Here is a 112,095-nt window from a genome sequence, read left to right as displayed (position 1 = left end):
CGGCCGCGGGCGTTGGTTCGCGCATGCGCGCGGATCGCCCCAAGCAGTACCTCGAATTGGCCGGTCGTAGCGTCATTGAGCACACCCTGGCGGCTTTCCTCGAGCATCCCGGTACCCTGGGTATCGTGGTGGCGCTGGCCAACGACGATCCCTGGTGGCCCCAGTTGCCCCTTGCCCAGGACGCGCGCATTCGCTGCGCCGAAGGCGGCGCCGAACGCGCCAGCTCGGTACTGTCGGCGCTGTTGCTGCTGAGCGCCCAAGGCGTGGCGGACGACGCCTGGGTGCTGGTGCACGATGCCGCGCGGCCCAACCTGCAGCGCAGCGATATCGATCACCTGCTGGCCTGCCTGGCGGACGATGACATAGGCGGCCTGCTCGCCGTGCCGGTGCGGGATACTCTCAAGCGCGCTGGTGCCGATGGTCGGGTCGCCGCGACCCTGGATCGCAGCCTGGTCTGGCAGGCCTATACGCCGCAGATGTTTCGTCTGGGGCCGCTGAGTCGGGCCCTGGCCGATGCCTTGGCAGCCGGTGTCGCCGTGACCGACGAGGCCTCGGCCATGGAATGGGCGGGCCTGGCACCGCGCCTGGTGGAGGGCCGGCCGGACAATCTCAAGATCACCCGGCCGGAAGACCTGGAATGGCTGCGCCGCAGCTGGCAGCTCGATGCCCTGGCGGACACGCCAGCCTCCTAGGCTTGTTTGAAAAGTCGCGGAGCGAAGGCCAGGCAAGGCGAAAATTAGCGAGGAAGCGGAGTTTACAAATGGTAAATGAGCATTCCGAGCTGATTTTCAACGCAGCATGGGCGAGCGCAGGCACTTTTCAGGCAGAGCCTAGAATCTATAGATGGCTGCGGCGCCAGTCTTCCCCGGCATCCGCTCGCGCGGCAGTACCAGTACCTGGCCACCCTGTTGCAGGGTCTGCAGGCTGAGTTCGTCCAAGAGGTCCTCGGTGTTCGCGCCGGCCGGGTCGGAAGGCACCAGCAGGCGGCGATCGACGTCCAGGTGGCCGGGAATGCGCCGCTCGGCCTCCACCAGCAGGGTGTCGACCCGGGCATCCAGCACGGCGCCACCGATCTCTTCCAGTCGATCCGAAGCCAGGCCCTGGCCCTGGCGTTGGGCATAGGTGTCTAGCAACTCGGTCAGATGACCATCCAGGTGCGGCGCCATGACCGCCCAGGCCTTCTGCCTCAGGGTTTCATTGTCGAGGGGACCCGGATCGCCCGCGAGTCCTTCGGCCAGTAGCAGGGGGTTGTTGCTGATCCGGCGAAAGACCGCCTGGTGCTCCGGCAGGGCGGCGAGTAGCAGGGGCAGCTTGCTCGGCTGCGAGTGCTCGCGGGTGAGGGCACGATCCAGGGCGAGGAAATAGCGTTCGCGATCGACGTTCTGCTCGTCATGCTTGCTGATGCCGCCGGCATTGTGCTGCATGGCGTCGCCGCGCTCGCTGGCCCGGCCGAAGCCCTGGGGCAGGCCGCGCTGGTTGCCCTCGGTCAAATCGGTGCCCAGGGCCTCTTCCAGGGTGCGCGGCACGCCTTCGGCCAATTCGAGCTCCACCAGGTTGTCGCGGCTGCCTTCGAACAGCCGGGCATGGTCGCGGGACAGGCAGAGCACCTGGTACCTGCCGGTGCCCTGGGCCAGTTGCAGGAGCGGCTGCAGATGGAAGTGATGATTGACCATCGCCGTCTCCGGTACGCCGCCGGCGACCTTGAGCAGGTGCAGATGATCGCGGTCACGCAGGATGATCAGGCCGCCGCGTGGATGATTCCAGAAGTCGGCGTCGTCGATCAGGGCGGTCAAGGGGGCGAGCAGGGCGGTGGTATCGGCCTCGGGGAAGCGCTGGCGCACCTCGGCTTCGACGGTGCGCAATAGGTTCTTGAAGCGGATGACGTTCTGCTCGCGCTGCGGGAAGGCGCGCTCGGTGGGCAGGTAGAGCGATAGGCAGGGCGGGACCGCCGCCTTCATCCAGGTGGCGAGTGCGTGATGATCGAGGGTGTCGTTCATGGGACCTCCGGCTGCGAGAGACGCCGCGAGGCCGCCGGGCGGGCGGCCTCGCGGCTATCGTTCTCTCTTTCGAAGAGCGACCGAAAGACCCGGTTCCTCCGCTGCGCTCAGCTTCCGGATGGGTGGCGGCCACCTGGCCGCGCCGTGCTCAACCCCTGCTTGAGGTGCTCCACCAGCAGGCGGATCTTCGGCGAGAGAAAGCGCCGCTGTGGATAGAGGGCCCAGACCGCGCTGTTGGGCGGCTGGCGATTGTCCAGCAGGGCGCGCAACTCGCCACGGGCCAGGTGCGGCAGCACGTAGTAGTCCGGTAACTGGCACAGGCCGAAGCCACGCAAGGCGGCGTCCAGCACCGCCTGGCCGCTGTTGCAGCGCCAGGAACCCTGCACCCGGTGGAGGACTTCGCGTTCGTTCTCGCGAAAGCTCCAGATGTCGCTGGTACCGACCAGGCAGCGGTGGCGACTCAGTTCGGAGAGGGTATGGGGTGCGCCATAGCGCTCCAGATAGCTTGGCGCGGCGCACAGATAGAGCTCCCGCGGCGCCAGCCGCGTCGCCACCAGCCGCGAGTCGGCCAGGCGACCCAGGCGGATCGCCAGGTCGTAGCCTTCGTGCAGCAGGTCGACGGTGCGATTGGTCAGGTCCAGTTCCAGGCTCACCTCGGGATGGTGAGCGAGGAAGTCGTTGACCAGCGGCACCACGAAACGCTCGCCATAGGTCACGGCGCAGGTCATGCGGATCAACCCCTTGGGTTGGCTGGAGAGATCGCTCACCTCGCGCAGGGCTTCGTCGCGGGCTTCCTGCAAGCGCCGGCAGTGTTGCAGGAAGGTATGGCCGGCTTCGGTGAGGGCCACGCTGCGGGTGCTGCGATAGAGCAGCCGCGCCTGCAGGCGTTCTTCCAGACGCGCCACCTGGCGGCTGACGTGGGAGGTCGAGGTGCCCAGGCGGTCGGCTGCCTGGCCGAAGTGCAGGGTGCTCGCCACCGCGACGAATTCGTCGATCCCCTCCCAACCCATGATTGTTTCCCTGTGGCAAAAATGAATTCCAGTATGCCCGATTGTTCCAGGATTTCAGGCGTCTAAACTGCTTCCTTCGTTTTTTCGTCCTGTCGGAGTCGACCATGATCAAGTCCCGCGCCGCCGTAGCCTTCGCGCCCAACGAGCCCCTGAAGATCGTCGAGGTGGACGTCGAGCCGCCCAAGGCCGGCGAAGTGCTCATTCGCATCGTCGCTACCGGCGTCTGCCACACTGATGCCTACACCCTGTCCGGCCAGGATTCCGAAGGCGTCTTTCCCTGCATCCTCGGTCACGAGGGCGGTGGCATCGTCGAGGCGGTGGGCGAGGGCGTGACCTCGGTCGCCGTGGGCGATCACGTCATCCCGCTGTACACCGCCGAATGCGGCCAGTGCAAATTCTGCAAATCCGGCAAGACCAATCTGTGCAGCTCGGTGCGCGCCACCCAGGGCAAGGGCCTGATGCCCGACGGCACCACCCGTTTCTCCTACAACGGCGAGCCGATCTACCACTACATGGGCTGCTCCACCTTCTCCGAATACACGGTGCTGCCGGAGGTCTCGGTGGCCAAGATCCCCCAGGAGGCGCCGCTGGAGGAGGTCTGCCTGCTGGGTTGCGGCGTGACCACCGGCATCGGCGCCGTGCTCAACACCGCCAAGGTGGAAGAGGGCGCCACCGTCGCCGTCTTCGGCCTGGGCGGCATCGGCCTGGCTGCCATCATCGGCGCCAAGATGGCCAAGGCCAGCCGCATCATCGCCATCGACATCAACCCGTCCAAGTTCGACATCGCCCGTGAACTGGGTGCCACCGACTTCATCAACCCCAAGGATCACCAGAAGCCGATCCAGGAAGTCGTCGTCGAGCTGACCGATGGCGGCGTCGACTACAGCTTCGAGTGCGTCGGCAACGTCAACCTGATGCGCGCCGCGCTGGAATGCTGCCACAAGGGCTGGGGCGAGTCGGTGATCATCGGTGTGGCCGGTGCCGGCCAGGAGATCAGCACCCGGCCGTTCCAGCTGGTGACCGGGCGCGTCTGGCGCGGCAGCGCCTTCGGTGGCGTCAAGGGCCGCAGCGAGCTGCCGGGCTACGTACGCAAGGCGCAGAGCGGCGAGATTCCGCTGGACACCTTCATCACCCATACCATGGGCCTGGAGCAGATCAACGAAGCCTTCGAGCTGATGCACGAAGGCAAGAGCATCCGCACCGTCGTCCACTACTGATCGCCGGAAGGGCGCCCCGGCGGCGCCCTCTGCACGGGAGATGACCATGAGTCTCGAACTGCTCTCCAGCAACAAGAGTTTCGGCGGCTGGCACAAGCGCTATCGCCATCGTGCTCGCAGCCTCGACTGCGACATGACCTTCGCCGTCTACCTGCCGCCCCAGGCGGAGGCGCGCAGCGACCTGCCGGTGCTCTACTGGCTGTCGGGCCTGACCTGTACCGACGAGAACTTCATGCAGAAGGCCGGCGCCCAGCGCCTGGCCGCCGAGCTGGGCCTGGTGTTGGTGGCGCCGGACACCAGTCCGCGCGGCGAAGGCGTACCGGACGATCCCGAGAAGGCCTGGGATTTCGGCCTGGGGGCCGGGTTCTACGTCAATGCCACCCAGCAGCCCTGGGCCAAGCACTACCGCATGCACGACTATGTGGTGGAAGAACTGCCGGCGCTGATCGAAGCCAACTTCCCGGTCTCGGATCGCCGTGGCGTCAGCGGCCACTCCATGGGCGGCCATGGCGCCCTGATCTGCGCCTTGCGGCATCCGGGGCGTTATCGCTCGGTGTCGGCCTTCTCGCCCATCGTCAATCCGCTGGATTGCCCCTGGGGGCACAAGGCCTTCTCGAACTACCTGGGCGAAGACCGCAGCAGCTGGGCGGAGTGGGATGCCTGTGCACTGCTGGAAAAGGCCGAGGAGCGCCTGCCGCTGCTGGTCGACCAGGGGGAGCAGGACAGCTTTCTCGCCGAGCAGCTCAAGCCCCAGGCGCTGCAGCGGGCGGCGGAAGCTGCGGGTCATCCGCTGGAACTGCGTCTGCAGCCGGGTTATGACCACAGCTATTTCTTTGTCGCCAGCTTCATCGACGACCATCTGCGGCATCACGCGGCGGCCCTGTCTGCCCCTTGAAGGCGACGGGAGCTGTCCTCAGCCGGTAGAATCGACGCCCTGTCATTTTCCAGGGCGTCTCTCTTCATGCGCATAGGTCACGGTTTCGACGTTCACGCCTTTGGCGAGGGCGACTTCATCACCCTCGGTGGCATTCGTATTCCCCACCACCACGGCCTGGTCGCCCATTCCGATGGCGACGTGCTGCTGCACGCCCTGGCCGATGCCCTGCTGGGCGCCGCAGCGCTGGGCGACATCGGCAAGCATTTCCCCGATACCGATCCGCGCTTCAAGGGCGCCGACAGCCGGGTGCTGCTGCGTCACGTGGTCGGCTTGGTGCGGGAGCAGGGCTGGCAGGTGAGCAACGTCGACGGCACCATCGCCGCCCAGGCGCCGAAGATGGCACCGCACATCGAGGCCATGCGCCAGGCCATCGCCGAGGACCTGCAGGTCCAGCTGGGCCAGGTCAACGTCAAGGCCACTACCACCGAGCGGCTGGGCTTCGTCGGGCGCGAGGAAGGCATCGCCGTGCACGCCGTGGCCCTGCTGCTGCCGCTATGACCGAAGACCAGCTGCTCGGGCCGCGCGCCCATGGCGAGCCCTGCGGCCAGGCGATCCTCAAGGCCAGTGCCGAAGACTTCCAGGTGGACGAGGTACTGGACATCCCGCTCAGTGGCGATGGCGAGCACCTCTGGCTGTGGGTCGAGAAGCGCGGCCTCAATACCGAAGAAGCCGTGCGCCGTCTGGCCCGCGCCGCGGGCGTACCGCAGCGGGCGATCAGCTACGCCGGTCTCAAGGATCGCCAGGCGCTGACTCGCCAGTGGTTCAGCCTGCACCTGCCCGGCAAGGCCGATCCGGACCTGGCCGCCGCCTGTGACGAGACGCTGGTGATCCTCGAGCAGGGCCGCCATCGTCGCAAGCTGCAGCGCGGCGCCCACGCCGCCAACGGCTTCCGCCTGCGCCTGACCGGGCTCCAGGCCGATCCCGCGGCGCTCGAGGCCCGGCTGCAGGCCATCGCCAGCCAGGGCGTGCCCAATTATTTCGGGCCGCAGCGCTTCGGCTACCAGGGCGGCAACCTGGCCGATGCCCAGGCGTGCGCCCACGAACAGCGCCTGCCGGAGCAGCGCAATCGCCGTTCGCGGACCCTGTCCGCGGCGCGCAGCTGGCTGTTCAACCAGGTGCTGGCCCAGCGTGTCGCCGACGGTTCCTGGAATCGGGCGCAAGCAGGCGACCTGCTGGCCTTCACCGACAGCCGCAGCCACTTCCCGGCGACCGCCGCCGATCTGGCCGATCCGCGCCTGGCGGTGCTGGATCTACATCCCACTGGCCCCCTGTGGGGCCAGGGCGAGTCACCCGTGCAAGGCCCTGCCGCGGCCCTCGAGGCCGGCGTCGCCAACGACGCCGGCGCGCTGCCGGCCTGGCTGGCCGGTGCCGGCCTCTCGCATGAACGGCGCATCCTGCGCCTCCCCATCGGCGGCCTGACGTGGCATTATCCCGCTCCTGACATTCTGCAACTCGAATTCGTCCTGCCGGCCGGCTGTTTCGCCACCGCAGTGGTTCGCGAGCTGGTAACGCTCGGCGAGGCAGGGCAGACGGAACATCCATGCGACTTCTGATCGCCAACGACGATGGGGTGCTGGCCCCCGGTATCGCCGCGCTGCATGCCGCGCTCGCCGCCCGTGCGGACTACGAGTGCCAGGTGGTCGCGCCGCTCTATGACATGAGCGGCGTGAGCAGTGCCCTGACGCTGGACCGGCCCTTGCACCCCCAGCGCCTGCCCAATGGCTTCCTGGGCGTCAATGGCACGCCCACCGATTGCGTCCATCTCGGCCTCAACGGGCTGCTGGAGCAGACCCCGGACATGGTGGTGGCCGGTATCAACCTGGGTGCCAACCTGGGTGACGACGTCCTCTATTCCGGCACCGTGGCCGCGGCCATGGAAGGGCGCTTCCTCGAGCGCCCGGCGCTGGCCTTCTCGCTGGTCTCGCGCAGCGCCGACAACATGGCGGTGGCGGCGGAGATCGCCGCCCGCATCGTCGCCCTGCACGAGAGCCTCGACCTGCCGCCGCGCACCGTGCTCAACGTCAACATCCCCGATCTGCCGCTGGCGCAGATCAAGGGCCTGCAGCTGACCCGCCTGGGTCACCGCGCCCAGGCCAAGCCGCCGGTGCGCGAGGTCAACCCGCGCGGCAAGGCCGGCTACTGGATCTCCGTCTCGGGCGATGCGGTGGACGGCGGGCCGGGTACCGACTTCCATGCCGTGCTGGAAGGCTATGTCTCAGTGACGCCGCTGCAGTTCGATCGCACCTTCCGCGAGGGCTTCGCCGGGCTGTCGGCACTGACGGAGCTGTTGGCATGACTCAGGGGCAAGAGCATATGCAAAGACACGGCATCGGGATGACTTCCCAGCGCACCCGGGAGCGGCTCATCCAGCGCCTCTACGAGGAGGGGCTGTCCAACGCCCAGGTGCTGGAGGTGATCCGCCGCACGCCGCGTCACCTGTTCGTCGACGAGGCCCTGGCCCATCGCGCCTACGAAGACACCGCGCTGCCCATCGGCCATAACCAGACCATCTCCCAGCCCTTCATGGTGGCGCGCATGACCGAGCTGCTGCTCGCCGGCGGGCCGCTGGACAAGGTCATGGAGATCGGCACCGGCTCCGGCTACCAGACCGCCATCCTGGCGCAGACCGTGGAGCGGGTGTTTTCCGTCGAGCGGATCCAGTCGCTGCAGGATCGCGCCAAGGAGCGCCTGCTCGAACTCAATCTGCGCAACGTGGTGTTCCGCTGGGGCGATGGCTGGGAAGGCTGGCCGGCCCTGGCCCCCTACAACGGCATCATCGTCACCGCCGCCGCGCGGGAGGTACCCCAGGCACTGCTCGACCAGCTGGCGCCCGGTGGCCGCCTGGTGATCCCGGTGGGCGTCGACGAGGAGCAGAAGCTGCTGCTGATCGTGCGCGAGGACGACGGCTTCGTGCGCCACGAACTCAATGCCGTGCGTTTCGTGCCGCTGCTCAACGGACCCCTGGCCCAGTGAGCGACAGGGAACGTTACCCCGGTACCGCGCTCCAAGCCAGCCAGGCGGCTGTGGCCGCTTGAGGCCGGCGGGATGGCCGGACGGTAGATGATCAGACTGCGGGAGGAACGGGTGAAGGCCCGAGCGCAAGGATTTCCAGGACGAGGGCGTTCAGGCTGGCTGGCGGCTGTGCTCGTGGCCCTGCTGCTGGCAGGGTGCTCGACCAATGGTTCGCGAGCTCCGGTGGTGGACCGCGGCGACGGTCGCAGCAGCGTGCCCCAGGTCACCTCCGGGCAGTATCGCGTCAAACGCGGCGACACCCTGTTTTCCATCGCCTCCCGCAATGGCTGGGAGTGGCGCGCCCTGGCGGCCCAGAACGGCCTCAGCGCTCCCTATGTGATCCATGTCGGCCAGGTGATCCGCTTCGGCAGTGGTTCCTCCGCGACCGCCAGCAGTTCCAGTCGCATCACTCGGCGTCCGGCCGCGGTCGTGGCGTCCGGTCCGGCGCCGGGCAACCCGGTCGCGACCCCGGTGCCGATTCCGCCGCCGGTCACCTCCAACCCGACCGCCGCCACCCCGGTGGTAACGCCGAATCTGCCCGTGGCGCCCCCGCCGACCCCGGTGACCCCCGCCCAGACGCCGACCCGCGACGTGCCCCAATCAGCGGCCGGTTGGGCTTGGCCGACGAAAGGTACCCTCATCAGTCGATTCTCCGCCAGCAGCAGCCTGAACAAGGGAATAGACATCGCCGGACAGGAAGGACAGCCCGTGATGGCGGCCGCCGACGGCACCGTGGTCTATGCGGGAAATGGTCTACGGGGTTATGGTGAACTGGTTATCGTCAAACACAGCGAAACCTACGTCAGTGCCTACGGTCACAACCGTAGGTTGCTGGTTCGGGAAGGTGAGCGTGTCAAGATAGGGCAGACGATTGCCGAGATGGGTTCGACCGGCACCGACCGGGTCAAGCTCCATTTCGAGATTCGCCGTCAGGGCAAACCGGTGGATCCCTTGCAGTTCCTGCCCAATCGTTGATTCGCTAGGCGCCGACTCGATCCCGCAGTCCTTTGGGGGCGAGTCAAGGCGCATCGGCAACGTATCGATACGCCCTGGCTCGGAGTTCAGACGAGCAAGGGTTACTCAAGATGATCCAGACTAAACAAGAAGCCGAGTTCGATCTCGGAGATGATGTTCTGCTTCTCGATTCCAATCCCTTCGGTGAGGAATCCGCCGATGCGGCGATGACCAAGGCGCTCTCCGGGCGCGGCAACCAGGTCGTCCGTGGGGCCAAGCTGGCCGACTACAGCCGCGCACTCGACGCCACTCAACTCTATCTCAACGAAATCGGCTTCTCGCCGTTGCTCTCACCGGCGGAAGAGGTGCACTTCGCGCGTCTGGCGCAACGCGGCGACCCCGCGGGTCGCAAGCGCATGATCGAAAGCAACCTGCGCCTGGTGGTGAAGATCGCCCGGCGCTATATCAACCGCGGCCTGTCGCTGCTCGATCTGATCGAAGAGGGCAACCTGGGGCTGATCCGTGCCGTGGAGAAATTCGATCCCGAGCGTGGTTTTCGCTTCTCCACCTATGCCACCTGGTGGATCCGGCAGACCATCGAGCGGGCGATCATGAATCAGACCCGCACCATCCGCCTGCCGATCCACGTGGTCAAGGAGCTCAATCTGCACCTGCGCGCCGCGCGGGAGCTGACCCAGAAGCTCGACCACGAGCCATCCCCCGAGGAGATCGCTGCGCTGCTGGAAAAACCGGTGGCGGACGTCAAGCGGGTGATGGGGCTGAACGAAAGGATCAGCTCGGTGGACATGGTCCTGGGGCCGGATTCGGACAAGACCCTGCTCGACACCCTGACCGATGACCGTCCCACCGATCCCTGCGAGCTGCTGCAGGATTCGGATCTCAACCAAAGCATCGACCAGTGGCTACTGGAGCTGCCGGAGAAACAGCGCGAGGTGGTGGTGCGCCGCTTCGGCCTGCGCGGGCACGAAGCCAGCACCCTGGAAGAGGTCGGGCAGGAGATCGGCCTGACCCGGGAGCGGGTACGGCAGATCCAGGTCGAGGCCCTCAAGCGGCTGAGGGAGATCTTCGAGCGCAACGGCCTGTCCAGCGACGCACTCTTCTGAAGAGACCTGACTGAACAGCCGCCAAACGAGCCCGGAATTTTCCGGGCTTTTTTCTGCGTGTGGCTGTAAGCCTGAGCTTACAGCGCGCGTAAGCAGAAGACACGCGAGGCTGCCAGCGAGCATCGCTGGAGCAACTCGAAACAGCGTAAGTCACTGCCAAGAAAGGCTTTTGTCTTTCAGCTGCGATCGCGAGACGGGAGAGGTGGGCTTAGGGTGGCAGATTGCCAGCCTTCGGGAGAAGCGTACTATCGACGCTGTGTCTGGGACGACACGGATCGGCAGGATGCGGGTCAGGACACCTCGGGACGAGGTCCACCAGGACGGTGGCAGGACATCAGGGACAAGGACGAAGGGGGCGGAGCTATCCGCCCCCTTTTTTATTGCCGGCTGGCGCCGGCAGGACCTAGCGCTCGAGCTGGGCGAGCTTGCCGGTCTTGCCGTCCCACTCGGCGGCGTCGGGCAGGGCGTCCTTCTTCTCGGTGATGTTCGGCCAGATGTTGGCCAACTCACTGTTGAGTTCGATGAAGGCTTCCTGGCCGGCGGGCACCTCGTCTTCCGAGAAGATCGCCTGGGCCGGGCATTCGGGCTCGCACAGGGCGCAGTCGATGCACTCGTCCGGGTGGATCACCAGGAAGTTGGGGCCCTCGTAGAAGCAGTCCACCGGGCAGACTTCCACGCAGTCGGTATATTTGCATTTGATGCAGTTGTCAGTGACGACGAAGGTCATCTGCTCGTTCTCCTCAGGCTAAGGCGGCGGATTCTAGCAGCATTGCCAGGCCCCTCGTATCCGTTAACTCAGATACGCTTTTTCCATTCGTAGATAAGCTCCAGCGCCCTTCTGGGTGTGATGTCGTCTGGCTGCAAGCGTTCCAGTTCCTCGATGAGAGGATGGGCGGCGCTGGCGAACAGATCGGCCTGCAGCGGGCGGTCCTTGGCTGGCGCGGTCACCGGCAGCGGCGTACCCACCTCACCGTTGAAACTGGCCGCTTCCAGGCGGGCGAGATGCTCGCGCGCGCGCAGGATGACGTCTTCCGGCACGCCGGCCAACTGCGCCACGGCCAGGCCGTAGCTCTGGCTGGCCGGGCCGGGCAGCACATGGTGCAGGAAGACGATGCGGTCATTGTGCTCGGTGGCGTTGAGGTGGACGTTGGCCACGCTCGGCTGGCCGTCCGGCAGCACGGTCAGCTCGAAGTAGTGGGTGGCGAACAGCGTCCAGGCGCGCAGTCGCGCCAGTTGCTCGGCGGCGGCCCAGGCCAGCGACAGGCCGTCGAAGGTGCTGGTGCCGCGACCGACCTCGTCCATCAGCACCAGGCTGTGTTCGCTGGCGTTGTGCAGGATGTTGGCGGTCTCGCTCATCTCCACCATGAAGGTGGAACGGCCGCCGGCCAGGTCGTCGCTGGAACCGATGCGGGTAAAGATGCGATCCACCAGCGACAGCTCGCAACGGGCCGCCGGGACGAAGCTGCCGACATGGGCCAGGAGCACGATCAGCGCGGTCTGGCGCATGTAGGTGGATTTGCCGCCCATGTTCGGACCGGTGATCACCAGCATGCGGGTGTCGTTGTCGAGGGTGACGTCGTTGGCGACGAAGGGCGTTTCCAGCACCTGTTCCACCACCGGGTGACGCCCCTGGCCGATCTTCAGGCAGGGCTCCTCGACGAAGCGCGGCTTGTTCAGGTCCAGGTTGAGGGCGCGCTCGGCGAAGTTGGCCAGGACGTCCAGCTCGGCCAGGGCGGCGGCGCTGTCCTGTAGCGGCGCCAGGTGGCCGATGAGTTCGTCGAGCAGGGTTTCGTAGAGCGCCTTCTCCCGCGCCAGGGCGCGGCTCTGGGCGGACAGCGCCTTGTCTTCGAAGGCCTTGAGTTCCGGGGTGATGAAGCGTTCGGCGCCCTTGAGGGTCTGGCGCCGGATGTAGTCGGCCGGGGCCGACTCGGCCTGCTTGCTGGGGATCTCGATGAAGTAGCCGTGGACGCGGTTGTAGCCGACCTTGAGGCCTTGCAGGCCGGTGCGGGCCTTCTCGCGCGCCTCCAGGTCCATGAGGAACTGGCCGGCGTTTTCGCTGAGGGTCTGCAACTCGTCCAGCTCGGCGTCGTAGCCGCGCTTGATGACGCCACCGTCGCGGATCACCGCGGGCGGGTTGTCGATGATGGCGCGGGCCAGGGTGGCGGCCAGCTCCGGATAGGTCTGGATGCTCTTGGCCAGGTCCAGCAGGTGCGGAGCGATCATCTGCGTCAGCCCTTCCTGCAGCGCCGGCAGCGCGGCCAGGGCATCGCGCAGCCGGGCGAGGTCGCGCGGACGGGCGTTGCGCAGGCCGATGCGCGCGAGGATGCGCTCCAGGTCGCCAATGTCCTTGAGTTGCGGCTGCAGCGTCTCGAAGCGATAGCTTTCCAGTAGGCAGGTGATGGCGTCCTGGCGCGCTTCGATCACCGCGCGGTTGCGCAGCGGGCGATTCAGCCAGCGGGTCAGCAGGCGGCTGCCCATGGCGGTCTGGCAACGATCGACCACCGATTGCAGGGTGTTGTCGCGGCCGCCGGCCAGGTTGACGTCCAGTTCCAGGTTGCGGCGGCTGGCGCCGTCGAGGATGACGGTGTCGTCCAGGCGCTCGTGGCGGAGGCTGCGCAGGTGCGGCAGGGCGGTGCGCTGGGTTTCCTTGGCATAGGCCAGCAGGCAGCCGGCGGCGCCGATGGCCAGGCCGAGCTTGTCGCAACCGAAGCCCTTGAGATCGCCGGTGCCGAATTGCTGGCAGAGGCTCTTCAGCGCCGAATCGCAATCGAAGTCCCAGGGCGCCCGGCGGCGCACGCCGCGGCGCTTCTCGGCGGGCAGCCCGGCGGGCCAGTCGTCGGGGATCAGCAATTCGGCGGGGTTGAGGCGTTCCAGCTCCGCCAGCAGGGTTTCCCAGCCGGCCAGTTCCTGCACGGTGAAGCGGCCACTGGCGATGTCCAGCACGGCCAGGCCGAACAGGCGCTCGTCGCCCAGTACGGCGGTCAGCAGGTTGTCGCGGCGCTCGTCGAGCAGGGCTTCGTCGCTGACGGTACCAGGGGTGATGATGCGTACCACCTGGCGTTCCACCGGGCCCTTGCTGGTGGCCGGGTCGCCGATCTGCTCGCAGATCACCACCGACTCGCCGAGCTTGACCAGCTTGGCCAGATAGCCTTCCGCGGAGTGGAAGGGAATGCCGGCCATGGGGATGGATTTGCCGGCCGAGGCGCCGCGGGCGGTCAGGGTAATGTCGAGCAACTTGGCCGCGCGCCGGGCATCGTCGTAGAACAACTCGTAGAAATCGCCCATGCGATAGAACAGCAGTTGTTCGGGATGCTGATGCTTGATCTTGAGGTACTGCTGCATCATGGGCGTGTGCGCGGAGAGGTCGCTCATGCGGGTGTTTCGATCCGGTTGCGGTGGGCTAGCCGCGTATTGTCCACCAACTCGCGGCGTTTGTCGGCCCCGCTCGGCTCACCGGGGCGGCCTCAGGCCTCCGGCCGTGACTCGCGCCCGTCCAGCAACAGATCGATCTGGGTCATGAGCCGCTCCAGGGTGAAGGGCTTGGGCAGCACGGTAACGCCCGGTGTCGGCAGCGATTCGCCGGGCAGGCCGGCATCGGCGTAGCCGGTGATCAGCAGGGTCATCAGGCCAGGGCGGCGTTCACGGGCGAGGGCGGCGAGCTTGCACCCGCTCACGCCGCCCGGCAGGCCGACGTCGGCGATCAGCAGGTCCAGCGGCGTGTCGGATTCCAGCACCCGCAGCGCCGTGGCGGCATCCGTCGCCTCCAGGGTGCGGATGTGATGTTCGCTCAGGGCCTCGTCCACCAGGGTCCGCACCATCGGCTCGTCATCCACCACCAGCACGGTCAGGCCCCTGGGATAGCGTGACGAACCTGCGCGCGGCGTTTCCACCCGTGGCGAGGGCTCCTCCACCAGGCGTGGCAGATAGAGGGTGACGGTGGTCCCCACGCCTTCGGCCGAGGCGATATGGGCGACGCCGCCGGACTGCTTGGCGAAACCATAGATCATCGACAGGCCCAGACCCGTCCCCATGCCCACCGGCTTGGTGGTGAAGAAGGGATCGAAGGCCCGCGCCAGTACCTCGGGTGGCATCCCGGAACCGGTATCCAGCACCGCCAGGGTGACGTAGTCGCCGGGGGGCAGTTCCAGGGCGGTCGCCTGGTCCCGGGTCAGGCGGCGATTGCCGGTGACGATGCGCAGTACGCCACCCTCGGGCATGGCATCGCGCGCGTTGATGCAGAGGTTGAGCAGGGCGTTCTCCAACTGGTGGGGATCGCACAGGGTCAGGTGCAGCGTCTCGGCGAGCTCGATATGGATCTGTACCTGCGGGCCCACCGAACGGCGAATCAGCTCTTCCATCCCCAGCACCAGATCGTTGGTGCGGGTGGCGCTGGGATCCAGCGCCTGGCGACGGGAAAAGGCCAGCAGCCGGTGGGTGAGGGCGGCGGCACGCTCGGCGGCACCCTTGGCGGCGCTGGCGTAGCGTTCGAGATCGGCGACGCGGCCCTGGCCGAGGCGCAGGGTGAGCATGTCCAGGCTGCCGATCACCCCGGTGAGCAGGTTGTTGAAGTCGTGGGCGATGCCCCCGGTGAGTTGGCCCACGGCTTCCATCTTCTGGCTCTGGCGCAGCTGTTCCTCGGCCTGTTGCAGGGCCTCCTGCTGCTCGCGGATGGCGGTGACCTCCCGTACCGCGGAGTAGATGAGGCCGTCCTGCAGGACCGAATTCCACGACAGCCAGCGATAACCCCCGTCGCGATGGCGGTAGCGGTTCTCGAAGCCGAACACCGGCTCGCCGCCCTTCAGCCGCGCCACGGCCGCCTCGGTGCGGGCGCGATCCTCGACGTGGACGAAAGCCATGAAGGGCTCGTGGCGCAGCTGTTCCTCGGTCCAGCCCAGGGTACTGGTCCAGGCCGGGTTGAGATCCAGCAGCTGGCCTTCCGGGGTCGCCGTACAGAGTAGGTCGGGACTGGCCTGCCAGATGAGATCCCGCTGGCGGGTGCGCAAGGTCACCTGTTCGCCGAGGTTACCGGCGAAGCGATAGAGGGATTCCAGGCTGCGCCGCTGGGCGACGCAGACCAGCGCCATGATGACGTTGACCAGCACGAACAGCGCATGGGACACCCAGCGCTCGGAAAACAGGGCGAAGTAGGCCGGGGCCTTGACGAACAGCGTCTCCGCCAGCAACACCGAGAGCAGGGTGGCCAGCAGGCCGGGGCCCAGGCCGAACCAGAAGGCGGCGGCCATGATGAAGGGGATGAACAGCAGGTAGGGCAGGCTGTCGATCCCGAGGCTCAACCGGATCCCGGCGGCGATGCCGATGAACAGGACGGCACCCAGGTAGCGCAAGGGTGCAGGGGCGTCCCTTGGCACCAGCCGCAGCAGCCGGGCGAGCAGGGTGTGGGTAGCGATGGGCACTGAAGCTGAACCTCGGGACACGGGTCAGGGACGGAGCCCGCCGCCGGCATGGCCGGGCAGGCGGACACCAGGGCGCGCTCAGGTCCCTTCGTGCCGCTCGAACTCCTCCACGGCACGCACCACCCCGGCGTTGTCCTGGGCGGTGCTGCGCGCCTGGCGCTCGAAGGCGCTGGCAAGTTCGTCGACCAGTTGCAACAGGCGCGGAATGTCGCCGCTGCGCTCGGCATCGGCGGCCTGCTCGCGCACGCGGTTGACGAAGGCCTGGGGATCGTCGAAGGCGGTCATGGTCGTTCTCCGTGGGGTCTGATACCTGTCTGACCACAAATGACGGCCAAGACTCACTGACGACGTGTCCAGACCTCCGGATTGACCAGATTCGCCGGGCGTTGGCCGGCGAGGGCGGCCAGCAGGTTGTCTACCGCGCAGCGCGCCATGGCCTCGCGGGTTTCCCGCGTCGCCGAGCCCAGGTGCGGCGTGGGTACCACGTTGGGCAGTCGCAGCAGCGGCGAGTCCGGCGCCACGGGTTCGCGGTCGAAGACATCCAGGCCGGCACCGCGCAGGCGACCCTCCTGCAGGGCGGCGATCAGGGCGGCTTCGTCGATCACCGGGCCGCGCGAGACGTTGACCAGGATGGCATGGGCAGGCAGCCGGGCCAGCTCGGCGGCGCCCAGCAGGTGGTGGGTCTCGTCACTGAGCGGCACGGTGACGCAGAGGAAGTCGCAGCGCTCCAGCAGCTCGGGCAAGGGCAGGAAGCGCGCTGCGTAGCGCTCGTCCACCTCCGGCTTGGCCGCATGGGCGGTGTAGTTGACCTGCATGCCGAAGCCGAGGCTGGCGCGCCGGGCGATGGCCTGGCCGATACGCCCCATGCCGACCAGGCCGAGGGTCTTGCCATGGACGTCGCAGCCGAAGTGCGCCTCGCCCAGGCTGGACTGCCAGTGCCCCGCCCGCACCCAGTCCGCCAGCTCGACAATACGCCGGGCGGTGGCCAGCAGCAGCGCGAAGGCGGCGTCGGCCACACTTTCGGTCAGGACATCCGGGGTGTTGCAGAGCAGGATGGCGCGCTCCTGCAGATAGGGCAGGTCATAGCTGTCGAAGCCGACCGAGACGCTGGCGATGGCCTCCAGCTTCGGCGCCAGGTCCAGCAGTTCGGGCGTCAGCCTGAAGCTGGAGCCGAGCAGGCCCTGGGCCTCGGGGAGGCGCTCGCGCAGCCGGGCTTCACCGCCCGGCGCCTTGACGTCGACGTATTCCAGGTCGAAGGCCTCGTTCAGCCGGGCGGTCAGCGCCGGCGACAGCGCCTTGTAGTGGATCACCTTCTTTTTCATGGCGAAAGCCTTCCTTTAGTGACTGGTGGCGGGCTTGAGCGCCGCGGTGCGGGCGACCGGTTCCTGGCGCAGCAACAGGGTAAGCACCACGGCGACCAGCAGGGCGCCGCCCATGAAGCCGAAGGAGGCGCCGGGACCGCCGGTCACGCCATTGAGATAACCCACCAGGTAGGAGCCGGCGAAGGAGCCCAGGGCCCCCATGCTGTTGATCAGCGCCATGGCCCCGCCGGCGACGTTGCCCGGCAGGATTTCCGGCACGATGGCGAAGAAGGGGCCATAGGGCGCGTACATGCAGGCGCCAGCGACCACCAGCAGCGCATAGGACCACCAGAAATGATTGCTGCCGAGGGCGAAGGAGCCGAGGAAGGCCAGGGCGGCGATCAGTAGCGGCGGCCAGACGAACAGCTTGCGATTCTGCAGGCGATCCGAGGCCCAGGACACGCCGACCATGGCCAGCACGGCGGCCAGGTAGGGCAGGGACGACAGCCAGCCGGCCTGGACGATGTCCAGCTGGGCGCCTTGGCGCAGGATCGACGGCAGCCAGAGGACGAAGCCATAGACACCGATGCTCCAGCAGAAGTACTGCAGCGAGAGCAGGATAACCTTGGGCGAGCGGAAGGCTTCGGCGTAGTTCTTCACCGGCTTCATGCCCTGCTGCTCGGCCTTCAGCGCGGCCTCCAGGCGGTCCTTCTCCTCCGCGGCGAGCCACTTGGCGTCCTTCGGCCGCTCCGCGGCCAGGCGCCACCAGATGAAGGCCCAGATCACCGCCGGCAGGCCTTCGATGATGAACATCCAGCGCCAGTCCAGGGCATGGATCAGATAGCCGGACACCACCGACATCCAGAGGATGGTTACCGGATTGCCGAGGATCAGGAAGGTGTTGGCCCGCGAGCGCTCGCGTTTGGTGAACCAGTGGCAGAGATAGACCAGCATCGCCGGCATCACCGCCGCCTCGACCACGCCCAGCAGGAAACGGATGGCGATCAGCAGGGTGACGTTGGGCACCATGCCGGTCAGGGTGGCGAGACCGCCCCAGGCGATCAGGCTCCAGAAGATCAGCCGCTTGACGCTGCGCTTCTCGGCATAGATGGCGCCGGGCACCTGGAAGAAGAAGTAACCGAGGAAGAACAGCGCGCCGAGCAGCGACGACATCGCCGGGGTGATGCCCAGGTCCGTTGCCATGCCCGAGGCGGCGGCGAAGCCGTAGTTGGCCCGGTCGAGATAGGCCAGGCTGTAGGTAATGAAGACCACCGGCATCAGATACCACCAGCGGCGTGGAGCGAGAGAGGATGCGTTCATGGGATCACCTGCTTGATTGTTCTTGTCGGGTGTCGGATTTCAGCGGCGGCTCACGGGAGTTCGTGGCGGTAGGGCAAGCCTTCCATGTCGCCAACCACCTGGACGGCGCGGGCGCCGATCCAGTTGCCGCGGGCGACGGCGGCGGCGACGTCGAGGCCATCGAGCAGGGCGCTGACGAAGCCGGTGGCGAAGCCATCGCCGGCGCCGACGGTGTCGACCACCTCGGACACGGGCACGCCGGGAACCTCGCCCTCGGCCTCGGCGGTGCGCCAGTAGCCGCCGTCCGGGCCGAGCTTGATGGCCACTGCCTGGGCGCCGCGATCGAGGTAGAAGGCCGCGATGTCGGCCGGGGTGTCGTAGCCGGTCAGCAGGCGGCCCTCGGCCAGCCCGGGCAGTACCCAATCGGCCAGGCCGGCGAGTTCGTTGAGTTCACGGCGCATCTGCGCCTCGCTGTCCCACAGTGACGGCCGCAGGTTGGGATCGAAGGAGATGCTGCGTCCGGCGCCGCGCATGGCCTCAAGGAGGTGACGGCTGAAGGCCCGGACGCTGGGCGACAGCGCCGGCGGGATGCCGGTGGCGTGCAGGTGACGCGCCTGCAGCAGGCTGGGGTCGAAGTCTTCCTCGATGTTGAGGTGACTGGCGGCCGAGCCGCGGCGGAAGTACTCGACCACCGGATCGCTGCCGTCGGCGACTCGCGACTTCAGCTGGAAGCCGGTGGGGTGGCGGGCATCGACCTTGAGCCGGGTGCAGTCCAGCCCCTCGGCTTCGAGGCTGGCACGCACGAAACGGCCGAAGGAATCGTTGCCGACCCGGGACAGCCAGGCGACCTTGAAACCCAACCGGCTCAGGCCGATCGCCACGTTGTTGTCGGCACCGGCGATGCGCTTGCCGAATTGCCCGACCGTGGCCAGGTCGCCAGTCGTCTCGGCGACGAACATGGTCATGGTTTCGCCGAAGGCGAGGATGTCGTACTCAGCCATGACGGCGCTCCTCTTGGGAAGAATCATCCAGGGTGCGCAGGGCGGCGACCTGGCGACAGGTCTCGCCGAGCAGGTCCGCACCCAGGAGGGGAAATTCGATGGCGCGGCGTACGCCGGCCGGGAAGTAGGCCATCAGGCCTTGCCAGGCCAGCAGGTCGGCGGCCTCCGGTGGCACGGCATGCAGGCCACCGGCGCGCCGACGAACCGCCTTGCAATGCAGGTAGCGCACGTCGCGCCCCAGCAGGCGCGCGGCCTGCACTGGATCCTCGTCCTGCCAGCGCCAGTTGCCGACATCGAAGGTCAGCGCCACAGGCAGCCCTGCCGCCCGGGCGGCCTGGATGAAGGCGCGCAGCGGCTCGACCCGGCCGCCCTGGACGGTCTGGTCGTTTTCCACCAGCAACTGGGGGGCGCCCTCGACCAGCAACTGGGCGAGGGGCTGCAGGTCGGTTGCGGGGCGATAGTGACCGAGGGATACCTTGAGCGTATCGGCGCCCAGCGCCCTGGCTGCGGCCAGGGCCTCCGGCAGACCGGCTGCCAGGGTCCCGTCCGCGTCGGGCCAGAGTTCCAGCGGCACCGAATAGACGCAGCCGAGACCGGCGCTGGCGATGGCGGCGCGCAGGGCGCCCAGGTCGGGACGCGCGGCGAACAGCTCCGCGCGGATCTCGACATGGCTGGCGCCTGCCGCGGCGATGAGGTCCAGCCAGGCGGCCTGGCCGCGGGCACGGACCGCGTCGGCACCAAAGGCCGAGGTGGTGATGGCGAGCTCCGGTGGCATTGTTATTCTCCTGAAACCGGTTTCAACGAAAGACGGGCAAAACGGGCAAAGGTGCCCTCAGGGGCGGCGACCAGTCGACTGACGGACACGCAATTCCGCGCCGAAGGTCTGGCGCACCGGCGCACTGCGGTCACCATCGATACGCCGTTGCAGGCGTTCGAAGGCGGCCACGCCCAGGGTGTGAGTGGGTTGGGCCAGGGCGCTGATGCCACCACCGACCAGGGGGAACCAGTCCAGATCGTCCAGGGCCAGCAGGCCGATGCGCGCGAACAGCGGCTCGCCCAGGGCCTGCAGGGCCAGGGTCGTCGCCAGGGTCGCCACGCCATTGGCAGTGAGCAACGCCTTGGGCCCGGGACCGACGCTGGCCAGGAAGGCGGCCAGGGTCCGCTGCAGGCCCGGGGCATCGTCGGCCTGGGCGCAATGCGTGCCCCGGCAGTCCGGGTGCCCGGCCAGGACCGCTTCGAAGGCGCTCAGGCGCTGGAGGCGGGAGCTGGTGCCGTCGAGCGGCTCGCTCACCAGCAAGAGGTCGCGATAGCCCTGCTGTTGCAGGTGGGTCACCCCGGTCTCGATGGCTTGATGGTTGTCGAGGCCGACCAGGTCGGCTTCCACGCCCGGTAGTTCGCGATCCAGCAGCACCAGGGGCAGGCGGCTGCCCAGCTGGCGCAGGTCGGCGGCGTGCTGGCCGAAAGTGTTCACGATCAGCCCTTCGATGCTGTAGGACTGCAGCGCGGCCAGTTGCTGGCGCTCCTGGTCGGCGTCCTGGTCGGTGTTGCAGATCAGCAGCGAATAGCCCTGCTGGCGGCAGGCCGTTTCCACGCCATGCATCACCGCGGTGGAGTAGGGATTGAGCAGGTCGGCCACCAGCATGCCGATCAAGCGGCTGCGACCACGCTTGAGGCCGCGGGCCATCTGGTTGGGCTGGAAATCGAGGGCCACCACGGCCTGCTCGATGCGCGCGGCGAGGGCGTCGGAGAGCAGGCGGCGGTCTCCGCTGATGTAGCGCGAGACGCTGGCCTTGGATACGCCGGCGGCCAGGGCCACTTCGGCGATGGTCGCGCGGGAAGCGCGCGGACCGGGAAGAAAGACGTCGTTCATGGCATACCGCTGTTAGGATTTTGTAGGTGCCTGAAACCGGTTTCAGTAAATCTTTTCTGCCACGGCGGGGCAAGCCGGTCTAAGGTGCGTGCCGACCAGCGGTCGCCGCAGGCAGAGAGTCGCCGCGGTCACCTTTATGTCTCCCTTGGATAGGAAGGTCTCGATGGATTCCCTCGACAATCTCGCCCGGCGCCTTGGCGAAGCCCTGCAGGCGGCAGGTGCCCAGGTCACCACCGCCGAATCCTGCACCGGTGGTGGCATCGCCGAGGTGATCACCCGGGTCGCCGGCAGCTCGGCCTGGTTCGAGGCCGGCTTCGTCACCTATTCCAATCGCCAGAAGACCCTCCAGCTCGAGGTGCCCGAGGTGCTGTTCGAGCGGGTCGGGGCGGTCAGCGAGGAGGTGGTGACGGCAATGGCGCGGGGCGCCCAGCAGCGCTCCGGCGCCCGCTTCGCGGTAGCCGTGAGCGGGATCGCCGGGCCGGGTGGCGCCGTGCCGGGCAAGCCGGTGGGCACGGTCTGGCTGGCCTGGCTGGCCGGGGAAAGACTGCGCACCGAACGGCAGGTGTTCCCCGGGGATCGCGCCGCGGTACGCCAGCAGACCCAGGTGCGGGCACTGGAGGTTTTGCTGGCCTTGCTGGACGAGGAAAAAGCCCTGCGGGTGTAGCAACCGGGGGGCGACTATGGTTTAATACTGTTCACTTATACAGGTATCCACGGCCGTCTGGCCCTTCTTTCTCTGAGAGGAATCTAATGGACGACAACAAAAAGCGTGCCCTGGCCGCGGCCTTGGGACAGATCGAAAAGCAATTCGGCAAGGGCACCGTGATGCGCATGGGCGATCACGACCGCCAGGCCATCCCGGCGATCTCCACCGGCTCCCTGGGCCTGGACATCGCCCTGGGCATCGGTGGCCTGCCCAAGGGGCGGATCGTCGAGATCTACGGTCCCGAATCCTCGGGTAAGACCACCCTGACCCTGTCGGTCATCGCCCAGGCCCAGAAGCAGGGCGCCACCTGCGCCTTCGTCGACGCCGAACACGCGCTGGACCCGGACTACGCCGGCAAGCTGGGCGTCAACGTCGACGACCTGCTGGTCTCCCAGCCGGACACCGGCGAGCAGGCCCTGGAAATCACCGACATGCTGGTGCGCTCCAACGCCGTCGACGTCATCATCGTCGACTCCGTGGCGGCCCTGGTACCCAAGGCCGAGATCGAGGGCGAGATGGGTGACATGCACGTGGGTCTGCAGGCCCGCCTGATGTCCCAGGCGCTGCGCAAGATCACCGGCAACATCAAGAACGCCAACTGCCTGGTCATCTTCATCAACCAGATCCGCATGAAGATCGGCGTGATGTTCGGCAACCCCGAGACCACCACCGGTGGTAACGCCCTGAAGTTCTACTCCTCGGTCCGCCTGGACATCCGCCGGATCGGCGCGGTGAAGGAAGGCGACGAGGTGATCGGTAGCGAAACCCGCGTCAAGGTGGTCAAGAACAAGGTGGCGCCGCCGTTCCGCCAGGCCGAGTTCCAGATCCTCTACGGCAAGGGTATCTACCTGAATGGCGAGATCATCGACCTGGGCGTGCAACTGGGCCTGATCGAGAAGTCCGGTGCCTGGTACAGCTACCAGGGCAGCAAAATCGGCCAGGGCAAGGGCAATGCCGCCAAGTTCCTGGAGGACAATCCCGAGGTCAAGGCCGCCGTCGACAAGGCGATCCGCGAGAAGCTGCTGAGCCAGCCGAGCAACCAGAAAGCCGAAGTGGCTGCCGAAGAAGACGCCAACGTCGACTTCTGATCGTACCGCACAGCCGAAACGACCCCCGCCCCGTGCGGGGGTTTTCGCATGAGGAGGAACCTTCTTGGGCAATCCGCTGGATACCCCCGCTGCTATCCGCCTGGCGGCCATGGACCTGCTGGCACGGCGCGAGCACGGGCGCGAAGAGCTGTCGCGCAAGCTGCGTCGGCGCGGGGCCGACGACAGTCTCCTCGCTCCCGTGCTGGACCGCCTGGCCGAGCAGGGTCTGCTCGACGAGAGCCGCTACCTGGGCAGCTACATCGCCAGCCGCGCCCGCGCCGGCTATGGTCCCTTGCGCATTCGCGAAGAGCTCGGCCAGCGCGGCCTGAAGCGCGATCAGATCGAGGCCGCCCTGCGCGAGGCGGATGTGGACTGGCAGGCGCAGCTGGAAGAGGTCTGGCGCAGGAAGTTCGGCACCCCTCCGGTCGATGCCAAGGAGCGCGCCAAGCAAGGCCGCTTCCTGGCCTATCGTGGCTACGCCATGGACGGGATCAACCGGGTATTGAGCCGGCGGTAGCGGCCGCAGGTCCGGTCATCTCGGGCTTCGCTGCGCTCAGCGCCAACCTACGAGGTTGCCGGCAGGCGTAGGTTGGGTTGAGACGGCTCCACCGTCGAAGCCCAACACATCCTCGGCGTGCGGAGTCGTGTTGGGCTTCGCTGCGCTCAGCGCCAACCTACGGTCTCACCAGTAGCCGTAGGTTGGGTTGAGACGGCTCCACCGTCGAAGCCCAACACATTCTAGGCGTGCGGGGTCGTGTTGGGCTTCGCTGTGCTCAGCGCCAACCTACGGGGTTACCGGCAGGCGTAGGTTGGGTTGAGACGGCTCCTCCGTCGAAGCCCAACAAATCCTCGGTGTACGGGGTCACGTTGGGCTTCGCTTCTCTCAGCACCAACCTACGGGGTTACCGGCAGGCGTAGGTTGGGTTGAGACGGCTCCACCGTCGAAGCCCAACAAATCCTCGGTGTACGGGGTCACGTTGGGCTTCGCTGCGCTCAACGCCAACCTACGGCCTCCTCAAGCGGCCCAATGCTCCGGCCGGTTGAGTTCATCCACCAGCTCGCGCAGCCGGCCGTAGTGGCGGCTGTGGAAGTCGAAGGTGAGCCTGGTGAGGTGCGCGAATTCCGCTTCATCGGCCTGGCCTTCGCCCGGGCGCAGCTGGGTGAAGCCGGGGGTGCGGCAGAGGTCGCCAAAGTCCGCCGCCAGGCGTTCCAGACAGGCGGACGTCAGCGGATGCTTGAGGCGAATATGGAACTGACCGTCGCGCCGCCGCGTGGAGTGATAGTTGCCATAGAAGCGCTCGATCTCGGCGGCGGCCGCTTCGGCCGAGCGTACCAGGCGCACCAGCTTGAGATCGGCGGGCAGGATGTAACCCTCCGCCAGCAGGTTGCGCTCCAGATAGGCCAGGGCGTCGTCCCAGAAATGCCCATCGGGGGTATCCAGCAAGACCAGGGGGACCAGCGGACTCTTGCCGGTCTGGATCAGGGTGAGCACCTCGAAGGTCTCGTCCAGGGTGCCGAAGCCGCCGGGGCAGAGCACCAGGGCGTCCGCTTCCTTGAGAAAGAACAGCTTGCGCACATAGAAGAAGTGGAACGACAGCAGGTGATCCGTGCCCTCGATGGTCGGATTCGCCCGCTGCTCGAAGGGCAGGGTGATGTTGAAGCCCAGGCTGGCCTCGGGGCCGGCGCCCTCGTGGGCCGCGCCCATGATGCCGGCGCCGCCACCGGTGATGACCATCATGTCCCGCCGCGCCAGGGCCGCGCCCAGGTCGCGGGCGAGGTCGTAGAGGGCATGGTCGATGCGGGTACGCGCCGAGCCGAACACCGTGACCTTGCGCCGGCGGCGGAAGCGTTCCAGGGTGCGAAAGGCCTGCTCCAGCTCCTTGAGGGTCTGCAGCATGATCTTGGCGTCCCAGCGCGCCGGATTGGTCTGCGCCATGCGCACCACCGTCACCAGCATCTCGCGGTACAGGGCGAGGTTGGGGCTGCCGCCGGGCAGGGCGTGCTCCAGCAGCTCGTCGATGCGCTGACCGAGATCGGCGGCGCTGGGCTCCACGTGGCGAGCCAGGTAGCTGTCGTCACTGTCCTCGGTCATGGCGCGAACTCCTGATTACTTGCCCAGGCCGCAGTCGGCGGCCTGGAAGCGCTCGACCATGATCGGCTTGTTGGTCTGGTATTCGGTGAAGTCGTAGACCAGGGTGGCGCCGCGGGCCAGCAATTGGCGGTAGCCGTTGTTCTGGCAGACGCTTTCGGCGAGCTGCACCCGCACCGTCGCCGGATTTTCGCGCATGCGGGCGGCGTGGGCCGGGCGGACGCTGAGGTGGTCGATCAGCTGCTTGCCCTCTACCGTGTAGCCGCGATCGAGGATGTCTTCGTTGATGGCGCGGGGCGTACCCTGACTGCTCTCGGCCGCGACCTTGCGCAGCATCTGGTTGAGCTCGTGGTCCTTGAGCGAGTCGGCTGCCTGGGCGGTGAAGGGCAGGGCGAGCGTCAGGGCGAGCAAAGCAAAACGAGGCATCGTGTTCTCCAGCGTAGAGGAGCCCGTTTCGACCGTGGTCGCGGGCGGGGGTTCGCAAGGCGTCTGCGCAGGGTACCTTGCCTGGCCGCCGCGGGCATCTCGATCGCTCTGGTAAACTTGGCTTTTGCCCAAGAGCCCGGCATGACCCCGACCCTCGATATTCCTCCCCATGCCGTGGCCCGGCTGCGCCAGGAGCGTCTGGCGCGCAGCATCAAGCCCTTCGTCGCCCGGGGCTCGCGCATGACGCGCTGCCCCAACTGCCGGCTGGCACCCAGTCATTGCCTGTGTGAGCTGCGCCCGCTGCGCCAGACCCGGGCCGGCATGTGTCTGCTGATGCACGACGTGGAGCCGCTCAAGCCGAGCAACACCGGCTGGCTGATCGCCGACGTGGTCGCCGATACCCATGCCTTCGGCTGGAGTCGTACCGCCGTGGATCCAGCCCTGCCGGCGTTGCTCGCGCAGCCCGAGTGGCAACCGTTGCTGGTGTTCCCCGGCGAATACGCCGCGCCCGAGCGGGTGGTCGAGAGCTTGCCCGTGGCTCCCGGCAAGCGTCCGCTGTTCGTGTTGCTGGATGCCACCTGGACCGAGGCACGCAAGATGTTTCGCAAGAGTCCCTATCTGGACGGCCTGCCGGTGCTGAGCTTCCAGCCCACTGCCCTGTCGCGCTACCGGCTGCGGCGCTCCACCCGCGGCGAGCACCTCTGCACCGCCGAGGTGGCGGCCCTGTGCCTGGAGCTGGCCGGCGAGGCCCCCGCCGGGCGCCTGCTGGAAGCCTATCTGGACGTCTTCAGCGAGCGCTATCTGGATGCCAAGCACCATCTGCCGCTGGCGGCGGACAGTCCCGCCAGCCAGCAACTCGAGGCGCTGCGGCGCCTCAGTTGACCGGCTTGGCGTCCACCGGCTGTTGCCGCGGCCAGAGCTGCGCGGCCAGCATGCCGGCGAACATCAGGGCGCAGCCCAGGTAGCCCCGACCGCTGAGGGCCTCGCCGAGCAGCCAGGCGCCGAAGAAGGCGGCGAATACCGCTTCCAGGGAAAAGATCACCGCCGCGTGAGAGGCGATGGCGCCGCGCTGGGCGAACACCTGCAGGGTGTAGCCGATGCCGGCGGCGATCACTCCGCCATAGAGCAGGTCGGGCAGGGCCTTGGCGACCTGGGTCGCCTGGAAGGGCTCGAAGACCAGCGCCAGCAGCAGGCTCAGGACCGCGCAGACGAGGAATTGCAGGATCGACAGCACGGTGGCGTCGTGGCGACTGGAATAGTGCCCCACCAGCAGGACGTGGACGCCCCAGGCCAGGGCGCCGGCCAGTTGCAGCAGGTCGCCGGAAGCGACCTGGAAGTTGTCGCCGATACTGAGCAGGCCCATGCCGACCACCGCCAGGCAGGCGCCGACCCAGGTGCCGACATGGCTGCGCTGACCCAGCAGCAGCCCCAGCAGGGGTACCACGATGACATAGAGGCCGGTGATGAAGCCGGAGTTGGTCACACTGGTGAACAGTAGCCCGACCTGTTGCAGGTTGATGCCCAGGGTCAGCACCAGGCCCATCAGCAGGCCGCCCTTGAAGGTATCCCGGGTGAAGGCTCGTTGCCGTCCGCCACGGCGCAGGAACAGCAGCAGCGGCAGCAGGGTGAGGGCACCCAGGGCGAATCTCAGGCCGGTGTAGAGAAAGGGCCCTATGTGCTCCATGCCGCCGGTCTGGGCGATGAAGGCGCTGCCCCAGATGAGGGCGGTGAGCAGCATGAGCAGGTCGGCACGGAGCGCAGCGCTGGGCATCGGGTATCTCTTGGGCAAAAAGCGCAACTGTGCCGCAACCCTTGGCCCTTTGCCTACCGCTGGTGGTCCGTCCGGCCTTGCCGCCGTCTGCGCCGTTCGGCATGCTGGCGCCATCTCGAAGGCAGCCGGCGCGCCAGGCACCTGGTCTTCGCGACCCCCAGTACAAGAAGGAAAGCTACACCATGGCGGCTGCCTATCAGATCCTGATCGCCGACGATCACCCGCTGTTTCGCAGCGCGCTGCAGCAGGCGCTCACCCTGGGCCTGGGCGCCCAGGCGCGGCTCACCGAGGTGGCCGACATCGCCCAGCTCCAGGCCTGCCTGGCCGACCGTACCGACTGGGATCTGGTCCTGCTCGACCTGAACATGCCCGGCGCCTACGGCTTTTCCGGCCTGGTGCTGTTGCGCGGCCAGTATCCGCAGGTGCCTGTGGTGATGATCTCGGCCCAGGAGGAGCCGGCGGTGGTGCAGCGCGCCCGGGAGTTCGGGGCCAGCGGCTTCATACCCAAGTCCAGCGATCTGAGTACCCTGCAGCGGGCGGTCAGCCAGGTGCTGGATGGCGACACCTGGTGGCCACCGCAGGTCGAGGGCGCCGTCGCCCTGAGCGAGGAGGCCAAGGCGGCCAGCGCCGGCCTCGCCAGCCTCACCCCCCAGCAATTCCGGGTGCTCACCATGCTCTGCGAGGGGCTGCTGAACAAACAGATCGCCTTCGAGCTGAATGTCTCCGAGGCCACGGTGAAGGCCCATGCCACGGCTATCTTCCGTAAACTCGGCGTCCGTACCCGGACCCAGGCGGCGCTGCTGTTGCAGCAACTGGAGAGTACCTCCAGCTAGGTCCGGTGGCGCTAACCATGGGGCCATGACTGGCCGCGTCCCTGCGGCGGCCTGGTAAGCCTCGACCGTTACCTTGCACGCTTTCTCTACCTGCCGTCTGCCAGAGGCGGCGGTTCGATCCTGTCGATGGAGCTTTCGGTGATTTCTCCCTACAAAGGCAAGACCGGTCTGCGCCGGGTCATCAACGCGACGGGCTACTCCCTGGCCGGGCTGCGTACCGCCTTCCAGCAGGAAGCGGCCTTTCGCTCCCTGGTCGCGCTCAACGTGGTGCTGCTGCCGATCGCCTTCTGGCTCGACGTGAGCCGCGGTGAGCGGGCCCTGCTGGTGGCGGTGTGCCTACTGTCGCTGGTGGTCGAGTTGTTCAACGCCGCCATCGAGGCGGTGGTGGATCGCATTTCCCTGGACTGGCACGAGCTGTCGAAGAACGCCAAGGATCTTGGCAGTGCCGCGCAGTTCGTGGCCATGTTCATCATCGCCGCGGTCTGGGGGATCGTCCTGCTCGGCTGAGCAGGACGACGATCAGACGGTGGCCCCCAGCGTGGCGCCTGCCGCGGTCTGGTCGGTCGCCAGGCCCTGGTCGAGCACGCTCGGCTGGGCCGAGTGGATGACCTTGTGGATGAAGTGCAGCTTGGCGATCACCGGGGCGGGCAGCGCGAAGGGATAGAAGTCCGGCTGGCCCATGCTGCGCGACAGCTCGTTGAGCATGGCCGCCAGTTCGATCCAGGCGTTGGCGAAGCCAAGGAATTCATCGTCGCTGCGGTCTTCGGCTTCGTACAGCGCCTCGCGGGTGAACGGCTGGAAATCCAGCTGGGTGGTGGTGGCGTTCATGCCCAGGTTGGCGGCGGTGGCCAGGGTATCCATCATGTGCAGGTAGTGGGCCCAGGTTTCTGCCCAGTCTTCCCAGGGGTGCATGGTGGCGTAGGCACTGATGTACTGGGTTTCCCACTCCGCGGGGGCGCCCTGCTCGTAGTGGCGCTGCAGGGCTTCGCTATAGTCGGCGCGCTCGTCGCCGAACAGGGCGCGGAAGGGTTCTTCCCAATCGGTGCCCGCGACCAGGCGGTCGAAGTAGTAGTGGCCGACCTCATGGCGGAAGTGGCCGAGCAGGGTGCGGTAGGGCTCGTGCATGTCGGCCCGGACCTTTTCCCGATGGGCGTCGTCCGCTTCGAGGATGTTCAGGGTGATGAGGCCATTGGCATGGCCGGTGGTAGGCGTGCCGTTGGCGTCGGGCGCGAGGAAGTCGAAGGCGAGACCGCGTTCGGCGTCCACGCTTTGCGGGATCACCTGCAGGCCCAGGCCCAGCAGTTGGGCGACCAGTTGGCGCTTGGCCAGCTCCAGCTTGCGCCAGCGTTCGCCATTGCCTTCGAAGGACAGGTCCGGGATGGTGTGGTTGAGCTGGCAGGCCAGGCAGAACTCGCTGCTGGCCTCGGCCGGTACCAGCCAGTTGCAGGCCGCCGGGGTATCCAGGTTGGCACAGCGCCGGTAGAGGCTGCTGGATGCCTCGGGCAGTTGCCAGAGACCTCCGTCGGTGGGCTGCAGGGCGGTCGGCGTGCCCTGATCCGGGGCATAGCCCAGGGCATTGCCGCAGGCCAGGCATTCGCTGTTGGGAAAGAAGATGGCCTGCCCGCAGGTGCAGTTGGCGACCTTGCGTTGAGTAGGCAGCGACCGCAGAGCATTGCGCTGCAGACGGTTCGAACTGTAGCTTCCAAGAAAATTGCGCATGAGGGATACCTGGCGAGGACGACCAACGACCAGCGAAACGCTGGCGTCGTGCTAGCGATTTAGTAGAGTGGCTGGCGGTTGGAGTTCCGGGTTGTTCGTCGCCTGACCCGCGCGGTAGGCACTTTGCGGCCCTGCCCGGATTCCGGGGCACGAGATTTGCTCGCTACTTCCGTCTAACCGGTGAACGGAGTCTCCCTGTGTCCATCCATGTCGCCCTGCAGCACGTCAGTCATTACGCCTACGATCGCCCGGTGGAACTGGGCCCGCAGATCGTCCGCCTGCGTCCGGCCCCCCACAGCCGAACCCGGATCCTCTCCTATGCCCTGCGGGTCCAGCCGGAAGGGCATTTCATCAATTGGCAGCAGGATCCCCAGGGCAACTACCTGGCCCGGCTGGTGTTTCCCGAGCCTACCCGCGAATTCCGGGTGGAAGTGGACCTGGTCGCCGAGATGGCGGTGTTCAATCCCTTCGACTTCTTCCTGGAGCCCTACGCCGAGCGCTTTCCTTTCGTCTACGCGGAAGAAGAGCGTCGCGAGCTGAGCGCCTTCTGCGAACGCCTGCCGGCTACGCCCCGGTTTGCCAGCTATCTCGCCGAGATCTCCCGGGAGCCGGTGCCGACCCTGGATTTCCTGGTCGCCCTCAACCAGCGGCTGAGCCGCGACGTGGCCTATCTGATCCGCCTCGAGCCCGGGGTGCAGACTCCCGAGGATACCCTGGACAAGGCGTCGGGCTCCTGCCGCGACAGCGCCTGGCTGCTGGTGCAGCTGCTGCGTCACCTGGGCCTCGCGGCGCGTTTCGTCTCCGGCTATCTGATCCAGCTGACCGCCGACCAGAAGGCCTTGGACGGACCCTCCGGGACCGCCGTGGACTTCACCGACCTGCACGCCTGGTGCGAGGTCTATCTGCCCGGCGCGGGCTGGATCGGCCTGGACCCCACCAGCGGGCTGCTGGCGGGCGAGGGGCACATCCCCCTGGCCTGCAGTCCCGAGCCGGCGTCGGCGGCGCCGATCTCCGGGCTGGTCAGCGAGAGCGAATGCACCTTCGAGCACCACATGGCGGTGGAGCGGCTGTGGGAGGCACCGCGGGTCACGCGGCCCTACGACGAGCACCAGTGGCGGGACATCCTCGCCCTCGGCCAGCGGGTGGACAGTGACCTGCTGGTGCAGGACGTGCGCCTGACCCTGGGCGGCGAGCCGACCTTCGTCGCCCTCGACCATCCCGACGACGAGGAGTGGAGCACCGCCGCCCTGGGGCCGAACAAGCGGCACCTGGCCACCAAGCTGTTCCAGCGCCTGCGCGAGCACTATGCGCCCAAGGGCCTGGTGCATTTCGGCCAGGGCAAGTGGTACCCGGGCGAGCAGCTGCCGCGCTGGTCGCTCAACTGTTTCTGGCGCGCCGACGGCCAGCCGTTGTGGCGCGATGCCGCGTTGCTGGCCGACGAACGCCTCGACTACGGTGCCGACGCGGCCCTCGCCGAGCGCTTCGTGCAAGGCGTGGCGCAGCGCCTGGGGGTGACCGACGAGCACCGCTTCCCGGCCTTCGAGGACTGGCTCTACTTCCTCTGGCGCGAGCAGCGCCTGCCGATCAACGTCGACGCCAGCGATTCGCGGCTGAACGATCCGCTGGAGCGCGAGCGCCTGCGCCGGGTGTTCGCCCAGGGCCTGGACCGGGTGGTGGGCTACGTCCTGCCGCTGGCCCGGACCGCCGCCGAGGATGCCTGGCGCACCGGGCCCTGGTTCCTGCGCGAGCAGCAGTGCCGGCTGGTGCCGGGCGACTCGCCGCTGGGCTATCGGCTGCCGCTGGATTCCCAGCCCTGGGTACGCGAGGAAGACTATCCCTATCTGCATCCGACCGATCCCAACCAGCCGCTGGCGCCCCTGCCCGATCCGGTCCGCCTGCAGGAGCGCTGGCGCCAGCCGCGGCCGCTCGCGAAACCCGCCCAGGCTGCGCCGGAGGCCTTCGCCTCGGCAGCCGACATTGTCCGCACCGCTTTCTGCGCCGAGCCGCGCGAGGGGCGGCTGTACCTGTTCATGCCACCCCTGGCGCGGTTGGAAGACTACCTGGAGCTGGTCGCCGCCATCGAGGACACTGCCACCGCGCTGGGCTGCCCGGTGGTGCTGGAAGGCTACGAGCCACCGCGCGATGCCCGGCTGATCAATTTCCGGGTAACCCCCGATCCGGGTGTCATCGAGGTCAACATCCATCCGGTGGCGAGCTGGGATGCCCTGGTCGAGCAGACCGAGTTCCTCTACGAGGCCGCCCGGCTGTCGCGCCTGACCACCGAGAAGTTCATGATCGATGGCCGCCACACCGGCACCGGCGGCGGCAGCCACTGTGTGCTCGGCGGGGCCACGCCGGCCGATTCGCCGTTCCTGCGCCGTCCCGATCTCTTGCGCAGCCTGATCAGCTACTGGCACAACCACCCCTCGCTGTCCTACCTGTTCGCCGGCCTGTTCATCGGTCCGACCTCCCAGGCGCCGCGGGTCGACGAGGCGCGCAACGATGCCCTCTACGAACTGGAGCTGGCCTTCGCCCAGCTGCCGCCGCCGGGCGCGGAGTGTCCGCCCTGGCTGGTGGACCGCCTGCTGCGCAACCTGCTGGTAGACGTGACCGGCAACACCCACCGCGCCGAATTCTGCATCGACAAGCTCTATTCGCCCGACAGCGCCACTGGCCGCCTCGGCCTGCTGGAACTGCGCGCCTTCGAGATGCCGCCCCACGGCCGGCTGCAACTGGTGCAGCAACTGCTGCTGCGCGCGCTGGTCGCCCGCTTCTGGCGCGAACCCTATGCTCCCGAGCGGCTGGCGCGCTGGGGGACCGAATTGCATGACCGCTACCTGCTGCCGCATTTCATCCAGGAGGATTTCCGCGACGTCCTCGCCGAACTGGCCGAGGCCGGCTATGCCTTCGATCCCGCCTGGTTCGCCGCGCACTTCGAATTCCGCTTTCCCAAGTATGGCGATTTCGCGGTCAAGGGCATCGAGCTGGAGCTGCGCCAGGCGCTGGAGCCGTGGCATGTGCTGGGCGAAGAGGGCGTCATCGGCGGGACTATGCGCTACGTCGACTCCTCCCTGGAGCGAGTCCAGGTAAAGGTCACCGGCCTGGCGCCTGATCGCTACGCCTTGCTCTGCAACGGCGCCCGGGTGCCGCTGCGGGCGACCGGCCGGGTCGGCGAGTACGTCGGCGCGGTGCGCTTCCGCGCCTGGCAGCCGGCCTCGGCGCTGCACCCCAACCTGGGCGTGGACGCCCCCCTGGTGTTCGATCTGCTCGATACCTGGATGCAGCGCTCCCTGGGTGGTTGCCAGTATCATGTCGCCCATCCCGGCGGCCGTAACTACGCTACGCTACCGGTCAACGCCTACGAGGCGGAAAGCCGGCGCCTGGCGCGCTTCTTCCGCTTCGGGCATACCCCCGGACGCCAGTTGCCGCTGCCCCTCGACAGCAGTCTGGAAACGCCCTTCACCCTGGATCTGCGCCAGACCCACGTCAGCCGACCGCACTAGACATGCACCCAACCTCCCCACGTGCCGCCCTCGAGGCGGCCGGCAGCTTCAACGAACTCTGGGACCCTCGCGGTGGCGTGCGGCCGACCTGGCGGCGCTTCTATGGGCACCTGGCCGGTCTGCGCCCGGCGCAGCTCGACCAGCGCCAGGCCCTGATCGCCCGGCAGATCCAGGAAAACGGCGTGACCTACAACGTCTACGCCGATCCCAAGGGCAGCGACCGGCCCTGGGCGCTGGACCTGCTGCCGCAGCTGATCTCGGCGGAGGAGTGGGCCCCGCTGGCCGCCGGGGTGGCCCAGCGGGCGCGGCTGTTGAACCGGGTGCTGGGTGATCTCTATGGCGAGCAGCGCCTGCTGCGCGAGGGCCTGCTGCCGCCGGAACTGGTGTTCGGCCACAACAACTTCCTCTGGGCCTGCCAGGGCCTGCGCCCGCCGGGCGACACCTGGCTGCATGTCTACGCGGTGGACCTGGCGCGGGCGCCGGACGGGCGCTGGTGGGTGCTGGCGGACCGGACCCAGGCGCCGTCCGGCGCCGGCTATGCCCTGGAGAACCGCCATATCGTGGCGCGGGCCTTTCCCGAATTGCACCGCGACCTGCAGGTGCAATCGCTCAACGGCTATTTCCAGGCCTTGCAGCGCACCCTGAGCGCCGGACTGGATACCGGCGACGAGGCGCCCCTGGCGGTGCTGCTCACCCCCGGCCGCTACAACGAGACCTATTTCGAGCACCTCTACCAGGCGCGGCAACTGGGCTTTCCGCTGGTGGAAGGCCAGGACCTCACGGTGCGCAACGCCTGCCTCTACCTGAAGACCCTGAGCGGCCTGCGACGCGTCCATGCGGTATTCCGCCGCCTGGACGACGACTTCTGCGATCCCCTGGAGCTGCGCACCGACTCGGCCCTGGGCGTGCCCGGCCTGCTGGAGGCGGTGCGCCAGGGCAACGTCATCATGGCCAATGCCCTGGGCAGCGGCCTGCTCGAATCGCCCGGCTTGCTGGGCTTCCTGCCGGGGGTGTGCCAGGCGCTGCTGGGCGAGTCCCTGACACTGCCCGCCGTCGCCACCTGGTGGTGCGGCGAGACGCCGGTACGGGAGGAGGCCCTGGCGCGGCTGGGCGAACTGGTGATCAAGCCGGCCTATCCCTCCCAGCGCTTCGAACCGGTGTTCGGCAAGGCGCTGGATGCCGGGGAGCGTGCCGCCCTGCGCGAGCGCATCGTGGCACGGCCCCACGCCTATGTCGCCCAGGAGCGCATCCAGCTGTCGCGGGCGCCGGTCTGGCAGGGCGGTAGCCTGCAGTCCCGCGCCATCGGCATGCGCGTCTACGCGGTGGCCAGCGAAGGCGGCTACTGGGTGATGCCCGGCGGCCTGACCCGCGTCGCCCACGAGGGCGCCGAGGTGGTCTCCATGCAGCGCGGTGGGTCGAGCAAGGACACCTGGGTGCTGGGTGGCGGCCGCAGCGCGACCGAGGTGCCGAGCGCCCGGGTCCTGGGCGTGCGCGATTTGGTACGCAAGGATCCCTTCCTGCCCTCGCGTACCGCCGAGAATCTGTTCTGGTACGGCCGCTACAGCGAGCGCTGCGAGGATGCCGCGCGACTGCTGCGCATCGTGCTCAGCCGCTACCTGGATGCCGACGACCAGGGCCCGGCGGTACAGGCCGCCATCGAACTGGCCATGGCCCTGGAGCTGCTGCCGGAAGAGGGCACCCTCGCCGAACAGCTGCACGCGGCCCTCGGCCCGGGTGAATTCCCCAGTGGTCTGGGAGCCAACCTGCAGCGCCTGCACTGGGCCGCGGCCCAGGTACGCGGGCGGCTGTCCCCGGAGAACTGGCGCGCCATCCGCGAGGTGGAGCGCGAGGCGCGCGGCCTGGGCCAGGTGGGCAGCGAGCCGGGCGAGGCGCTGCAGAGCCTCAACCGCCTGGTGATGGCGCTGGCGGCGGTGGCCGGCTTTACCTTCGATGACATGACCCACGACGAGAGCTGGCGCTTCCTGATGATCGGCCGGCGCATCGAGCGGGTGCAATTCCTCGCCGGCAGCGTGGCGCACTTCCTCGAAGGCGGCGCTACCTGGGATGCGGCGGGACTGGAATGGCTGCTGGAACTGGGCAACAGCATCATCACCTACCGCTCCCGCTACCAGGCGGCGCCCCAGCTGATCCCGGTGCTGGACCTGCTGATGCTGCACGAGCACAACCCCTATTCGATCCGCTTCCAGCTGCACGCGCTGATCAACGCCGTGGAGCACCTGGAGCGCTACCACGGCCTGCCGCGCGATCCGGCGCTGAACGACGCCTATGATCGCCTGCGCCGCTTCGACCTCGGCACCCTGGAAAGCACCCTGTTCGGCGATGTCGGCCGGGTCGAGGTGCAACAGGGCCTGGCGCGCCTGTTGCGGCAGATCGCCGACGCCAGCGGCCAGCTGTCCGAGCGGGTCATCTATCGCTGCTTCGCCCACGTCGATGCCGTGAGCCAGCGAACGGTATCCATGTGATGAGCCAGGTCCGCTATCGCATCCAGCACGACACCCACTACCGCTACGAGGCTCCGGTGTCGCTGTCGCAGCAACTGCTGCACCTGTTGCCGCGCGACTGCGCCTGGCAACGCTGCCTGTCCCGGCAACTGGCCATTCTGCCCGCGCCGACCCAGCGCCAGGACGCCACCGATGCCTTCGGCAATCCCCTGACGCGGCTGGCCTTCGAGCGGCCGCACGACGAGCTCTACGTGGGCACCGACCTGGAGGTGGAGGTGGATTCCCGCGCCGGACTGCGGCTGGAGGACTCGCCGGCCTGGGAAGAGGTGCGCGACGGCCTGCGCTATCCCGCCGCCACCGCGGCCCTGGATGTCCACCACTTCCGCTTCGAGTCGCCGGCGGTGCCCATCGATCGGATCTTCGCCCGCTTCGCCGCGGATTGTTTCCCCGCGGGCCGGCCGCTGCTGCTGGGCTGTCGGGCGTTGATGGAGAAGATCCATCGCGAATTCCGCTTCGACGCCACCGCCACCCAGGTGGCGACGCCGCTGCGCGAGGTGCTGGAGCACCGCCATGGCGTCTGCCAGGACTTCGCCCACCTGATGCTGGCCTGCCTGCGCGGCCTGGGGCTGGTGGCGCGCTATGTCAGCGGCTACTTGCTGACCCGGCCGCCGCCCGGCAAGCCGCGGCTGATCGGCGCCGATGCCTCCCACGCCTGGGTCAGCGTGCACTGCCCGGTGCTCGGCTGGGTCGACTTCGACCCCACCAACGACGTCCTGCCCGACCTCGAACACATCACCCTGGCCTGGGGCCGCGACTTCACCGATGTCTCGCCGCTGCGTGGCGTGATCCTCGGTGGTGGCCATCACGACCCCGAGGTGGAGGTGACGGTGACGCCGCTGTAACTCGATCTTCTGGAAAGGATTCCACCCATGAACCGCGACAGATGGCTGAATATTCCGCTCCGTAGTTCTCGTTCCCATCCCCTTCTGCTCGGTGCCATAGCGGTACAGGTCCTACTCCTGTGCATCCTGGTGGGCCGCCCCCAGACGCCGGAGGCCTGGCTGTATTTGGGCGTGGTCGGCCTCCCGCTGACCTGGTTGACGTTGACACGCCTCAAGGGCCTGGATGCCTGGCAACGTCGCTGCCGCTACAGCTTCGCGCCCTGGGTGGTCTGGTTCGTGCGGCTGGCGCTGATCACGGCGATCTTCAAGGCCGAGGTGCTGGCGCGGCCGGGTACCCTCTGGTTGTGGCAGCAGCTCGGTCGCGGGTGATCCGGCGTACTCTGAACCGCGCTAGCGGCCAGCCACATCGGCTGGCCTGTCAGGCCTCGGCGGCTCTATCTCCGCCTTTCCGGTCAGGCAGGCCAGGGCAGCGGCTTGACGAGCAGATAGCTCTTGATTAAATGTATATACATGAATATAAAAGCCTGCCCTGGCCTTCGGTTTGGCGGGAAGCCTGCCCATTTGGTTCGTCAGCCTTGCGCCCCGCCAAAGCTACCCACGCCGGCCTGGCTACCGGAGCGCTGCCAGGGGGCATGATTGAACAACAACGACAGCGTCCCTCGAGGGACGCGAGCCTGCCCCTGATCGGCAAAGGAGTCTGATCGATGAATGCCCTGATCCTGAACCCCGGTACCCTGGACCTGGCCCAGCTGCGCCAGGCCTACCAGCAACCGCTGCAGGTGACCCTGGACCCGGCCGCCTATGCCGCCATCGATGCCAGCGTGGCCTGTGTCGAGAGCATCCTGGCCGAAGGCCGGACCGCCTACGGCATCAACACCGGTTTCGGCCTGCTGGCCTCGACGCGGATCGCGCCGGCGGACCTCGAGAAGCTGCAGCGCTCCCTGGTGCTGTCCCATGCCGCTGGCGTGGGCGAGGCGCTGGACGATGACCTGGTACGGCTGATCATGCTGCTCAAGGTCAACAGCCTGGCCCGTGGCTTTTCCGCCATCCGCCGCCAGGTGGTGGAGGCCCTGATCGCCCTGATCAATGCCGAGGTCTATCCGCATATCCCGCTCAAGGGCTCGGTGGGCGCCTCGGGTGACCTGGCGCCCCTGGCCCACATGTCGCTGGTCCTCATCGGTGAGAGCAAGGCGCGTCATCGCGGGGAGTGGCTGCCCGCCAGCGAGGCGCTGGCGGTGGCCGGGCTGGCGCCCCTGACCCTGGCCGCCAAGGAGGGACTGGCGCTGCTCAACGGGACCCAGGTCTCCACCGCCTACGCCCTGCGCGGGCTGTTCGAGACCGAGGACCTGTTCGCCGCGGCCACGGTCTGCGGTGGCCTGAGCGTCGAGGCCATGCTCGGCTCGCGGGCGCCCTTCGACGCGCGTATCCATGCCGCGCGTGGCCAGCGCGGCCAGATCGACGTGGCCGCCGCCTATCGCGCCTTGCTCACCGCCAGCAGTGAGATATCCCTATCCCATGCCCAGTGCGACAAGGTCCAGGATCCCTATTCGCTGCGCTGCCAGCCGCAGGTCATGGGGGCCTGCCTGACCCAGCTGCGCCAGGCCGCCGAGGTGCTGGAGGTCGAGGCCAACGCCGTCTCCGACAACCCGTTGGTGTTCGCGGCGGAGGGTGATGTCATCTCCGGCGGCAACTTCCACGCCGAACCGATAGCCATGGCCGCCGACAACCTGGCGCTGGCCCTGGCCGAGATCGGCGCGCTGTCCGAGCGCCGCATCTCGCTGATGATGGATCGGCACATGTCCCAGCTGCCGCCCTTCCTGGTGGAGAACGGTGGGGTCAACTCCGGCTTCATGATCGCCCAGGTCACCGCCGCGGCCCTGGCCAGCGATAACAAGGCCCTGGCCCATCCGGCCAGCGTCGACAGCCTGCCCACCTCGGCCAACCAGGAGGATCATGTGTCCATGGCGCCCAATGCCGGCAAGCGGCTCTGGGCCATGGCCGACAACGTGCGCGGCATCCTCGCCATCGAGTGGCTGGGCGCCTGCCAGGGGCTGGACTTCCGCCATGGCCTGAAGAGCTCGGCCGGCCTCGAAAGGGCGCGCAGCCTGCTCCGCGCCCGGGTGCCCTATTACCAGGAAGACCGCTTCTTCGCCCCCGATATCGAGGCGGCCAGCGAGCTGCTGGCCAGTGGCTGCCTGAACGAGCTGGTGGGCGCGGATCTGCTGCCCAGCTTGTAAGGAGCCCAGGGTCCGCCGCCGGCGGACCCTCGATTCAAAGCGTGGCCGCCAAGGCCACGGCTTCCTGGCTGGCCTGGTCACGCGCGGCATGATCGACCTCGGGACCGAACAGAGTCTTTTCCAGCACCACGGTATGCATCCGGTCGATACCAACCATCTCGCACCAGGTGCGCAGGTAGGATTCCTGGTGCTCCAGGCGATCCAGGGCCGCGCCGCGGGCCGCGATCACCAGCGCCTGGCGCCCGCCGAGCAGGCCATTGAGACCGCGCTCGTCGAAGGTGAACAGCAGGTCTTTCTGACTGACCACGTCGAACAGCTGCTTGAGCTTGTAGGGGACGCCGAAGTTCCAGCAGGGCACGCCGAACAGCAGCACGTCAGCCGCGGTGAAGCGCTGCGCCAGTTCTTTGATCTGGCTCCAGGCCTGCGCCTGGTCGGGGCTCAGCGACTGGCCCTGGATACCGGCGTATTTGGCATCCAGCACGGCGCCATCGAATTCCGGCAGGTCGCAATGCCAGACATCGAGGGTATCGACTTCGCCGTCCGGGTGCTTTTGTCGCCAGGCCTGGATGAAGGCCTTGGCGACTTCCAGGGACGCGGAGCGATCCTGACGGGGCGAACCTATCACGTGCAGCAAACGAGGCATGGGCGGATCCTTGGGTGATGAGGATTGCGATAACTATAAGCGCAGGGAGCCTGGCCGTCAGCTGGACTGAAGGCCCGCCGATGGATGGTCTGGGACGGGGTTCTCAGGCGGATTGATAGGGAGGAGGGCGACCCTCACCCCAGCCCTCTCCCAGGGGGAGAGGGGGTAGTTGGAGCGATGGAGTGCCTCCATAGGTTGGGCTGAGCCCCGCGAAGCCCAAGACCAGAGGCCTGGACCTTGTGCTGGAGCGACCCTCACCCCAGCCCTCTCCCAGGGGGAGAGGGGGCTAGTTGGAGCGATGGAGTGCTTGCGTAGGTTGGGCTGAGCCTCGCGAAGCCCAACATCAGAGGCCTGGACCTTGTGCTGGAGCGACCCTCACCCCAACCCTCTCCCAGGGGGAGAGGGGGTAGTCGGAGCGAGGGAGTGCTTGCGTAGGTTGGGCTGAGCCGCGAAGCCCAACACCAGAGGCCTGGACCTTGTGCTAGAGCGGCCCTCACCCCGGCCCTCTCCCAAAGGGAGAGGGAGAATGAGAGTTCCCGTAGGTTGGGTTGAGCCCCGCGAAGCCCAACAGTCACCCGACGAAAGCCTCAGGCCGACCCGGCTTCCACGCGCAAGGCCGGGCGGCGCAGGCCGAGCAGGGCGTCTAGCAGCAGGAACAGCAGCAGGCTGCCGCCCAATACCGGCAGGCAGAGGCCGAGCGCCAGGGCCACCAGCGGCACCAGCAGCCGCGGCAGCGGCGCCAGCCGGCGCCAGAGAGCGACCAGGCCGGGTTGCGCGGGGTCCCGAAAGGGGCGGCGACGCCACCAGAGCATATAGCCCCAGAGGGTCATCAGCAGCAGGCCAAGGGCGATGGCCACCAGCACCAGCTGGTTGGCCAGGCCGAACAGCACGCCCATATGGGCATCGATGCCCCAGCGGGTCAGCTTGGCCGGTAGCGAGTACTGGGCGAAGCGCACCTGATCGACCACCTTGAAACTGGTCGGATCGACGGCGACGGCGTCTACCTGGGTCGGCCAACGGCGGTCGATCTCGCTCACCGTCCAGGCCTTGTCGGCGCTGCGCCCCGGACGGATCTCCAGCTTGCCGGCATCGATGCCGGCGGCGCGGGCGCTGGCCAGCACCCCGTCGAAGGTAGCCGGATCCAGAGCCGGTGCCATGGCCATGTGCAGGGCGCCATGGTGGTCGGCGTGCTCATCATGGGTCATGGCCGGCGCGGGGGCACTGCCCAGGGCGGTCTTCACGCTCGGGGTGGACCAGCCATAGTGGGCGCGCAGGATACCGATGTTGTCGCCGGCATAGCGCGACCAGGTCAGGCCGGTGGCCGAGAGGAACAGCAGCCCCGCCAGCAGCCAGACCCCGGTGCTGGCATGCAGGCCGCGCAGTCCCCGTGCCGGACGGCGCTGGCGGCGGCGCACCAGCCAGAGCGTGAGCCCTCCGAGGGCGGCGATCCACAGCCAGGAGGCGGCGAGCTCGCTGTAGAGGCGACCGGGCTCGCCCAGCAGCAGGCTGCGGTGGAACTGATCGATGGTGGTACGCAGCGGCAGGATGCCGCTGGTGCCGTAGACCGTCAGGTCGCCACGCAACTCGCCGGTGACCGGATCGACGAAGAGCGCGCGATGGGCCGATTCCCCCAGGGATGGATCGTTGAACATCACCCGGGTGGTATCCCCGGCGGCTGGCGCCGGACGGACCGCGCCCAGGGTCAGGGCGGGGCCGACCGCCGTCTGGGCGCTGCGGATCTGTGCGGCCAGCGGCAGGGGTTCGCCGCGACTGGGGGTGTGCAGCGCCTCGGCATAGAGGCGCGCCTCGAGTTGCGGTGTGAGGGCATAGAGCAGGCCGCTGGCGGCGGCGAAGAGCAGGAAGGGGCCGACGAACAGGCCGATCAGGAAGTGCAGCCGTGCCAGCAGCTGCAGCAGCGGCCCCGGCGTCTGGGCGGCCGGAGTGGAGGGGTGCGAAGTCATAGCGTTCACCACGGAGCGACACGCGGCCGAAGCCGACCGCGCGCAGGATTACGGAAAAAGAGGACAGCAGCTTTCCGTGACCGGGTGTCAGGGGGCCTGGGGATGGAGGGTGGAGCGGCTCGCGCGGGGCGGTGGTGGCAGGGCGCCGTGGTAGCGGCGGCGATGGGGATCGCTGGGCCGCAGCAGCCAGTGCAGGACGATGGCCAGCAGGGTGGCGAGGAACAGGGTGGCCGCAAAGACGCAGTCGCCAGTGGGCGAGAGGGTGGTCAGGCTGCCGCCTGGGAGGCCAGCGTGCATGCCGGCCATGTCGCCTTGGGTCGTCGGGGCCTGGAGATGGTGATGCTCGTGTCCCTGGGAGGCAGGGGACGGCAGCGGCAGGGTGAAGCGCGCCAGCATCTGGCCGTGCCCCAGGGCGCAGACGAGTCCGTTCAACAGGATGCAGGCGAGCAGCATCCAGGCGAGCGAAGCGCGCGGGGAACGGACGGTTTTCATGACCCGGCACTGTATCATCGTCGCGGGCAGCGCACAGCCCGAGCAAGAGGGATCGGTGGCGGCCTGCGCCGAAATGTCGCGTCGCCACGGCGACCGGATGAACGAGAAGGGATCATGAACGACACCTCAGCCATCACCCTGGATCGAATGACCTCAGCCGATGACGACGTCAGCGCCTTCCTGCTGGCCAGCGCGCGCGAGCTGTTCGCCGGGCGACTCGATCCCACAGGCGTCCCGGCCGATCTGGCCGGCTTCGCCGAGCACTATGGCCAGGGGCGCGGTTGCCTGCTGATCGCCCGCAACGCCACTGGCGATCCCGTCGGCAGTATCGCCTATCGGCCCTATGACCGGCGTTTTCCCCGGTTGCCCTATCCGAGCGAGCGGGTGGTCGAGGTGGTCCGCCTGTTCGTGAGTCCGCAGTACCGCCGCCAAGGCCTGGCCCGGCGGCTGTTCTGCGAATTACTGGCGCAGGCCGGGCGCGATGGCGTGGAGCGCCTCTATCTGCACACCCATCCCTTCCTGCCCGGCGCCGAGACCTTCTGGGTCGCCGAGGGCTTCCAGGTGGTCGAGCGGGAGACGGCCTTGCCCTGGCAGACCATCCATCTGGATCGACGGCTGGGGACAGCGCGGTAAGGCGTCACAGCCTATTCGAAGGCGAAGAGGCCCGAAGCAGCGGACCGGGCTCATGACCGAGTTGACGGGGGTAATAGAGCATTGCGATCGGGCCGCCCAGGCCAGGCTGGCGACCCAGGGCCGCTCACCGCCGTTTGGCCGCTGCGCAGCCGCCCTGGACTGGGCTCTCAAGCGTCCGCCGGCCCCCGGCAGAGCAGATAGGTATCCATGATCCAGCCGTGCTCTTCGCGCGCGGCGCTGCGCACCCGGTGGATCTCCTCGGCCACGTCCAGCAGGCGCCCGGCGATGAGGATTTCATCCGCCGTGCCCACGTAGGCGCCCCAGTAGATGTACAGCTGCGGATCGTCCAGGTGGCGATAGGCCTCGTGGGAATCGAGCATCACCACCAGGCTGTCCAGGTGGTCGGGGAAGCGCTGCAGGCGGCGCCCCGGGGTGATCTCCAGCGCCTGGCCGATGCGATTGAGCGGCACCCGATGGCGTGCGGCCAGGGCCTGGACACTGGAGATGCCGGGAATCACCTCGTAGTCGACGTCCAGCCGGCCCTCGCGCTTGATTGCCGCCAGGATGCGCAGGGTGCTGTCGTACAGCGCCGGATCGCCCCACACCAGGAAGGCGCCGCAGTCGTCCTCGCCGAGTTCTTCCTCGATCATCTGCTCCATCAGCGCCTGCTTGGCGGCGTTGAGGTCGTCCACCGCCTGCCGGTAGTCGCCCTCGCGGCGGCGCTCGGGGATGGGCGCGGTGACGAAGCGGTAGTCCGCCTGGCGAATGTGGCGGGCGCAGATGGTTTCGCGCAGGTGGATCAGGCTGTCCTTTTCCGCGCCCTTGTCGAACAGGAAGAAGGTACTGGCGCGATTGAGGGCGCCGATGGCCTGGAGGGTGAGGTAGTCGGGATCGCCGGCGCCGATGCCGATGACCAGCAGGGTTTTCATGACGTCGTCTCTGCGGTAGTCGTAGCCCCCTAGTGTAACCAGGGATGTCCCACCGGTAGAGAGATCTTGAAGCCCCATGTTAGCTTCGGCCGGTTTGCCTGCAGCCAGGCAAGGATAGAGCGGCCGAGGAGGGCAGAGGGTGGCGATGATGGCGAGCTGGCGACGGATACCGCGTGGGGTCTGGATCCTGGGTGGGGTGAGCATGTTCATGGACATCTCCTCGGAGATGATCCACAGCCTGCTGCCACTGTTCCTGGCCACCGGTCTGGGCTTGAGCGTGCTCTATATCGGTATCCTCGAAGGGGTGGCCGAGGCGACCGCGCTGATCACCAAGATCTTTTCCGGGGTGCTCAGCGACTACCTGGGCCGGCGCAAGGGCCTGGCGGTGCTGGGCTACGGCCTCGGTGCCCTGAGCAAGCCGCTGTTCGCCCTGGCCAGTGGCGCCGGCCTGGTGTTCGGCGCGCGCTTCATGGATCGCATCGGCAAGGGCATTCGCGGCGCGCCGCGTGACGCCCTGGTGGCCGACGTGACGCCGCCGGCGATCCGTGGCGCCGCCTATGGCCTGCGCCAGTCGCTGGATACCCTCGGCGCCTTCCTCGGGCCGCTGCTGGCGGTGGGGCTGATGCTGCTCTGGGCCAACGACTTCCGCGCGGTGTTCTGGGTGGCGGTGATCCCGGCCTTCCTCGCCGTGGCCCTGTTGTATTTCGGCCTGGACGAACCCAAGGCGGCCGTCACCCAGGCACGCACCAATCCGCTCACCCGGGCCCAGTTGCGCAAGCTGCCGGCGGCCTTCTGGCAGGTGGCGCTGCTCGGCGGCGTCTTCACCCTGGCGCGCTTCAGCGAAGCCTTCCTGGTGCTCAAGGCCGAGCAGGTGGGGGTGCCCCTGGCGCTGGTACCGTTGGTGATGGTGGGCATGCACCTGGTGTTCTCGCTGTCGGCCTATCCGCTGGGGGCGCTATCCGACCGGGTCGGTCATCGCGCGCTGCTGGCCTGGGGACTGGTCCTGCTGATCCTGGCCGACCTGGCGCTGGCCTTCAGCGGCGGTTGGATCGGCCTGGCCCTGGGCGTCGTGCTCTGGGGCCTGCACATGGGCATGACCCAGGGCCTGCTCGCCGCCATGGTCGCCCGCACCGCCCCGGCCGAGTTACGCGGTACCGCCTTCGGCCTGTTCAACCTGGTCAGCGGCATCGCCCTGTTGCTGGCCAGCAGCATCGCCGGCGCGCTCTGGCACTTCCTCGGTTCCGCCGCCACCTTCCAGTTCGGCGCCCTGGCGGCGGCGCTGACCCTGCTGGTGCTGGCCGCCTGTCGGCGCAGCGTCGCACCGCTGGCAGACTAGTCGAATAGCGGCCGCAGATAGGGCGCCGTAGGGCTGGCGGGATCGTCCGCCACCGCGCGCGGCGTGCCGCAGGCGACGATGCGGCCGCCCGCTGCGCCGGCACCGGGGCCGATGTCGATCAGCCAGTCGCTGCCGGCCACCACTTGCAGATTGTGCTCCACCAGCACCACGGTATTGCCTTCCTCGACCAGACCGTGCAGCTGGCGCATCAGTCGTTCCACGTCGGCCGGGTGCAGGCCGGTGGTGGGTTCGTCCAGCACATAGAGGGTGCTGCCACGGCTGGTGCGTTGCAGTTCGGTGGCCAGCTTGATGCGCTGGGCTTCGCCGCCGGAGAGTTCGGTGGCCGGCTGGCCGAGGCGCAGGTAGCCCAGGCCGATGTCGGCCAGCACCCGCAGCGCCCGCGCCACCGTGGCTTCCTCAGCGAAGAAGGCCAGGGCTTCGTCCACCGTCAGGCCCAGTACCTCGGCGATGGTCTTGCCCTGCCAGCGCACCTCCAGGGTCTCGGGGTTGTAGCGCGCGCCCTGGCAGGTGGGGCAGGCGGCGTAGACGCTGGGCATGAACAGCAACTCGACGCTGACGAAGCCTTCGCCTTCGCAGGTCGGGCAACGGCCCTTGGCGACGTTGAAGGAAAAGCGCCCGGCATCGAAGCCTCTTTCCTGGGCCTCGGGGGTGGCGGCGAACAGCTTGCGCACCCCGTCGAACAGGCCGGTGTAGGTGGCGAGGTTGGAGCGTGGCGTGCGACCGATGGGCTTCTGGTCCACCGGCACCAGGCGGCGGATACCGCCGAGGCCGCCGACCACCTGGCCGGTGGTGGCGGGCAGGGCGTCGGTATCCAGCTCGACCACCTCGTCACCGTCCTCGGCAGTGCCCTGGCCCAGCTCGGCGCCCACCAGCTCCAGCAGTGCCTGGCTGACCAGGCTGGACTTGCCCGAGCCGGAGACACCGGTCACCGCGGTCAGGCAGCCCAGCGGGAAGGCCGCGTCCAACCCCTGAAGGTTATTGCGGGTGACCCCGGCCAGGCGTAGCCAACCCTGGGGCTCGCGCGGCGGCCGGGTCTCGCGCTGCGGCGCGGCGAACAGATAGCGCGCCGTCACCGATTCCTCGATCTCGGCGAGACCTGCGGGCGGACCGCTGTAGAGCACCCGGCCGCCGCCTTCGCCAGCGGCGGGGCCGACATCCACCAGCCAATCGGCGCGCTGCATGGTGGCCAGGTCGTGCTCCACCACGAACAGCGAGTTGCCCTGGGCCTTGAGGCCCTCGAGAGCTTCCAGCAATGACTCGCCATCGGCCGGATGCAGGCCGGCGGAGGGTTCGTCCAGCACATAGACCACGCCGAACAACTGGGACACCAGCTGGGTGGCCAGGCGCAGGCGCTGCAATTCGCCGGAGGAGAGGGTCGTGGTGCTGCGTTCCAGCGCCAGGTAGCCGAGGCCCAGGCGGGTGAGGGTCTGCAGCCGCTCAAGCAACTCGGTGGCCATGCGTTGGGCGGCCAGGCGTTTCTCCTGCGAAAGATCGGGCGTGCGGCGCACGTCCGGCGCGCCAGCATGGTCGCTGCCGCCAGCGGCCTTGCGCCGGGCACGGTCCTGCTTGCCGGTGTTGGCGTCCAGCACGCCGGCATCCTTCGCCTCATCGAAATCGCCGGCAGCGACCCGGCGCAACAGCACGCTCAGCTCATCCAGCGGCAGCCGCGACAGCTCGCCGATGTCCAGGCCGGCGAAGGTCACCGAGAGCGCCGCCCGGGTCAGCCGCTTGCCGTGGCACAGCGGGCAGGTCTGGCCGATCATGAAGCGCGCCGCGCGCTGCTTCATCTTGGCGCTCTGGGAGTTGGCGAAGGTGTGCAGCACATGGCGCCGCGCGCCGGTGTAGGTGCCTTGGTAGCTGGGTTCGGCCTTGCGCTTGAGTGCCGCCCGGGTCTGCTCGGGGGTGAGGCCGGCATAGACCGGTACCGTGGGCTGCTCTTCGGTGAAGAGGATCCAGTCGCGTTGCTGTTGCGGCAGGTCGCGCCAGGGGATGTCGACGTCATAGCCCAGGGTCACCAGGATGTCCCTCAGGTTCTGCCCGCCCCAGGCGGTGGGCCAGGCGGCGATGGCGCGCTGGCGGATGGTCAGCGAGGGGTCCGGCACCATGGAGGCTTCCGTCACCTCGTAGACCTGGCCCAGGCCGTGGCATTGGGGACAGGCGCCCTGGGGCGTGTTGGGCGAGAAGTCCTCGGCATAGAGCATCGGCTGGTTGGCCGGATAACGGCCGGCGCGGGAATAGAGCATCCGCACCAGGCTGGACAGCCCGGTCACGCTGCCCATGGACGAGCGACTGCTCGGCTGGCCGCGCTGCTGCTGCAAGGCCACCGCCGGTGGCAGGCCCTCGATGGCTTCCACCTGGGGTACCCCGACCTGGTCGATCAGCCGCCGCGCATAGGGCGCCACCGATTCGAAGTAGCGGCGCTGGGCCTCGGCATAGAGGGTGCCGAAGGCCAGCGACGACTTGCCCGAGCCCGACACCCCGGTGAACACCACCAGCGCATCGCGGGGGATGTCCACGTCGACGTTCTTCAGGTTGTGCTCGCGGGCACCGCGGACGGAGACGAAACCGGGACGGGGGGAGGAGGGCATGGCGTGCGGAACCTTGGCTGAGAGCGTGCAGACTCGGACCGCGTCAGGGGGCAAAGGATCGCAGGGCGATGGCGGGCGACGGGACAGAGGTCTCGGCGCCCACCTGCCCAGGCTCAGAAGTTGTAGCTGACCGACAGCGTCGCGTTGCGCGGCGCGCCGTAGTTGCCGCTGGTGGCGTTGTTGTACAGCGACAGCAGGTATTTGCGGTCGGTGAGGTTGTTGAGGTTGAGCTGGGTACTCCAGTGCTCGTCGAAGTCGTAGCTACCCAGCAGGTCCACCAGGGCGTAGGCGTTCTGGCGGATGCGGCTGTTGTCATCGTTCTCGATACCGCTCTGCCACCTCAGGCGCGCGCCGACCTTGGCCTGAGGCAGGCCCGGCAGGCGATAGGTCGCCAGGCCGCGCAGGCTGTGGCTGGGCACGAACTTGCGCGCCCGCTCGCCGTCCGCGTCGTCGATGCGGACATAGGTGTAGCCGGCCAGCAGTTCCAGGCCGGGCAGCGCCTCGCCGGAGGCCTGCAATTCCAGGCCGTGGCTCTGGTAGTCGGTGGTGTCGTAGAGGTAGCGCGAACCGGCGAGCACCGAGGTGGAGGCGACGTTGTGCTGTTCGGTCTTGAATACCGCGGCGGTCAGGCTCAGGCGGTCGTCGAACAGGCCGCCCTTGATCCCGGCTTCCAGGCTCTTGCCTTCCAGCGGATCGAGCAGCCGACCGTCCAGGCCGAAGTTGTATTGCGGACTGAAGATCCGGGTCCAGCTGGCATAGAGGCTCCATTGCTTGCTCAGGTCGTAGACCAGTCCGGTATAGGGCGTGACCTCGCCATGGACGCGGGTGTAGTAGTCGGCACCGTAGCTCGCACCGCTGGCATCGGCGCTGAGCATCCGCGCGCCGACGATCCAGTGCAGGTCATCGATCAGGCTGAAGCGCGCCCCGGCGAACAGGCTCTTCTGGCGATCGATGAAGTTCTGGGTATGGCCGACGTCGTCGGTGTATTCCAAGTCTGGCTCGGCAACGCCAGCCAGGGCTCCCGAGAGCGTCGTAGGGTAGTAGCCCGACTCGTCGCGGATCTTTTCCCGCAACTTCTGATGGGTCCGGCCATAGCTGGCGCCCAGGGTGAGCTCGTGCTCGCGGCCGAACAGCGCGAAGGGGCCGGACAGCTTGGCTTCGCCGAGCAGCTGGTGGGCCTTGCTGGCGGAATGGTCGCCGAAGGCGGTGGCCTCGTCGCCACTGACGCCGAAGAGGTAGAACATGTTGGCGTTCTGCCGCTCGGTGACGCCCGTGGCGGTGAGGGTGCCGCGCCAGCCGCTGCCGAAGTCATGGGTGAATTCGCCGAAGAGGCGCTGGGTGTCTAGGTTCCAGTAGGTCCAGTCCTGACCGACGCTGGCGCTGCGACTGTGGTAGTGGAGGGGATTGCCGTCGACGTCTGCCAGTGGCAGGTTGCCCCAGGAGCTGCCGTTGGCATCGCTGTTGTGCTGGGAGAAGCCCAGGGTGAGGGTGTCGGCCTCGCTGAGGTCGAAGGCCACCAGGCCGGCGGCGACGTTCTTCTCGTGGCTGTAGCGATCCAGCCAGGAGTTGCCCTTGTCGTGGGCGTAGATGAAGCGACCGCGGACGTTGCCGGTCTCGGTCAGGGGCCCGGAAATATCGGCATCCACCCGGCGGCTGTCCCAGGAGCCGACGCTGACGCCGAGCCTGGCCTGGGCGTCGGCGGTGGGTCGCTTGCGGACGAAGTTGACCGTCGCCGAGGGGTTGCCGGTGCCGCTCATCAGGCCGTTGGCCCCGTGCAGGACATCGACCTGCTCGTATTCCGCCAGGTCCTGGTCGCCCACCAGGGTAGTGCTGACGAAAGGCATGCTCATGCCGTCGTATTGGAAGGTATTGATGTCGAAGCCGCGCGAGGTGAACTGGGTGCGATCCGTCTCGGTCTGCTCGACGGTCACCGAAGGGGCGGCGCGCAGGGCTTCCTTGATGCTCTGCAGGCGGAAATCCTCTACCTGGTCGCGGGTCAGGGTAGTGATCGCCTGAGGCGTCTGGCGATCGGTCAGGCCCAGGCGCGTGGTGCTGGCGCTGACCGGACGCTGATAGCCGGCATCGGCACCGCCCCCCTCGGCGCTGGCCTGGATGGTGGTTTCGGGCATCGCCAGCGCAGCCTCGGCGCTGCCACCCTCCAGGGCGTAGATGCCGGCGCCTCTTTCGCTCCAGCGATAGCCGCTGCCGCGCAGCAGACGCTCGAAGCCCTGGTCGAGGGTGAAGCGACCCTGCAGGCCCGGGCTGGTGCGTCCGCTCAGGGGTGTCGGGTCGAACACCAACTGGACCCCGGCAGTGGCGGCGAAACGCGCCAGGACCTCGTTCAACGGGCCGGCCGCAATCCGGTAGTCGCGGGCCTCGCTGGCGGCCATGGCCGCCAGCGGCAGCAGGGCCAGTCCGGCGCCGGTCAGCAGCCCGCCTTGCAGGACGGCGGCCAGGATCAGCGGGGTGAAGCGTCGGGAGCCGGGCTGCTGCCAGGTGGTCTTTGCCATGTCGTGTTGCCGTCCTCTAGAGCGCCTCGGGCGCGAGCTGCCACCTCTCCCCATGAGGGTGTCTCCTGCTCTCCCGGACGAGCGCGGCAAAGTGCTCAGGGCGTACGAACTTTTTTTCCGCAACCCAGGGCTCAGGGCGCGGCGACCGAAATCCAGAAGCGGGTGCGGCGGGTGATGCGGATCGGCAGGGTGCGCTCCAAGGCCAGCAACGCCTGGTCCGTGTCGTCCAGCGACAGCGCGCCGGACACCCGCAATCCAGCCACGGCGGGGTCGCAGCGCAGCAGGCCGGGACGATAGCGGCCGAGTTCGCCCAGGACCTCGGCCAGCGGCCGGTCGTGGGCCACCAGCATGCCGTGCGTCCAGCGGCTGGCATCTTCGTCTACCGCGGCGATGCGCTGCACGCCACGCTGGTCGAACCAGGCCTGCTGTCCGGTGGCCAGGCGCACCGCCGCGCCCTGCTGTGGACGCACCTCCACGGCGTGGGCGAATACCGCCACCCGACAGAGATCCTCTTCCTGGCGCACGCTGAAGCGGGTGCCCAGCGCCTCCACCTCGCCTTGCGCCACGGCGACCACGAAGGGCCGGCGGGGAGCCACGGAGTCGGCATGGGTGGTCACCAGCACCTCTCCGCGGCGCAGCTGCAGACGGCGTAGGCGCTCGTCGAACTGCACCTGCAGGGCGGTCGCCGTGTTCAATACCACCTGGCTACCGTCGGCGAGTACCAGGGTGCGGCGCTCCCCCGTGGCGGTGGTCACCTCGGCATCCCCCGGGTCCAGTGGCAGGTTGTGCCTGGCCAGCCAGCCGGCCGGGACGCCGACCAGCAGGGCGGTCAGCAGCCTCAAGGTTCGCCGGCGGCTGAGGGTCCGCTCGCCCGCCAGACGCACCGTCTGCTGGCCAAGGGCGGCGGGTACGCTGGCGAAGGTGCCCATGACCCGCTCGGCGCGTGCCCAGGCGGCGCGGTGCGCCTCGCTTTGCGCGCGCCAATGCTCGAAGGCCTGGCGTTGTCCCTCGTCCGCCTCGTCGAATCTCAAGACGAGCAGCCATTCGGCCGCCTCTTCAAGCAGGCGCGGTGTGGGGGCGGACGGGCTGCTCATGCCTCGCTCGCCGCCAGGCAGGCGACCAGCGCGCGCTGGATGTGGCGGCGAACGGTGATCACCGCCAGGTCCAGCCGTATAGCGATCTGGGCCAGCGTCAGTTGCTGGAACTGCGCCAGCAGAAAGGCTTCCCGTACCGGGGCAGGCAGACCATCGAGCATCCGCTCGATTCGCAGCAGGGCGTCGATGATCAGCCAATGGGTCTCCGGCGAGGGCACCTGGGCCTCGGGCAACTACGCGATGGTCTCGCGGTAGGCGCGCTCCACCTCCTGGCGCCGCCAGAGGTCGATGACCAACCCCTTGGCCACCTGCACCAGATAACGCCGTGCGTCCTCGCGCACCGGCAGGCGACCCGAGGCGAGGATGCGCAGATAGGTGTCCTGGGCGATGTCCGCGGCATCCGGCGCGTTGCCCAGACGACCACGCAGCCACCCGGCGAGCCAGCCATGGTGGTCGCGATAGAGTCGATCCAGAGGGACGGTCGGCGAGCCGGAGGTCAGGACAGGGGACATGGGGAATCCTTGGCGCACGCGCCGGGCTTCAAATGATAAAGCGTCTCATTTTATTTAATCATCAGAGGTCGCACAATGCGCGACGCTTAAGAATCGCGATTCCAGACGAGCAGGACGGTACCCGGACGCACAGGCCGCCCGGCCATGTGCATCGGTATCGATCCCTGTTGGTCGTCTGCAGCGGAGGGAAGGGGGCTATTGTCCAGGTGACGCGCCGGGTCAGGCGCATCTGCCAGGAGCGGGATAACCTCGTCGCGCTGGCAGGTGCGGGAACTGGGGTTGGCGCAAGCCAGCGCTAGTCTTGCGCATGCTCCAGGGCATAGCGCCGGCAATGCTCCAGGTAGCCCATCTCGTGGGCGCCCACCAGTTGCACCACGCTGCTCCATAGCCAGGAGGGGGCGTCCAGGATGCGGGTCCGGTTGCGCTGCAGGTCGCTCATCCATTCCACCCGGGTGGCCAGGTCCATCTGTCGGGCATGGGCGCGGCCCACCACGCGCGCCAGGTAGGCCGCCGCGCCCATGGCCTCGCGGGCGCTGAGTTCGTCCAGCTCCAGCTTGAGATCCTGGGGCAGCAGTTCGCGGATGAAGAAGGAGTGGTCCAGCAGGCGCACCGCCAGCATGCGATTGCCCAGGGCCGGCGAGAGGTGGCGCGCCCCGTCGACCACCCGCTTGCCGTTGTCCCTGGGCATGGCGGCATGGGCGGCGCGGGGCGCGGCAGCGGCGATGGCCTGCTTGATGTCGATCAGGCAGTAGTCCTGGTCGTCGCCATCGTCCACGCCCAGCAGCACCGCATAGCGCCGCAAGCCCAGGGAACTGCAGCCCTTGACCCAGTAGGCGCTGTCGAGCAGCTCGACGCGGCTGTCGTGGCTGCGGCCTTTGAGCGAAGTCACCAGAGCATGGATCCCGGGCGTCTCGCACAGCTCGGCGATGGCCTTGCGTTCGTCCTTGCTCAGCTGCCAGAAATGCTTGCCCAGCGGCAGCTTGGGCCGGGTGTGTTCCATGCGCTCGCGCGCCAGGTGCTTCCAGGTGCGCTGCACCGCGCTGCGCATGCCGGCCTTGACCTGGGCGGGGCGGGGTACCTCGCGTTCGAGGTCATCCTCGAAGGCCACTTCGTAGCCACGCATCATCTCTTCCAGCATCCGCGCGGTGGTCACGCCCGGCAGGTCCGAACCCCGTGCCGCGGTGGCCAGCGACAGCGCCAGGCGCACCAGGTCATGGGCCGGATTGCCGACCACGGTCTGGTCCAGGTCGCGGATATTGACGTCGGTGGAGCCCTGGAGATCGCCCGTGGGACCGAGGTTGCCGGCATGGCAATCACCGCAGATCCACACCGCCGGCCCATTGGGCAGGCTGCGGCCCGGCTGGCTGTGCAGCCACTCGTAGAACTGCACCGTACTGCCGCGCACATAGGCGTGGGCGGAACGGGCCATCTTCAGATTGCGCAGTTGGGTGAGACGGGGCAGGCGATCGACGGGACGCGGAGTTTTCATGCAGGGCGCAGGCCTTGAGGGAGACGCCTTTGTGACCGTTGCGCTGGATGAATGTTGCAGATTGTTTCTGGGTGTGAAGTCGGCAAAAGCCTTGGTCATAGCCCGGACTTTTGCCCCCCATGCAGCCTCAGCGATGCCGCGCCGGCAGTACTAGCAGCGGAATTGCCCGATCTGCCGATTCAAGTCGTTGGCCAGGGCGTCGAGCGAGACCGCGGTCTGTACCGTCTCGTCGATGGCTTCGCTGTTCTGCTGGGCCATCTGGGCGATCCGTTCCACGGTGCGGGCCACGTCCTGGCTGGCGGCGGTCTGCTCGCGCAGGGCCAGGGAGATCTGGTTGACCACCCGCACCACGCTGTCCGACGAGGTATTGATGCTGACCACCGCCTCGCCGGCCTGGTTGGCCAGCTCGACGCCGCCATTGACCTGGCGCACGCCCACGTCCATGTCGGCCATGGCCGCCTGGGTGGCCGCCTGGATCTTCTCGATCATGGCGGCGATCTCCTGGGTGGAGTTGGCGGTGCGCTGTGCCAGCTGGCGCACCTCGTCCGCCACCACGGCGAAGCCGCGTCCCTGCTCGCCGGCGCGCGCCGCCTCGATGGCCGCGTTGAGCGCCAGCAAATTGGTCTGGTCGGCGATGCCCTTGATCACGCTGACGATGGAGGAGACCCGCTCGGAATGCTCGCCCAGCTCCCCGATCCGTTCGGCCGAGGATTGCACGGTGGTGGCGATGGATCTCATGCTCTCCACCGACGCCTGGATGGTCTGGCCGCCGTCCTGGGCCAGGCGGCCGGACTGGCTGGACAGGTCGTGGGCCTCGTTGGCGTTATCGGACACATGGTTGATGCTCACCGTCAGCTCCTCGACCGTGGCGGCCATGCTGGAGGCGGCGCTGGACTGCTCCTGGGCGGCGCTGGACAACTGGTGGGAATTGGCCGAGATGCTGTGGGAGGCGGCGACCAGCCGATCGGTGCCCTGCTTGATCCCCTGGATCATGAGGCGCAGCTTTTCCTGCATCTGGCCGAAGGCGCCGAGCAGCAGGCCAACTTCGTCACGGCCACCGGCCGGAATCGGTGAATCCAGCCGGCCATCGGCGATGGTACGGGCGATGGCGACCGCCTGGGCTAGACGACCGACGATGGTGCGCGATAGCGACCAGGCGATGCCGATGGCCAGCAACACGGCGAGCACACCGCCGGTGATCAGGATGGTCATGGCGTGCTGCTTGGCGTCCAGCATGGACTGGGTACGGTCTTCCAGCAGCCTGTTCTCGCGGGTCTTGATCTCGCCCAGCAGGCCGCGCATGGCGTCCATCTTGCCCTTGTCCTGGGCGGTGGCGATACGGGCGGTAAGGGCATCCAGCGCCAGGGTACCGGCATTGACCTGGCGCCGCAGGGCCAGGATCTGCTGTACCGACTCGCTGTTCCACTGCGCCTTGGCGGTCGCCAACTGGCTCAGGCCGTTCTGCTGCTCGGGATTGTCCCGGGTGAGTTCGGTCAGCTCCTGCAGCCGGGCGGCGAATTGCTGCTCGCCCTGGTTCAGCGGCTCGAGGAAGGCGTCCTTGCCGGTCAGGGCGAAGCCACGCATGCCGGTCTCCATGTTGACCAGCGCCAGCAGGGCGGCATCGGCGTCCTGCAGCACCTCGTAGGAGTGGATGTTCTGCCGGACCGCCGAGTTGACCTCGCTGAAGCCCCGGCTCGCGGTGATGATCAACGCCAGGATGATCAGCAGGATGGCGCCGAAGCCGAGATTGAGTTTTTTCGAGACGGTCAGGTGGTGCAGCATGGGGAGACCTCACGCGCTGGGTTGTCGGATTACGCCCATAGGGCTGGCTGTCGGATGCGGCGAGCAGGCGGCGCGGACTGCCACGCCTCCCCTCAGGGGATACTCAGCCCCGGCACGCCGGCTGGCACCGGTAATTGGCCTCGCTCACGGCTCCCTGGCCTTGCTCGGCCAAGCGAAGCGGTCAGGACGGAATTTTCCGGCGGAAAGCGCTGCGCTAGAGCCTCTTGGGCCGCTGTTGGAGTGGCAAGGCTGGAAAAAGTTTTCTGTGATGCAGTCAATGTTCTTGCACGGCGTGTTCTCGGTACTCCGGCCTGCATGGGCACCGTATCTAGCTGCCGGGAGGGCACCCTTTCGCCTGCTGCCTTACCCGGGCAGGTGATGAGCTTGGGCAAATTGCCGGGGATTCAGGGGCTGCCATTGACGCCCCAGGCTGACCAGGCGGCGGGCCAGGTCGGCCGCCTCGACCGCGCTGGCGATATGGGTGAAGCCCAGCAGCAGGCCTTGAACCTGGGGCGTCTCCAAGTACCAGCGCGACAGGGCTTGCACCGCCAGGCCATCAGCCCGTGCAGAGGCCGCCCATTGCTGATCGCTGCCCTGCAGGCATAGCGCCAGCAGGTGCAGGCCGCCGGCATCGGCTTCCAGTTGCAGGTCCGGCGTACCGGTCGCCAGCAGTGCGTCGATTAGCCACTGGCGACGCTGGCTTCTTCGGCTTTCCCTACATGGAAAGCCGGCGAGCGGCCCACCTGCATGCCGAGCTCGTCATCGGGATGGCAAGCGCAGCGGCGCGAATTCTCTTCACCTGGGGCAACCTGAGGGAAGACGTGCCCTGGCGCCCCAGCGGATTCCGCCGCCCGGTGTCGGCGGTGGCCAAGTTGTCCAACCAGAATTCACTTTTCGCTGTGCGGTCCCGCTTTTGACAGCTCTAGCATGCTGTGCTTAGGTTCTTTGGGCTATGCCGAGTTACGTCCTCTTATGACGTGACTATTTCCGGCAAGGCGCCCTCGTGGTCAGGGAAATCCTGCAGGGCATCAGGTACGGCGAGGATTCTTCAGGCCCTCTCGGGACAAGGCTGAACCTTCGCTTCACCGTCCTCCGCTCGCGGATCCCTGGTCGAAGGTGGCCCCCATGGAATACCTGCACCAGCTCTTGAACCAGGCCCCGGAACTGGCCCTGTTCCTCTCCTTGGCCATCGGTTACTGGGTCGGCAGCATCCCGTTCGGCAAATTCCAGCTGGGTGGGGTCGCCGGCTCGCTGCTGGTTGCAGTAGTGATCAGCCAGATCGGTATCAGCATCGACAACGGCATCAAATCGGTACTCTTCGCGCTATTCATCTACGCCGTCGGCTTCGAGAGCGGGCCACAGTTCTTTCGCTCCCTGGGGCGGCAATCGCTGCGCGAGATCGTCCTGGCGGCGGTGATGGCGCTCAGCGGTCTCTTGACCATCATCGCCTGCGCCCGGTTGTTCGGCCTCGACAAGGGCATCGCCGCGGGGATCGCCGCAGGCTCCATGACCCAGTCCGCCATCATCGGCACCGCCAGCGCGGCCATCGCCAAGCTCGACCTGCCGCTGGAACAGATCCAGGTGCTGCAGGGCAACGTCGCGGTGGGCTATGCCGTGACCTACATCTTCGGCTCCTTCGGCGCCATCATCCTCTGCGTCAATGTGCTGCCCTGGTTCATGCGGCGCAGCATCCGCGACGATGCGACCCAGGCCGAAGCCGAGTTGCTGGCCGGGGCCAAGGTCTATGGGCCGGGAGAATTACCGGCCATCCCGCCGCTGGTAGGGCGCCTCTATCGCATCGACCAGGCGGCCGGCCAGACCGTGGCGCAACTGGAGGTCAGCGGCCAGGGCGATCCCCAGGCGGCGCTGACCATCGAACGCATCAAGCGCGGCGGCGCCCTGGTCGGGGTGACCCCGACGACGGTGCTGGAGGCCGGCGACGTGGTGCTGGTGGTGGGGCGGCGCGCCGGCGTGGTGGCCATCGCCGCGCGCCTGGGCGCCGAATTGCAGTCCTCGCCCGACATGGACGTGGTGGTGGTGCAGCGCGACGTCAGCCTCGACAATCCCGCCTTCATCGGCCGCCGCGTGGCCGAGATCCGCCAGGCCGCCAACCAGGCCCTGCGCCACGGGGTCTATGTGGTCGGGGTGAAACGCGGCGGGCGGCCGCTGGCGCTGGAGCCCGATACCGTCATCGCGGCGGGCGATCTGGTCACCCTTTACGGTACTCCGGACGACATCCAGAGAGTCGCCCAGCAGATCGGCTCCCTCGTCGTCCCCAGCGACAAGACCGACTTCGTCTTCCATGGCTTCGGCCTGGCGATGGGCCTGCTCATCGGCCTGGTCGTGATCCGCTTGGGCGCCATCCCCCTGACCCTGGGCAGTGGCGGCGGGGCACTGATCGCCGGTCTGGTGTTCGGCTGGTACCGCAGTCGCCACCTGACCCGGGGCAACCTGCCGTTGCCAGCCTCGATCCTGTTGCGCGACCTCGGCCTGGCTGGCTTCGTGGCGGTGGTGGGGCTGCAGTCCGGGCGCCAGGCGGTGGAGACCATCGCCACCCAGGGCCTGTCGATCTTCCTCATCGGGGTGGTGGTCTGCGTGGTGCCCATCGTCATCACCATCCTGGTCGGCCGCTACCTGCTGCGCTACCGCAACCTGGCGCTGTTCGCCGGGGCCGTCGCTGGCGCGCGCAGCGCCAACCCGGCCTTCGGCGAGGTGCTGGACAAGGCCGGCAATTCCATCCCGACGGTGCCCTTCGCCGTCACCTACGCCCTGGCCAACGTGTTCCTCACCCTGCTCGGGCCACTGGTGGTGGCCTTCGCCTAACCGAAAGAGGCAAGTCATGAGCGAAGTCCAAGACGATTACGCCCAATACGCCAAGCTCAGCCCGTTCGAACTCAAGGACGAACTGATCAGGCTCGCCTCGGGCAGCGAGAACCGCCTGATGCTCAACGCCGGGCGCGGCAATCCCAACTTCCTGGCGACTCTGCCGCGGCGGGCCTTCTTTCGCCTCGGACTGTTCGCCACCAGCGAGGCCGAGCTGTCCTATTCCTACATGCCCCATGGCGTCGGCGGACTGCCGCAGCTCGATGGCATCGAAGCCTGCTTCGAGCGTTACACCGCCGAGCACCGCGACCAGCCCGGGGTGCTGTTCCTGGCCAAGAGCCTGAGCTACGTGCGCGACCAGCTGGGCCTGTCGGCCTCGGCTTTCCTGCACGAGATGGTGGAGGGCATCCTCGGCGTCAACTACCCGGTGCCACCACGCATGCTCAAGGTCTCCGAGCAGGTGGTCAGCCACTACATCGTCAAGGAGATGATCGGCGGCTACGTACCGGCGGGTACCGTCGACCTCTTCGCCGTGGAAGGCGGCACGGCGGCCATGACCTACATCTTCCATTCGCTGCAGCAGAACGGGCTGCTCGGCCGTGGCGACAAGGTGGCCATCGGCATGCCGGCCTTCACCCCCTACATCGAGATCCCCGAACTGGAGGAGTTCGGCCTGGAGCAGGTGCACATCCATGCCGATCCCCAGGCCAACTGGCAGTACCCGGACAGCGAACTGGACAAGCTGCGCGACCCGGCGATCAAGATCTTCTTCTGCATCAACCCCAGCAACCCGGCCTCGGTGAAGATGGACGACCGCAGCCTGGCGACCGTCGCCCGCATCGTTGCCGAGGCGCGCCCGGATCTCTTCATCCTGACCGATGACGTCTACGGTACCTTTGCCGACGACTTCCGCTCGCTGTTCGCCACCTGCCCGCGCAATACCCTGCTGGTGTATTCCTTCTCCAAGTACTTCGGCGCCACCGGCTGGCGACTGGGGGTCATAGGTGCGCACAAGCACGGGATCTTCGACCAGGCCCTGGCCGAGCTGCCCGAGCAGACGAAGGCCGCGCTGGACCGCCGCTACGGCACCCTGCTGCCGGACGTGCGCAGCCTCAAGTTCATCGATCGTCTGGTGGCCGACAGCCGCACCGTGGCCCTCAACCACACGGCGGGGCTCTCCACCCCCCAGCAGGTGCAGATGGTGTTGTTCGCGCTATTCGCCCTGATGGACGAGAGCGACGGCTACAAGACCGAACTGAAGAAACTGGTGCGCCGCCGCGAAGCCGCACTCTATCGCGAGCTGGGCGTCGCTCCCGAGAGCGATCCCAATGCCGTCGACTACTACACCCTGCTCGACCTGGAAGACCTGGCGCGCAAACTCCATGGCGACGCCTTCGCGACCTGGGTGAAGGCCAAGTTCAGCAGTGGCGATTTGCTGTTCCGCATCGCCAAGGAAACCGGCATCGTGCTGCTGCCCGGCAAGGGCTTCGGCACCCAGCAACCGGCGGCGCGGGTCTCCCTCGCCAATCTCAACGAATACGAATACGCCAGCATCGGGCGCTCGTTGCGCGCCATGGCGGAGCAGTATTTCGCCGAGTTCGAAGGGGAGGGTGGCCAGGCCTCGCCGTCGAGCTGAAGGCCGCTCAGGCGCTCCGATACTCGACCGTCAGGTGGGTGACCTCGTGCACCGGCTGCAGGCGGCGGCGGACGTCGCTGGCGCCGTCTCCCGGCGGACCGCTCACGCTGACGATGGCGGCGCGGGCCGCGGGCCCCACGCGCCAGACGTGCAAGTCGGTGATCACCAAGCGATCGCTGGCGGCGAGCAGCCCGCGGATCTCGTCGGCCACCTGGGCGTCGGTCCGGTCCAGCAGCACGGCAGCGGTATCCTTCAGCAGAGACCAGGCCCAGCGCGCGATCACCAGGGCGCCGACGATGCCCATCATCGGGTCAAGCCAGACCCAGCCGAGCAGCTTGCCGGCCAGCAGGGCGACGATGGCCAGTACCGAGGTCAGGGCGTCCGCCAGCACATGGACATAGGCCGATCTCAGGTTGTTGTCTTCGCCATGGCTGTGCCCATGACCATGGCTGTGGTCGTGATCATGGTGGTGATGATGAGCGTGGCTATGTCCATGACTCTCGCCCGCGCCACCCATCAGCAGCAGGGCACTGATCACGTTGACGATGAGGCCGACCACGGCGATCAGGGTGGCGGTGCCGAATTGCACCGGGGTCGGCTCGAACAGCCGGATCACCGATTCGACAGCTATGCCCAGCGCGACCAGGCCGAGGATCAGCGCCGAGGCGAAGCCGCCGAGATCCCCGACCTTGCCGGTACCGAAGCTGTAGGCCGCATCCTCGGCATGGCGGCGGGCGAAGGCGTAGGCCGCGGCGGCGATGCCCAGGGCGCCCGCGTGGGTCGCCATGTGGAAACCATCGGCCAGCAGCGCCATGGACCCCGTGACATAGCCGGCGACGATCTCGCCCACCATCATCACCAGGGTCAGCGCCACCACCCAGAGAGTGCGACGGGCGTTGCGATCGTGGTGGGCGCCCAGGAAGTCGTGACTGTGCCCGTGGCTGAGTTCCAGGTCGTTCATCTCCACCTCACTTGCCATAGCGGCGAATGGCTTCCAGTAGCTGCTCCAGTCCTTCGCCCCGCTCCTGATCGGTCAGCGCGGGATGGGCGACATGTTCCCGGGCATGGTCTTCGATGATCTCCTCGAGCAGCCCATTGAGGGCGCCACGGGTGGCCGCCACCAGATGCAGGGTCTTGGCACAGTCGGCGTCATCCTCCAGCGCCCGCTCGATGGCCTGCACCTGTCCCGCGATCCTTTTCACGCGCTTGAGCAGGTCGTCCTTGTTGGCTTTCATGTGCGACATAGTATACCCCCCTATCCTATATGGGCCGCATCTTAGGGGTTCTCGACGGCGGGTGGAAGAAGGCCGGGCAGGCGGCGCGAGCCCCTGTTGTCGATCACCCCAGGGGGCGGGCTCGGGCTATACTGAGGCTCTTTGTCCGTCACCCAGGTGCAGCATGGCTACCGATACCTCGAAGCTGGATCGAATCCTCGCCGAGACCCAGCGTGAACGCGAACGAGGCTATCGCGACAAGGCACTGAAGATGTATCCACACGTCTGCGGCCGTTGCGCCCGTGAGTTCTCCGGCAAACGCCTGAGCGAACTGACCGTGCACCACCGTGACCACAATCACGACAACAACCCCCAGGACGGCTCCAACTGGGAGTTGCTCTGCCTGTATTGCCACGACAACGAGCACAGCCGCTACACCGACCAGCAGTATTTCAGCGACAGCTCCCTGGGTACGCCCAAGGTGGCCAAGGCCATGCACAACCCTTTCGCCGGGCTGGCGGGGTTGTTGAAGAAGGACTGACCTCGGTCTTGCCCCGCGGCTAGGTAAGCGCCTCTGGTTTAAGCCGCTCTTAAGCCTCCCGCCGCTAGGCTCAAGGCGATCGGGCCAAGGCCTGCCAGAGAGCGACCAGGGATGAAACGTTCCTCGAACACCCGCCACTTGGCCCGCGGCCTGCTGTTCTGGCTGGCGGGTTGCTGTGTCGGCAATGCCTTTGCCGACCTTAGCATCATCAGAGGAGAGGGCGGCACCGCCGCCGACACCGCCTCGGTCTACTTCAATAGTGGCGTCAATGACAGGTCGATCAGTTCGCTGCTGGCGGCGCTGAGCGATATCGCCCTGAAGTATCCCGCCATCCGGAACGTCAATCTCTATCTCAACAGTCACGGGGGCGACATGGAGGCAGGCTATGTAGCCTACGACTTCATGCGCCACTATCCCCTGCATATCAATATCGTCAACGCGGCGGCCACCGATTCCGCGGCGACGATGCTCTACTGCGCCGCCGAGGATCGCTATTCGGCGCCGCTCTCCAGCTTTCTCCTGCATCCGGCCGCGACGGCCGTTGCCGTCAACGGCTACATGAAGCCCGATCAGGCCAGGCAGGTGTTCGAGGACGTCGAACGCGAAAATCTCAAATTTCGTGAGATCTACAAGGGCTGTCTCAAGCTGGCGCCGGAAGAACTCACGACCTTGCTGTCCTCCGAGAGCAACAGACGGCGCTTGGACTATGACGCCGCCAAGGATCTCGGCTTGATCACCCGGGCGCAGGATCAGTTGCCCCGTGGCACCGACCGGGCGTTGTATTTCATCACCGAGGGTGGCGGCAAGTGAGCTCCGGACAGTACGGGGCTCGAGGCGCACAGGCGACGCTCGACCGCTCTGGCATCCGGGTGGGACCGAGCGCCGGGCCGCCAGCGGCCCTGTAAAAGCCCTGCCTTTCGTGTTACTTTCGGGTCATGCATTGCCCCTCCCTCGACTGGCAACCCAGTCCCCCATAGCTCGCGCCTCTCTCGTCCTTGCCCTGCCGCAAGGACCGCTGTCGTCCTGTCGCGTCCGCGGCACGGCGGCTGCCAACCCTGAAATCCACGCCTGATCCGGCGTCCGCCCCTCGCTAGACGGGTCAGGCACAGGTGCGAGTCATCTATGTTGAATACCCTCAAGACGCATTGGCTGGCCAATGTGAAGAACGACGTGCTGTCCGGATTGGTCGTCGCCCTGGCGCTGATCCCCGAAGCCATCGCCTTTTCCATCATCGCCGGACTCGACCCCAAGGTCGGGCTCTACGCATCCTTCTGCATCGCCGTGGTGATCGCCTTCGTCGGCGGCCGCCCTGGGATGATCTCGGCCGCCACTGGCGCCATGGCCCTGCTCATGGTGACCCTGGTCAAGGACCATGGCCTGCACTACCTGCTGGCCGCTACCCTGCTGACCGGCGTGCTGCAGATCGCCGCCGGCTACCTGCGCCTGGGCAGCCTGATGCGCTTCGTGTCCCGGTCCGTGGTGACCGGCTTCGTCAACGCCCTGGCAATCCTGATCTTTCTCGCCCAGTTGCCCGAACTGACTCACGTCGGCTGGGTGGTCTACGCCATGACCGCCGCCGGGCTAGGCATCATCTACCTGTTCCCCCTGTTGCCCGTGGTCGGCCGGCTGCTGCCTTCGCCGCTGGTGTGCATCCTGGTATTGACCAGCGTCTCCTTCACCCTGGGGCTGGACATCCGTACCGTGGGCGACATGGGCCAGCTGCCCGACACCCTGCCAGTGCTGCTCTGGCCGCAGGTACCCCTGACCCTCGACACCCTGCTGATCATCCTGCCCTATTCCCTGGCGCTGGCCGTCGTCGGGCTGCTGGAGTCGCTGATGACGGCCACCATCGTCGATGAGTTCACCGACACGCCCAGCGACAAGAATCGCGAATGCAAGGGGCAGGGGATCGCCAACATCGCCGCCGGCCTGCTGGGTGGCATGGCCGGCTGCGCCATGATCGGCCAGTCGGTGATCAACCTGAAGTCCGGCGGCCGCACCCGACTGTCCACCCTCTGCGCCGGCGTCTTCCTGCTGCTGATGGTGGTGTTCCTCGGCGATTGGCTCGCGCGGATCCCCATGGCGGCCCTGGTCGCGGTGATGATCATGGTCTCCATTGGCACCTTCAACTGGGCCTCGCTGCCCAACCTGCGGCGCCATCCGCTCTCGACCAACCTGGTGATGGTCGCCACCGTGGTGGTCGTGGTCGCCACGCACAACCTGGCGCTCGGCGTGCTGGTCGGGGTACTGCTGGCCGCACTGTTCTTCGCCAACAAGGTCGGGCATCAGCTGAGCCTGACGTCCTATTTGGAAGCCCCCGGCGTCCGTCGCTACGAGGTGCGGGGCCAGGTGTTTTTCTCGTCCACCAGTGCCTTCCTCGCGGCTTTCGATTTCAAGGAGCCCCTGGACGAGGTACGCCTCGATCTCAAGGCGGCGCAGTTCTGGGACATCACCGCCGTCGCCGCCCTGGACAAGGTCGTGCTGAGGTATCGCCGCGAGGGCGTGACCGTGCAGGTGCTCGACCTCGACCAGGCCAGCGCGACCCTGGTCGACCGCTTCGGGAGCCATGATAAGCCCGGCGGCAGGGACCAGGTGCTGGGGCACTGAAGGCAGTCGGGCCAGGACTTCCAGCGGCATGGAAGCCCTGGACGTGCGCATCGAGGACTACTGACGCCACCCGTTGCCGAGGGCAGAAGAACCCGATCAGCGCCAGCGCGAGCCGCGTAGGTTGGCGCTGAGCGCAGCGAAGCCCAACACACGGGGCCGCGCCCACCCCTTGGGCTTCGATGGTTCGTCGTCTTAGTCCAAGCTATGAAGCACAGCTACCCCAACGAAAAAGGCCCGCCTCCAAGAGGCGGGCCTTTTTCAGGCAGTCGGTAAACAGGTCGTTCGACTCACTCGGCGTGCGACGCGCCGTCGTGTTCGATCTGCTCCTTGTATTCGAGAGCAGCGGCTTCGCTCTGATAGACGCCGACCAGTTCACCTTCTTGCTTCACGTCCCACAGATGCAGGCCCAGGCCACGGGCTTCACGGGACATATGGTCTTCGTCGCGTTCAGTAACAGTAACGGTCATGCTGTATCTCCTTGGTCGAGCCCGCGCTACGGCTGGGCTTGAAGCCCCATACTAGAGCGTTTGGCCCGCCGACCAAGGTTGATCTCGGCAATAAGTCGTTACAACTTCTGCGACAATCTGTCGCGCTCGTGGTTGTCCTCAGAGACCATCGGCGGCCTGGCGTGGCATTTACCCGGCTCATCGGGGGGAGGTCTCTCTTAACGATATCGAGCAATCCGCATGACTTACGCTCTCCCTCCTGGCCAATTGCGGCTCGCCACCCCAGCCGATGTGGATGCTCTTTTCGCGATCCGTGTAGCCGTAACGGATAACGCCCTGACTGGCGATCAGCTTGCTGACCTCGGTATCACCCCAGACGCCATTGGCGCCGCTATCCTCGCCGAGCCCTGTGCCTGGGTGGTGGAGATAGCCGGAGAAGTCGTGGGCTTCAGCCTGGTGGATGACTCGGCCGGAGAGGTCTTCGCGTTGTTCGTCAGACCCGAATGGCAGGGGCGGGGTTTCGGCGGCCGTCTGCTGGTGGCTGCAGAACAGGCGCTCTTCCAACGCCATGCCATGATCTGGCTGGTGACCGATGGCTCGCCTGGGGTACGGGCCAATTCCCTGTATCGGGCCCACGGCTGGCGCCAGGTCGCGCGGCTCGAAGGTGCCGACGTCCGCTACGAGAAACGTCGCGGCGTCGAAGGTGATGCCGGTGTTATCGCATGAATACTGGTTCGTCTGCCGCTGGCCATTGAAGGATGACCTCGGGGACGCTGCCACCGGCAGCAAACAAAACGCCCTCCGAAGAGGGCGTTGTCGCTGGTGCCAGGATCAGTTGGCGCCTTTCACCGTGCGGCCATTGACCGTGCCTTCCTTGAGGCTGGTCTGGTATTCCTTGCCGTCGCTCTCCTGCTGGTAGAGACGCACGAGCAGGTAGTCCCAGTCCTTGGCGAACCACAGCTCGGTCTTGCGGCTGCTCTTGGTGGGGTCGCGCACGCGTTCCACCTTGATGGCATCGAACAGGCCCAGCGGAGTCCGGATGCGCTCCGGGCCGATGACGCGGAAGTCATAGGTGTCGATGCTGTCGCCGTCGACGATCTGGTAGCTCATGCTCTTCTTGCCGTCGGCCACGTCCTGCTGCAGCTTGAGCTGGTAGGTCGACTTGTCCAGCAGGCCGCGATCCAGGGTAAGGTTGACCGGGTCGTCCTTGTCCTTGCCGGTGACCTTCTTGCCCGCCCAGTCGAAGGTCAGCTCGCTCTCGCGGCTCTTGCCCAGGCCACTGCGCTTGTACTGGTAGGTATCCGGCAGGAAGGCTTCGCCTTCGCGGCGGAAGGTGCTGGACTCATTGAGGCCCGCCACCAGCATGGAAGCTTCGAACTTCAACTCCCAGTGGCCATCGGCAGCCTTCTCCAGCGAGCGTTCGGCGGATCCGCTGACCGGCATCTGCTTCCAGTCGGCGGTGTAGCTGGCCGTGAAGGGCTGCAGGTCGAAGGCGAAGGCCGAGGCGCTGCAGAGGGTGGCCAATAGGAACAACAGACGTCGCATCAGTTTCTCCTTGGATCAGGAAGGGGAGGCCATGGCCGTCGACGACGGCACCTTGGCCCCAGTAGGCGGCAGCGCCTGGCCGTCGAGCTCGGCACCCGAGGTGCCCAGCCGCAGACGACCTTCGGCGAACAGCCGTACCGCCACAGGATAAAGGAGGTGCTCGGCGGCGTGTACCCGGGTCGCGAGGCTCTCCGCCGTGTCTTCGGCCTGCACCGGCACCCGCGACTGCAGGACGACGGGGCCGCCATCCAGTTCTTCGGTGACGAAGTGGACGCTGCAGCCGTGCCAGGCATCGCCCGCGTCGAGGGCACGCTGGTGGGTGTGCAACCCCTTGTACAGAGGAAGCAGGGAAGGATGGATATTGAGCAGGCGACCCTGGTAACGCCGCACGAAGGCTGGCGTGAGGATGCGCATGAAGCCGGCCAGCACCACCAGGTCGGCGCCCTGGGCGTCGATGGCGGCCGCCAGGGCCGCATCGAAGCTGTCACGGTCGGCATGCTCGCGGTGATCGATCACCGTGGTGGCGATCCCGGCTTGCCGGGCCCGCTCCAGGCCATAGGCCTCGGCGCGGTTGGCGATCACCGCCGCGATCCGCACGGGCGGCGTCGCGGCGTCGATCAGGGCTTGCAGGTTGCTGCCGTGGCCGGAGATGAGCACCACCACCGCGCAGTCGGCAGGACTCATCCGTGCTGTTTCAGGTTGTTCAGGACCACCTGGTCGGCACCGGCCGCAGCTTGTTCGATACGGCCGATGACCCAGGGTTGTTCACCCTCGGCGCGCAGCACCTGCAGGGCGGCTTCGACCTGATCTTGGGCCACGCAGATGACCATGCCGACGCCACAGTTGAGTACGCGGTGCATCTCGGTCTCGTCGACGTTGCCCTGCTGCTGCAGCCAGTCGAATACCGCCGGGCGCTGCCAGCTGGCCACGTCCAGTACCGCCTGGGCGCCTTCGGGCAGCACGCGCGGGATGTTGTCCAGCAGGCCGCCGCCGGTGATGTGCGCCATGGCCTTGACCGCGCCGGTGTCCTTGATCAGCTTGAGCAGCGGCTTGACGTAGATGCGGGTCGGCGCCATCAGCAGCTCGGTCAACGGCTGGCCGTCGAGCTGGATGTTCTCGATGTCGGCGCCGGCCACCTCGATGATCTTGCGGATCAGCGAATAGCCGTTGGAGTGCGGACCGGAGGAGGGCAGGGCGATCAGGGCGTCGCCGGTGGCTACCTTGGACCCATCGATGATCTCGGACTTTTCCACCACGCCTACGCAGAAACCGGCCAGGTCGTAGTCTTCGCCTTCGTACATGCCGGGCATCTCGGCGGTTTCGCCACCCACCAGGGAGCAGCCAGCCTGTTCGCAGCCGGTGCCGATGCCGGTCACCACCTGGGCGGCGACGTCGACATTGAGCTTGCCGGTGGCGTAGTAGTCGAGGAAGAACAGCGGCTCGGCGCCGCAGACCACCAGGTCATTGACGCACATGGCCACCAGGTCGATGCCGATGCTGTCATGCTTGGCCAGGTTCATGGCCAGCCGCAGCTTGGTGCCGACCCCGTCGGTGCCGGAGACCAGCACCGGCTGGCGATAGCCGGCCGGGATCTCGCACAGGGCACCGAAGCCCCCCAGGCCGCCCATGACTTCCGGGCGGGCGGTGCGCTTGGCGACGCCCTTGATGCGTTCTACCAGAGCCTCACCGGCGTCGATGTCCACACCGGCGTCCTTGTAGCTCAGCTGGGGTTGTTTGCTCATGAATCCTGGCCTTTAGCGAATGGCGAAACGAGCCGGCTGGCGCCAGCCGGCGATGAGGCGGGCGATTTTACCAGAAGCCGTGCCAAAGCACGCGGCCCGCCGCGCCCTCCGGTCCGGGACGGGATGGCACCCCGCCTGCGCCAGAGGGTCTGAGCCAGACCGCCGGCGATTTTCGCCCGGCGGCGCCGCTCTCCTGCGGGCTGCTTCGCGGCCCGTGCCCCCGCGCCCTTGCCCGCGAGGCAGGCGGCTTTTAAGGTATGCCCCTTGCCCCTTCTATGGAATCGCCATGCGCCGTCTCGTCCTTCCGTTGCTCGCTTCGCTGCTGGTCCTGAGTCCGCTCGCCCGCGCCGAGGTGGTGGACAACCTCTACCAGGTCCGCGAGCCGGTGGACTCGCAACAGCCGGACGAGCGCAATGCTGCACTCAAGCGCGCCCTGCAGGAACTGGCAGGGCGCCTGACCGGCAACCCCCAGGCCGGCCAGACCCCCGCGCTGGCCAGTGCCCTGGCGGCGCCCGAATCCCTGATCACCCAGTACGGCTACGATGCCGGTCCGCCGCAGGTGCTGGTGGTCAACTTCGACCCGGCAGCCACCGAGCGTGCGCTCGGCCAGGCCGGTCTGTCGGTGTGGGGTGCCAATCGCCCGGTGGTGATGGTCTGGTGGCTGAACGATGCCGACAGTGGCGCCAGCCTCCTTGGTGACGGTCAGCCGGCCAGCGTCGGTGTGCAGCGCGGTGCCCAGCGCGCCGGCCTGCCGATCCGTCTGCCCCTGGCCGACCTCAGCGAACAGCTGGCCGGCACCGCCGCCAACATCGATGCCAGCGATCCGACCGCCCTGCGTCAGGCCTCCGAACGCTATGGCGCCAATGCCCTGTTGGCGGTGCATGCCAAGCCCCAGGGCAATGGCTGGCAGGCCCAGTGGCGGCTGTGGAACGGGAGCTCTGCCGAGCAGGGCAGCAGCCAGGCCGCCGACCAGGACGCCCTGGCCACCGCCGTGCTGCAGGAAGTCGGCGCGCGCCTGTCGAAGAAATTCGTCTCCCGCCCGGGGACGACCCAGCCGCTCACCCTGGTGGCCGACAACTCCACCTTCGAGCGCTATGCCCAGTTGCAGAAGGTGCTCGAACCCCTGTCGAGCCGGCTGGTGAAGGCCGAGGGGAGCCAGCTCACCTATGACCTCACCGCCAATCCGGATCAATTGCAGGCGCAGCTGAATCTGGCGGGCCTGCAACCCGCCGCGGCGCCCGCAGCCGCTGCCTCGCCTGCGGCCACGGGCACGGCGCCGGTGGACGCCAATGCCGCGCCGACGGCCCCCGCGGCCCAGTCCGCGCCGGCTGCCCAACCGGGTCGCACCACCCTGTATTTCCGCTGGCCGTGAGTCGGCGCGGCTATCGCTGAAGCGGCTGCTGCGAGGGGGCCGGGTTTTGGTTAGACTTGGCGCCCTCGCGAAACCGCCAAGAGCCGTTCGAGCCGGCATGATGCCTCTACAGCTGCCCCTGGGTATTCGTCTGCGTGACGACGCCACCTTCGTCAATTACTACCCCGGCGCCAATGCCGCGGCGCTCGGCTATGTCGAGCGTCTGTGCGACGCCGATGCCGGCTGGACGGAAAGCCTGATCTATCTCTGGGGCGGCGCGGGCGCCGGACGCAGCCACCTGATGCAGGCTGCCTGCCACCGCCTGGAAGAACTGGGCGAGCGTGCCATCTACCTGCCCATGGGTGAGCTGGCCGACTATGGCGTGGAGCTGTTCGACAACCTCGAGCAGTGCGAGCTGGTCTGCCTGGACGATCTCGATGCCCTGGCCGGTCAGCGGCGCTGGGAGGAAGCGCTCTTCCACCTGTTCAACCGCCTGCGCGATGCCGGCAAGCGGCTGCTGATCTCCAGCACCGCCGCGCCTCGGCAACTGCCGGTGCAGCTCGCCGATCTCAAGTCGCGGCTGACCCTGGCGCTGGTCTTCCAGTTGCGTCCGCTGTCCGACGAAGACAAGCTGCGCGCCCTGCAACTGCGGGCCTCGCGCCGTGGCCTGCACCTGACCGACGAGGTCGGGCGCTTCATCCTCTCGCGCAACACCCGCAGCATGGACGCCCTGTTCGACATGCTCGAACGCCTGGACCAGGCCTCGCTGCAGGCGCGGCGCAAGCTCACCATTCCCTTCGTCAAGGAAATCATGGGCTGGTAGCCGCGCCGGCTGCTACTTCTTCTGCAAGCGACCCGCGAGGGTCGCCAGGCGCTTGCCCAGGGCCCGGCACAGGGCGATTTCCTGTTCGTCCAGCGCACGCTTGCCATCGGCGCCGGCGAAATGACTCGGCCCGTAGGGCGTACCGCCACCCTTGGTCTCCAGCAGCGCGCTTTCGCTATAGGGCAGGCCGGTGATCAGCATGCCGTGGTGCAGCAGCGGCAGCGCCATGGACAGCAGGGTGCTCTCCTGGCCGCCGTGCAGACTGGCGGTGGAGGTGAAGACGCCGGCGGGCTTGTCCACCAGGGCACCGGTCAGCCAGAGGCTGTTGGTGCCGTCGAGGAAATACTTCAGGGCGGCGGCCATGTTGCCGTAGCGGGTCGGACTGCCGAGGGCGAGCGCCGCGCAATCGCGCAGGTCGTCGAGGGTCGCATAGACCGCGCCCTGCTCGGGCACCGCCGGGGCGACGGCGGCGGATTCGGCCGATACCGCCGGTACCGTGCGCAGCCGTGCGGCCATGCCGCCCATCTCCACCCCGCGGGCGACCTGGCGGGCCATCTCGGCAGTGGCACCGTGGCGGCTGTAGTAGAGCACCAGGACGTAGGCTTCGGGGGTCATTGCAGGATCTCCAGGACACGTTCGGGAGGGCGACCGACGACAGCGCGCTCGCCGCGTACGGCGATGGGTCTTTCGATCAGCTTGGGGTGGGCGGCCATGGCCGCGATCAGAGCATCGTCGTCCAGCGCCGGGTCGGCGAGGTTCAGGTCGCGATAGGCGTCTTCGCCGGTGCGCAGCAGCTGGCGTGCACCTATCCCGAGCTTGGTGAGCAGCGCGCGCAGCGTGTCGGCGTCCGGCGGCGTTTCCAGGTAGGGCACCACGGACACGGCTAGCTCGCGGCTTTGCAGCAGGGCGAGGGCTTCGCGGGATTTCGAACAGCGCGGGTTGTGATAGAGGACGATTTCACTCATGGGCCGATCCATAGAAGGTAAGATGCCCATTGTAGCGGGTTGGCGGCGACCGCCGCGCCAGCCCTTGACCGTGCCTTTCGAGGAACCGCCAATGCCGGCCCGCTTGCGTGAACTGCTGTCCTTCGTTCGCTATCTCGCCGAGCGCTTCATCGAGGACCGCGCGCCCAACAATGCCGCGGCCCTGACCTATACCACCCTGTTCGCGGTGGTCCCGGTGATGACCGTGACCTTCGCCATGCTCTCGGCGATCCCCGCCTTCCAGGGTACGGAAGTCCAGATCCAGGCCTTCATCTTCCGCAACTTCGTGCCTTCCACCGGCGCGACGCTGGAGGAATACCTGCGCAACTTCATCGAACAGGCGCGGCACCTGACCTGGCTCGGCGTCGCCCTGCTGGCGGTGACCTCCTTCTTCATGCTGGTGACGGTGGAAAAGACCTTCAACGACATCTGGCGCGTGCGCATCCCGCGCCGCGGGGTCTCCAGCTTCCTGCTCTACTGGGCAGTGCTCAGCCTGGGGCCGCTGCTGCTCGGTGCCGGCTTCGCCATGAGCACCTACCTGGCCTCGGTGGCCCTGGTGTTCGGTTCCTACGGCATGTCCGGCGCCCAGGCCCTGCTCAAGGTCACGCCGCTGCTGTTCAGCATCGCTGCCTTCACCCTGATGTACGCCGCCGTGCCCAACACCCGGGTGCCCCTGCGCCATGCGCTCATCGGCGGCGCCTTGACCGGAGTGCTGTTCGAGGCGGCCAAGAGTCTGTTCGGCCTCTATGTCTTCTATTTCCCCGGTTACCAGCTGATCTATGGCGCCTTTGCCACGGTGCCGCTGTTCCTGGTGTGGATCTACGTCTGCTGGCTGATCGTGCTGCTGGGGGCGGAGGTGGTCTGCAGCCTGTCCACCACCCACCACTGGCGCCGCGCACCGCTGCCGGCCTTCTTCATCCTGCTCGCCGTGCTGCGCGCCTTCCTGGAGCGCCAGCAAAGCGGCTCCAGCCTGCATCTGGGGCGCCTGCACCAGGCCGGCTGGAAGTTGCCCGAGCACGAATGGCATGCGGTGCTGGCCTTCCTGCAGCAGGAGCGCCTGGTGTGCCAGAACGACAGCGGCCACTGGGTGCTCTGCCGTGACCTGCATGGCTATGCGCTGCTGGACCTGCTGGATCGTTCGCCCTGGATGCCTCCTGCCCCGGAGAACTGGCCGCCCGCGGAACGCTTTCCCGGCGACTGGTATCCGCAGCTGCACGAAGCTTTCCTGCGCCTGCAGGCGCAACGGCATGACCTTCTCGCCGGTAGCGTGGCCCAGTGGCTGAGAGTCGCGCCGGTGCTGGAAGAGCGCGGAGCCCCTCGATGACCGGTCGATTGGCATGGCATGGCCTGATCGGAGGTCGCGTCCAGGGCGTCTATTATCGCGAGAGTACCCGGCAGGAGGCACACCGACTGGGGGTCGCCGGCTGGGTGCGCAATCTCGCCGATGGCCGGGTGGAGTGTCACCTGGAGGGAGCGCCCGAGGCGCTTGCCCGCATGGAGCACTGGCTCTGGCAGGGACCTGCTGCGGCGCAGGTGACGGCCGTGGCGCTGGAAGCCGTGGCCTTGGAAGGTTTCACCGATTTCCAGGTCAGGCGCACGGACGCCTGACCAGGATCCGGTAGCCCTTAGCGAGCCTTGAGGAAGCTGACGATGTCGGCCAGGGCGACGTTCTGGCTGTCGCCGTCGGTCCGGCCCTTGTACTCGACCACGCCCTCGTTGAGGCCGCGCTCGCCCACCACCAGGCGATGGGGGATGCCGATCAGCTCCATGTCGGCGAACTTCACGCCAGGGCTGGTCTTCTTGTCACGGTCGTCCAGCAGCACATCGAAGCCGGCGGCCTTCAGTTCGGCATAGAGGCCATCGGTCGCCTCCTTCACCGCGGCGTTTTCGTACTTCATCGGCACCAGGGCGACCTGGAAGGGCGCCAGGGCGGCCGGCCAACGGATCCCACGCTCGTCATGGTTCTGCTCGATGGCGGCGGCGACCACGCGGGACACGCCGATGCCATAGCAGCCCATGGTCAGGGTGGTCGGCTTGCCTTCCTCGCCCAGCACCGAGAGCTTCATGGCCTCGCTGTACTTGGTGCCCAGCTGGAAGATGTGGCCCACTTCGATGCCGCGCTTGATCACCAGGGTGCCCTGGCCATCCGGGCTCGGATCGCCGGCCACTACGTTGCGCAGGTCGGCGACCTGGGGCAGCGGCAGGTCGCGCTCCCAGTTGACGCCGAAGTAATGCTTGTCTTCCTGGTTGGCGCCAATGCCGAAATCGCTCATCAGGGCGACCGAGCGATCGACGACGCAGGGAATCGGCAGGTTCATCGGGCCCAGGGAGCCGGGGCTGGCACCGATGGCCGCGCGGATCTCGGGCTCGCTGGCGAACACCAGGGGGCTCGCCACCTCGGGCAGGTTGCCTGCCTTGATCTCGTTGAGTTCGTGATCGCCACGGATCACCAGGGCGACCAGGGTGCCTTCCTCGGCGCCGCGGACCACCAGGGTCTTCACGGTCTTCTCGATGGCCAGGCCGAATTTCTCCACCAGGTCGGCGATGGTCTTGGTGTCGGGGGTATCGACCAGGCGCAGTTCCTCGGTGGCGGCGCCACGCGCGGTCTCCCGCGGCAGGGCCTCGGCCTTCTCGATGTTGGCGGCGTAGTCGGAGCTGTCGCTGAAGGCGATATCGTCTTCACCGGAGCCGGCCAGCACATGGAATTCGTGGGAACCGCTGCCACCGATGGAGCCGTTGTCGGCCTGCACCGGACGGAAATTCAGACCCAGGCGGCTGAAGACATTGCAATACGCCTGGTACATGGCGTCGTAGGTTTGCTGCAGCGACGCCTGGTTGAGGTGGAAGGAGTAGGCATCCTTCATCACGAATTCGCGGCCACGCATCAGGCCGAAGCGCGGACGGATTTCGTCGCGGAACTTGGTCTGGATCTGGTACAGGTTGATCGGCAGCTGCTTGTAGCTGTTCAGCTCGTTGCGCATCAGGTCGGTGATGACTTCCTCATGGGTCGGGCCCACGCAGAAATCACGCTGGTGCCTATCTTTCAGGCGCAGCAGCTCGGGGCCGTATTGCTCCCAGCGACCGGATTCCTGCCACAGCTCGGCGGGCTGGATCGCCGGCATCAGCACCTCCAGGGCGCCGGTGGCGTTCATTTCCTCACGGACCACGGCTTCCACCTTGCGCAGCACGCGCAGGCCCAGCGGCAGCCAGGTATAGAGACCGGAGGCCAGCTTGCGGATCATGCCGGCGCGCAGCAGCAGCTGGTGGCTGATCACCACGGCATCGGAAGGGGTTTCTTTGAGGGTGGACAGCAGGAACTGGCTGGTACGCATGGCTAGGCGGTCTGTCGGCATCGAGACGGGACCGGCATTGTACGGCGGGGTGGGGCAGGGCGTACAGGGAGGCGGGCGGGGGCGGCCGGAAGCCGGAAAAGCAACAGCCCGGCGGAAGCCGGGCTGCTGGATCGTGCGAGAAGCGCTGGTTCCCGTTACAGGATGCTCAGCGGGTACTCGGTGATCAGGCGGAACTCGTTGATGTTGCCGCTGCCGCCGCTGCCGGTGCTGGCATCGCCACGGTGCCAGGACTGACGGATACGGAAGGACAGGTCCTTGGCCGGGCCGCTCTGCAGCACGTACTTGGCTTCGACGTTGGTTTCGAATTCCTTGTCGCCATCCTGGTAGAAACCAGAGTAGACGGTGTTGGTGCTCGGGGCATCGATGCCGGTACCACGGATGTAACGCGCCATGAAGCTCAGGCCAGGTACGCCCAGGGTAGCCATGTTCAGGTCGTAGCGAGCCTGCCAGGACTTCTCGCCAGGGGCGTTGAAGTCGGAGAACTGTACGGAGTTGGCGAGGAAGATGCTGTCGCCGCCGCTACCCACGTTACCATTCTTGCCGCCTGCGCCGACGTAGTCGAACGGCGTGTCGCCGTTGACCTTTTGGAAGGCCAGGGTGAAGGTGTGAGCATCGATGCTGTAGGCTGCGGCCAGCGAGAAGGCGTTGTTGCTGAAGTCGCCCAGCTCGGCGCTGCCAGCGTCCTTGCTGTAGTAGTAGTTGGCGTCGAAGGTCAGCGACTGGTTGGCGCTGATCGGCTGGACGTAGTTCAGGTTGGCGTAGTACTGGTTCCACAGGTCTTCCAGGCGACCGTAGTACAGCGAGGCGCTCAGTTGATCGTTGATCTTGTACTTGCCACCTAGGTAGTCACCCGAGTTGGCGGTGATGCCGCCATAGGCTGCACCGAGGTTGCCGTCGTGGTAGGTGTTGATGTTGTCACGACCAGCGGTGAAGTGACCTGCTTCCAGGAACAGGTTCTTGACCTCTTCGCTGGTCAGCATGAAGCCGGTAGCGGTCTGCGGGAACAGACGGCTGCCGCCTACGGCGAACACCGGCGAGGTGGGCTGCAGGTTGCCGTACTTCAGCACGGTATTGGAAATGCGCAGCTTCACAGCGGCGCCAGCGGTGGAGTACTCGTCGTTCGGACGGCCATCGTCACCGATCGGCAGGTTGCCGGTGCCGGCGTAGCCCTTGCCGCCATCCAGCTTGATACCGAGGTAACCGAAGGCATCCACGCCGACACCTACGGTGCCCTGGGTGAAGCCCGATGCGTAGTTCAGCAGGAAGCCCTGGCTCCAGTCGCGGCGATCGTTGGCGCCGGCGTTACGATCCCGGTTGAAGTAGTAGTTACGGTTCAACAGGGTCAGCTTGCTGTCTTCGACGAAGCCCTTGGACTCGGACTGCTGGTCGGCGAAAGCCAGTTGAGTGGTCCCTGCCGCTACGGCCAGGGCGATAACGCTCCACTTCATCGCTTGCATCAGAAATGCTCCTTTGGTTTTGAGGATCAGCCATCGTGTCAGCCGTGGCTGTTTGTTCTAATGGCGGCACATATAGCACCTCTCTTGGAGGGGCGATAGGCTTTATCAAAAAATTGCGTGAGATGAGCGGATTAGCGGCGCCTCTTAAGAATCTTCCTTAGGAGTTCCCGTCCGATCGTCGTACTCGGATCGTGTTAGCAAGAAGCGTGCACAAAGCGTCAAACGCAGCGCCCGCCTGTCCAGGGCCCGCTCAGCGCAGCGACTAGGGGCAGTGTCGGAAGGGGTGGTTGCACCTTTGTGACACCAAAGGTTTCACTTACCAATGGTCGTGCACACTTTTAGTGCCGACTGGCTTTGGCAGGAGTTGAGATGTTCCAAATCGATTCGAGACTGGCCAGCGATACCCTGGAGGTCACGTCCCTGGCGTTGTGCCAGGTAAGGCTGCTGAACGAGCGTCGTTATGACTGGCTGGTCCTGGTACCCCAGCGCGCGAGTGTTACCGAGGTCCTCGACCTGACCCCCGCGGATCAGCAGCAACTGTGGCGAGAGGTGACAACTGTTGCCCAGGTGTTGCGTGACGCTCACCCTGACCGCAAGTTGAATATCGGTGCTCTGGGTAACGTCGTCCGGCAGTTGCACCTGCACGTCCTGCTGCGGCAGGAAGGTGATCCGGCCTGGCCGGGGCCGGTCTGGGGGCATTCGCCGCGGGAACCCTACGCCGAGGCCGCCGGCCGCGAGGCGGTGCAGCGCTGGCGCAGCCTGCTCGAGCAGGAGGCACGGCCATGACCCTGGAAGAGCGCATCGCCGACCTGGAGATCCGTCAGGCCTTCCAGGACGACACCATCCAGACGCTGAACGACATCATCGTCGAGCAGCAGCGAGCCCTGGATCGCTGTGCGGCGCAGATTCGCGTCCTCGCCGAACGTCAGGCCGAGCTGCAGAGCGCGGGGGGTGGCGGCATGCCGGACGAGGCGCCGCCGCCGCACTATTGAGATCCGTTCCGCAGCTGAATCTTGTTGTCGCCCTGACGTACGTGCGCGGCTGTCTTTGCCGGCTACTCTAGCGGTACTGCATCCTTGCACTTTTTTGGTGCAGTCCGGCCTCATCCCCTGTGGAACTCGCTCCGGGAGAGGCCTGTCCTCTGCGGAGCGAAGCCCACAGCACCTTCAGGACGGAGTACGGTCATGGCGTTTTTCACCGCTGCCAGCCAAGCGGATTTCCAACAGCAACTCAAGAATGCCCTCGCGGCCCATGTCGAGGGCAGCACCCTCGAGCAACTGGAGCGCTTCACCGCCCAGTTCTTCGGCATCGTCCCGCTGGAGGAACTGACCCAGCGCCGTCTCTCCGACCTGGTCGGTTGCGTGCTGTCGGCCTGGCGGCTGCTGGAGGTCTTCGATCCGGCGCAGCCGCGGGTCCAGGTCTTCAATCCGGATTACGAGCGGCACGGCTGGCAATCGAGCCATACCGTGGTCGAGGTGCTGCATGCGGATTCGCCCTTCCTGGTGGATTCGGTGCGCATGGAGCTCAATCGCCAGGGCTACAGCGTCCATACCCTGCAGAACAGTGTGCTGAGCGTGCGCCGGGATGCGCAGGGCCGCCTGCTCGAATTGCTGCCCAAGGGCCAGCAGGGCGAAGGCGTGACGCGCGAGGCGCTGATGTTCCTCGAGATCGACCGCTGTGCGGCGACCAGCGAGTTGCGGGGCCTGGAGGCGGCGCTGCAGGAAATCCTCGGCGAGGTACGGCTGACGGTGGGTGACTTCGCCGCCATGAAGACCAAGGTCGCCGAGCTGCTGGCCTGGCTGGATCAGCGTCCGGGCAAGGTCGACGAAGGTGAGCTGGCCGAGGTCAAGGCGTTCCTCGACTGGCTGCGTTCCGACCGCTTCACCTTCCTCGGCTACGAGGAGTTCAGCGTCGAAGGCGACGGCGAGACGGCGGTGCAGCGCTATGCGCCCGACTCCCTGCTGGGACTGTCGCGGCGCCTGCGGGGGCGTCCCGAGACCGCCGCCATCACCCTTTCCGGCGAGCCGCTGCGCTACCTGCGCGAGCCGGTGCTGCTGTCCTTCGCCAAAGCCGCCGATCCCAGTCGCGTGCATCGCCCGGCCTATCCCGATTTCGTCTCCCTGCGCGAGGTGGATGCCAATGGCCGGGTGGTGCGCGAACACCGCTTCATGGGCCTCTACACTTCCAGCGTCTACAACGACAGCGTGCGCGAGATCCCTTACATCCGCCGCAAGGTCGACGAGGTGCGCCGGCGCGCCGACTTCGACAGCAGCGCCCACCTCGGCAAGGAGCTGGCCCAGGTCCTCGAAGGCCTGCCGCGGGACGATCTGTTCCAGACCCCGGTGGACGATCTCTTCAGCACCGCCATGGCCATCGTGCAGATCCAGGAACGCAGCAAGGTGCGCGTCTTCCTGCGCCGCGATCCCTATGGCCAGTTCTTCTATTGCCTGGCCTATGTGCCGCGCGACATCTATTCCACCGAAGTCCGCCAGCGCATGCAGCAGATCCTCATGGATCGCCTGCACGGCACCGATTGCGAATTCTGGACCTTCTTCTCCGAATCTGTGCTGGCGCGGGTGCAGTTCATCCTGCGCGTGGATCCCCTGCAGCCACAGGATGTCGACCCGGCGCGCCTGGAGCAGGAGATGGTGCAGGCCTGCCGCAGCTGGAAGGACGACTTCGCCAGCCTAATGGTCGACAGCTTCGGCGAGGCCCAGGGCACTTCCATCCTGGCCGACTATCCGCTGGGCTTCCCGGCTGGCTACCGCGAGCGCTTCGCCCCGCACCTGGCGGTGGTGGACATGCGCCACCTGCTGGCGCTGAACGACGAGCGCAGCCTGGCCATGGGCTTCTACCAGCCGCTGACCCAGACCGGCGACAACATCCTGCACTGCAAGCTCTACCACGCCGATACGCCCCTGGCGCTATCGGACGTGCTGCCGATCCTGGAAAACCTCGGCCTGCGCGTGCTCGGCGAATTCCCCTACGAGCTGCGCCATCGCAACGGCCGCCGCTACTGGATCCATGACTTCGCCTTCACCACCGTGGCCGGACTCGAGCTGGACCTGCAGCAGCTCAACGACACCTTCCAGGACGCCTTCGTCCAAGTGGTGGAAGGCCAGGCGGAAAACGACAGCTTCAACCGCCTGGTGCTCACCGCCGGGCTGCCCTGGCGGGACGTCGCCGTGCTGCGCGCCTATGCGCGCTACCTCAAGCAGATCCGCATCGGCTTCGACATCGGCTACATCGCCGCCACCCTCAACGCCCATGTCGACATCGCCCGGGAACTGGTGCGGCTGTTCCGCATGAAGTTCTACCTGGCGCGACGCATGACCAGCGAAGACCTGGACGACAAGCAGCAGCGCCTGGAACAGGCCATCCTCAGTGCCCTCGACGACGTCGCGGTGCTGAACGAGGACCGCATCCTGCGGCGCTACCTGGACCTGATCAAGGCGACCCTGAGAACCAACGTCTTCCAGACCGATGCCGCGGGCAAGCCCAAGGCCTACTTCAGCTTCAAGCTCGATCCCAAGGCCATCCCCGAGTTGCCGCGCCCGGTGCCGCGCTACGAGATCTTCGTCTACAGCCCGCGGGTGGAAGGGGTGCACCTCAGATTCGGCAACGTCGCCCGCGGCGGCCTGCGCTGGTCGGATCGCGAAGAGGACTACCGCACCGAGGTGCTGGGCCTGGTCAAGGCGCAGCAGGTGAAGAACTCGGTGATCGTCCCGGTGGGCGCCAAGGGCGGCTTCGTCCCGCGGCGCCTGCCCACCGGTGGGTCCCGTGACGACATCCAGGCCGAGGCCATCGCCTGCTACCGCATCTTCATCAGCGGCCTGCTGGACATCACCGACAACCTCAAGGACGGCGCCGTGGTGCCGCCCGCTGCGGTGGTGCGCTACGACGGTGACGATCCCTACCTGGTGGTGGCGGCCGACAAGGGCACCGCGACCTTCTCCGACATTGCCAATGGCATCGCCCGGGACTACGGATTCTGGCTCGACGACGCCTTCGCCTCGGGCGGCTCGGCGGGCTACGACCACAAGAAGATGGGCATCACCTCGCGCGGTGCCTGGGTCAGCGTGCAGCGCCACTTCCGCGAGCGCGGCATCGATGTCCAGACCGACCCGGTCACTGTGGTGGGCATTGGCGACATGGCCGGCGACGTCTTCGGCAACGGCCTGCTGCGTTCGCGCAGCCTGGAGCTGGTGGCGGCCTTCAACCACCTGCACATCTTCATCGATCCGAATCCGGACGCCGAGCGCAGCTATGTCGAGCGCGAGCGGCTGTTCAACCTGCCGCGGTCGAGCTGGACCGACTATGACGCCAGCCTGATTTCCCAGGGCGGCGGCATCTTCCCGCGCAGCGCCAAGCGCATCGCCATCAGTCCCGAGATGAAGGCGCGCTTCGATCTGCAGGCCGATCACCTGACGCCCAACGAGCTGATCAACGCCCTGCTCAAGGCGCCGGTGGATCTGATCTGGAACGGCGGCATCGGCACCTACGTCAAGGCCAGCTTCGAAAGCCATGCCGACATCGGCGACAAGGCCAATGACGCCCTGCGCGTGGACGGCTGCGACCTGCGCGCCAAGGTCATTGGCGAGGGTGGCAACCTGGGCATGAGCCAGCTGGCGCGGGTGGAGTTCGGCCTGCACGGCGGCGCCTGCAACACCGACTTCATCGACAACGCCGGCGGCGTGGACTGCTCCGACCATGAGGTCAACATCAAGATCCTGCTGGGCGACGTGGTCTCCGCCGGCGACATGACCGTCAAGCAGCGCAACACCCTGATGGGCGAGATGACCGACGAGGTCGGCGAGCTGGTGGTCGCCAACAACTACATGCAGACCGGTGCCCTGTCCCTCGCCGAATACCGGGCGCGCACCCACCTGGCCGAGTATCAGCGGCTGATCGTGGACCTGGAGGGCCGCGGCAAGCTCGACCGCACCCTCGAATTCCTGCCCAGCGACGAGGTGCTTGCCGAGCGCGCGGCCAAGGAACAGGGCCTGACCCGCGCCGAACTGTCGGTGCTGATCTCCTACAGCAAGATCGACCTCAAGGAGCAGCTGCTGGCCTCTTCGGTACCGGACGACGACTATCTTGCTCGCGACATGCAGGGCGCCTTCCCGCAGCGCCTGACCGAGCAGTTCCCCGAGGCCATGGCGCGGCATCGCCTGAAGCGCGAGATCGTCGCCAACCAGATCGCCAACGACCTGATCAACCACATGGGCATCACCTTCGTGCAGCGCCTGTGCGAATCGACCGGCATGGGCGCGGCGGATGTCGCCCGCGCCTATGTGGTGATGCGCGACGTGCTGCACCTGCCGCACTGGTGGCGGCAGGTGGAGGCCCTGGATCACCAAGTGCCAGCGGAGCTGCAATTGCGCCTGATGAGCGAGCTGATGCGCCTGGGTCGGCGGGCCACCCGCTGGTTCCTGCGCAGCCATCGCAGCGGCCTGGACGCCGGTGCCGTGGCCGCCTTCTTCGGGCCGCGCATCGCCGCCCTCGGCGTGCGTCTCGACGAACTGCTGCAGGGCGAGCCGCGGCAGGATTGGGAAGAGCGCTTCCGCGCCTATACCGAGGCGGGGGTGCCCGAGCTCCTGGCGCGGGTCGTCGCCGGGACCAACCACATCTATACCCTCCTGCCGGTGATCCAGGCGGCGGAAGTCACCGCCCAGGATCCGCTGGAAGTGGCGGCCACCTGGTTCGCGGCGGGCGATGTGTTGGACCTGGCCTGGTACCAGCAGCAGCTCAACCAGCTGCCGGTGGCCAATGCCTGGCAGGCGCTGGCGCGCGAGGCCTTCCGTGACGAGGTGGATGTGCAGCAGCGCACCATCACCATCGCCATGCTCAATCTGAGCGAGGCGCCCAGCGATCCGGAAGCCCGACTCTCACTGTGGCTGGAGCGCCATCGGGCGGCGGTGGAGCGCTGGCGTGGCCTGCTGGTGGATTTGCGCAACGCCAGCGGCCAGGACTATGCGATGTACAGCGTCGCCAGTCGTGAACTGGCAGACCTGGCCAGCAGCAGCGTCTGACGAAAGGGCCGTCTGGGTGCCGGCCTGGCCGGCGCCCAGTTGCGCGAGCTCAGCAGGAAGGCGGCGTACCCTCGGGGTGCGCCGCCTTTTTTACGGTCGCGCGTTGGTCAGGGTTTGGCTGGCTTGGTCGGCGACTGCAGGGCGGCCAGGCCCTGCAGCAGGGCCTGGTGGAAGCGCTCCGGTGCCTGCATCTGGGGCGCATGGCCGAGGTCGGGGAACTCCACCAGGGTCGCCTGGGGAATGAGTTTCGCCGCGGCCTTGCCCAGCTCGGGATAGTGGCCCAGGCGGGACTTGACCTCCGCGGGCGCCGCGTCCTTGCCAATGGCAGTGGTATCCCGCTGGCCGATCAGCAACAGGGTCGGCATGCGCAGCTGCGGGAATTCGTAGACCACGGGCTGGGTGTAGATCATGTCGTAGATCAGCGCCGAGTTCCACGCGACCCTGGCCTTGCCCGGGCCATCGTTGAGCCCGGCGAGCATGGTCACCCAGCGCTCGTAGCGTGGCGACCACTGGCCGGCGTAGTAGGTAGTGCGTTCATAGTCACGGATGCCGTCCGCCGAGGTCTTCAACTCGCGCTCATACCACTGGTCCACGCTGCGGTAGGGGACGCCCAGGGCCTTCCAGTCCTCCAGGCCGATGGGGTTGACCAATACCAGCTGCTCGGTGGCCTGGGGGTAGAGGAGGGCGTAGCGGGTCGCCAGCATGCCGCCCGTCGAATGGCCGATCAGGGTCGCACGGTCGATGCCCAGGTGGTCGAGCAGGGCGCGGGTATTGGCGGCCAGTTGCTGGAAGCTGTATTGGTAATGCGCCGGCTTGCTGGATTTGCAGAAACCGATCTGGTCCGGAGCGACGATCCGATAGCCGGCAGCGGCCAGGACGCGGATGCTGTCCGCCCAGGTGCCGGCGCAGAAGTTCTTGCCATGCAGGAGGACCAGGGTACGGCCATTCGGCTTGCCGGTCGGGGCCACGTCGAGGTAGGCCATTTCCAGATGCTGGCGCTGGGAATCGAAGGCGAAGGTCGCGACCGGAAAGTCGTAATCGAAGCCTTCGAGACGCTCGCCGTAGAGGGTTTCCGCCTGGGCGAGCGGGCTCAGCAGCAGGGCGGCGAGGGGTAGGGCAAGGCGCAGGGACATGGGCAGGGTCCTGGGGATAAATTCACTCCGACCGGGTGATCCTGGCAAAGATTCCGGCCCGCGGCGCACGCGAGGTCGCCATCGACAGCGCAACCTCGCCAATCGTGCCGTTTCGCTTCGCCTCCTGCGCGGGGTCTGATAGTCTGACGAACCCTTCGTAACCTTTGCGCGCACTCCTTTCCTGCGCTTCTTTCCGATCATACGAGGTTTCCGGTTTGGCGCTCGAGTCACCTTCCAAGACGCAGCCCGATGCTCTGGCCGATTGTGCCAACGAGCCGATCCACATTCCCGGCAGCATTCAGGAGCATGGTTTCCTGTTCGCCGTGGAAGAGCCGGATCTGCGCATCGTCCAGGCCAGCGCCAACGTGCGCGAGTACCTGGGGCTGGCCGTGGAAGAGGTGCTCGGCCGGGCGCTCGGGGAATTGCTGCCGGAGCAGGACCTGCCCGCCATGCTCGGGGCGCTGACCCAGGAAGAACAGAATCCCATCTACCAGGGTGACGTGACCCTGGGGCCACGCCAGCAGACCTTCGCGCTGTTCATGCACCGCTTCGGCGGTGTGCTGATCGTCGAGTTCGAAGCGCCGATAGACAGCCGGCTTGGGCTCAATACCCTCTATCCCATGGTGCGGGTGTTCATCGAGCAGCTGCACCAGGCCGAAACCGTCGACGCCATCGCCACCCTCGCGGTGCGCGAGGCCAAGCGCATTTCCGGCTTTGACCACACCATGATCTACCGCTTCGACGCGGACGGTCATGGCCAGGTCCTGGCCGAGGAACTCGATCCGGGCGTACCCAGCTACCTCGGGCTGAGATTTCCCGCCTCGGATATCCCCGCCCAGGCCCGTCGGCTCTACCTGGCCAACCGCATCCGGGTGATCGGCAATGCCTACTATCAGCCGTCACCGCTGCAGCCGCAGACCAATCCGTTGACCGGCCAGCCACTGGATCTCAGCTTCGCGCAGCTGCGCAGCGTATCGCCGGTGCACCTGCAGTACATGAGGAACATGGGCACCCTGGCCTCCATGTCCATTTCCATCGTCGTCGGCGATCGCCTCTGGGGGCTGGTGCTCTGCCACGACCGCCAGCCGCAGCGGGTGTCCTTCCAGACGCGTACCGCCTGCGAGCTGTTCGGCCGCGTGCTGTCGCTGCAGCTCGATGCGGCGGAAACCCATGCGGAAGCCGATCGGCGCCTGACCCTGCGCCAGGCGATGGTGCAGATGCTCTCGACCATGGCCGACCGCGACAGCGTCTGCCAGGGATTGCTGGAGCTGCCCCAGGTGTTCCTGGATTTCGCCAGGGCCCAGGGCGCGGCCATCATTTCTTCCGACGGCACCGAGCTGATCGGCCAGGTGCCGCCGCGCGAGGTGGTGGATCGCCTGGTCGAGTGGCTATCGGTCAACGTCAAGGATCACTTCATCACCGATAACGTGGCGAAGGACATCGCCGAGTTGCCCGAGTTGGCCGGGCATGCCGCCGGGATTCTCGCCGTACCCATCTCCGAGCTGCATTCCCACTACCTGATCTGGTTCCGTAGCGAGCTGGTCCAGGTGGTGAACTGGGCCGGGCGTCCGACCAAGCAGGAAGGCAGCGACGGTCGCCTGTCGCCGCGGCAGAGCTTCGCCCTCTGGCAGGAAACGGTGCGCGGCCTGTCGCTGCCCTGGTCGCCGCTGGAGCTGGAAAGCGCCATCGAGCTCCGCAATGCGGTACGTGGCATCGTCCTGCGCAAGGCCGAGGAGATGGCCGAGCTGGCCGAGGAGCTGCAGCGCAGCAACAAGGAGCTGGCCGCCTTCTCCTACAGCGTGTCCCACGACCTGCGTGCCCCGCTGCGCCACATTGCCGGCTACGCCGAGCTGCTGGGCGACATCGAGGGCGGCAAGCTGTCGGATCGCGGCCGGCGGTTCCTGGACAACATCGGCTCCTCGGCGCGCTTCGCCGGCAGCCTGGTGGACAACCTGCTGAGCTTCTCGCAGATGGGGCGCGCCGCGATCCGCTACTCCGACGTCAACCTCACGGCGCTGGTGGAAGCCATCCGCGAGGAGATGGCGCCGGACTATGCCGACCGGCGGGTGGACTGGCATATCGGGCCGCTGCCCGTGGTCATTGCCGATGCCGCCTTCGTCCATCTCGCCTTGCGCAATCTGCTGGCCAATGCCATCAAATACAGTCGCTACGAGGATCCCGCGGTGATCGAGATCGGCGCGCTGCCGGGCGACTCCGAGGACATCGTCTTCGTCCGCGACAATGGCGTCGGTTTCAACATGGATTACGTGGGCAAGCTGTTCGGCGTCTTCCAACGCCTGCACCACGCCGATGAATTCGAGGGTGTGGGCATAGGTCTGGCCAGCGTCAGACGCATCATCGAGCGCCATGACGGTCGCGTCTGGGCGGAGGGTGCCATAGGCGAGGGCGCTACCTTCTATTTCGCCTTACCCAAACAACGTCCGTCACCGGTCCACAAAAGGTAGTCCTGTTCATGCTCAAACCCATTGTGCTGGTCGAAGACAATCCGCACGATCTGGAACTCACGCTGGTCGCCCTGGAGCGTAGCCAGCTGGCCAACGATGTCGTGGTCCTGCGCGACGGTGCCGAGGCCGTGGACTACCTGCTGCGGCGCGAGCCGCACGCGGATCGCGAGCCGGGCAACCCCGCCGTGATGCTGCTGGATCTGAAGTTGCCCAAGGTCGACGGCCTGGAGGTGCTAGAGCTGGTGCGCAGCACCCCCGAATTGTGCAGCATCCCCGTGGTAATGCTGACTTCGTCACGGGAAGAGCCCGATCTCGAGAAAGCCTACGAGTTGGGGGTGAACGCCTACGTGGTCAAGCCGGTCGAGTTTCGTGATTTCGTCGCCGCGATCAGTGATCTCGGCGTATTCTGGGCCGTGCTCAATGAGCCGCCACCTGGATCGCGGCGTGTCACCCGGCGGACTGGCCGCTAACGAGTGAGCAAGATCAGTTCATCCGTAGCCAGTCAGCCGCCATCGGCAGACCGACGCGCCCCGGCTTCCCTGAGCGAACAGATCCAAGGCCGACGTCCGTTTATGCCCCTGTCGAAAAAGATCAAGATCCTGTTGGTGGAGGACAGCAAGCTCGATGCGGAGCTGATTCTGATCGAGCTGGAAAGACACGGCTTCGAGCTGCAGTCCAAGATCGTCTACGAGCGCACCGGCCTCACGCTGGCCCTGAGCCAGCAGACCTACGATATCATCCTCTCTGACATCATCCTGCCGGGTTTCTCCGGGGCCGAGGCCCTGCGGGTGGCCCGGGCGCTGGCGCCGGAAACGCCCTTCATCTTCGTCTCGGGCATCTTCGGCGAGGTGCACGCGGTGGAGATGATGCGCCTGGGAGCCAACGACTACGTGCTCAAGCAGAGCATGGAGTTGCTCGCCAAGGCGGTCGAGCGGGCGCTGCTGGTCGTGCACGAGCGTCGCGAACGCCACCGCGCCGAAGAGGCGCTGCACAGCCTGGAGGTCCGCTCCCGGCTGGCCATGGACGCCTCGCGGCTGGGTATGTGGGAATACCTGCCGGCCAGCCGCACGCTGGTCTGGGACGAGCGCTGCAAGGCCATGTTCGGCCTGCCGGCCGATGCGGTGGTCGACCTTGCGGTGTTCGAGCGCCTCTGTGGCGCCGAGGGCCTCCAGCGCTTCCTCGACACGGTCCGCCAGGCCGGTGCCGACGAGCGCGACGACGACTACCGCAGCGAATACCGGATCCGCCTGGACAATGGCACCCAGCGCTGGGTGGAGACCCGTGGCCAGCCCTTCTTCGAGGCGGGCGTCTGCACGCGACTCCTCGGGGTGATGCTGGACATCACCCAGCAGCGCGATGCAGCGGAAAAGCTCGAACGCCTCAACGTCAGCCTCGGCGAACGTGTCGAGGAGCGCACCCGGGAGCGCGACCGGACCTGGGACCTGACCCGGGACCTGCTGCTGGTCTGCCGACCGGACGGCACCCTGGTGGCGCTCAACCCGGCCTGGGAGGAAAACCTCGGCTGGTCCCGGGCGGAGCTGCTCGATTCCTCGCTGCTGGCGCTGGTGCATCCCGACGAGCGCTTCCTCACCGACAACGAACTCAAGCAACTGGCCGCCCGCGCGGCCAGCCAGAGATTCGTCAACCGCATCCGGCACCGCGACGGCAGCTATCGCTGGATCTCCTGGACGGCGGTCCCGGATGCCGGCATGACCTACTGTTCCGGCCGCGACATCTCGTCGGAAGTCCTGGCGATGGAAGAGCTGGCGGCGGCCAACCGGCAGCTGCGCGAGCAGATCGACGAGCGCGAGCGGGTAGAAGAGACCCTCCAGCAGATGCAGCGCCTGGAGGCGGTGGGCCAGCTCACCGCGGGCGTGGCCCACGACTTCAACAACCTGCTCACCGTGGTGCTCAGCAGCGCCAGCTTCCTGGAGCGCGACCTGGTCCGCCTGGAGGCCAGCGACAAGACCCAGGGGCGGGTCCAGAACATCCGCGAAGCAGGCGAGCGGGGGGCCAAGCTCACCGCCCAGCTGCTGGCCTTCTCCCGGCGCCAGCGCCTGGCGCCCAAGCCGGTCAAGCTCAACGAGACCGTCGAGGGCATGCTCGAACTGCTGCGCAGCACCATGGGCGGCAGTGTCTGGATCGAGACCCACCTGCGTGCCGACTGCTGGCATGCCCTGGTCGATCCGACGCAGATCGAACTCATCATCCTCAACCTGGCGATCAATGCGCGGGACGCCATGGCGGTCGGCGGCACCCTGCGGCTGAGTACCTCGAACCAGACCATCAGCCAGCCGCCCCAGCGTCCCGAGGAGCCAGAGCCCGGCGAGTACGTGCTGCTGGCCGTCCAGGATTCCGGCACGGGCATGAGCGAAGAGGTACTGGCCAAGGCCTTCGAACCCTTCTTCACTACCAAGGAAGTGGGCAAGGGCTCCGGGCTGGGCCTCGCCCAGGTATTCGGCTTCGCCAAGCAATCCGGCGGCGGGGTGCGCATCGAGACCTGCATGGGGACGGGCACCACGGTGATGGTCTACCTGCCGCGCACCCAGGCCGGCGAAGCACCGGATCCGGTCGGCTTGCCGGTGCTGGACCGCGACGCCCAGGCGGCCGAGCGCCGCATCCTGCTGGTGGACGATGACCATGCGGTGCGCGGGGTCACCGCCGCGCTGCTGGCCGATCTCGGCTACCAGGTGGTGGAGGCCAGCAATGGCTTCGCCGCCCTGAGCGCCCTCGAGCGCGATCCGCAGATCGACCTGCTGCTGGCGGACTTCGCCATGCCCGGCATGAACGGCGCCGAACTCGCCCGCCAGGCCCGCAAGCACCTGCCGCGCCTGCCGGTGGTGTTCATCACCGGCTACGCCGAACTGGGCGAGCTCGATCCCGAACAATCATTCATCGTGCCCAAGCCCTTTCGCGAGGCGGACCTGGCCGCGCGGCTGCAGGCAGCCCTGCGCGGCGAGAAGCCCCAACCTTCGCCCAGCTGACGGCAGCCGTCGAGACGAGGTATCTGCGTGTCCACCATCCGTGAAATGTTGCGTGCCGAAGGCGGTGCCCTGCACCAGCAGGTCGATGCGGCCTTCGGCCGTTATGCACTCCAGACCCGGCCGGACTACACGGCCTTCCTGCAGGCCCATGCCCAGGCGCTGATCGGTCTCGAAGACCTGCTGGAGCGCTCCGGCATCCAGCGCCTGTTGCCCGATTGGCCGGAGCGGCGGCGGACCCAGGCGCTGGGTGCGGATCTGCAGCGACTGCACGCCGACCAGCCTGAGGCCGTGGTCATCGAGCGGCTGCTCGATGAAGGCGAATGCTGGGGCGTGGCCTATGTGCTGGAAGGCTCTCGCCTCGGGTCGCGTCTGCTGGATCGCCATGCGGGGGAGAGTCCGGACGAGGCGGTGCGCGACGCCCGCGCCTACCTGGGCCATGTACCACCCCAGGGCGCCTGGCCGGCGTTCCTGGCGCGGCTGGACACAGCGGGCGGCGACGCGAGTCTGCACCCCGGCATGCTGGCCGGTCAGCGCCTGGCCTTCGATGTCTTCCTGGCCGCCGGACGGCAGCATGCGCCCGTAAAGACCCCCTCAGCGTCCGCCTAGAGCGCCCTCAGGTAACCTATCACCTCGGCGGCGCCGAGCCGCTCGAGGATTTCCGCCAGCACCCGGGTACTGGCGACCTCCTTGGGCAATAGCAGCCATTCCAGGTCCTGGCCCGGCGCCGGGAGCGGCAGGCGGGCATAATCGAGCTTCAGGCCCAGCAGCACCTGGATGAAATCCGGGTGGTTCCAGACCGCGTTGGGTAGGGCATAGAGCGCGAAGGCCTGGTGCAGGCGCTCCACCGCCGATAGCTCCAAACGCAGGCACTGCACCTGGGCCGGTACCTCCACAGCGATGCCGCGGATGCGCGCATAGGCGACGATGCTGGCGAAGGCCAGGGTGGTGGCCGCGTCGTTTTCCAGGAAGAAGCGCGGGCCGCGCCAACTGGCCTGGCGCAGGCGCAACGGCTGTTCGCTGGACAGCGTCGGCAGCGCCCGATAGAGGGCCGCCTGAAAATCCCGATAGCCGATGATGCGCGCCTGGTCACGCGCCGCCGGCAGGGCCGCCAGTTCCTCGAGTTGCGCCGCCGAGGCCAGGGCGGGCTCGGCGAGGCGATGGCAGAGGCCATCCAGGCTGCGCAGGTCGAAGGCCGGCAGCTGCCGGGTATCGGCGACGACCAGCTGGCTCAGCAGCCCATGGGCCTTGCCCTTGATTTCCTGGGTCGGGCCGGACAGGGCAGCCCGGGGCAGATTAAGGAGCAGGTGCAGCGGATGACCGTCATCCCACCAGAGGCTGTTCTGGGGGAGCGGCAGCGGGACGAAGGCATCGGCAAGGCGTTCCAGGCAGCGCTGGATGCGCCGACTCGCCAGCGACGGATGCAGGTGCAAGGCCAGCGAGGACCAGGGGCTGCCCAGGAGGTTGGCACTGTTGCTCATGAGGTCTCCGGGGCGAATAGGAGCGGCGCGACCGATTCTAGCGTGGCAATGACCGCGCTATCGTCAAATGATTCCCCAATGGCAGGATCTTTTGTATGAACGACCGGTCGACCTGGGCGGGAGCGACGTATGGCAGCGGGCAAGCCTGTATAATGCGCGCTTTCCGAATCGCCTGTGAGTCCGCCATGTACGACGCGCTCCGTCCTCTGCTGTTCAAGTTGTCTCCAGAGGGGTCCCACGACCTCGCGCTGGATCTGATAGGCGCCGCCGGGCGCCTGGGCCTGACCGGCCTCGGCCGGCAGCCGGGCCGGTTGCCAGTCCAGGTCATGGGGCTGGAGTTTCCCAACCCGGTCGGCCTGGCCGCGGGTCTCGACAAGAATGGCGCCGCCATCGATGGCTTCGCCGGCCTGGGTTTCGGTTTCGTCGAGATCGGCACCGTGACGCCCCGGCCGCAGCCGGGCAATCCCAAGCCGCGGCTGTTCCGCCTGGAGCGGGCCGAGGCCATCATCAACCGCATGGGCTTCAACAACGCCGGTGTGGATGCGCTGATCGAGCGGGTACGCGCCGCGCGCTTCCAGGGCGTGTTGGGGATCAACATCGGCAAGAACGCCGATACCCCGGTCGAGCGGGCGGTGGACGATTACCTGATCGGCCTGGATAGAGTCTATGGCCACGCCAGTTACATCACGGTGAACGTCAGCTCGCCCAACACCCCCGGCCTGCGCAGCCTGCAATTCGGCGATGCCCTCAAGAGCCTGCTGGAAGCCCTGCGCCAGCGGCAGGAAGACCTCGCGGTGCAGCATGGCCGCCGCGTCCCCATCGCCATCAAGATCGCCCCGGACATGACCGACGAGGAGATCGTGCTCACCGCCCAGGCGATCCGCGATGCCGGGATGGACGCCATCATCGCCACCAACACCACCCTGGGCCGCGAGGGCGTGGAAAACCTGGCCTATGCCGCGGAAGCGGGCGGCTTGTCCGGCGCGCCGGTCAGGGAAAAAAGCACCCATGTGGTCCGGGTACTGGCGGGAGAGCTGGGTGGCCGCCTGCCGATCATCGCCGCGGGCGGGATCCTGTCCGGCGAAGATGCAGCGGAAAAGATCGCCGCCGGTGCCAGCCTGGTGCAGCTCTACAGTGGCTTCATCTACCGCGGGCCGGCATTGATCCGCGAGGCGGTGGATGCCATCGCCGCGGCGCGGCCCTGAGGGGGGAGGGGGCTCGCCAGGAGCCCCCAGGGGAACGGATCCCCGATCCTGGAAGAGGATCTGACTGGAAAGAAACCAGAACGCTGTGGAAGCCCTGGGCTTCCGCGGGTGAAATCGAATTAGCCTACGGCTTGAAGTTCATTCATGCGTTGAAGACCGGCGGTGCCTACGTAGCCGTCCCATTGATCGCTGCGGCCCTCGCGCCAGCCATTGAGCCAGGCCTGCCGGACGGCGTCCTGGGTGAAGGGACAAAGATCCCGCGACTTGCCCACAATGCCGTGCTGATAACCACGCTGGAAAGCTCGTTCCATTGGATCACGCTTGAGTCTTCTCATAGGGTAGTGCCCTCGTAGGTTGACTTGCAGATTGTCCATGGCCCGTTGCAGGCCTGGATGCCAGAGCCGGCGTCCTGGCATCCGCCCCGCACCTTCGCGCTGCGGGTGGTCAATTACTAACCAATGGGGCGCTGGCTGGGAACGACCTTTTAGCTATAAGCCGTAACGTAATCGAAATGAAACGGCGATAAACCGCCGCTGGAATGCCGTCACTGCGGCTTGTTGAGACGCAGTCAAACTTTCACGGAAGGGGCTGTCCTTACCGGTCAATCCGACCAAAGGCAGAAAGTTCCTTGCGCTAACCTATGGATTCAACGATGTCCGCGATGCAACAGCTCATCCTCACCTGTCCCAAGGGCCTCGAGACCCTGCTGCTGGAAGAGGCCCAGGGCCTCGGCCTGCAGGAAGCCCGCAGCCAGACCGCGGCGGTGCGCGGCGAGGCGAGCCTCGCGGATGCCTACCGCCTGTGCCTCTGGTCGCGCCTGGCCAACCGGGTCCTGCTGGTACTGGCCCGCTTCCCCGTGGAAGATCCCCAGGCGCTGTACCTGGGGGTACATGGCGTGGAATGGGAAGAGCACCTGGCACCCACCGGCACCCTCGCCGTGGGCTTCAGCGGCCAGGGCGCCGGCATCGACAACACCCATTTCGGCGCGCTCAAGGTCAAGGACGCCATCGTCGATCGCCTGCGCGAACGGACCGGCCAGCGGCCGACCGTGGACAAGATCGCCCCTGACCTGCGGGTGCATCTGCACCTGGAGCGCGGCCAGGCCATCCTGTCGCTGGACCTCTCCGGGCAGAGCCTGCACCAGCGTGGCTATCGCCTGCAGCAGGGGGCGGCGCCGCTGAAGGAAAACCTGGCGGCCGCAGTGCTGATCCGCGCCGGCTGGCCAGCCCTGGCCGCCGCCGGTGGGGCCCTCGCCGACCCCATGTGCGGGGTGGGGACCTTCCTGGTCGAGGCCGGCCTGATGGCGGCGGACATCGCCCCCAACCTGCGCCGCGAGCGCTGGGGCTTCTCGGGCTGGCTGGGCCATGTGCCCGCGCTCTGGCAGCAGCTGCACCAGGAAGCCGAAGCCCGTGCCGCAGCCGGCCTGGCCAGGTCGCCGGCCTGGATCCGCGGCTACGAAGCCGATCCGCGGCTGATCCAGCCGGCGCGCAACAATATCGAGCGGGCCGGGCTGTCCGAGTGGATCAAGGTCTACCAGGGCGAGGTGGCCAGCTTCGAGCCGCGCCCGGACAAGGGCCAGACTGGCCTGGTGATCTGTAATCCGCCCTATGGCGAGCGCCTGGGCGACGAAGCCAGCCTGCTGTACCTCTACCAGAATCTCGGCGAGCGCCTGCGCCAGGCCTGCCTCGGCTGGCGCGCGGGGGTGTTCACCGGCGCCCCCGAGCTGGGCAAGCGCATGGGCATTCGTAGCCACAAGCAATACGCCTTCTGGAACGGCGCCTTGCCCTGCAAGCTGCTGATGTTCGAGGTGGAGCCGCGGCAATTCGTCACCGGCAGCCGCAGCGGCGAGCGTCCGGCCACGGCCCAGGCAGCGGAACCGGCCAAGCTCAGCGAAGGCGGGCAGATGTTCGCCAATCGCCTGCAGAAGAACCTCAAGCAGCTCGGCAAGTGGGCCCGCAGCCAGGGCGTGCAGTGCTATCGCCTCTATGACGCCGATATGCCGGAATACGCGGTGGCCGTGGACCTCTACGGCGATCGCGTCCATGTGCAGGAATACGCCCCGCCGCGTTCCATCGATCCGGAAAAGGCCCAGGCCCGACTGCTCGACGCCCTGGCGGCCATCCCCCAGGCACTCGGCGTCGATCCGTCGCTGGTGGTGGTCAAGCGCCGCGAGCGGCAGAGCGGCACCAAGCAATACGAACGCCAGGCGGCCCAGGGTGAATTCCTCCAGGTGGACGAGGCGGGCGCCAAGCTGCTGGTCAACCTGACCGACTACCTGGACACCGGCCTGTTCCTGGATCACCGGCCGCTGCGCCTGAGATTGCGCCAGGAAGCCCAGGGCAAGAGATTCCTCAACCTGTTCTGCTACACTGGCGCCGCCACGGTGCAGGCCGCCGTGGGTGGGGCACGCAGCACCACCAGCGTCGATCTCTCGCGGACCTATCTGGACTGGGCGCGGCGCAACCTCGCCCTCAACGGCTTCTCCGAGCGGCATCGCCTGGAACAGGGTGACGTGCTGCACTGGCTGGAAAACGATCGTGGCGAATACGATCTGATCTTCGTCGATCCGCCGACCTTCTCCAATTCCAAGCGCCTGGAAGGGGTCTTCGACGTCCAGCGCGACCATGTCGGGCTCATCGATTCGGCCATGGCGCACCTGAGTCGCACCGGCGTGCTGTATTTCTCCAACAACTTCCGCAAGTTCGAGCTCGACGAGGGCCTCAGCGAGCGCTACCGCGTCGAGGAGATCACCGCCAGCACCCTGGACCCGGATTTCGCCCGAAATCCGAAGATCCACCGCGCCTGGCGCTTCAGCCTGAACTGATACCGGGCGGCTGAACTGCCGCTGAACGGGTCCGCCCTCGGGATCTTCAGGGTGTGACCCGCTGCAACCCGGACTCGATCCGCTGACACCTGGCCTGCCCACGCCGTCCACAATGCCGGCGCGGCGCTTGGCCGTACTCAGCGGAGCGAGGAGGGACGGGTTTCACCATGCTGGTTTCATTGCAGGCACTCAGGGCCCTGGCCGCCTGGCTGGTGGTCTTCCATCACTTCATGCAGGTGTTCTTCGATTTCCACGCCGATAGCCTCGGCGGCCATCTGCTCTCCACGCGCGGGCAGGTCGGGGTCGACATCTTCTTCGTGCTCAGCGGCTTCGTGATCTACCTGTCCACCGCGGGCCGGCCACTCAGGCGCAGCACCTTCCTCTGGCAGCGCATCGCCCGCATCGTCCCGGCCTACTGGCTGTATACGGCGGTGACGGCGCTGATCCTCTATCTGGCCAGCGACGTGATGCCGATCTATGGCGTGGCGGCGCGCGAACTGCTGCTCTCGCTGTTCTTCATCCCCAGCGAGAATCCGGCCGGCTTCGGCCACTATCCGATCCTGCCGGTGGGCTGGACCCTCAACTTCGAGATGCTGTTCTACCTGCTCTTCGCCCTGTCCTTCGGCGTGGCCGAGCGCTGGCGCATCGGGGTGGTCAGCCTGCTGGTGATGCTGGTCAGCCTGGTACTGACGCGCGAGGCCTTCGTCAGCAACTTCTATCGCAATCCGATCATCTTCGAGTTCCTGCTCGGCGTGACCCTGGCGGCGCTGCATCGGCGCGGTGCCCTGCGCGCCCCCCAGCCGCTGGCCCTGGCAGCCGCCCTGGCGGCCTTGGCCTGCCTGGTGGCCTTCCCGGCGGATCATCCCTATCGCCTGCTCACCTGGGGCGTGCCCAGTGCGGTACTGGTCGGGGCCTGCGTCATCCTCGAACCCTGGTTCGCCGGCTCGCGGCTGTGCCAGGCGCTGGGCGACTGGTCCTATTCGGTCTATCTGGTGCACGTCATCGTGCTCTGGCTGGGCGACTACTGGCTACACCAGCAATGGGGCCTCACGCCCTACCAGACCCTGGCGATCTGCCTGCCGGTCATCCTGCTGGTGGCCTGGGCCAGCTACGAATGGATCGAACGGCGCCTGTCGCGCACCCTGCGCCAGTTCGGCGAACGCCTGCTGCGCCGGCGTGCGTCCTGGGCGGCCGGTCAGTAGGCATCGCGCTCGGCGGCGGTGAGTTCAGGCACCAGGGCGCGGCCTTCCGCGGCCGAGCGCTGCGCCGTTTCCAGCAACGCCATGAGCGCGCAGGCCTGGGCCGGCGGGACCGGATTGGCGGCACGGCCGGCGAGGGCTTCGACCAGCGCGAGGTAGTAGCGGCGCTGATCACCGGCCGGGGTCGGCAGGGCCTGGCGCTCGCCGTCGCCGCCGATCAGCCAGCCTGGGTCCGGGTCTTCGCCCCACGCAGGGCCGCCCGGCTGGATACCAGCCTTGAGCGCGTCTTCCTGGCGGTCGGCGCCCAGCTTCAACCAACTGCCGGCGGTACCCTGGGCCAGGAAGCGCGGTACCCCACCCGCCGCCAGCATGCCGGCTTTCAAGGTCACCTGGCGCGCGCCGTAGTCCAGCTGCACCTGGAACCAGTCGTCGGTAAGGGCGCCAGGTCGTTGCCGCGCCAGGCTCGCCTGCAGGCGCCGCGGTAGCCCGAACAGGCACAGGGCCTGGTCCAGCAGGTGGGGGCCGAGGTCGAACCAGAGGCCACTGCCGGGCAGGTCCGCCTCGCGCCAGCGCTCCCGCACCTGCGGCCGGAAGCGTTCGATACGCGATTCCAGGCTGGTGAGTTCACCGAGGGCGCCACTGGCGAGGACGTCCTGCAACCCGAGGAAGTCGCTGTCCCAGCGCCGGTTCTGGAACACCGACAGCAGGCGACCGGCCTGCTCGGCGTCCTGGGCCAGTCGCCGGGCTTCGGCGAGGGTCACGGTGAAGGGCTTGTCGACCACCACGTGCTTGCCCGCGGCCAGGGCGGCGCTGGCGAGCGGGGCATGGGTCTGGTTGGGCGAGGCGATGACCACCAGGTCGATGGCCGGATCGCAAACGGCGGCCGAATAGTCCGCGGTGACCCTTGCCTCGGGCAGATCGGCATGGACGCGGGCGGCGTCACGCGAGGCGACCAGCTCCAGGGACAGGCCGGGAATCGAGCGCAACAGGGGAGCATGGAAGGTCTGGCCGACGAAGCCATAGCCGACCAGAGCGACACGTACAGGGGAGGGCATGGAGTCATCCTTTTGCCAGCACTGAAAACACCGGGGCCGCTCCTTGAGCGGCCCCGGTGCAAAAGCCAAGCTTAGCGCAGCCTTACTTCAACTGATGCTCATGGGCCAGTTGCTCGCGCTCGAGAAATTCGTCCTGGCGCAGGGAATCCTTGAATTCTTCCGAATCCTCCAGGGCGATGGGGTCGTTGAGTTCGCCACCGGACAGGCGCTTTTTCTCCAGCTTGCCGGAAAGGTTGCCGATGGCCCGCGCCAGCTTGTCGGCGGCACCGTCCACCGCCAGGTCGAGGGAGTCGGCCTTGTGCGTCACCGAAAGCGGTTGGTGGCCCTTGATGCGTGCCTCCATCTGGCAGCGCTTGTCTTGCGCGCCCGACTTGCCGGCGTTTTCGTCGTTCAGGTGTACCTCGACCCGGGTCAGGAGTTCGTCGAAGCGCTCCAGGCGGTCTTCGACCACCGATGTCACCCAATTCTGCAGACCGGCACTGCCTTCGATGTTGTGATCACTGTTGACTTGGACTTGCATGCGGCTTCCTCTTTTTGACGGGCCTGTCCATTGGATGAGGCCGGTCACACCGAGGTTCAAGGCTGTTCGTCTGCCAGGCGTGTCACCCGATGTTTCGATCTGGCAGTGTCTAGGCACGTCGTATCGATCGGGAAAACGACGCTCAGGTCGCGGGTCGCTGGCGTTTTGCCCTTATCCACTGATAATGCGCGACCTTCCATCGTCCGTCGCAGTGGGGATCGTCAATGCCAGATGTGCTCACGCGTGGTCGCAGCTTCGCCCGGCGCCTCTGGCTGCCTCGGGCGGTCGGTCTGTTGCTCAGCCTGAGCTGCATCGTCTCGGTCCAGATCACCCAGCCGGTGTCCATCGGCCTCTGGATCCTGCTGCTGGCCAATGCGCTGCTCTGGTCGCCGCTGGCCTATTTCCGGGCGGTCCGCGCCCAGAATCCCTATCGGACCGAGTTGGGCAACCTGCTGCTGGACTGCGCTTCGGCGGGCTTCTGGACGGCGAGCATGGGCTTCAATCTGCTGCCCAGCGCGACCCTGCTGGCTATGACCAGCCTGAACATGCTGGGTGCGGGCGGTCTGCCCTTCTGGCGACGCGGGCTCTTGGCCCAGCTGGTCGGTATGCTCGTCGGACTGGTGCTGCTGCGCCATCCAGTCGCCCTGGAGACCTCCACCGCGCAGATCTATGCCTGCCTGCCGATGATCGTCGGCTATCCCTGGGCCCTGGGCCTGGTGAGCTTCCGCCTGGCGCAGCAACTGTCGCGCCGCAAGCAGGAGCTGGAGCTGATCAGCAAGCAGGATGGCATGACCGGCCTGCACAACCGCACCCACTGGGATCAGCTGCTGCAGCGTGAATTCGCCCGCTGCAAGCGCAGTGGTGCCGCCGCCACCCTGGTGATGATCGACCTGGACAACTTCAAGCTGATCAACGACCGCTTCGGCCATCAGGCTGGCGACGAGATGCTCCGCCAGTTTTCCGCCCTGCTGGCACGGACCATCCGCAGCAGTGATCTTGCCGGTCGTTTCGGCGGTGACGAATTCGGTATCCTCTTGCCCGATACCTCGCCCGACCAGGCCATCGAGCTGATTCGTCGCCTGCAGGAGCGCCTGCACGGGATGCAGTCGGGTAGCCCTGGTGAGCGCCAGAACGTCCGCGTCGGCATGAGTTGCGGCATCGCCGGCTTCGACCGGGCCTACGACGACGTCGCCCACTGGCTGCAGGCAGCCGACTTCGCTCTGTACCGGGCCAAGGCCCAGGGACGCGGTCGGGCGGAGGTGGCCGATCCCCAAGGAGTGCTGGCATGACCCCGGCGATAGAGTTGCTCAAAAAGAGCCAGGTGCCCCACGAGGTGCTGAGCTACCACCATGACCCCAAGGCCGCCTCCTACGGCCTGGAAGCCGCCGAGAAACTCGGTCTGGCACCGGAGACGGTGTTCAAGACCCTGCTGGCGGCGAGCGAGAAACAGGAATTGCTGGTGGCCATCGTGCCCGTCGCCGGCACCCTGGATCTCAAGGCCCTGGCCCAGGCGGCCGGGGTGAAGAAACTGGAGATGGCCAAACCCGACCAGGCCCAGCGCAGCACCGGCTACCTGGTGGGCGGCATCAGCCCGCTGGGACAGAAGAAGCGGCTGCGCACCTTCATCGACGAGTCCGCGGCGGCGTTGCCGAGCATCCATGTCAGTGCCGGACGCCGGGGGCTGGAAGTGGCCCTGGCCCCGGAGAACCTCGCCCGCTTGCTGGACGCGCCCTTCGTACCGATCGGCAAGGCCTGAGCGTCTGTCTATCAGGTAGGGTGGAAAACCGCGCAGCGTTTTCCACGCGCGATCAGGCTGGTGGTGGACAAGGCTGCGCCGTTGTCCACCCTACGACTGAGTCCAATGAGCAGGCCGTGCCTGAAGAGGTTGGGCTTCGCTACGCTCAACCCAACCTACGTAGGGTCTCGCGGTAGGGGCGACTGCCCATCCGCTAGGCGATCCCGTAGCTCTCGCGCAGCTGCTGCCGATAGCGTTGGTAGGCCGCCTCGTACTCGGCGACCCGGGCCGGATCGGGTTCGGCGCGGCTGGCCGGGTCCAGGTGCACGCAGCGTTCGGTAAGGCTGTCCAGGGACTCCGGGCGGCCCTCTGCGCGACTCCAGCACCAGGCGGCCTGCAAGGCACCCCCCAGGGCCGCGGCTTCGCCGTGGACCGGGCAGACCACCGGGGTGTTCATCAGGTCGGCGATTAGCTGGCGCCACACCGGGCTCTTGGCGCCACCGCCGATCAGCCTCAGGGTGTCGCCGGGCATGCCCAGGTCGCGCAGCAGGTCGAAGCCGTATCTCAGGGCGAAGCTCACCCCCTCGACCACCGCCCGGCACAGGTTGGCGCGGGTCAGGTTGGTGGCGGTCAGGCCATGCAGGCTGGCGGTGGCGGTGGGCAGTGCCGGTACCCGCTCACCATTGAGGAAGGGCAGCATCAACACCCCTTCGGCGCCGACCGGCGACTCCGCCACCAGGCGGGTGAATTCCGCCAGGTCCAGGCCGAGCAGCTCGCGGATCTGGCCGCTGGCGTTGGTCAGGTTCATGGTGCAGATCAGTGGCAGCCAACCGCCATTGGACGAGCAGAAGCCCGCCACCGCCGGGTGATCGCTGATCCGCGGTTCGTCGGAATATCCATAGAGGGTGCCCGAGGTGCCCAGGCTCAGGGTGATCTGGCCGGCGCGGCTGTTGCCGGTACCCAGGGCGCCCATCATGTTGTCGCCGCCGCCACTGGAGACCAGCGCCTGGGGATTAATGCCCAGCTGGCTGGCGACCTCCGGGCGCAGGCGACCGACCGGCTGGTCGGCTTCGATCAACGCCGGCAGAGCGCGCTCCAGGCGACCACTGGGATCGATATGGCGTAGCAGTTCCAGGTCGTATTGGCGCGTCCGCACACTGAAATAGCCGGTGCCCGAGGCGTCGCCGTATTCGGCCACGGCGCGTCCGGTCAGCCAGAAGTTCAGATAGTCGTGGGGCAGCAGCACCTGGGCGATCTGGTCGAACACCTCCGGGTGCTGTTCCTTGGTCCAGAGCAGCTTGGAGACGGTGTAGCCCGGCGCGATGGCCAGGCCCAGGCGCTCGATGGAACCCTCGACGCCCCCCAAATGCTCCAGCAGGCGCTGGTTTTCCGGGGTGGATTCGGTGTCGCACCAGAGCTTGGCCGGCCGCAGCACCTTGCCGCTGTCGTCGAGCAGCACCAGGCCGTGCTGCTGGCCGGAGACGCCGACACCGAGGATGTCCTGGCCATCGCTGCCGGCCTGGGCCAGGGCGCCGCGGGTGGCGCTGACCAGGGCGGCGATCCAGTCGGCCGGTTCCTGCTCGCGACGGCCGTTGGCGCCTTCGGTCAGCCGGTGGGGGGCGCTGCCCTCACCGAGTACGGTACCGCGCTCGGCATCCAGGACCACCACCTTGGTGCCCTGGGTACCGCAATCTATCCCGAGAAATCTCATGCCTGGCCGCTCCTTATTGTTGTTGGGCTTGGCGGAACAATCGCCGATGCAGACCGTTTTCAGCCGCAGCCTAATCGCCGAGCAGGGTCTGCAGCGTCGCGCTGACCCCATGGGTACGCAAGTTGTACAGCTGCCGCTCGAAGGCAGCAACGAAGGCGGCGGATTTCGGGATATGTTTACCGAAGATTTCCTCGGCACCCAGCAGGCGCTCGGTGAGGTTCTTCTGATCCTGCACCAGCTCCTCGCAATAGTTGGCGCGCGGATCGGGGATGCGATAGGTCGCCCCGGTCTCGTCCACGCCACGCAGGTAGACCGCCCAGGCGGCGACTACCAGGGCCGCGCGATCCAGCTCTTTGCCGTCCTCGATCAGGCGATTGATGGTCGGCACGGTGAACTTGGGAAACTTCGACGAACCGTCGGAGCAGACCCGCTCCAGCTGGTCAGCGATGGCGCGGTTGGAGAAGCGCTCGATCAGGGTGTCCTTGTACTCCGCGAGATCGATGCCGGGCACCGGGGCCAGCTGCGGCGTGACGTCCTCGTCCATGTAGGTGCGGATGTAGCGCACGAATAGCGGATCGGCCATGGTCTCGTGGACGAAGCGGTAGCCCTTGAGGAAGCCCAGGTAGGTGAGGGCCAGGTGGCTGCCGTTGAGCAGCTTGATCTTCATCTCTTCGTAGGGGGTGACGTCGTCGGTGAACTGCACGCCGACGTCCTCCCAGGCCGGACGGCCGGCGACGAACTTGTCTTCCAGTACCCACTGCAGGAAGGGCTCGCAGACCACCGGCCAGGCGTCCTCGACACCGTGCTCGGCCAGCAGCGCCTGGCGATGGGCCGCACTGGTCATGGGGGTGATGCGGTCGACCATGGCATTGGGGAAGCTGACCTGCTCGGCGATCCAGCCGTGCAGCTCTTCATCCACCAGGGCGGCGTAGGCCAGCAGCGCCTTGCGGGTGACCTGGCCATTGTGCGGAAGGTTGTCGCAGGACATCACGGTGAAGGGACCGGTGCCCGCGGCGCGGCGCTTGGCCAGGGCTGCCAGCAGGAAGCCGAAGACGCTGCGCGGATCGCCCGGATGCTGCAGGTCGTGCTGGATCAGCGGCAGCTTGAAGTTGAATTCGCCGGTACTGTCGTCCATGCAGTAGCCGCCCTCGGTGATGGTGAGGGAGACGATGCGGGTGCTGGGGTGGGCCAGCTTGTCGATCAGCGCCTGGGTGCCGTCCTCGGCCAGCAGCATTCCGCTGATGGCGCCCACCACCCGGACCTCGGTGTCCGGCTCGTCGGCCAGCACCACCTGGGTGTAGAGATAGTCCTGGCTAGCCAGGGCGTCGCGCATGGCGCGGTCTTCGGCGCGCAGGCCGACGCCGCAGATGCTCCAGTCCAGGTCGCGCCCCTGATTGAGCAGGGCCTCGGTGTAGATGGCCTGGTGCGCGCGGTGGAAGCCACCGACGCCGATGTGGACGATCCCTTGGCGCAGCTCGCAGGCGGCGTAGGCGGGCTTGGCGATGTAGTCGGGGAGTTGGGCGAGATGCTGGCGATTGAGTTTCATGACGAGGATCCTGGCAGGCGGCGCCCCTGCCCGGACAGGGGCACGGGGACGCGGGAAAGGGGTTGATCAGGCGGCTTGGCGCAGCAGCGGGGCGACGGCGCGGCCCTGTTCGTCGAACAGGTGGCAGAACTCCACGTCCAGCGCCAGGCGCTGGCGTTCGCCGTAGGCCACGGCGCAGTCGCCGGGTACCCGGACGGTCAGGGCTTCCTCGGCTTCGGTCACCATGTGGCAATAGGTGTCGCTGCCCAGGCGCTCGGCCACGTCGGTGATCACTGGCAACTGGCCATCGGCGGCCAGGCGCAGGTGCTCCGGCCGGATACCCAGGGTCACCGGGCTGCCGACCGCCAGGCCATCGCCGCGGCGCGGCAGGCGCAGGCGCGGACCGGCGTCCAGCGCCACCTCGACGCCCTGGGCATCGGTGGCCACCACCTTGCCCTTGAGGAAGGCCATCTTCGGCGTGCCGAGGAAGCCAGCGACGAAGAGGTTGGCCGGATGGTGATAGAGCTCCAGCGGCGAGCCGACCTGTTCGATGCGGCCGCCGTTGAGCACCACCACCTTGGTGGCCAGGGTCATGGCTTCCACCTGGTCGTGGGTCACGTAGATCATGGTCGCCTGCAGCTCCTGGTGCAGCCGCGCCAGTTCCAGGCGCATCTGCACGCGCAGGGCGGCGTCCAGGTTGGACAGGGGTTCGTCGAACAGGAAGATCTTCGGCTGGCGCACGATGGCGCGGCCGATGGCCACCCGCTGGCGCTGGCCACCGGAGAGCTGGCGCGGCTTGCGCTCCAGCAGCGGCGTCAGTTCCAGGATGCGCGCGGCATCGCTGACCTTGCGCTCCACCTCCTGCTTGTCGACCTTGGCCAGGTCCAGGGCGAAGGAGAGGTTCTTGCGCACGCTCATGTGCGGATAGAGGGCATAGGTCTGGAACACCATGGCCAGGTCGCGCTTGGCCGGCGAGACCTCGGTGATGTCGCGACCGTCCAGTTCCAGGGTGCCACTGCTGACCTCCTCGAGGCCGGCGATGAGGCGCAGCAGGGTCGACTTGCCGCAGCCGGAGGGGCCGACGAAGACCACGAATTCGCGGTCGTTGATGTCCAGGTCGACGCCCTTGATGATTTCCAGCGAGTCGAAGCCCTTGCGCAGGCTGCGGATTTTCAGATTGGCCATGACAGGAATCCTCTTGTTATTTGACGGCGCCGAAGGACAGGCCGCGCACCAGTTGTTTCTGGCTGATCCAGCCGAAGATCAGGATGGGGGCGCAGGCCAGCGTCGAGACGGCCGAGAGCTTGGCCCAGAACAGGCCCTGGGGACTGGAGTAGGAAGCGATCAGCGCGGTCAGGGGCGCGGCATTGGACGAGGTCAGGTTCAGCGACCAGAAGGCCTCGTTCCAGCACAGGATCAGCGACAGCAGCATGGTCGAGGCGATGCCGCCCTTGCTGATCGGCAAGAGTACCCGGACGATTTCCTGGTAGGTGGTGGCGCCATCCAGGCGCGCCGCCTCGAGGATGTCCTTGGGGATGTCCTTGAAGTAGGTGTAGACCATCCAGACCACGATCGGCAGGTTGATCAGGGTGTAGACGGCGATCAGCAGCAGCCGGCTGTCGAGCAGTTCGAACTGCTTGGCCAGCAGGTAGATGGGCACCAGCACCCCGACCGCCGGGAGCATCTTGGTGGAGAGCATCCACAGCAGCAGGCGCTGGGTATTCCTGGTCTCGTGGAAGGCCATGGAATAGGCCGCCGGCAGCGCCAGCAACAGGCTGAGCAGGGTGGCGCCGAAGGAGATCACCACCGAGTTCAGGGCGAAGTGGAAATAGTCGCTGCGCGCCTGGATGGTCAGGTAGTTCTCCAGCGTGGGGATGAAGAAGAACTGCGGCGGGGTGGCGAAGGCGTCGATCTCGGTCTTGAAGCTGGTCAGCACCATCCAGAAGATCGGGAAGAACAGCAGCAGCGCCACCAGCCAGGCGAGCAGGCCCAGCAGCAGGCTCTGCAGGCGCCGGGATTGCTTGAGCGTCAGCATGTCAGGGTCCTCACTGTTGGGTCAGGTTCTTGCCAAGCATCCGCACCAGGATGATGGCGGCGATGTTGGCGATGAGCACGGCGATCAGGCCGCCGGCGGAGGCCAGGCCGACGTCGAACTGCAGCAGGGCCTGGTTGTAGATCAGGTAGGCCAGGTTGGTGGAGGCGAAGCCCGGGCCGCCGCTGGTGGTGGTATAGATCTCGGCGAACACCGAGAGCAGGAAGATCGTCTCGATCATCACCACCACGGCGATGGGCCGCGCCAGGTGCGGCAGGGTCAGGTGCCAGAAGATAGCCACCGGGCCGGCGCCATCGAGGCGGGCGGCTTCCTTCTGCTCCTGGTCGAGCGATTGCATGGCGGTCATCAGGATGAGGATGGCGAAGGGCAGCCACTGCCAGGAGACGATCAGGATGATCGACAGCAGCGGATGGGTGGCCAGCCAGTCCACCGGGGTGGCGCCGAACAGCTTCCAGACCGCGGCGAGGATGCCGGAGACCGGATGGAAGATCAGGTTCTTCCAGATCAGCGCGCTGACCGTGGGCATGATGAAGAAGGGCGAGATCAGCAGCACCCGCACGATGCCGCGACCGAAGAACTCGCTGGCCTCCAGCAGCGCCGAGATCAGCACGCCGAAGACCACGCTGATCAGCAGCACGCTGCCCACCAGCAGCAGGGTATTGGTCATGCCCGGCCAGAAGCCGGCGTCGGTGACGAAGTATTCGAAGTTCTCCAGGCCGACGAAGGCGTGCTCGCCGGGATACAGCAGGTTGTAGCGGATCAGCGAGAACCAGATGGTCATGCCCAGGGGCACCAGCATCCACACCAGCAGCAGGGCCACCGACGGACTGATCAGGAACCAGCCGGGACCGGCGCGTCGACGAGGACGACGGGCGGGGGCGGCGGCAGGGGTATCGACGGCGGGCGTCTTGAGCGTGGAAGTCTGCATGGCGATGCTCCGCAAGGCAGGAGGCCGTGACGAGGCACTGGCGTCTCGCGACGCCAGCGACGGGTCAGGCAGGAAACCGCGAGGGCGGGATCCGCGTGGCGCGGACCCCGCTACCTGGCGCTACTTGGGATAACCGGCGCGCTTCATTTCCCGGGCGGTGGACTGCTGCGCCGCCTGCAGGGCCTGCTGGACCGGCATCTGCCCGGTGAGGGCTGCGGCGAACAGCTTGCCGACCGAGGTGCCGATGGCCTGGAACTCGGGAATGGTCACGTACTGGATGCCGACATAGGGCACCGGCTTGGCCGAGGGATGGGCCGGGTCGGCGTGCTGCAGCATCTCCAGGGAGACCTTGGCGAAGGGCGCCGCGTCCATATAGGCCTGGCTGTAGGTGGACTTGCGGGTGCCCGGCGGCACGTTGGCGATGCCGTCCTTGTCCGCGACCAGCTTGGCGTAGTCCTTGGAGGTGGCCCAGGTCACGAAGGTCTTGGCCGCGTCCTTGTGCTTGGAGGTGGCCGGGATGCCCAGCGACCAGGCGTACAGCCAGGAGGAGCCCTTGTCGGTGACCTCATGGGGCGAGCCGGCGAAGCCGACGCTGTCGGCCACCTTGCTCTGGCTCTTGTCCATGGTGAAGGAGCCGGCGACGCTGGCGTCGACCCAGATGGCGCACTTGCCGCTGTTGAACAGCGCCAGGTTCTCGTTGAAGCCGTTGCTGGAGGCGCCGGGTGGGCCGTACTTCTTGAGGTTGTCGACGTAGTAGTTGGCCGCCGCGGTCCATTCTGGACCGGTGAATTCCGGCTGCCACTTCTCGTCGAACCAGCGCGCACCGAAGGCATTGGCCATGGTGGTGACCAGGGCCATGTTCTCGCCCCAGCCGGCCTTGCCCCTCAGGCACAGACCGTACTGGTCCTTGTCCGGCTGATTCAGCTTGCCGGCGAACTCGGCGATCTGCGTCCAGGTCGGCTGGGCGGGCATGGTCAGGCCAGCCTGCTGGAACAGATCCTTGCGGTAGTAGGTGATGGAGCTTTCGGCATAGAAGGGCAGGGCATAGAGGGTGCCCTTGACCGAGAGGCCTTCGCGTACCGATGGGAAGAGGTCTTCCAGATCGTAGTTGGCCGGCAGGTCCTTCATCGGCTCCAGCCAGTTCTGGGCGCCCCACAGACCGGTCTCGTACATGCCGATGGTGAGGACGTCGAACTGGCCGCCCTGGGTGGCGATGTCGGTGGTCAGGCGCTGGCGCAGGACGTTCTCTTCGAGGACCACCCAATTGAGCTTGATATCGGGATGCTGGTCTTCGAAGGTCTTGGACAGCCGCTGCATGCGGATCATGTCGCTGTTGTTGACGGTGGCGATGGTGACGGTTTCGGCCGCCTGGACGGCCAGCGCGAACGCCATGCCGGCGGAGAGGGTGACAGCGGACAATAAAAGCGCTTTTGGTGTTGTTTTCATCTTGCACTCCGCGTCCTGTGCCACGGCAACAGACGCTTTTTCTTGTTGTTGTAACCCACCACGCGGCCGGCTATGACGGCCCTTGTAGCGGAAGCCACGGAGGGATTACAGCCCGTTGGCGGTTGGGAAACAAATGCTGGAAGACACCAAAATCAATACTTTTTTGCACCTCGGTCCAGGCTGGATTTCTGCCTGGACCCGACGCAAGCGCCTGCTCAGAGGCTTTCGGCCTTGACCTTGGTGATGCCGTCTTCACGGTACAGGTGCAAGGTCCCAGGGGTGGATTCGATCACCCGTTCGTTCTCGATCAGGAAGGAGTAGACGGGTGTAGCAGCACCTGGTGCCCGGAGGTTGCGGTATTCGTAGACAACCAGTTGGCCCAGCTGGTCGACCCGTTGCGGGGAGCCGAAGCTCTGCTTGAGCTGCTCCTGGGTACGGCCACCGAATTGGGTCGGATCGGCCGGCGGCGCGGGCGGTGCCGAGCTGCACGCGGTAAGCGCGGCAAATAGAAGAAAGGTCAGGCGTTTCATGGCAGCTCCGCGTGCTCTTGGAAAGGGCAGACGAATGACCTGCCCGTAGAACCAGACGGACCCGTAAAAAGGCCATTCATTCCATTTGCGGGATCAAAAAGGTAGATGGATGCCCTGCCATCCGTCGGCATCCCGACAGGGGCTCAAAACACCCAGCGTTGTTCGGGGGCCAGGGCCTGGCGCTCGTTCGGCCAGCGGCTGTGGTTGACGAGCTGGCGGTTGTGCTGGCGGTGTGCTTCGGTCTTGGCGGCGGCAGCCTCGGCGGCTGGTGAAGGTACGCTGAGCCTGAGATCGGCGAGCTTGAGCGGGGGTACGGCGGGGAGGGTGGCAGCTTCGGCCTGGAAGGCGGCGAGAAGCGCGATGACGCTGGCCAGAATACGAATTCCCATTCCTTGGGTCTCCTGGTAGATCCGAAGCGCGAATCTACCACTGTCGGGCCTGTTCGGTTCCGCGTTCACCCGCCATTAATGTGCAACTGTGACCGCGTTCGCCCTGGTGATCGCCAGCCAGTCACAGCGCTGGCGATCCTGCTGAAATAGGCAAGGACTCAGGCTACCGGTGCGGCGACGCCATGCTTGGCAGCCAGGTAGGCGAACAGGGCAGGGCAGTCCGACACCAGGCTCACCAGGGTCTGACCGGCTGCCGTCTCCTGGCGCAGCAGCACCTTTTCCTGGCGGACATTCAGGTAGAGGGTGTACTCGGGCGTACTGGACTGGGCGACAAAACCCTCACCCATCAGGGCGCTGCCTAGCGCCATGCGCTGCGGCATGTCGCACGGACCTTGCCACTGGAAGGCGCGAATGCCGAGGTTTTCCAGGGTCTCGGCCACCGGGCAGTCGATGATCAGGGGAGGATGGTCGAACAGCGGAAACTCCGTCGACAGGAGTTCCAGATGGCGCTCCAGGCACTCGAAATGCCGTCTGGGGATCAGGCGACGCAGCTGTTGCAGCTGGTCATTGCCGGTGAATGGCGAAGCGTGTGCGGTCATGGCGTCCTCCCGGTACAACGAGCACTCGATTGTTCTGACCGGCTGCTGGCGGATTTGGTGCGGTCCGCCGAGGCATTTAACCGTATCGACTACCCTTGGCCGACAGGCTGCAGCAACCAGATGACAGGCCAGTGAAGGCGGCCGGCCTCGCCGACCTGCGGTCGTGTGGCTGGAGGCTCGATCAGCACCGGCTCCGCTAATTAGGTGACGTGCCCCGAGGCAGGCCGGGTGGCGTGCCAGGTATTTTTTTTCCGAGGCTGAGCTGGCACCCTGGCGCCCTCCCGTCAGCAACCTCAGGAATACCCATGAGCGCCCTCGATCCCGCCATCGCCGAACGCTACCTCGCCGTCCAGGAGATCGCCCGCGAAGCGGCGCAGCAGGGGCTCGCCTTCTACCGCCAGCGCGGCGCGCTGCAAGTCGACCACAAGGGCGATGACCTGCAGGACGTGGTCAGCATCGCCGACAAGACGCTGGAAGACCTCATCCGCCAGCGCCTCGGCGAACGCTTTCCCAGCGATGGGTTGCTGGGCGAGGAGGGCGGCGCCACCGACCTGTCCGCTGCCTACCTCTGGGTCATAGATCCCATCGACGGTACCGCCCCCTTTCTCAACGGCCTGCACAACTGGTGCGTGTCCATCGGCCTGCTGCACGACGGTGAGCCCCTGCTCGGCGCCATCATGGACCCTAACCATGACGAACTCTTCCACGGCCTGCGTGGCCATGGCGCCTTCGTCAATGACCAGCCGTTGCGCGTCCATCCGGCTACCGAGGTGCGTCAGGGGCTGACCGGCCTGGGTACCACCCACCGCCGTGGCAAGGAGCACTTCCTGCCGTTCGTGACCGGCCTGCTGGCCGAGGGCGGCCAGTTCTTCCGCAACGGCTCGGGGGCGCTGATGACCGCCTACGTGGCTGCCGGCCGCCTGATCGGCTACTACGAAACCCTGATCCACGGCTGGGATTGCCTGGCCGGCCTGGTACTGATCCAGGAAGCCGGTGGCCGCCACAACGCCTTCCTGCGCAACGATGGCCTGGTCAACGGCAATCCGCTGCTGGTCGCGGCGCCGGGCGTCTACGACCAGCTCGCCGCCCTGGTCGGTCCTTCGCTGGATGCCTGAGGAAGGTATCCGGCGCGACGGGACGATCTCGGCACCGGCGGGTCCCAATCGGAAACAGCAGATAATCGGGAGCGCAACGATGAAGGTCTGGCTGGTCGGTACCTTGCTTGGATCCCTGCTGTCCCTGCCCGGGCTGGCAGGCGCCGCCGAAGCCCAGGGCTGCGCGGCGAAACGCCTGGCGCTCGAAGAGCAGATCACGCACGCCCAGGCGCAAGGCCAGGCGGGGCGCCTGGCGGGGCTCCGCCGCGCGCTGGGTGAGGTGCAGGCACACTGCACCGATGCCGGCCTGCGTCAGCAGCGGCTGGCGGCGATCCAGGCCAGGACGCGAGAGGTGGCCGAGCGGGAAGGGGATCTGCGCGACGCCCAGGCCAAGGGCGATGCCGCCAAGATCCGCACGCGCACGGAAAAGCTGGCCGAGGCCCGCCGCGAACTGGACGAGGCCCGCGCCGAGCTGGAGCGCTGAGGGCTCTCAGCGCTCCTTGCGATAACAGCTGGGCTTCCAGTAGTCCTTGAGCAGCAGGTGCAGAGGTCCGTGCCAGCCGCGCTTGCGCAGTTGCCAGGCGATCAGCACGTTCATGATGCCGTGCCCCAGCAAGAGCACCGAGCCATGCCGCTCGGCCAGCGCGATCAGCCGCTCGGCCGCCTGGCTGGCGCGCACCGAGGATGAGCCGATGGACTCGGTATGGGCAGCGAAGCCGAGGAACCAGGCCGAGCGGAACAGCAGACGCCAGGCCTTGACCGGCAGCCGCGGGGCGTCCAGCTCCAGATAGGGCAGGTGCGCCTCGGCATATAGTTTGTCGGTCGGGCTGTCCGCATGACCCACGAGATACTCCAAGGAGCGCACGCAACGGCTGATCGGACTGCTCACCACGGCCCCGGCTTCCTGCGCCAGCCGGCGCGTTGGCGCAGGCACCCGATCACCTGGCACCGGGGCCTCCTGATAACGCGCCACCCAGTCCTTCATTTCCCGTGGCGTGCAACGGGCCTTGCTGGAAAGGTCGGGTTTGCCGTGACGAACCAGGATGATCTGCATGGAGGATGGCCTTGGAAAGATGCTCTCTAGACCGCGGCCATGACCGTTCGTCTCGCTTGGCCATCCGGTATCGAATAGTGGCAAAACGCCACTCATGCACCTAGGCGTGCCGCTCGGCTCGTTTATCTGGTAGAAGGTGCCTGGGTTCACGAATCTGGTATGACGACCGCTAAGCCAAGGCCTTCAGCGCGCGGGTTCGCCAGCCCAAGGCCGCCCTCCCACCGTGCCCAGCCACCCTCTGCGCATGTCCATTCAGGACCAGGAAGTTATGAAGAAAACGCTGTTCGCCTTGGCGTTGCTTGGACTGCAGTGGCTGGGCTCGCCCCTGGTCGCCGCCGAGGAGGGTCATGTGGCGCTGGTCAAGAGCGTCGCGGGCCAGGTGACGGTAGTGCGCCAGGCGGCCAGCTTCGCCGCCCAGGCCGGCACTACCCTGCAGGTGGCCGATCGCTTGCAGGCAGGGCCGGATTCCACCGCGGCCATCGTCTTTCTCGACGGCACCCTGCTCACCCTGGGGAGTGGCGCCGATGTGCAGGTGCGGGACTACCTGTTCGAGCCCAAGCGCAGTCAGTACGGCTTTTCCCTGTACCTGAGCAAGGGCTCGGCGATCTACTCCTCGGGCAAGATCGGCAAGGTCTCGCCGGACTCGGTGAAGATCGAAACGCCCTCCGCCACCATCGGGGTGCGCGGCACCCGCTTCCTGGTACAGGCGCAATGAAGGCCTCTGCGTTTCGGTCCGAGGTTCCCCGGGCACTGGCCGTGCTCCTGGCCAGCCTGGTGCTGCTCGGTGGCTGTGCCAGCCCACCCCAGACACGGGTGGTGCTGCTGCCCGATGAGGATGGCCATGTCGGCGCCGTCTCGGTCGCCAGCTCCGCCGGGCGGCAGGCCATCGACCAGGGCTTCGCCGAGGTCACCGTGGCGCAACCCGGGCAGGCACCCACCCCGGCGCAGGCGGTGGATCAGCCGGTCTTCGAGCAGCAGCATCGCCAGGTGCTCGCGGCCCAGCCATCGCCCCCCAAGACCTTCATCCTCAATTTCCTCTCCGACAGCATGGAATTGACCCCGCAGTCGAAGGCGCTCCTGCCGCAGGTGCTGGAGACGGCGCGCCAGCGCATGCCGACCGAGATTTCGGTATTCGGCCACGCCGATGCCTCCGGTACCCCCGCCTACAACCTCGACCTCTCGGCCCAGCGGGCCCGCAAGGTCGCCGGCCTGTTGCAGCGACTCGACCCCAAGCTGGTCATCAACGTCGAGTTCTTCGGCGACACGGTGCCGCTGCTGCCGTCCCGTCCTGGAAAGTCCGAGCCGCGCAATCGCCGCGCTGAAATCCTGATCCTCTAGAGCTCGGTGCATGAAGCCCATTGCCAGCGTGCTGCGCCGTCGAGCGTCCTGGATGTTCTTGGTGAGCCTCGGGCTCTCCCTGGTCTTCGGCCTCGGCGCCTTGCAGCAGTGGATGCCTCTGCAGGCGCTCGACCGCCTGGCCTACGATCAGCTCAGCCGGCTGGCGGCGACCGACGCAGAGGCCACGGGCGTCCAGGTGGTCAGCATCGACGAGGCCAGCCTGGCCGCCCTCGGCCAGTGGCCCTGGCCACGGTATCGGGTCGCCCAGCTGCTCGCGCGCATCGCCGAAGCCGAGCCGGCCGCCATCGCCGTCGACGTGCTGTTCAGCGAAGCGGACCGCACCTCGCTCAAGGCCTTGCAGCAGAGTTTCAAGCACGACTTCGGTGTGGAGCTGCAGGTGTCCGGCGTTCCCGAGGACTTGCAGGACAACGATGGCTATCTCGGCTACGTCATGGGTCAGGTTGGCGCCGTCGGCGCCCGCTTCTTCTTCCTCGACCAGCAACCCGCGGTCGGCGGCGGCCTGCGGCCCGGCGTGGGATTCACCGGCGCGCTGGACGCGCTCGACCCACCCGAGGCGAGCGGGGCCCTGGACAGCGTCGCGCCGATCGCCAGCCAGACGCGCTTCAATGGCTTCATCAACAGCCAGCGCGACAGCGACGGCGTGGTGCGGCGGGTCCCCCTGTTAGTGAAGCATCGCGGCATCCTGCATCCGAGCCTGGCGCTGGCGGCCACGCTGCGCGCCCTGGGGCTCACCCAGGCCGAGGTGGAGACGGGCTTCGCCGGTCCGACCTTGCGGCTCGGCGATCGCCGCCTGCCGGTCGACCACCAGGGCCAGGCGCTGTTACGCCTCCATGCCGGGGCCGAACGCTATCCCGAGGTCTCGGCGCTGGCGGTGCTGAGCGGTACGGTGGCGCCCGCGGCGCTCAAGGGCAAGGTCGTCTTCGTCGGGGTGTCCGCCGCGGGTTTCAACGACCTGCACGCCACCGCCCTGGGCCAGACCTTTTCCGGGGTGCGGTTGCAGGCGGCTCTCACGCAAGACCTGCTGGACGGTACCCTGGTGCGGGTCCCCGGCTTCGCCGGCCCGCTGCAAGCGCTGCTGTGCCTGGCCGGGGGGCTGCTGTTGTCCGCGGGCTTCTTCTTCAATCGCAGTCAGCGGCGGTTTGCGTTGTTGGCGGGCAGCCTGATCGTGCTGCCGCAACTGCTCGCCGCCTGGCTGTTCATCCGTGCCGACCTGTTCCTGCCGTTGGCCGCCCCCTTGCTGCTGGTGGTGCTGCTCTCGGGCCTGGCGCTGGTGACCCGCAGCGTCGTGGCACGGCGCCACGAGCAGCGCTGGCGTCGCCAACTGGAGCGTTCGCGGCAGGTCACCATCGAGTCCATGGCGGCGGTCGCCGAGACGCGTGATCCTGAGACCGGGG

Annotated in this window: 99 protein-coding genes and 1 pseudogene (2 of these 100 running past the window's edge); 49 read left to right on the top strand and 51 right to left on the bottom strand. The window is 67.1% G+C overall.

Going from position 1 to position 112,095, the window contains the following annotated elements:
- On the top strand, nt 1-692 hold the 3' portion of the coding sequence (ispD, locus tag ACYJP6_RS05050) for a 2-C-methyl-D-erythritol 4-phosphate cytidylyltransferase (RefSeq protein WP_459473907.1). The gene continues 34 nt to the left of window position 1, outside the view; only the last 692 of its 726 coding nucleotides appear in the window; its start codon lies beyond the left edge, outside the window; the stop codon is at nt 690-692.
- 138 nt (nt 693-830) lie between these two features.
- On the opposite strand, the gene ACYJP6_RS05045 is transcribed toward ispD, so the two are convergent.
- Both ACYJP6_RS05045 and ACYJP6_RS05040 read right to left on the bottom strand, forming a co-directional pair.
- Complete coding sequence (locus ACYJP6_RS05045; protein WP_459473905.1) at nt 831-1,997, bottom strand: baeRF3 domain-containing protein; 1,167 nt, start codon at nt 1,995-1,997, stop codon at nt 831-833.
- 107 nt (nt 1,998-2,104) lie between these two features.
- Entirely contained in the window at nt 2,105-3,010 is a 906-nt protein-coding gene (locus ACYJP6_RS05040; protein WP_459474283.1) for a LysR family transcriptional regulator, read from the bottom strand.
- 101 nt (nt 3,011-3,111) lie between these two features.
- Here ACYJP6_RS05040 and ACYJP6_RS05035 point away from each other — a divergent pair, with 101 nt between their 5' ends.
- The 8 genes from ACYJP6_RS05035 to rpoS all read left to right on the top strand — a co-directional run bounded on the left by ACYJP6_RS05035 (nt 3,112) and on the right by rpoS (nt 10,251).
- The gene (locus tag ACYJP6_RS05035) at nt 3,112-4,224 is read left to right on the top strand and encodes an S-(hydroxymethyl)glutathione dehydrogenase/class III alcohol dehydrogenase (RefSeq protein WP_459473903.1); all 1,113 of its coding nucleotides are present in this window, start codon (nt 3,112-3,114) and stop codon (nt 4,222-4,224) included.
- A gap of 40 nt (nt 4,225-4,264) precedes the next feature.
- Complete coding sequence (fghA, locus tag ACYJP6_RS05030; protein WP_459473901.1) at nt 4,265-5,119, top strand: S-formylglutathione hydrolase; 855 nt, start codon at nt 4,265-4,267, stop codon at nt 5,117-5,119.
- 66 nt (nt 5,120-5,185) lie between these two features.
- Nucleotides 5,186-5,659: a 2-C-methyl-D-erythritol 2,4-cyclodiphosphate synthase gene (gene ispF, locus ACYJP6_RS05025; RefSeq protein ID WP_459473899.1), complete on the top strand. Its 474-nt coding sequence runs from the start codon at nt 5,186-5,188 to the stop codon at nt 5,657-5,659.
- Entirely contained in the window at nt 5,656-6,714 is a 1,059-nt protein-coding gene (gene truD / locus ACYJP6_RS05020) for a tRNA pseudouridine(13) synthase TruD (protein WP_459473897.1), read from the top strand. The genes ispF and truD overlap by 4 nt, the downstream gene beginning before the upstream one ends.
- Entirely contained in the window at nt 6,702-7,457 is a 756-nt protein-coding gene (gene surE, locus ACYJP6_RS05015) for a 5'/3'-nucleotidase SurE (protein ID WP_459473895.1), read from the top strand. The genes truD and surE overlap by 13 nt, the downstream gene beginning before the upstream one ends.
- 38 nt (nt 7,458-7,495) lie before the next feature.
- Entirely contained in the window at nt 7,496-8,134 is a 639-nt protein-coding gene (locus tag ACYJP6_RS05010) for a protein-L-isoaspartate(D-aspartate) O-methyltransferase (protein ID WP_160923793.1), read from the top strand.
- A gap of 174 nt (nt 8,135-8,308) precedes the next feature.
- Nucleotides 8,309-9,148, top strand: coding sequence for a peptidoglycan DD-metalloendopeptidase family protein (locus ACYJP6_RS05005; protein ID WP_459473894.1), 840 nt, complete (start codon nt 8,309-8,311; stop codon nt 9,146-9,148).
- Between the two features lie 110 nt (nt 9,149-9,258).
- Nucleotides 9,259-10,251 carry an RNA polymerase sigma factor RpoS gene (rpoS, locus tag ACYJP6_RS05000; protein ID WP_459473893.1) on the top strand — a complete coding sequence of 331 codons (993 nt, stop codon included), beginning with the start codon at nt 9,259-9,261 and terminating at the stop codon, nt 10,249-10,251.
- Nucleotides 10,252-10,654: 403 nt separating this feature from the next.
- Here rpoS and fdxA read toward each other — a convergent pair whose 3' ends face one another.
- From fdxA to ACYJP6_RS04955, 9 genes are all read right to left on the bottom strand, one after another.
- A complete protein-coding gene (fdxA, locus tag ACYJP6_RS04995; RefSeq protein WP_058762009.1) occupies nt 10,655-10,978 on the bottom strand; it encodes a ferredoxin FdxA in 324 nt (107 codons plus the stop codon).
- 68 nt (nt 10,979-11,046) lie between these two features.
- A complete protein-coding gene (gene mutS / locus ACYJP6_RS04990) occupies nt 11,047-13,623 on the bottom strand; it encodes a DNA mismatch repair protein MutS (protein ID WP_459473891.1) in 2,577 nt (858 codons plus the stop codon).
- Between the two features lie 92 nt (nt 13,624-13,715).
- A complete protein-coding gene (locus ACYJP6_RS04985) occupies nt 13,716-15,665 on the bottom strand; it encodes a hybrid sensor histidine kinase/response regulator (RefSeq protein ID WP_459473889.1) in 1,950 nt (649 codons plus the stop codon).
- Nucleotides 15,666-15,743: 78 nt separating this feature from the next.
- Complete coding sequence (locus tag ACYJP6_RS04980; protein WP_459473887.1) at nt 15,744-15,950, bottom strand: hypothetical protein; 207 nt, start codon at nt 15,948-15,950, stop codon at nt 15,744-15,746.
- A gap of 53 nt (nt 15,951-16,003) precedes the next feature.
- Nucleotides 16,004-16,987, bottom strand: coding sequence for a 2-hydroxyacid dehydrogenase (locus tag ACYJP6_RS04975; protein ID WP_459473885.1), 984 nt, complete (start codon nt 16,985-16,987; stop codon nt 16,004-16,006).
- Between the two features lie 15 nt (nt 16,988-17,002).
- Nucleotides 17,003-18,286: an MFS transporter gene (locus tag ACYJP6_RS04970; RefSeq protein ID WP_459473883.1), complete on the bottom strand. Its 1,284-nt coding sequence runs from the start codon at nt 18,284-18,286 to the stop codon at nt 17,003-17,005.
- 50 nt (nt 18,287-18,336) lie between these two features.
- Nucleotides 18,337-19,266 carry a sugar kinase gene (locus tag ACYJP6_RS04965; RefSeq protein ID WP_459473881.1) on the bottom strand — a complete coding sequence of 310 codons (930 nt, stop codon included), beginning with the start codon at nt 19,264-19,266 and terminating at the stop codon, nt 18,337-18,339.
- The gene (locus ACYJP6_RS04960; RefSeq protein WP_459473879.1) at nt 19,259-20,041 is read right to left on the bottom strand and encodes an AP endonuclease; all 783 of its coding nucleotides are present in this window, start codon (nt 20,039-20,041) and stop codon (nt 19,259-19,261) included. The genes ACYJP6_RS04965 and ACYJP6_RS04960 overlap by 8 nt, the downstream gene beginning before the upstream one ends.
- Nucleotides 20,042-20,098: 57 nt before the next feature.
- Nucleotides 20,099-21,136 (bottom strand): LacI family DNA-binding transcriptional regulator, encoded by a 1,038-nt coding sequence (locus tag ACYJP6_RS04955; protein ID WP_459473877.1) that lies wholly within the window; start codon nt 21,134-21,136, stop codon nt 20,099-20,101.
- A gap of 163 nt (nt 21,137-21,299) precedes the next feature.
- On the opposite strand from ACYJP6_RS04955, the gene ACYJP6_RS04950 reads away from it, so the two are divergent.
- From ACYJP6_RS04950 to recX, 3 genes are all read left to right on the top strand, one after another.
- A complete protein-coding gene (locus ACYJP6_RS04950) occupies nt 21,300-21,800 on the top strand; it encodes a CinA family protein (RefSeq protein WP_459473875.1) in 501 nt (166 codons plus the stop codon).
- A gap of 86 nt (nt 21,801-21,886) precedes the next feature.
- A complete protein-coding gene (gene recA, locus ACYJP6_RS04945; RefSeq protein ID WP_459473873.1) occupies nt 21,887-22,930 on the top strand; it encodes a recombinase RecA in 1,044 nt (347 codons plus the stop codon).
- Between the two features lie 64 nt (nt 22,931-22,994).
- Nucleotides 22,995-23,447: a recombination regulator RecX gene (gene recX / locus ACYJP6_RS04940; RefSeq protein ID WP_459473871.1), complete on the top strand. Its 453-nt coding sequence runs from the start codon at nt 22,995-22,997 to the stop codon at nt 23,445-23,447.
- A 498-nt stretch (nt 23,448-23,945) separates the two neighbouring features.
- On the opposite strand, the gene ACYJP6_RS04935 is transcribed toward recX, so the two are convergent.
- Together ACYJP6_RS04935 and ACYJP6_RS04930 are read right to left on the bottom strand one after the other, a co-directional pair.
- Nucleotides 23,946-25,022 (bottom strand): LOG family protein, encoded by a 1,077-nt coding sequence (locus ACYJP6_RS04935; RefSeq protein ID WP_459473869.1) that lies wholly within the window; start codon nt 25,020-25,022, stop codon nt 23,946-23,948.
- Nucleotides 25,023-25,037: 15 nt separating this feature from the next.
- Nucleotides 25,038-25,445 carry a quorum-sensing-regulated virulence factor family protein gene (locus tag ACYJP6_RS04930; RefSeq protein WP_145004778.1) on the bottom strand — a complete coding sequence of 136 codons (408 nt, stop codon included), beginning with the start codon at nt 25,443-25,445 and terminating at the stop codon, nt 25,038-25,040.
- A gap of 141 nt (nt 25,446-25,586) precedes the next feature.
- On the opposite strand from ACYJP6_RS04930, the gene ACYJP6_RS04925 reads away from it, so the two are divergent.
- Nucleotides 25,587-26,327: a tRNA-uridine aminocarboxypropyltransferase gene (locus ACYJP6_RS04925; RefSeq protein ID WP_459473867.1), complete on the top strand. Its 741-nt coding sequence runs from the start codon at nt 25,587-25,589 to the stop codon at nt 26,325-26,327.
- Here ACYJP6_RS04925 and ACYJP6_RS04920 read toward each other — a convergent pair.
- Nucleotides 26,320-27,216 (bottom strand): DMT family transporter, encoded by an 897-nt coding sequence (locus ACYJP6_RS04920; RefSeq protein WP_459473865.1) that lies wholly within the window; start codon nt 27,214-27,216, stop codon nt 26,320-26,322. The genes ACYJP6_RS04925 and ACYJP6_RS04920 overlap by 8 nt on opposite strands.
- Nucleotides 27,217-27,398: 182 nt before the next feature.
- Here ACYJP6_RS04920 and erdR point away from each other — a divergent pair, with 182 nt between their 5' ends.
- Nucleotides 27,399-28,049: a response regulator transcription factor ErdR gene (gene erdR, locus ACYJP6_RS04915; protein ID WP_459473863.1), complete on the top strand. Its 651-nt coding sequence runs from the start codon at nt 27,399-27,401 to the stop codon at nt 28,047-28,049.
- Between the two features lie 126 nt (nt 28,050-28,175).
- The gene (locus ACYJP6_RS04910; protein WP_459473862.1) at nt 28,176-28,556 is read left to right on the top strand and encodes a diacylglycerol kinase; all 381 of its coding nucleotides are present in this window, start codon (nt 28,176-28,178) and stop codon (nt 28,554-28,556) included.
- Between the two features lie 12 nt (nt 28,557-28,568).
- Here the strand turns inward: ACYJP6_RS04910 and ACYJP6_RS04905 are convergent, their stop codons facing one another.
- Nucleotides 28,569-29,768: a zinc-binding metallopeptidase family protein gene (locus ACYJP6_RS04905; protein WP_459473860.1), complete on the bottom strand. Its 1,200-nt coding sequence runs from the start codon at nt 29,766-29,768 to the stop codon at nt 28,569-28,571.
- A 197-nt stretch (nt 29,769-29,965) separates the two neighbouring features.
- Here ACYJP6_RS04905 and ACYJP6_RS04900 point away from each other — a divergent pair, with 197 nt between their 5' ends.
- The 5 genes from ACYJP6_RS04900 to hutH all read left to right on the top strand — a co-directional run bounded on the left by ACYJP6_RS04900 (nt 29,966) and on the right by hutH (nt 38,872).
- Entirely contained in the window at nt 29,966-33,271 is a 3,306-nt protein-coding gene (locus ACYJP6_RS04900; RefSeq protein ID WP_459473859.1) for a transglutaminase family protein, read from the top strand.
- A 2-nt stretch (nt 33,272-33,273) separates the two neighbouring features.
- Nucleotides 33,274-35,754, top strand: coding sequence for a circularly permuted type 2 ATP-grasp protein (locus tag ACYJP6_RS04895; RefSeq protein WP_459473857.1), 2,481 nt, complete (start codon nt 33,274-33,276; stop codon nt 35,752-35,754).
- On the top strand, nt 35,754-36,635 hold the full coding sequence (locus ACYJP6_RS04890; RefSeq protein WP_459473855.1) for a transglutaminase family protein: 882 nt from the start codon (nt 35,754-35,756) through the stop codon (nt 36,633-36,635). The genes ACYJP6_RS04895 and ACYJP6_RS04890 overlap by 1 nt, the downstream gene beginning before the upstream one ends.
- A gap of 27 nt (nt 36,636-36,662) precedes the next feature.
- Entirely contained in the window at nt 36,663-37,004 is a 342-nt protein-coding gene (locus ACYJP6_RS04885; protein ID WP_459473853.1) for a hypothetical protein, read from the top strand.
- 335 nt (nt 37,005-37,339) lie between these two features.
- On the top strand, nt 37,340-38,872 hold the full coding sequence (hutH, locus tag ACYJP6_RS04880; protein ID WP_459473852.1) for a histidine ammonia-lyase: 1,533 nt from the start codon (nt 37,340-37,342) through the stop codon (nt 38,870-38,872).
- A gap of 34 nt (nt 38,873-38,906) precedes the next feature.
- On the opposite strand, the gene ACYJP6_RS04875 is transcribed toward hutH, so the two are convergent.
- From ACYJP6_RS04875 to ACYJP6_RS04865, 3 genes are all read right to left on the bottom strand, one after another.
- The gene (locus tag ACYJP6_RS04875; protein ID WP_459473851.1) at nt 38,907-39,515 is read right to left on the bottom strand and encodes an FMN-dependent NADH-azoreductase; all 609 of its coding nucleotides are present in this window, start codon (nt 39,513-39,515) and stop codon (nt 38,907-38,909) included.
- A gap of 587 nt (nt 39,516-40,102) precedes the next feature.
- Nucleotides 40,103-41,476 (bottom strand): PepSY-associated TM helix domain-containing protein, encoded by a 1,374-nt coding sequence (locus ACYJP6_RS04870; RefSeq protein ID WP_459473849.1) that lies wholly within the window; start codon nt 41,474-41,476, stop codon nt 40,103-40,105.
- Nucleotides 41,477-41,563: 87 nt separating this feature from the next.
- Nucleotides 41,564-41,968 carry a hypothetical protein gene (locus tag ACYJP6_RS04865; RefSeq protein WP_459473847.1) on the bottom strand — a complete coding sequence of 135 codons (405 nt, stop codon included), beginning with the start codon at nt 41,966-41,968 and terminating at the stop codon, nt 41,564-41,566.
- Nucleotides 41,969-42,082: 114 nt separating this feature from the next.
- Here ACYJP6_RS04865 and ACYJP6_RS04860 point away from each other — a divergent pair, with 114 nt between their 5' ends.
- Entirely contained in the window at nt 42,083-42,601 is a 519-nt protein-coding gene (locus tag ACYJP6_RS04860; protein ID WP_459473845.1) for a GNAT family N-acetyltransferase, read from the top strand.
- A gap of 167 nt (nt 42,602-42,768) precedes the next feature.
- On the opposite strand, the gene cobF is transcribed toward ACYJP6_RS04860, so the two are convergent.
- The gene (gene cobF / locus ACYJP6_RS04855; RefSeq protein WP_459473844.1) at nt 42,769-43,530 is read right to left on the bottom strand and encodes a precorrin-6A synthase (deacetylating); all 762 of its coding nucleotides are present in this window, start codon (nt 43,528-43,530) and stop codon (nt 42,769-42,771) included.
- A 202-nt stretch (nt 43,531-43,732) separates the two neighbouring features.
- On the opposite strand from cobF, the gene ACYJP6_RS04850 reads away from it, so the two are divergent.
- Complete coding sequence (locus ACYJP6_RS04850; protein ID WP_459474282.1) at nt 43,733-44,866, top strand: MFS transporter; 1,134 nt, start codon at nt 43,733-43,735, stop codon at nt 44,864-44,866.
- On the opposite strand, the gene ACYJP6_RS04845 is transcribed toward ACYJP6_RS04850, so the two are convergent.
- The 7 genes and pseudogenes from ACYJP6_RS04845 to ACYJP6_RS04815 all read right to left on the bottom strand — a co-directional run bounded on the left by ACYJP6_RS04845 (nt 44,863) and on the right by ACYJP6_RS04815 (nt 55,408).
- Nucleotides 44,863-47,475, bottom strand: a complete 2,613-nt coding sequence (locus tag ACYJP6_RS04845) for an excinuclease ABC subunit UvrA (protein WP_459473842.1) — start codon at nt 47,473-47,475, stop codon at nt 44,863-44,865. The two genes, ACYJP6_RS04850 and ACYJP6_RS04845, sit on opposite strands and share 4 nt — an antisense overlap.
- 113 nt (nt 47,476-47,588) lie before the next feature.
- Nucleotides 47,589-49,985 (bottom strand): TonB-dependent siderophore receptor, encoded by a 2,397-nt coding sequence (locus ACYJP6_RS04840; RefSeq protein WP_459473840.1) that lies wholly within the window; start codon nt 49,983-49,985, stop codon nt 47,589-47,591.
- A 131-nt stretch (nt 49,986-50,116) separates the two neighbouring features.
- The gene (locus ACYJP6_RS04835) at nt 50,117-51,079 is read right to left on the bottom strand and encodes a FecR domain-containing protein (RefSeq protein ID WP_459473839.1); all 963 of its coding nucleotides are present in this window, start codon (nt 51,077-51,079) and stop codon (nt 50,117-50,119) included.
- Nucleotides 51,076-51,591: pseudogene (locus ACYJP6_RS04830) on the bottom strand (sigma-70 family RNA polymerase sigma factor). The gene ACYJP6_RS04835 and the pseudogene ACYJP6_RS04830 overlap by 4 nt, the downstream one beginning before the upstream one ends.
- A 295-nt stretch (nt 51,592-51,886) precedes the next feature.
- Nucleotides 51,887-53,080, bottom strand: coding sequence for a DUF2252 domain-containing protein (locus ACYJP6_RS04825; RefSeq protein WP_459473837.1), 1,194 nt, complete (start codon nt 53,078-53,080; stop codon nt 51,887-51,889).
- A 150-nt stretch (nt 53,081-53,230) separates the two neighbouring features.
- Nucleotides 53,231-54,862: a methyl-accepting chemotaxis protein gene (locus ACYJP6_RS04820; protein ID WP_459473836.1), complete on the bottom strand. Its 1,632-nt coding sequence runs from the start codon at nt 54,860-54,862 to the stop codon at nt 53,231-53,233.
- Nucleotides 54,863-55,225: 363 nt separating this feature from the next.
- Nucleotides 55,226-55,408, bottom strand: a complete 183-nt coding sequence (locus tag ACYJP6_RS04815; RefSeq protein WP_459473834.1) for a hypothetical protein — start codon at nt 55,406-55,408, stop codon at nt 55,226-55,228.
- Nucleotides 55,409-55,987: 579 nt separating this feature from the next.
- Here ACYJP6_RS04815 and aspT point away from each other — a divergent pair.
- Nucleotides 55,988-57,685: an aspartate-alanine antiporter gene (gene aspT / locus ACYJP6_RS04810; protein ID WP_459473832.1), complete on the top strand. Its 1,698-nt coding sequence runs from the start codon at nt 55,988-55,990 to the stop codon at nt 57,683-57,685.
- 16 nt (nt 57,686-57,701) lie between these two features.
- Nucleotides 57,702-59,321 (top strand): bifunctional aspartate transaminase/aspartate 4-decarboxylase, encoded by a 1,620-nt coding sequence (locus ACYJP6_RS04805; protein WP_459473830.1) that lies wholly within the window; start codon nt 57,702-57,704, stop codon nt 59,319-59,321.
- A gap of 7 nt (nt 59,322-59,328) precedes the next feature.
- Here the strand turns inward: ACYJP6_RS04805 and dmeF are convergent, their stop codons facing one another.
- Nucleotides 59,329-60,282, bottom strand: coding sequence for a CDF family Co(II)/Ni(II) efflux transporter DmeF (dmeF, locus tag ACYJP6_RS04800; RefSeq protein ID WP_459473828.1), 954 nt, complete (start codon nt 60,280-60,282; stop codon nt 59,329-59,331).
- Nucleotides 60,283-60,289: 7 nt separating this feature from the next.
- Nucleotides 60,290-60,565, bottom strand: coding sequence for a metal/formaldehyde-sensitive transcriptional repressor (locus ACYJP6_RS04795; RefSeq protein ID WP_459473826.1), 276 nt, complete (start codon nt 60,563-60,565; stop codon nt 60,290-60,292).
- A gap of 154 nt (nt 60,566-60,719) precedes the next feature.
- Between ACYJP6_RS04795 and ACYJP6_RS04790 the strand changes: the two genes are divergently transcribed.
- From ACYJP6_RS04790 to ACYJP6_RS04780, 3 genes are all read left to right on the top strand, one after another.
- Entirely contained in the window at nt 60,720-61,076 is a 357-nt protein-coding gene (locus ACYJP6_RS04790) for a YajD family HNH nuclease (RefSeq protein ID WP_459473825.1), read from the top strand.
- A gap of 138 nt (nt 61,077-61,214) precedes the next feature.
- A complete protein-coding gene (locus tag ACYJP6_RS04785; RefSeq protein ID WP_459473823.1) occupies nt 61,215-61,886 on the top strand; it encodes an ATP-dependent Clp protease proteolytic subunit in 672 nt (223 codons plus the stop codon).
- A 312-nt stretch (nt 61,887-62,198) separates the two neighbouring features.
- Entirely contained in the window at nt 62,199-63,683 is a 1,485-nt protein-coding gene (locus ACYJP6_RS04780; RefSeq protein WP_459473821.1) for a SulP family inorganic anion transporter, read from the top strand.
- 287 nt (nt 63,684-63,970) lie between these two features.
- Here the strand turns inward: ACYJP6_RS04780 and ACYJP6_RS04775 are convergent, their stop codons facing one another.
- The gene (locus ACYJP6_RS04775) at nt 63,971-64,150 is read right to left on the bottom strand and encodes a hypothetical protein (RefSeq protein ID WP_145004898.1); all 180 of its coding nucleotides are present in this window, start codon (nt 64,148-64,150) and stop codon (nt 63,971-63,973) included.
- A 219-nt stretch (nt 64,151-64,369) separates the two neighbouring features.
- Between ACYJP6_RS04775 and ACYJP6_RS04770 the strand changes: the two genes are divergently transcribed.
- The gene (locus tag ACYJP6_RS04770) at nt 64,370-64,855 is read left to right on the top strand and encodes an N-acetyltransferase family protein (protein ID WP_459473819.1); all 486 of its coding nucleotides are present in this window, start codon (nt 64,370-64,372) and stop codon (nt 64,853-64,855) included.
- 105 nt (nt 64,856-64,960) lie between these two features.
- Here the strand turns inward: ACYJP6_RS04770 and ACYJP6_RS04765 are convergent, their stop codons facing one another.
- The 3 genes from ACYJP6_RS04765 to purM are packed head-to-tail and all read right to left on the bottom strand — an operon-like array spanning nt 64,961 to nt 67,416.
- On the bottom strand, nt 64,961-65,674 hold the full coding sequence (locus ACYJP6_RS04765; RefSeq protein WP_459473817.1) for a DUF3108 domain-containing protein: 714 nt from the start codon (nt 65,672-65,674) through the stop codon (nt 64,961-64,963).
- Nucleotides 65,675-65,689: 15 nt separating this feature from the next.
- Nucleotides 65,690-66,358, bottom strand: a complete 669-nt coding sequence (gene purN / locus ACYJP6_RS04760) for a phosphoribosylglycinamide formyltransferase (RefSeq protein WP_459473815.1) — start codon at nt 66,356-66,358, stop codon at nt 65,690-65,692.
- Nucleotides 66,355-67,416 carry a phosphoribosylformylglycinamidine cyclo-ligase gene (gene purM / locus ACYJP6_RS04755; protein ID WP_459473813.1) on the bottom strand — a complete coding sequence of 354 codons (1,062 nt, stop codon included), beginning with the start codon at nt 67,414-67,416 and terminating at the stop codon, nt 66,355-66,357. Before purM ends, purN begins: the two co-directional genes overlap by 4 nt.
- Before the next feature lie 286 nt (nt 67,417-67,702).
- On the opposite strand from purM, the gene ACYJP6_RS04750 reads away from it, so the two are divergent.
- A complete protein-coding gene (locus ACYJP6_RS04750) occupies nt 67,703-68,788 on the top strand; it encodes a DUF2066 domain-containing protein (protein ID WP_459473811.1) in 1,086 nt (361 codons plus the stop codon).
- 97 nt (nt 68,789-68,885) lie between these two features.
- On the top strand, nt 68,886-69,590 hold the full coding sequence (hda, locus tag ACYJP6_RS04745; RefSeq protein ID WP_064306685.1) for a DnaA regulatory inactivator Hda: 705 nt from the start codon (nt 68,886-68,888) through the stop codon (nt 69,588-69,590).
- A gap of 12 nt (nt 69,591-69,602) precedes the next feature.
- Here the strand turns inward: hda and wrbA are convergent, their stop codons facing one another.
- Nucleotides 69,603-70,205, bottom strand: a complete 603-nt coding sequence (gene wrbA / locus ACYJP6_RS04740; RefSeq protein WP_459473808.1) for an NAD(P)H:quinone oxidoreductase — start codon at nt 70,203-70,205, stop codon at nt 69,603-69,605.
- Complete coding sequence (gene arsC, locus ACYJP6_RS04735; protein ID WP_459473806.1) at nt 70,202-70,555, bottom strand: arsenate reductase (glutaredoxin); 354 nt, start codon at nt 70,553-70,555, stop codon at nt 70,202-70,204. The genes wrbA and arsC overlap by 4 nt, the downstream gene beginning before the upstream one ends.
- A 91-nt stretch (nt 70,556-70,646) precedes the next feature.
- Between arsC and ACYJP6_RS04730 the strand changes: the two genes are divergently transcribed.
- A complete protein-coding gene (locus tag ACYJP6_RS04730; protein ID WP_459473805.1) occupies nt 70,647-71,897 on the top strand; it encodes a YihY family inner membrane protein in 1,251 nt (416 codons plus the stop codon).
- The gene (locus ACYJP6_RS04725) at nt 71,894-72,181 is read left to right on the top strand and encodes an acylphosphatase (protein ID WP_459473803.1); all 288 of its coding nucleotides are present in this window, start codon (nt 71,894-71,896) and stop codon (nt 72,179-72,181) included. Before ACYJP6_RS04730 ends, ACYJP6_RS04725 begins: the two co-directional genes overlap by 4 nt.
- 17 nt (nt 72,182-72,198) lie before the next feature.
- Here ACYJP6_RS04725 and ACYJP6_RS04720 read toward each other — a convergent pair whose 3' ends face one another.
- Nucleotides 72,199-73,905 carry a proline--tRNA ligase gene (locus ACYJP6_RS04720; RefSeq protein WP_459473802.1) on the bottom strand — a complete coding sequence of 569 codons (1,707 nt, stop codon included), beginning with the start codon at nt 73,903-73,905 and terminating at the stop codon, nt 72,199-72,201.
- Nucleotides 73,906-74,060: 155 nt separating this feature from the next.
- Nucleotides 74,061-75,383, bottom strand: a complete 1,323-nt coding sequence (locus ACYJP6_RS04715) for an OprD family porin (protein ID WP_145004931.1) — start codon at nt 75,381-75,383, stop codon at nt 74,061-74,063.
- A gap of 369 nt (nt 75,384-75,752) precedes the next feature.
- Between ACYJP6_RS04715 and ACYJP6_RS04710 the strand changes: the two genes are divergently transcribed.
- The 3 genes from ACYJP6_RS04710 to ACYJP6_RS04700 all read left to right on the top strand — a co-directional run bounded on the left by ACYJP6_RS04710 (nt 75,753) and on the right by ACYJP6_RS04700 (nt 81,415).
- A complete protein-coding gene (locus ACYJP6_RS04710) occupies nt 75,753-76,169 on the top strand; it encodes an HIT domain-containing protein (protein WP_459473800.1) in 417 nt (138 codons plus the stop codon).
- Nucleotides 76,166-76,375 (top strand): SlyX family protein, encoded by a 210-nt coding sequence (locus ACYJP6_RS04705; RefSeq protein ID WP_145004937.1) that lies wholly within the window; start codon nt 76,166-76,168, stop codon nt 76,373-76,375. Before ACYJP6_RS04710 ends, ACYJP6_RS04705 begins: the two co-directional genes overlap by 4 nt.
- A gap of 192 nt (nt 76,376-76,567) precedes the next feature.
- The gene (locus tag ACYJP6_RS04700; protein ID WP_459473798.1) at nt 76,568-81,415 is read left to right on the top strand and encodes an NAD-glutamate dehydrogenase; all 4,848 of its coding nucleotides are present in this window, start codon (nt 76,568-76,570) and stop codon (nt 81,413-81,415) included.
- A 107-nt stretch (nt 81,416-81,522) separates the two neighbouring features.
- On the opposite strand, the gene ACYJP6_RS04695 is transcribed toward ACYJP6_RS04700, so the two are convergent.
- Nucleotides 81,523-82,548, bottom strand: a complete 1,026-nt coding sequence (locus tag ACYJP6_RS04695) for an alpha/beta fold hydrolase (RefSeq protein ID WP_459473796.1) — start codon at nt 82,546-82,548, stop codon at nt 81,523-81,525.
- Between the two features lie 215 nt (nt 82,549-82,763).
- On the opposite strand from ACYJP6_RS04695, the gene ACYJP6_RS04690 reads away from it, so the two are divergent.
- From ACYJP6_RS04690 to ACYJP6_RS04675, 4 genes are all read left to right on the top strand, one after another.
- A complete protein-coding gene (locus ACYJP6_RS04690) occupies nt 82,764-85,013 on the top strand; it encodes an ATP-binding protein (RefSeq protein ID WP_459473794.1) in 2,250 nt (749 codons plus the stop codon).
- An 8-nt stretch (nt 85,014-85,021) separates the two neighbouring features.
- Complete coding sequence (locus tag ACYJP6_RS04685) at nt 85,022-85,483, top strand: response regulator (RefSeq protein WP_459473792.1); 462 nt, start codon at nt 85,022-85,024, stop codon at nt 85,481-85,483.
- A gap of 102 nt (nt 85,484-85,585) precedes the next feature.
- Nucleotides 85,586-87,997 carry a hybrid sensor histidine kinase/response regulator gene (locus ACYJP6_RS04680; RefSeq protein ID WP_459473791.1) on the top strand — a complete coding sequence of 804 codons (2,412 nt, stop codon included), beginning with the start codon at nt 85,586-85,588 and terminating at the stop codon, nt 87,995-87,997.
- A 27-nt stretch (nt 87,998-88,024) separates the two neighbouring features.
- A complete protein-coding gene (locus tag ACYJP6_RS04675; protein WP_459473790.1) occupies nt 88,025-88,603 on the top strand; it encodes a biliverdin-producing heme oxygenase in 579 nt (192 codons plus the stop codon).
- On the opposite strand, the gene ACYJP6_RS04670 is transcribed toward ACYJP6_RS04675, so the two are convergent.
- The gene (locus tag ACYJP6_RS04670) at nt 88,600-89,475 is read right to left on the bottom strand and encodes a DUF6685 family protein (protein WP_459473789.1); all 876 of its coding nucleotides are present in this window, start codon (nt 89,473-89,475) and stop codon (nt 88,600-88,602) included. The two genes, ACYJP6_RS04675 and ACYJP6_RS04670, sit on opposite strands and share 4 nt — an antisense overlap.
- Nucleotides 89,476-89,660: 185 nt before the next feature.
- On the opposite strand from ACYJP6_RS04670, the gene ACYJP6_RS04665 reads away from it, so the two are divergent.
- On the top strand, nt 89,661-90,680 hold the full coding sequence (locus ACYJP6_RS04665; protein ID WP_459473787.1) for a quinone-dependent dihydroorotate dehydrogenase: 1,020 nt from the start codon (nt 89,661-89,663) through the stop codon (nt 90,678-90,680).
- 119 nt (nt 90,681-90,799) lie between these two features.
- On the opposite strand, the gene rmf is transcribed toward ACYJP6_RS04665, so the two are convergent.
- Nucleotides 90,800-91,015 carry a ribosome modulation factor gene (rmf, locus tag ACYJP6_RS04660; RefSeq protein ID WP_145006186.1) on the bottom strand — a complete coding sequence of 72 codons (216 nt, stop codon included), beginning with the start codon at nt 91,013-91,015 and terminating at the stop codon, nt 90,800-90,802.
- Between the two features lie 317 nt (nt 91,016-91,332).
- On the opposite strand from rmf, the gene rlmKL reads away from it, so the two are divergent.
- Together rlmKL and ACYJP6_RS04650 are read left to right on the top strand one after the other, a co-directional pair.
- Entirely contained in the window at nt 91,333-93,504 is a 2,172-nt protein-coding gene (rlmKL, locus tag ACYJP6_RS04655; protein WP_459473786.1) for a bifunctional 23S rRNA (guanine(2069)-N(7))-methyltransferase RlmK/23S rRNA (guanine(2445)-N(2))-methyltransferase RlmL, read from the top strand.
- Nucleotides 93,505-93,671: 167 nt separating this feature from the next.
- Nucleotides 93,672-94,706 carry an acyltransferase family protein gene (locus ACYJP6_RS04650; protein WP_459473784.1) on the top strand — a complete coding sequence of 345 codons (1,035 nt, stop codon included), beginning with the start codon at nt 93,672-93,674 and terminating at the stop codon, nt 94,704-94,706.
- On the opposite strand, the gene ACYJP6_RS04645 is transcribed toward ACYJP6_RS04650, so the two are convergent.
- Nucleotides 94,700-95,758, bottom strand: coding sequence for an oxidoreductase (locus ACYJP6_RS04645; protein ID WP_459473783.1), 1,059 nt, complete (start codon nt 95,756-95,758; stop codon nt 94,700-94,702). The two genes, ACYJP6_RS04650 and ACYJP6_RS04645, sit on opposite strands and share 7 nt — an antisense overlap.
- 82 nt (nt 95,759-95,840) lie before the next feature.
- Entirely contained in the window at nt 95,841-96,278 is a 438-nt protein-coding gene (locus ACYJP6_RS04640) for an HPF/RaiA family ribosome-associated protein (protein ID WP_459473781.1), read from the bottom strand.
- Between the two features lie 224 nt (nt 96,279-96,502).
- Between ACYJP6_RS04640 and ACYJP6_RS04635 the strand changes: the two genes are divergently transcribed.
- A complete protein-coding gene (locus ACYJP6_RS04635; protein ID WP_459473779.1) occupies nt 96,503-97,567 on the top strand; it encodes a diguanylate cyclase in 1,065 nt (354 codons plus the stop codon).
- A complete protein-coding gene (ybaK, locus tag ACYJP6_RS04630) occupies nt 97,564-98,034 on the top strand; it encodes a Cys-tRNA(Pro) deacylase (protein WP_459473777.1) in 471 nt (156 codons plus the stop codon). Before ACYJP6_RS04635 ends, ybaK begins: the two co-directional genes overlap by 4 nt.
- 193 nt (nt 98,035-98,227) lie before the next feature.
- Here ybaK and xylB read toward each other — a convergent pair whose 3' ends face one another.
- The 9 genes from xylB to ACYJP6_RS04585 form a co-directional block, all read right to left on the bottom strand.
- On the bottom strand, nt 98,228-99,724 hold the full coding sequence (gene xylB / locus ACYJP6_RS04625) for a xylulokinase (protein WP_459473776.1): 1,497 nt from the start codon (nt 99,722-99,724) through the stop codon (nt 98,228-98,230).
- Nucleotides 99,725-99,794: 70 nt separating this feature from the next.
- The gene (locus ACYJP6_RS04620) at nt 99,795-101,270 is read right to left on the bottom strand and encodes a mannitol dehydrogenase family protein (RefSeq protein WP_459473775.1); all 1,476 of its coding nucleotides are present in this window, start codon (nt 101,268-101,270) and stop codon (nt 99,795-99,797) included.
- Nucleotides 101,271-101,336: 66 nt separating this feature from the next.
- Nucleotides 101,337-102,434, bottom strand: a complete 1,098-nt coding sequence (locus tag ACYJP6_RS04615; RefSeq protein WP_145004988.1) for an ABC transporter ATP-binding protein — start codon at nt 102,432-102,434, stop codon at nt 101,337-101,339.
- A 16-nt stretch (nt 102,435-102,450) separates the two neighbouring features.
- Nucleotides 102,451-103,284, bottom strand: a complete 834-nt coding sequence (locus ACYJP6_RS04610; RefSeq protein ID WP_459473773.1) for a carbohydrate ABC transporter permease — start codon at nt 103,282-103,284, stop codon at nt 102,451-102,453.
- Nucleotides 103,285-103,294: 10 nt separating this feature from the next.
- Nucleotides 103,295-104,230, bottom strand: coding sequence for a carbohydrate ABC transporter permease (locus ACYJP6_RS04605; protein WP_459473771.1), 936 nt, complete (start codon nt 104,228-104,230; stop codon nt 103,295-103,297).
- Nucleotides 104,231-104,350: 120 nt separating this feature from the next.
- On the bottom strand, nt 104,351-105,622 hold the full coding sequence (locus tag ACYJP6_RS04600; RefSeq protein WP_459474281.1) for an ABC transporter substrate-binding protein: 1,272 nt from the start codon (nt 105,620-105,622) through the stop codon (nt 104,351-104,353).
- A 269-nt stretch (nt 105,623-105,891) separates the two neighbouring features.
- On the bottom strand, nt 105,892-106,206 hold the full coding sequence (locus ACYJP6_RS04595) for a hypothetical protein (RefSeq protein ID WP_459473769.1): 315 nt from the start codon (nt 106,204-106,206) through the stop codon (nt 105,892-105,894).
- Between the two features lie 143 nt (nt 106,207-106,349).
- Complete coding sequence (locus ACYJP6_RS04590; RefSeq protein ID WP_459473768.1) at nt 106,350-106,595, bottom strand: hypothetical protein; 246 nt, start codon at nt 106,593-106,595, stop codon at nt 106,350-106,352.
- A 158-nt stretch (nt 106,596-106,753) separates the two neighbouring features.
- A complete protein-coding gene (locus ACYJP6_RS04585; RefSeq protein ID WP_459473766.1) occupies nt 106,754-107,194 on the bottom strand; it encodes a hypothetical protein in 441 nt (146 codons plus the stop codon).
- A 305-nt stretch (nt 107,195-107,499) separates the two neighbouring features.
- On the opposite strand from ACYJP6_RS04585, the gene ACYJP6_RS04580 reads away from it, so the two are divergent.
- Together ACYJP6_RS04580 and ACYJP6_RS04575 are read left to right on the top strand one after the other, a co-directional pair.
- Nucleotides 107,500-108,309 carry an inositol monophosphatase family protein gene (locus tag ACYJP6_RS04580; RefSeq protein ID WP_459473764.1) on the top strand — a complete coding sequence of 270 codons (810 nt, stop codon included), beginning with the start codon at nt 107,500-107,502 and terminating at the stop codon, nt 108,307-108,309.
- 79 nt (nt 108,310-108,388) lie between these two features.
- Nucleotides 108,389-108,772 carry a DUF1090 domain-containing protein gene (locus ACYJP6_RS04575; protein ID WP_459473762.1) on the top strand — a complete coding sequence of 128 codons (384 nt, stop codon included), beginning with the start codon at nt 108,389-108,391 and terminating at the stop codon, nt 108,770-108,772.
- A gap of 6 nt (nt 108,773-108,778) precedes the next feature.
- On the opposite strand, the gene ACYJP6_RS04570 is transcribed toward ACYJP6_RS04575, so the two are convergent.
- Nucleotides 108,779-109,342: a histidine phosphatase family protein gene (locus ACYJP6_RS04570; protein ID WP_459473760.1), complete on the bottom strand. Its 564-nt coding sequence runs from the start codon at nt 109,340-109,342 to the stop codon at nt 108,779-108,781.
- A gap of 268 nt (nt 109,343-109,610) precedes the next feature.
- Here ACYJP6_RS04570 and ACYJP6_RS04565 point away from each other — a divergent pair, with 268 nt between their 5' ends.
- The 3 genes in view from ACYJP6_RS04565 to ACYJP6_RS04555 are tightly spaced (at most 10 nt apart) and all read left to right on the top strand, a layout consistent with a single transcriptional unit that may run on beyond the window.
- Nucleotides 109,611-110,057, top strand: coding sequence for a FecR family protein (locus ACYJP6_RS04565; RefSeq protein WP_459473758.1), 447 nt, complete (start codon nt 109,611-109,613; stop codon nt 110,055-110,057).
- Entirely contained in the window at nt 110,054-110,680 is a 627-nt protein-coding gene (locus ACYJP6_RS04560) for an OmpA family protein (RefSeq protein WP_459473756.1), read from the top strand. The genes ACYJP6_RS04565 and ACYJP6_RS04560 overlap by 4 nt, the downstream gene beginning before the upstream one ends.
- A 10-nt stretch (nt 110,681-110,690) precedes the next feature.
- Nucleotides 110,691-112,095, top strand: partial view of a CHASE2 domain-containing protein gene (locus ACYJP6_RS04555; RefSeq protein WP_459473754.1) — the 5' portion only. Its footprint extends 593 nt past the window's final position; the window shows 1,405 of its 1,998 coding nt (coding positions 1-1,405); it begins with the start codon at nt 110,691-110,693; its stop codon lies off the right edge, out of view.

It is taken from the genome of Pseudomonas sp. No.117 (genome assembly GCF_054558395.1).
This window is presented reverse-complemented; position numbering and strand designations above follow the sequence as displayed.

Excerpts from the sequence above, each read along its gene's own strand:
- ACYJP6_RS04875 (WP_459473851.1), bottom strand. The coding sequence starts at position 39,515 with ATGCCTCGTTTGCTGCACGTGATAGGTTCGCCCCGTCAGGATCGCTCC.
- ACYJP6_RS04600 (WP_459474281.1), bottom strand. The coding sequence starts at position 105,622 with ATGGCGTTCGCGCTGGCCGTCCAGGCGGCCGAAACCGTCACCATCGCC.
- ACYJP6_RS04860 (WP_459473845.1), top strand. The coding sequence starts at position 42,083 with ATGAACGACACCTCAGCCATCACCCTGGATCGAATGACCTCAGCCGAT.
- ACYJP6_RS04925 (WP_459473867.1), top strand. The coding sequence starts at position 25,587 with ATGACCCCGACCCTCGATATTCCTCCCCATGCCGTGGCCCGGCTGCGC.
- ACYJP6_RS04585 (WP_459473766.1), bottom strand. The coding sequence starts at position 107,194 with ATGACCGCACACGCTTCGCCATTCACCGGCAATGACCAGCTGCAACAG.
- ACYJP6_RS04710 (WP_459473800.1), top strand. The coding sequence starts at position 75,753 with ATGTTCCAAATCGATTCGAGACTGGCCAGCGATACCCTGGAGGTCACG.
- dmeF (WP_459473828.1), bottom strand. The coding sequence starts at position 60,282 with ATGAACGACCTGGAACTCAGCCACGGGCACAGTCACGACTTCCTGGGC.
- ACYJP6_RS04805 (WP_459473830.1), top strand. The coding sequence starts at position 57,702 with ATGAGCGAAGTCCAAGACGATTACGCCCAATACGCCAAGCTCAGCCCG.
- ACYJP6_RS04955 (WP_459473877.1), bottom strand. The coding sequence starts at position 21,136 with ATGAACGACGTCTTTCTTCCCGGTCCGCGCGCTTCCCGCGCGACCATC.
- ACYJP6_RS04910 (WP_459473862.1), top strand. The coding sequence starts at position 28,176 with ATGGAGCTTTCGGTGATTTCTCCCTACAAAGGCAAGACCGGTCTGCGC.
- ACYJP6_RS04670 (WP_459473789.1), bottom strand. The coding sequence starts at position 89,475 with ATGAGCAACAGTGCCAACCTCCTGGGCAGCCCCTGGTCCTCGCTGGCC.
- cobF (WP_459473844.1), bottom strand. The coding sequence starts at position 43,530 with ATGAAAACCCTGCTGGTCATCGGCATCGGCGCCGGCGATCCCGACTAC.
- ACYJP6_RS04700 (WP_459473798.1), top strand. The coding sequence starts at position 76,568 with ATGGCGTTTTTCACCGCTGCCAGCCAAGCGGATTTCCAACAGCAACTC.
- ACYJP6_RS04890 (WP_459473855.1), top strand. The coding sequence starts at position 35,754 with ATGAGCCAGGTCCGCTATCGCATCCAGCACGACACCCACTACCGCTAC.
- ACYJP6_RS04730 (WP_459473805.1), top strand. The coding sequence starts at position 70,647 with ATGCCGGCCCGCTTGCGTGAACTGCTGTCCTTCGTTCGCTATCTCGCC.
- ACYJP6_RS04720 (WP_459473802.1), bottom strand. The coding sequence starts at position 73,905 with ATGCGTACCAGCCAGTTCCTGCTGTCCACCCTCAAAGAAACCCCTTCC.
- ACYJP6_RS04965 (WP_459473881.1), bottom strand. The coding sequence starts at position 19,266 with ATGGCTGAGTACGACATCCTCGCCTTCGGCGAAACCATGACCATGTTC.
- ACYJP6_RS04920 (WP_459473865.1), bottom strand. The coding sequence starts at position 27,216 with ATGCCCAGCGCTGCGCTCCGTGCCGACCTGCTCATGCTGCTCACCGCC.
- ACYJP6_RS04975 (WP_459473885.1), bottom strand. The coding sequence starts at position 16,987 with ATGAAAAAGAAGGTGATCCACTACAAGGCGCTGTCGCCGGCGCTGACC.
- ACYJP6_RS04780 (WP_459473821.1), top strand. The coding sequence starts at position 62,199 with ATGTTGAATACCCTCAAGACGCATTGGCTGGCCAATGTGAAGAACGAC.
- ACYJP6_RS04640 (WP_459473781.1), bottom strand. The coding sequence starts at position 96,278 with ATGCAAGTCCAAGTCAACAGTGATCACAACATCGAAGGCAGTGCCGGT.
- rmf (WP_145006186.1), bottom strand. The coding sequence starts at position 91,015 with ATGAGAAGACTCAAGCGTGATCCAATGGAACGAGCTTTCCAGCGTGGT.
- recA (WP_459473873.1), top strand. The coding sequence starts at position 21,887 with ATGGACGACAACAAAAAGCGTGCCCTGGCCGCGGCCTTGGGACAGATC.
- ACYJP6_RS04790 (WP_459473825.1), top strand. The coding sequence starts at position 60,720 with ATGGCTACCGATACCTCGAAGCTGGATCGAATCCTCGCCGAGACCCAG.
- ACYJP6_RS04610 (WP_459473773.1), bottom strand. The coding sequence starts at position 103,284 with ATGCTGACGCTCAAGCAATCCCGGCGCCTGCAGAGCCTGCTGCTGGGC.
- ACYJP6_RS04695 (WP_459473796.1), bottom strand. The coding sequence starts at position 82,548 with ATGTCCCTGCGCCTTGCCCTACCCCTCGCCGCCCTGCTGCTGAGCCCG.
- ybaK (WP_459473777.1), top strand. The coding sequence starts at position 97,564 with ATGACCCCGGCGATAGAGTTGCTCAAAAAGAGCCAGGTGCCCCACGAG.
- arsC (WP_459473806.1), bottom strand. The coding sequence starts at position 70,555 with ATGAGTGAAATCGTCCTCTATCACAACCCGCGCTGTTCGAAATCCCGC.
- hda (WP_064306685.1), top strand. The coding sequence starts at position 68,886 with ATGATGCCTCTACAGCTGCCCCTGGGTATTCGTCTGCGTGACGACGCC.
- ACYJP6_RS04825 (WP_459473837.1), bottom strand. The coding sequence starts at position 53,080 with ATGAAAACTCCGCGTCCCGTCGATCGCCTGCCCCGTCTCACCCAACTG.
- ACYJP6_RS04725 (WP_459473803.1), top strand. The coding sequence starts at position 71,894 with ATGACCGGTCGATTGGCATGGCATGGCCTGATCGGAGGTCGCGTCCAG.
- ACYJP6_RS04840 (WP_459473840.1), bottom strand. The coding sequence starts at position 49,985 with ATGGCAAAGACCACCTGGCAGCAGCCCGGCTCCCGACGCTTCACCCCG.
- ACYJP6_RS04650 (WP_459473784.1), top strand. The coding sequence starts at position 93,672 with ATGCTGGTTTCATTGCAGGCACTCAGGGCCCTGGCCGCCTGGCTGGTG.
- mutS (WP_459473891.1), bottom strand. The coding sequence starts at position 13,623 with ATGAGCGACCTCTCCGCGCACACGCCCATGATGCAGCAGTACCTCAAG.
- ACYJP6_RS04865 (WP_459473847.1), bottom strand. The coding sequence starts at position 41,968 with ATGAAAACCGTCCGTTCCCCGCGCGCTTCGCTCGCCTGGATGCTGCTC.
- ACYJP6_RS04970 (WP_459473883.1), bottom strand. The coding sequence starts at position 18,286 with ATGAACGCATCCTCTCTCGCTCCACGCCGCTGGTGGTATCTGATGCCG.
- ACYJP6_RS04950 (WP_459473875.1), top strand. The coding sequence starts at position 21,300 with ATGGATTCCCTCGACAATCTCGCCCGGCGCCTTGGCGAAGCCCTGCAG.
- ACYJP6_RS04685 (WP_459473792.1), top strand. The coding sequence starts at position 85,022 with ATGCTCAAACCCATTGTGCTGGTCGAAGACAATCCGCACGATCTGGAA.
- fghA (WP_459473901.1), top strand. The coding sequence starts at position 4,265 with ATGACCATGAGTCTCGAACTGCTCTCCAGCAACAAGAGTTTCGGCGGC.
- ACYJP6_RS04590 (WP_459473768.1), bottom strand. The coding sequence starts at position 106,595 with ATGGGAATTCGTATTCTGGCCAGCGTCATCGCGCTTCTCGCCGCCTTC.
- ACYJP6_RS04895 (WP_459473857.1), top strand. The coding sequence starts at position 33,274 with ATGCACCCAACCTCCCCACGTGCCGCCCTCGAGGCGGCCGGCAGCTTC.
- xylB (WP_459473776.1), bottom strand. The coding sequence starts at position 99,724 with ATGAGATTTCTCGGGATAGATTGCGGTACCCAGGGCACCAAGGTGGTG.
- ACYJP6_RS04750 (WP_459473811.1), top strand. The coding sequence starts at position 67,703 with ATGCGCCGTCTCGTCCTTCCGTTGCTCGCTTCGCTGCTGGTCCTGAGT.
- ACYJP6_RS04835 (WP_459473839.1), bottom strand. The coding sequence starts at position 51,079 with ATGAGCAGCCCGTCCGCCCCCACACCGCGCCTGCTTGAAGAGGCGGCC.
- ACYJP6_RS04575 (WP_459473762.1), top strand. The coding sequence starts at position 108,389 with ATGAAGGTCTGGCTGGTCGGTACCTTGCTTGGATCCCTGCTGTCCCTG.
- ACYJP6_RS04615 (WP_145004988.1), bottom strand. The coding sequence starts at position 102,434 with ATGGCCAATCTGAAAATCCGCAGCCTGCGCAAGGGCTTCGACTCGCTG.
- ispF (WP_459473899.1), top strand. The coding sequence starts at position 5,186 with ATGCGCATAGGTCACGGTTTCGACGTTCACGCCTTTGGCGAGGGCGAC.
- ACYJP6_RS04820 (WP_459473836.1), bottom strand. The coding sequence starts at position 54,862 with ATGCTGCACCACCTGACCGTCTCGAAAAAACTCAATCTCGGCTTCGGC.
- ACYJP6_RS04775 (WP_145004898.1), bottom strand. The coding sequence starts at position 64,150 with ATGACCGTTACTGTTACTGAACGCGACGAAGACCATATGTCCCGTGAA.
- ACYJP6_RS04885 (WP_459473853.1), top strand. The coding sequence starts at position 36,663 with ATGAACCGCGACAGATGGCTGAATATTCCGCTCCGTAGTTCTCGTTCC.
- truD (WP_459473897.1), top strand. The coding sequence starts at position 5,656 with ATGACCGAAGACCAGCTGCTCGGGCCGCGCGCCCATGGCGAGCCCTGC.
- ACYJP6_RS04905 (WP_459473860.1), bottom strand. The coding sequence starts at position 29,768 with ATGCGCAATTTTCTTGGAAGCTACAGTTCGAACCGTCTGCAGCGCAAT.
- hutH (WP_459473852.1), top strand. The coding sequence starts at position 37,340 with ATGAATGCCCTGATCCTGAACCCCGGTACCCTGGACCTGGCCCAGCTG.
- ACYJP6_RS04645 (WP_459473783.1), bottom strand. The coding sequence starts at position 95,758 with ATGCCCTCCCCTGTACGTGTCGCTCTGGTCGGCTATGGCTTCGTCGGC.
- ACYJP6_RS04770 (WP_459473819.1), top strand. The coding sequence starts at position 64,370 with ATGACTTACGCTCTCCCTCCTGGCCAATTGCGGCTCGCCACCCCAGCC.
- aspT (WP_459473832.1), top strand. The coding sequence starts at position 55,988 with ATGGAATACCTGCACCAGCTCTTGAACCAGGCCCCGGAACTGGCCCTG.
- ACYJP6_RS05045 (WP_459473905.1), bottom strand. The coding sequence starts at position 1,997 with ATGAACGACACCCTCGATCATCACGCACTCGCCACCTGGATGAAGGCG.
- ACYJP6_RS04715 (WP_145004931.1), bottom strand. The coding sequence starts at position 75,383 with ATGCAAGCGATGAAGTGGAGCGTTATCGCCCTGGCCGTAGCGGCAGGG.
- ACYJP6_RS04870 (WP_459473849.1), bottom strand. The coding sequence starts at position 41,476 with ATGACTTCGCACCCCTCCACTCCGGCCGCCCAGACGCCGGGGCCGCTG.
- ACYJP6_RS04705 (WP_145004937.1), top strand. The coding sequence starts at position 76,166 with ATGACCCTGGAAGAGCGCATCGCCGACCTGGAGATCCGTCAGGCCTTC.
- ACYJP6_RS04845 (WP_459473842.1), bottom strand. The coding sequence starts at position 47,475 with ATGCCCTCCTCCCCCCGTCCCGGTTTCGTCTCCGTCCGCGGTGCCCGC.
- ACYJP6_RS04570 (WP_459473760.1), bottom strand. The coding sequence starts at position 109,342 with ATGCAGATCATCCTGGTTCGTCACGGCAAACCCGACCTTTCCAGCAAG.
- ACYJP6_RS05035 (WP_459473903.1), top strand. The coding sequence starts at position 3,112 with ATGATCAAGTCCCGCGCCGCCGTAGCCTTCGCGCCCAACGAGCCCCTG.
- ACYJP6_RS04850 (WP_459474282.1), top strand. The coding sequence starts at position 43,733 with ATGTTCATGGACATCTCCTCGGAGATGATCCACAGCCTGCTGCCACTG.
- ACYJP6_RS05010 (WP_160923793.1), top strand. The coding sequence starts at position 7,496 with ATGACTTCCCAGCGCACCCGGGAGCGGCTCATCCAGCGCCTCTACGAG.
- ACYJP6_RS04680 (WP_459473791.1), top strand. The coding sequence starts at position 85,586 with ATGCCCCTGTCGAAAAAGATCAAGATCCTGTTGGTGGAGGACAGCAAG.
- ACYJP6_RS04930 (WP_145004778.1), bottom strand. The coding sequence starts at position 25,445 with ATGCCTCGTTTTGCTTTGCTCGCCCTGACGCTCGCCCTGCCCTTCACC.
- ACYJP6_RS04620 (WP_459473775.1), bottom strand. The coding sequence starts at position 101,270 with ATGAAACTCAATCGCCAGCATCTCGCCCAACTCCCCGACTACATCGCC.
- ACYJP6_RS04980 (WP_459473887.1), bottom strand. The coding sequence starts at position 15,950 with ATGACCGCCTTCGACGATCCCCAGGCCTTCGTCAACCGCGTGCGCGAG.
- ACYJP6_RS04665 (WP_459473787.1), top strand. The coding sequence starts at position 89,661 with ATGTACGACGCGCTCCGTCCTCTGCTGTTCAAGTTGTCTCCAGAGGGG.
- purN (WP_459473815.1), bottom strand. The coding sequence starts at position 66,358 with ATGAGTCCTGCCGACTGCGCGGTGGTGGTGCTCATCTCCGGCCACGGC.
- ACYJP6_RS04580 (WP_459473764.1), top strand. The coding sequence starts at position 107,500 with ATGAGCGCCCTCGATCCCGCCATCGCCGAACGCTACCTCGCCGTCCAG.
- ACYJP6_RS04765 (WP_459473817.1), bottom strand. The coding sequence starts at position 65,674 with ATGCGACGTCTGTTGTTCCTATTGGCCACCCTCTGCAGCGCCTCGGCC.
- ACYJP6_RS04935 (WP_459473869.1), bottom strand. The coding sequence starts at position 25,022 with ATGACCGAGGACAGTGACGACAGCTACCTGGCTCGCCACGTGGAGCCC.
- ACYJP6_RS04560 (WP_459473756.1), top strand. The coding sequence starts at position 110,054 with ATGAAGGCCTCTGCGTTTCGGTCCGAGGTTCCCCGGGCACTGGCCGTG.
- ACYJP6_RS04635 (WP_459473779.1), top strand. The coding sequence starts at position 96,503 with ATGCCAGATGTGCTCACGCGTGGTCGCAGCTTCGCCCGGCGCCTCTGG.
- fdxA (WP_058762009.1), bottom strand. The coding sequence starts at position 10,978 with ATGACCTTCGTCGTCACTGACAACTGCATCAAATGCAAATATACCGAC.
- ACYJP6_RS04595 (WP_459473769.1), bottom strand. The coding sequence starts at position 106,206 with ATGAAACGCCTGACCTTTCTTCTATTTGCCGCGCTTACCGCGTGCAGC.
- rlmKL (WP_459473786.1), top strand. The coding sequence starts at position 91,333 with ATGTCCGCGATGCAACAGCTCATCCTCACCTGTCCCAAGGGCCTCGAG.
- surE (WP_459473895.1), top strand. The coding sequence starts at position 6,702 with ATGCGACTTCTGATCGCCAACGACGATGGGGTGCTGGCCCCCGGTATC.
- ACYJP6_RS04795 (WP_459473826.1), bottom strand. The coding sequence starts at position 60,565 with ATGTCGCACATGAAAGCCAACAAGGACGACCTGCTCAAGCGCGTGAAA.
- ACYJP6_RS04960 (WP_459473879.1), bottom strand. The coding sequence starts at position 20,041 with ATGCCACCGGAGCTCGCCATCACCACCTCGGCCTTTGGTGCCGACGCG.
- ACYJP6_RS04605 (WP_459473771.1), bottom strand. The coding sequence starts at position 104,230 with ATGCAGACTTCCACGCTCAAGACGCCCGCCGTCGATACCCCTGCCGCC.
- ACYJP6_RS04565 (WP_459473758.1), top strand. The coding sequence starts at position 109,611 with ATGAAGAAAACGCTGTTCGCCTTGGCGTTGCTTGGACTGCAGTGGCTG.
- wrbA (WP_459473808.1), bottom strand. The coding sequence starts at position 70,205 with ATGACCCCCGAAGCCTACGTCCTGGTGCTCTACTACAGCCGCCACGGT.
- purM (WP_459473813.1), bottom strand. The coding sequence starts at position 67,416 with ATGAGCAAACAACCCCAGCTGAGCTACAAGGACGCCGGTGTGGACATC.
- erdR (WP_459473863.1), top strand. The coding sequence starts at position 27,399 with ATGGCGGCTGCCTATCAGATCCTGATCGCCGACGATCACCCGCTGTTT.
- rpoS (WP_459473893.1), top strand. The coding sequence starts at position 9,259 with ATGATCCAGACTAAACAAGAAGCCGAGTTCGATCTCGGAGATGATGTT.